Origin of the sequence: Microbacterium hydrocarbonoxydans (assembly GCF_000956475.1) — a bacterium.
In the GTDB taxonomy this organism is placed as follows: Bacteria; Actinomycetota; Actinomycetes; order Actinomycetales; family Microbacteriaceae; genus Microbacterium; species Microbacterium hydrocarbonoxydans_A.
Genome location: NZ_JYJB01000007.1, coordinates 1 through 113,980 on the forward strand (window position 1 = coordinate 1; position 113,980 = coordinate 113,980).

Consider the following 113,980-nt stretch of genomic DNA (forward strand, 5'->3'; position numbering starts at 1 on the left):
GGCGCACGGAGGGGAGGGGACAGCGGCGGGGAAGTCACTGGGAACGTCGGAGGGGCGGATGCTGTGCAGCATCCGCCCCTCCGAGAAGACAGCCGTCAGTCGGTGCCGGAGTCGAAGGCGGCACCCTCGGACGCCGTGTCGACGGCGTCGGCCAGGGTCTCGTCCGCCTCCGAGATCGAGCCGTGCACCGACTCGGTGATCTCGCCGGACTCGCCCGCAGTGACGCGTCCGACCAGCTCGCCCGTCGCACCGCCGACGAGGCCGAGGCTCGCGTACTGCTCGAGGCGCGCGCGAGAGTCGGCGATGTCGAGGTTGCGCATCGTGAGCTGGCCGATGCGGTCGACCGGACCGAAGGCGGCGTCGCCGACGCGCTCCATCGAGAGCTTCTCGGGTGCGTAGGAGAGGTTGGGGGAGACCGTGTCGATGATGGTCCAGTCGTCGCCGCGACGCAGGCGAACGGTGACCGAGCCCGAGATCGTCGAACCGACCCAGCGCTGGATCGACTCCCGCAGCATGAGCGACTGCGGCTCGAGCCAGCGGCCCTCGTACATCAGGCGGCCGAGGCGACGCCCCTGCTCGTGGTACGTCGCGAGAGTGTCCTCGTTCAGGATGCCGTTGACCAGGCGCTCATAGGTGATGAACAGCAGCGCCATCGCCGGAGCCTCGTAGATGCCACGCGACTTCGCCTCGATGATGCGGTTCTCGATCTGATCGCTCATGCCCAGGCCGTGGCGGCCGCCGATGCGGTTGGCCTCGTGCACGAGCTCGACCGGGTTGCTGTACTCGACGCCGTTGATGGCGACCGGGCGACCGGCTTCGAAGGTGACGGTGACGTCTTCGGTCTCGATCGCGACCGACGGGTCCCAGAACTTGACGCCCATGATCGGGTCGACCGTCTCGAGCGAGACGTCGAGGTGCTCCAGGGTCTTCGCCTCGTGCGTGGCGCCCCAGATGTTGGCGTCGGTCGAGTACGCCTTCTCTGCGGAGTCACGGTAGGGGAAGCCGTGCGCGACGAGCCACTCGCTCATCTCCTGCCGGCCGCCGAGCTCGGTGACGAAGTCGGCGTCGAGCCACGGCTTGTAGATGCGCAGACGGGGGTTGGCCAGCAGACCGTAGCGATAGAACCGCTCGATGTCGTTGCCCTTGTAGGTCGAGCCGTCGCCCCAGATGTCGACGCCGTCGTCCTTCATGGCGCGCACCAGCATGGTGCCGGTGACGGCGCGGCCCAGCGGCGTGGTGTTGAAGTAGGTCTTGCCGCCGGAGCGGATGTGGAAGGCGCCGCAGGCGAGGGCGACGAAGCCCTCTTCGACGAGCGCGGTCTTGGCGTCGACGAGGCGAGCGACCTCGGCGCCGTACTCGAGCGCACGCCCGGGGATCGACTCGATGTCGTCCTCATCGGGCTGGCCGAGGTCTCCCGTGTACGTGCAGGGCACCGCGCCCTTGTCGCGCATCCAGGCGACGGCGACGGAGGTGTCTAGTCCTCCGGAGAAGGCGATGCCGACGCGCTCGCCGACGGGCAGTGACTGGAGAACCTTGGACATGGTCCCAGTCTATCGGCGGCGTGTCGGCTGTTTCGGCGGGGGCGGATGCCGGTGGCTGGGCGTAGCCGGTGACCCGACGGAACGCCGCCGCCGTGGCGCCCCGCCTATGCCGGTGTCTTATGCGACGCCGGTGGCGCGGCAGCATCGAGCGCGGATCGCTGAGTAGCCGCGTACTGGCCGCCCCACGCGGTGAGCGCGTCGATGAGAGGCATGGAGCCGAGGCCGAGGTCGCTCAGGCGGTACTCCACCTTCGGAGGAACCTGCCGGTACACCTCGCGCGTGATCAGTCCGTCGTCTTCGAGCTCGCGCAGCTGGCGCGTGAGAACGCGGGCCGTCGGCTCGTCGAGCAGGCGGCTGAGCTCGCCGAAGCGGAGCACCTCATGCTCACCGAGCAGGCTGAGGATGCTCGGCTTCCACGCCCCGCCGAGAACCGCGATCGAGATCTCGGCGTCGCAGGCGTCGCCCCACTCGCGCACGATGCGTTCGGTCTTCTCCCTCATCGCTCCGCCTTCCGTCGACGATCATGGTATCCGAAACGTCAGTATGTTACCTGGATGACCGTACTTGTCGGAATCGTACCTCTCCGCCAGACTCGGGTGGTGACCTTCCCTGTCCCTGTCGTCTCCGCTCCTGTGCGCCCTGCCCGGCACCCGTGGTTGGCCATGGTGCCGCTGCTCCTCGGCATCCTCATCGGAGCCCTTGCGATCAGCAGCGTGTCGACCGCGCTGCCCGCGATACGCGGCGACCTGATGCTGTCCGACAGCGGTGCGCTGTGGCTGGTCGACGTGTACGCGCTGTCGCTCGCGGCGACCCTCATCCTCGCCTCGCGCATCGGCGACGCCTTCGGCCGCAAGCGCATCGTGCTGCTCGGCCTCGCCGGCTTCGCGGCGCTCAACCTCGTGGGCGGGCTCGCGCAGGACGGACTGCTGCTGATCGTGGTGCGCGCGCTGCTCGGCGTCGCGGAGGCGTTCGTGGTGGCGGGGGTCGTCGCGACGATCGGCGTGCACTACCAGGCGCGTCAGCGCGTGCTGGCGTACGGGCTCTGGACGGCGACCTTCGGCACCGGCAGCGCGCTCGGGCCTGTGCTCGGCGGCATCGTCACGGAGGGCCCGGGATGGCGGTGGCTGCTGCTCGGCAGCGTGCCCCTCGCGGTGGTCGCCGGCATCCTCGCGACCTGGCTGGTTCCCGATTCGCACAGTTCCCGGCCCGCGTCGTGGGACGTGCTCAGCATCCTGTCGTCGATCGTCGCGCTCGGCGCGCTCGTGTTCGCCGTGCACGAGGCGCTCGCGACACCGAGCGCCGCCGCCGTCGCCGCCGTCGTCGCCATCGCGACTCTCGTGTACTTCATCCGGCGCCAGCGCGCGCTCCGCGAACCCCTCATCGACATGCGGCTGTTCTCGGTGCCCGGGTTCAGCCCGGCGATCATGCGCATCGTGGCGAGCAGCGGCGTGGCTGCGGCATCCGTCCTGCTCGTCAGCCTGCACCTGCAGGATCTGCGCGCTCATACGGCTGCCGAGGCGGGGATCGCGATCCTCCCGCAGGCGGTCGCGATCGCCTTGGGCGGTGTCGTCGCCCCGTTGTTCCTGCGCTGGCTGACCTCGCCCACGCTGACCGTGCTCGCGCTCGTCGTGCAGGGAGCCGGGCTCGCGTGGCTGGCTTTCGCCCCCGACGTCGTGGCGATTCCGCTCGTGCTCGTCGGCGCCGGGTTCGGGGTCGCCGCGACTCTGGCGGCCACGACCCTCTTCGACGTCACGACGGAAGATGACGCCGGGCAGGTCGGAGCGATCCAGGAGGTGAGCTTCTCGCTCGGCGGCGGACTCGGCATCGCGGTGCTCGGCACGATCTCGACGATCGTCGGCGCCGGCGGATTCGCCGTGGCACTCGTCGTCGCCGCCGTGGCCGTGCTGGCGGCAGCAGTGCTGCCGTTGTGGCAGGGTGCCTCCGCGAACGCCGCAGCCGACGCTCACTGACGCAGATCTGACGAAAGGACACCATGTCGACGCGCCCTGTCGCCCACTGGATCCACGCCCACCCGCAGGCGGATTCCTTCAACTCTCTGCTCTTCCGCGAGGGAGTCGAAGCGCTCTCCCGCGACTACGACGTCGTCACCAGTGACCTGTACCGGCAGGGATTCGACCCCGTGCTCGCAGCGCGCGACTTCGGCGACCCGCTCGGGCGGCCCGGCAACGTGGTCGACCTCATGGGCGAGGTGTTCGCCGAGGGCCGAGTGCCCGACGACGTGGCCGAGGAGCAGCGCAGGCTCGCCGCGGCGGACCTCATCGTGCTGCAGTTCCCACTCTGGTGGTACGGGCCGCCGGCGATCCTGAAGGGGTGGTTCGACCGGGTGCTCACGAACGGGTTCGCGTACGGTCCGAACGACCCCGAGACCGGCCTCCCTCTCCGCTACGGCGACGGTCTGCTGTCGGGGCGCCGCGCGCTCGTGATCGTCACAGCGGGTGAAGACGACCGCTCGATCGGCAGTCGTGGCATCAGCGGCGACATCGACCAGCTGCTGTTCCCGCTCACGCACGGCACGCTCTGGTACACCGGCATCGAGCCGCTCGACCTGCACGTCGTCCACGATGCCGACGGCCTCGACGCGGACGATGTCGAGCGCGAGACCGCGCGGCTGCTCGCGCGTCTCGACGGCGTCGTCGATGAGGTGCCGAGCCGTCCGTACCGGCGGCTGAAAGACGGGGACTACCGGGGCACCCGCGCGCTGCGCGCCGACCTCCTGCCCGGACGCACCGACCTCGACATCCACCGCATCCGCTGAGCCCGTCGCCGGTCAGGCGCTCGCCGCCCCGCCACACGGCGGCAGAGACGAGGCGGATCGGCCCCATTCGGCGGGTTACGCTCGGTAGTACGGGAGGGGACGCTGGTCGAGTCGCCGCATGGTGACAGTGGACAAAGGAGTTCCGATGACTGACACGCTCATCCGCCCGCCGTTCGACCCCGAACTCGAAGCGGCGCTGTCGCTCATGGGCGATGCGTTCCCGTCGACGATCACGCCAGAGATGATCCCGATCATGCGCTCTGCGGCGGTGTTCCCCGGTCCGACGCCGCAAGAGGTGCTCGCCGAGCGAGGATTCGTGCATCGCGATGTCACGATCCCCGGACACGAAGGCGACGAGATCGTGGTCACGGTGATCCACAGAGAAGGCCGAACCGGTCGCGGCCCCGGTTTCTTCCACACTCACGGCGGCGGCATGATCATCGGCAACCGGTGGCTCGGGGTCGAGGGGTTCCTCGGCTGGGCGGAGCGCTTCAACGGTGTGATCGTGACGGTCGAGTACCGGCTCGCGCCCGAATTCCCCGATCCGTATCCGGTCGAAGATTGCTATGCGGGCCTCGTGTGGATGGCCGAGCACGCCGACGAGCTCGGAGTGGATCTCGACCGTCTGCTCATCGGCGGCGCGAGCGCGGGCGGAGGACTCGCCGCGGGAACGACACTGCTCGCGCGCGATCGGAAGGGTCCGGTGCTGATAGGGCAGCTTCTGATCTACCCCATGCTGGATGATCGCGATCAGACGGTGTCGACAAGGCAGATCGACGGCGAGGGTGTGTGGGATCGCGGGTCGAACCTCACCGGATGGACGGCACTGCTCGGAGACCGTCGAGGTACGGATGACGTGTCGATCTATGCCGCGCCGGCGCGGAACACGGATTTCTCGAACCTGCCGCCGGCGTACATCGACGCGGGGAGTGCGGAGGTGTTCCGCGACGAAGACGTCGCCTACGCGACGAAGCTCTGGGAGGCCGGGATCCAGGCGGAGCTGCACGTGTTCGCCGGCGGATTCCACGGGTTCGACAACTTCGCCCCTCAGGCGTCGGTGTCGCAGGCGATGCTCGCGGCACGTGACAACTGGGTGAACCGGCTGCTCGGCTGAAACGCCCCCTATGGGGTCGCGCGCTCGACCCCGTAGGGTGGAACCCCGCGCGATGGAGCCCGACATGCAAGATCTGCTGGGGCGGCTCACCGCCCTCGACCCGGATGCGAGCGAGACGCTCAAGGTCGTCTCGTACTTCGATGCGCTCGTAGCCCGGTCGGTCGGGATGGAGAGCATGCTTCGCGGGGCTGCCCTGCTCAGCGGTGCGACCGTGGGGCATAGCGACGGACGCCAGGCCATGCGCGTGCGCGCGGACGGCGTGCGCATCGAACCCGGTGACGTCTCGGACAGGTGGCCTGCGCGGGCGAGCGGCCCCGATGCCGTCGCATGGATCGAGCGAGACGGCGATCTCCACACCAACGACGCCATGATTCTCGAACGGCTGGCTCTCGCGCTCGGCATCATCCGCGCGCGTCGCACGATCGGGCCGGAGAGCGCGGTCGAGTTGGCGATCAGCGCCTACACCGGAGTACAGGAACGCGAAGGTGCTCTGGCGAGGCTGCGTTTGGGCGACGGCCCCCTCGTCGTCCTGGCGTCTCCCCCTGATCCGTCGCCCTCCTCTCAACATCCGTCGGCTGTCGTCGCCACGAGCCACGGCCTGACGAGGGCGACCATCGTGCGCCAGGGGTCGGATCCTCTCTTGCTGTGGCCGGCCGCGGCCGACCTGCGCCTCGGTGTCGGCGTACCGGGACTCGCGCCGGCCTCGTGGTCGTCAGCGCTCATTGCCGTTCGTCTCACCAGCGCCTCGGCGCCTGTCATCGACGCCACCGACCTCGGGGCGGCACTGATCGTCGCAGAGGCGGCCGAAGGCAGACCGCTGCATCCGGATGCCGAAGCTCTCTCGAGTCTCGACCCGCGAAGTCTCGCGCTCCTCGATGCCGTCGTCGAGGAGCAGAGCGTCCGGGCGGCGGCCTCGCGACTCGGCCGCCACCACTCGAGCGTGCAGGAGAAGCTCACGGCCCTGACCGATGTCCTGGGTTACGACCCGCGCACCTCGAGGGGTCACACCCGATACACACTCGCGCGCATGCTCCTCACCCTGGCAGGGTGAGTGTGCTGCACAGAGCGGATGCGGCGCGCCCCCGCTGCGCGAGGACAGGTGAACGCGCCAGGAGAAGACGCCTGCCGGCATCCGTGCTGTTCTCGTGCAGTCGAACTGCTCTCGGAAGGCCGCAGAGGCGACCCGCCTCTCAGCCCTGCAGACGCGCAGCGAGCCAGGCGGCCTGGCGCTGCCAGTGCATCCCCTGCCCGCCCTCGTGCTCGTTGAAGGGGTACTCGATCACCTCTGCACCACCGAGGTGGCCGTTGGCTGCTGCGTACACCGTCGACGGCGGGCAGATCGGGTCCATGAGCGCGACCGAATAGAGTGCGGGGGCGGCTGCCCGCGCCGCGAAGTTCGCCCCGTCGAAGTACGACAGGGTCCGGAACGTCTGATCCACGGCATCGCGGTGCACGGACAGGTAGCGGACGATCTCGTTGTAGGGGTCTCTGTCGGTCAGACCGACCGCCCGCTCGAAGTGGCAGAGGAACGGCACATCGGGCATGACGCCGACGAGGCCGTCGCTGAGGCCGGCCGCGGCGATCGCGATGCCGCCGCCCTGGCTGCCGCCGGTGACGGCGACCCGTGCATCGTCGACCTGGTCGAGCCCTCGCATGGCGTCGATGAACAGCGCCGCATCGGTGAACACCCGACGGTAGTAGTACTGCTCGGGGTCGTCGATGCCGCGGGTCATGAACCCGGAAGCCGAGGCGCCGGTGCCGTGCGGATCGGGGGTGTCTCCGCCGGTTCCCCATGCACTGCCCTGACCGCGCGTGTCCATGAAGGCCCAGGCGTAGCCGGAGGCAGCCCACGCGAGGCGCTCGTGCGGCAGACCGCGTCCACCGCCGTAGCCGTTGAACTCGACCACGGTCGGCAGCGGTCCGGATGCGCCGGCCGGCACGACGAACCACCCGCGAACCGCATCGCCGCCGAACCCGCTGAACGAGACGTCGTACACCTCGACCAGAGTGAGGGGCGACTCGACGCGGGTCAGCGTCGGCGGCTGCGCGACCGCGCGCGACTCCGCGAGCGTGCGCGCCCAGAACTCGTCGAAGTCGTCGGGCGTCTGCACGGCGGGACGGTACGAGCGCAGCTCGGCGACGGGCAGGTCGAAACGGGGCATGGCGATCGATCTCCAGGGTTCATCGGGGGTGGACGAGAGCGAGGCTCACGCAGAGCGTATCGGAGCGTCTGCGGTGGACCCGCGCACCTCGAGCCTGGGGGTGGAATCCAGGAAGGCGGCAGGTGCGCTGCCGCTCATCACGTCGAACAGGCGTCGGGCGGCGTGCGCCCCGAATGCGACGACGTCGTGGCTCAGCGTCGTGAGCGCGGGGACCGTGTAGCGGCAGATCAGCGAATCGTCCCAGGCGATGATCGAGACGTCCTCCGGAACCCGCAGACCAGCGCGCGCGAAGACGCCCAAGGAGGCGATCGCCATGATGTCGTTGTCGTAGACGAAGGCGGTGGGGGGATCGGATGCCGCGATCGCCTGCTCGGTGACCCTGGCGCCTTCCTCCGGCGAGTAGTCGGTGCGCAGCAGCATCCCCTCGCATCCGAGCGCGGCGATCTCGTCGCGGAAGGCGGCGTCGCGGATCTGCGTGTGCACGAGCGCCGAGAGACCGGCGACACGCGCGATGCGCCGGTGCCCCGCAGCCGCGAGAGCGCGGACGGCCTCGCGCATCGCCTCGGCGTCATCGGTCCAGACGGTGGCCAGACCCGGAGCGGCGGTCGGGTCGGCGACGGCGACGGCGGGGAACTCCGGATGCTGGGCGAAGTAATCTGCGCGCGGGTCGTCTTCGCGGAGGTCCATGAGCAGCACGCCGTCGACTCGGCGCGTGGTGCGCCAGCGGCGCAGCGTCTTCAGCTGACTCGCCGTGTCGGGAGCGACCTGAAGCAGCAGGCCGAACCCCCGAGGGGAGAGCTCGGTCTCCATGCCGGCGATGAACTGCATGAAGAACGACTCCACGCCCAGGTTCGCAGGATCGCGGGCCAGCACGAGCCCGATGCTGTTGGTCTTCTTGGCCGTGAGCGATTTCGCCGCGGCTCCCGGCGCCCATCCCAGCTCGTCGGCGACCAGAAGGATCCGGGTGCGGGTGGCCTCGGACACTCCCTTGCGTCCGTTGAGTGCGAACGACACCGCGCCGGGGGAGACGCCGGCGCGCTCTGCGATCTCGGCGATCGTGACCTGTCTGCTCACCGATCCGCTCCGGCCCGGTCGCCTCTGGGCGGGCGCTCGCCGGTTCCGCGCTCGACCACCCAGGTCGGCAGCTCGATCTGGCGGGTGAACCCCGTGGGGTCGGCGATCCGCTCGAGGGCCAGCCGGGCGGCGCGCCGCCCCAGCTCGACCGGATCGTAGGAGATCACCGTCACCCCGAGCACGTCGGCGGTGTCGAAGTCGTCGATGCCGATGAGCGCCGGCTCCGGCCGGTCGGCTCGCGCGCGGAAGGCGCGCAGCGCGCCGACGGTCATGCGGTTGTTGCCCGTGATCAGCGCCGTGGGCGGCTCCTCCCGATCGAGCAGATCACCGATGATCTGCTCCGGACGCACGCTGCGGTCGTCGACGAGCGCCTCGAGAGGCGCGGTGTCGGTGATCCCGTGCGCGGCCATCGCCTCACGGTAACCGCGAATCCGCTCGATCTGGGTGTACACGTCTGCGGGATTGCACGCATAGGCGATGCGGCGGTGACCGAGTGAGAGCAGCCGTCTGGTGGCTTCGAAAGCGCCCCGGTGGTTCTCGATCACGATCGAGTCGGCGACGAGATTGCGGGCGGGGCGGTCGATCGCGATCACGGGAGTGCCGAGCTGGCGCTCACCCTCGAGATACGACTGGTCGCCGGCCACGGGGATCAGCAGCAGCGCGCCGATGCGCTGGGCGAGCAGGGCGTCGGCCACCCGCTCCTCGCCATCCGGCGTGTCGTCGGTGGTCGCGACGATGAGCGCGTAGCCGTTGCGGCTGAGTTCTTCTTCGATGCCTGAGGCGACCTTGTAGTAGAAGGGGTTGCTGAGGTCGCCCATCACGAACCCGAAGGTGTGGGTCGCGCCCCCGCGCCGGAGGGTGCGGGCCAGCGTGTTCGGGCGGAACCGGAGCCGCTTGGCCGCGCTCAGCACCCGCTCGACCGTGTCGGGGGAGACGAGTTCGCGATTCGCGTAGACGCGCGAGACCGTCTTCGAGCTCACGCCCGCCAGCCGGGCGACGTCGTCGAGTGTCGCTCGTGGCTGGACTGCCATCTCTGCTCCTTCGCTCAGGTTTGCAGTGCGAGCATATCAGGGCTGGCGACGCTATGTCTATCGAAAGACATTAAGTAGACATTTACCCCTTTATAGTCTGAGAGACAGGATAGAAAGATCCAGTTCAAAAGAGATAATTCTTCGATCAGGCGTCGATTCTGACGTCCAGACAGCGATGACATTTAGTTGCAGAATCTGCGATGTGAGGCCTAATCTGGCTCCGCAGCCCCACGGCACGGGGGCGGCGCCCAGTTCAAGGGTGAACCTGACAAGGAGTCCTCACATGGCAAAGAAGACAGTGGCGGCACTGGCGGCGGTCGCCGTGACCGCTATCGCGCTGAGCGGATGCTCCGCCGGCGGCGCGAGCGATCCGAACAACAAGATCGACGGCGAGGTGAAGGGCGATCTCAAGGTGATCACCTGGCGCACCGACCTCGTCGAGGACGGCACGTTCGACACGTACGTCAAGGAGTTCGAGAAGAAGTACCCCGACGTTAAGGTCACCGTCGAGGGGATCACCGACTACGAGGGCGAGATGAAGACCCGCCTCTCGACCAAGAACTACGGCGACGTGATCGGCATCCCGACCATGCAGCAGAGCCAGTTCGAGCAGTTCCTCGAGCCGCTCGGCAAGAAGGACGACTTCGCCGACAAGTACCGGTTCCTGAACACCCACTCGTACGAGGGCACCCAGTACGGCGTCGCCGTGGGCGGCAACGCCAACGGCATCGTCTACAACAAGAAGGTCTTCGAAGAAGCAGGCATCACCGAGCTGCCCACCACACCCGACGAGTTCCTGTCCGATCTGAAGAAGATCAAGAGCTCGACCGACGCGATCCCGTACTACACGAACTACAAGGACGGCTGGCCGCTGACGCAGTCGTTCAGCAACCTCGGCTCGATCACGAACAACCCCGATGCCGCGACGGAGATGGCGAAGGACGACGCACCCTGGACCGAGGGCACCGACATCTACGCGATCGACTCGCTGCTCTACGACGCGGTCGCCGAGGGCCTCACCGAGGCCGACCCCCTGACCACCAACTGGGAGCAGTCGAAGGTCGACCTCGCGACCGGCAAGATCGCGACGATGCCGCTCGGCTCCTGGGCGATCTCGCAGATGCAGGCCGCAGCGGAGGACAACGGCGCCTCGGCCGACGACATCGGCTACATGGCGTTCCCGGCGAACGTCGACGGCACGCAGTACGCAGTGATCGGCGGCGACTACAACCTGGGCGTGAGCAAGCACTCGAAGTCCAAGGCCGCGGCATGGGCGTGGATCCAGTGGTTCATCGAGGACTCCGGCTTCACCGAGGACCAGGGCATGATCTCGACCGTGAAGTCCAAGGATCTGCCCGAGAACCTCGGCGACTTCACCGCCGCCGGCGTCCAGCTCATGGAGACCAACCCGGCTCCGGCCGGCGAGGAGAGCCTGCTCAGCGACGTCTCGAACGACTCGCAGATCGACCTGTGGGGCCCGATCTACCGCCAGAAGCTCGTCGACGTCGCCCGCGGTGCCGCCGAGGGCGACAAGGACAGCTACTTCGCAGAGCTCAACGAGCGCTGGGCGGCCTCGGTCGAGAAGGTCGCGAAGTAGGCGCCTCGGAGCGCTGACGCGAGACACGAAAGGCACACACCATGGCGACTCTGGCACCGGAATCCGCAGCAGCTGCGGGTCGGGTGGCCGGCGCGACTCCGGAGGGCCGCCCGACCGGGCGGTCCTCCGGGACCACCGCACGCAGCAGGATGCTGCGCCGACTCACCCCCTACCTGTTCCTCGCCGTCGCGGTGGGGCTCCTCCTCCTGCTGACGTACTGGCCGGCGGTGAACCTGGTCTGGTACAGCCTCACCGACTGGGACGGGCTCGACCAGAACCAGAACTTCATCGGGCTCGACAACTACATCGCGGTCTTCACCGATCCGCGGGTGTTCCAGGTCTTCGGCGTCAGCCTGTACTACTTCGCCGCCTCGTTCGTGCAGATGGGCCTCGCGCTGTACTTCGCGACGATCCTCAGCTTCTCGACCCGGTTCCAGAACCTGTTCCGCGGCATCCTCTTCTTCCCCTATCTGCTCAACGGCGTCGCCATCGGCTTCGTCTTCCTCTATCTCTTCCAGCCGGGCGGAACGCTCGACACCGTGCTGGGCTGGGTCGGCGTCACCGAGCCGCCGCAGTGGCTCGGCAATCCCGACATCGCGAACTGGTCGCTCGCCGGCACCAGCGTGTGGCGCTACATGGGCATGAACTTCGTGCTGTTCCTGGGTGCGATCCAGTCGCTGCCGAGCGACCTCTACGAAGCCGCCGAACTCGACGGCGCCAGCAAGTGGCAGCAGTTCTGGGCGATCGTGTTCCCCGGCATCCGCCGTGTGATCGGCCTCTCGTTCATCCTGGCGATCTCCGGATCGCTCGCGGTCTTCGAGATCCCGTTCATCATGACGGGCGGCGCCAACGGCACGTCGACCTTCGTGATCCAGACGATCCAGACGGCGTTCAACTTCCGGCAGGTCGGTCTCGCCAGCGCGATGGCCGTCGTCCTGCTGCTGATCGTGCTGCTGGTCACCTGGGTGCAGCGCAAGCTCTTCCCCGACGAGAAGGTGGACCTGACATGACCGCCACGACGACCAACCCCGCTGTCAATCCTCGCCGTGGCGAGCGGCGCTCGGCAGGCATGCTGGCCATCCGCACGCGCACCGTGTCGGCGAAGACGGGCAAGTACCTCAGCCTCGTCATCGCCGCGGTCTGCACGCTGCTGCCCCTCGTGACCGTGGTGTTCGCGAGCCTGAAGAGCAAGCAGGAGTACGGTGCCACCGGCCCCCTTGCCCCGCCGTCGAACTGGTTCAACTTCGAGAACTTCATCACCGCTTTCAACAGCGGTCAGATGCTGCAGGGCTTCATCAACACCATGATCGTGCTCGTGGTCTCGCTGGCCGGCACGATCCTGATCGGCACCATGGCCGCGTACGCGCTCGACCGCTTCGAGTTCCGCGGCCGGAAGCTCGTGATGGGCCTGTTCCTCGTCGCCACGCTCATCCCGAGCGTCACGAGCCAGGTCGCCACGTTCCAGGTCGTGAACGGACTCGGGCTCTACGACACCAAGGCCGCCCTGATCCTGCTCTTCATGGGCACCGACATCATCGCGATCTACCTGTTCATCCAGTTCATGGCCTCAATCCCCGTGTCGCTCGACGAGGCCGCCATGATCGACGGCGCGAACCGCTGGACCATCTACTGGCGGATCATCCTGCCGCTGCTGCGTCCCGCGATCGCGACCGTCGTGATCATCAAGGGCATCGCGATCTACAACGAGTTCTACTCCCCGTTCCTGTACCTGCCCAGCGAGGACCTCATCTCGACCTCGCTGTTCCGCTTCAAGGGGCCGTTCGGCTCGCAGTGGGAGATCATCTCGGCCGGCACGCTCATCGTCATCATCCCCACCCTGATCGCCTTCCTGCTGCTGCAGCGGTGGATCTACAAGGGCCTCACCTCCGGAGCCGTCAAATGACCCTCACCAGCACCGCCGTCCTCGCCCCCGTTCGCCGCGAGCTGCAGACCGGCTGGACCGTGTCCGCAGCATCCGGACCCGCCCCCGTCGAGTTCGTGGGCGCCGTCGTCGACGCGGCCGTGCCCGGGTGCGTGCACACCGACCTGCTGAGCGCCGGGCGCATCCCCGACCCGTACCTCGACGACAACGAAGCGCTGCTCGCGTGGATCGGCCTGGTCGACTGGACCTACCGGACCACCTTCGAGTGGAAGCCCGACGGCCATGAGCGGCATGACCTGGTCTTCGACGGCCTCGACACCGTGGCCACCGTGCGGGTCAACGGGCGCGTGGTGCTCGAGAGCGCCAACCAGCACCGCTCGTACCGGGTCGACGTGCGCGAGGCCCTGATCGCCGGAGCAAACTCGCTCGAGGTCGCGTTCCGCTCGCCGATCAAGTACGCGAACGAGCAGAGCCTCGAGCTCGGCGCGCGCCCCCGCCCGTACCCGCTGCCCTACGAGGCGATTCGCAAGTCCGCCTCGAACTTCGGCTGGGACTGGGGGATCGCGACCTACACCTCTGGCATCTGGCGCCCCGTGCGCCTGGAGTCGTGGTCGGTCGCCCGCATCGTCGAGGCGCGCGTCGCCGCGTCTCCGACGGTGAGCGGCGGACGGGTCGAGGCTGAGGTCGTGATCGAGCGGGCCACGGCATCCGATGACACCGCCTTCACGATCACCGCCGAGCTCGCAGGCTCCCGAAGCGAGGTCGTCGTTCCCGCCGGCTCCGACCGGGCCACCGTGGCCGTCGAGGCGGCAGGGCTCGAGCGCTGGTGGCCGGTCGGCCACGGCGACCAGCCGCTGTACGACGTGCACCTGTCGATCCGCGAGGAGCCGCCGCACGTGCGCGGCGACCTCGACGCCGTCGTGCGCCGTGTCGGGTTCCGCACGATCGAGTGGAACACGACGGCGGATGCCGAGGGCACCCCGTTCACGCTCGTCGTGAACGATCGGCTGATCTTCGTCAAGGGCGTCAACTGGATCCCCGACGACGCGCTTCCGGTTCGCGTCGACCGCGCCCGCTACGAGCGCCGCCTGCGCCAGGCGGTCGCGGCGAACCTCAACCTCATCCGCGTGTGGGGCGGAGGCATCTACGAAGCCGACGACTTCTACGAGCTGTGCGACGAGCTGGGCCTGCTCACCTGGCAGGACTTCCTGTTCGCATGCGCGGCCTATCCCGAAGAGGAGCCGCTGCGCAGCGAGATCGAGGCCGAGGCGCGCGAGAACATCGTGCGCCTGGCGTCGCACCCCTCGCTCGTGCTGCTGACGGGCAACAACGAGAACCTGTGGGGCTTCGAGGACTGGGGGTGGAAGACGTACCTCGACGGCAAGACCTGGGGTGCGTACTACTACCACGAGCTGTTCCCGCAGCTGGTCGCCGAACTCGCACCGCACGTGCCGTACAGCCCTGGCAGCCCCTTCAGCCCGAACGGCGAGCACCCCAACGCCGAGCCGCACGGCACCATGCATCTGTGGGAGCAGTGGAACCGGCTCGACTACGGCACCTACCGCGACCACCGCCCGCGCTTCGTCGCGGAGTTCGGCTGGCAGGGACCGCCGGCGTGGTCGACGCTGGTGCGGTCGGTGTCGGATGCTCCGCTCACCCCCGAGTCGCCGGGCATGATCGTGCACCAGAAGGCGATGGAGGGAGGCGCCAAGCTCACCAACGGGCTCCTGCCGCACTTCCGCATGCCGGCGGACATGGAGACCTGGCACTGGGCCATGCAGCTGAACCAGGCGAACGCCGTGCGCTTCGCGCTCGAGCACTTCCGGTCGTGGGCCCCGCACACGATGGGCGCCGTGGTCTGGCAGCTCAACGACTGCTGGCCGGTCACGTCGTGGGCCGCCATCGACGGCGACGAGCGGCTGAAGCCCCTGTGGCACGCGCTCAAGATCGCGTTCGCGCCGCGGGTCGTGTCGGTGCAGCCGCGCGAGGGCGGCCTCGCGGCGGTGCTCTCGAACGACACCGGCGAGGTCTGGTCGGGCGAGCTCTCCGTGCGACGCCTGAGCTTCGACGGAGCGGCGCTCGCCGAGGCGACCGTGCCGTTCACTGTCGCGGCATGGGGATCGGCGACGGTCGCCCTCGACGCGCAGGTGACGACGGCGACGGATGCTGCGGGCGAGGTGCTCGTGGCGGATGCCGGCGAACGCGGGTTCTGGTTCTACGCCGAGCCGCGCGATTCGAAGCTGCCCGCCGCGCAGCTGGCCTTCGAGACCTCGGCGGTCGACGGGGGAACCGAGGTCCGCGTCACCGCGGCGAACCTTGTGCGCGACCTCTCGCTGCTGGTGGACAAGGTCGACCCCGACTCGTTCACGGAGGAGGGGCTCGTGACGCTGCTGCCGGGCGAGACCGCGACATTCCTCGTGCGGCATGCGTCGCCGATCGATGCTGCCGAGCTCACCTCGGAGCGGGTGGTCCGCACCGCGAACGAGCTGGTCGCCCGATGACGGCGTCCGTTCGTCCCGATGCGTTCGATCCGGGGTACATCGCCGGAATGACCTGGGGATGGACCGGCATCCGCGGCACCTGGGCGACGCCCGCGGCATCCGATTCCCTCGCCGCGATGGCCGACCACGGCGTCAACTGGACGGCCATCGCCTACGCGGTCGAACAGGCCACTGCGCAGTCGACCGAGATGCCGTGGAACCAGGCGCCGACGGTGACGGAAGACGAGATCGTGTGGGCGATCCGCGAGTCGAAGGCACGCGGACTGAAGGTGTGCCTGAAGCCCGTCGTGAACGTGAGCGACGGCACGTGGCGCGCCTACATCGGCTTCTTCGACTGGGACGTTCCCGGCGAGCCGAGCTGGACCGAGTGGTTCGCGTCGTACACCGAGTTCATCCTGCATGCCGCCCGGATCGCCGAGGCCGAGGGCTGCGAGATGCTCTGCATCGGCTGCGAGATGGTGCGCGCCGACTCGAGGGATGCCGAGTGGCGGGCGCTCGCGGACGCGGTCCGCGAGGTGTACTCGGGCGTGATCGCATACAACTGCGACAAGTACCAGGAGGACCACGTCACCTGGTGGGACGCGGTCGATGTGATCACCTCGAGCGGCTATTACCCGATCGACCGGTGGGACGCAGAGCTCGATCGCATCCAGAAGGTGGTGGATGCCGCCGGCAAGCCGTTCTTCTTCATGGAGGCGGGCTGTCCCTCGCGCGTCGGCTCGGCCGACAAGCCGAACGACTGGAACCTCCAGGGCGCCCCATCGGGCGACGAGCAGCTTCGCTACTACCGCGCCATGTTCGACGCATGCGACGCGCGACCATGGGTGCGCGGCTTCATGCTGTGGGACTGGCCGCCCGCGCTGTACGCCGCCGCGGATGCGAGCGAGAACGACGACTACTGCCCCTACGGCAAGCCCGCCGGAGAGTACCTGCGCGAGAAGTACCGCTCCAAGACCGCGAGCTGAGCCGAGATCCGCGACGCTTCGACAAGCTCAGCGCTCCAGTTCTGGTGGGTCCCTGAGCCTGTTCCGGTGGGTCCCTGGGCCCTGTTCCGGTGGGTCCCTGAGCTTGTCGAAGGGCCCACACCCCGCATCACACCGATCAAAGGAGATCCGATGAGACATCGCCGTACCCGCTCCGTCGCCGCGCTCGGCGCGGCCGTCTTGCTCGGGGCGCTGGTCGCTCCGGCATCCGTGCATCAGGCATCCGCTGCCGACGAGACCGCTGCACCCGTCGATCTGGTCGACGATCAGGCGACGCCCGAGACCCGCAGCCTGTTCGCGTACCTGCAGGGCGTGCGCGGCGAGAACGTGCTGTTCGGTCAGCAGCACGCGACCGACTATGGCGAGAGCTTCGACACCCGCGACGGCGTCTCGAGCGACGTGAAGGCCGCGACCGGCGACTATCCGGCGGTGTTCGGCTTCGACACCCTCATCATCGAGGGGCGCGAGCGGCCGGGCGTGGCCGAGGCGACGCGCGAGCAGAACGCGCTCACGCTCGCGCACTCGATCCGCGAGGCCCACGACCTCGGCGCGATCTCGACGCTGTCGGCGCACGTCGAGAACTTCGCGACGGGCGGCGACTTCTACGACACCTCGGGCGACGCGCTGCGCGCCGCCCTCCCCGGTGGTCCGAAGAACGCCGAGCTCACCGCTTATCTCGACCTGATCGCGCTCGCGGCCGACAATGCGGTGGATGCCGACGGCACCCCGATCCCGGTCGTATTCCGTCCGTGGCATGAGAACGCCGGATCGTGGTTCTGGTGGGGCGCGGCCTTCGGGTCGCCAGGCGAGTACGCCGAGCTGTACCGATACACGGTCGAGTACCTGCGCGACGTGAAGGGCGTGCACAACCTGCTCTACGCCTTCTCGCCCGGCGGCGGTTTCGGCGGGGATCAGGACCTCTATCTGCGCACCTATCCGGGTGACGATTTCATCGACGTGCTCGGCTACGACACCTACGACGCCTCGGCCTCGCCCGCCTTCCTGACCGGCCTCGTCGACGACCTGGGCATGATCGCGGACCTTGCCGACCAGAAGGGCAAGATCAGTGCCTTCACCGAGTTCGGCATCACCAACGGCGTGCAGCCCGACGGTGCGAACGCGAACCCGCACTGGTACACCGACGTGCTCGACGCGATCAAGGCCGATCCCGAGGCGTCGCGGTCGGCGTACATGCTGACCTGGGCGAACTTCGGCGGCGACACGACCCCGTACACGCCGGCCTCCGGCGAGATGCTGCCCGACTTCCAGGCGTTCCACGACGACCCGTTCACCTCGTTCGCAGCCGACGTCGAGGGCGAGTCCGGCATCGAGACGACGGCTGTCGCCGAGGCGCCGACTGTGCACCTGGCCAGCCCGGCCAGCGGCGCGCGCGTCGCCGCGAGCCCCGCGACCGTCCGTGCATCGGTGCGCGGGCTCGACGCCGATCAGGTGACCGTGACGGTCGACGGCACCGACATCTCCCTCGAGCTGAAGTCACCGGCTGACGGGTCGCTGTGGTGGACCGGTGAGCTCGCGCTCCCGGCCGAGCTGCTCGACAACTCCACGAGGGCTCTCACGGTGCACGTGCTGTCGGACGGTCAGGAGGTCGCCACGCAGGCGTCGACGATCATCGCCGGCCCGCGCCCCGTGCTCGCGCACGGCGTGGTCGACGACTTCGACGGATACGGCGACGACGCGGCGCTGCGCAGCGAGTTCGTGCAGTACGGCGCCAACACGATCAGCCTCGAGACGCAGAGCGTGGGCGACGGCACCGGCGCACTGCGTCTCGACTACTCGTTCGCGACGCAGTCGTACACCGGAATCGGCAAGCAGGTGACCGACGATTGGTCGGATCTCGGCGCGCTCGAGCTGTGGCTCGACCCGGATGCCTCGAACAACAAGCTCGTGCTGCAGATCGCCGCGGGCGGCATCGCCTTCGAGGCCTACCCGTCGCTTGCCGGTGACGACCCGACGCAGCTGTCGATCCCGTTCACCGACTGGCGTCCCGCGCCGTGGGACACCGCGAACGCCGACAAGCGGCTCACGCCCGAGATGCTCGCGAAGGTCACGCAGTTCAACGTCTACGTCAACGCGGTGGAGGGTGCTGCGGCATCCGGCTCTCTCGTGATCGACTCGATTCGCGCCGTGCCGGGCGCGCCCCTCTATTCCGACGTCCCGAACGACCACCCGGATGCCGCCGCGATCCGGTGGCTGCACGACGAGGTCATCGACCTCGGCGACGCCGGGCGATTCCACCCGAGCAGGTCGTTGAAGGATGCCGATGCGACCGCGGTCTTCGCAGCCTACGATGCGTCCGTCGAAGGCCCGCTCTCGTCGCGCCGTCTGGCGATCACCGAGGCGCTCTGGCGGGTGGCGGGTTCGCCCGCGCCGACAGTCGCGCACACGTTCAAGGATGTTCCAGTCGCATCGCGGGCCGCGGTGTCGTGGGCTGCAGAGGAAGGGATCGTCGACGGAGCCTCCGGCGTGAAGTTCGGCGTCAACGGCCGCGTCGACCGCGCCGAGATCGCCCGCTGGCTGCTGCGCGCCGACGTGTATCGCACGGCGCACGAGGGCACCGTGATCTCCGACTTCGAGACCGGGGCGCAGGGATGGGCCATCGCCTCATGGGAGACCAACGGCGGCACGGTCTCCGCTGCCGACGGCGCCCTCGTGGTCGATCCTGACGAGGGCGGCAACTGGGTGAGCTGGACAGGTGGGCTCGATCTGAGCGGTCGCACCAGGCTGTTGCTGGACGTCTCGTCGACGACGGGCTTCGACACCAAGGCGGCTCTGCAGCTCGGCCCTGATTGGACCTGGTGCGAGACCGCGCTGGCCGGCTGGACTGGCACGCCGGGCATCGCGGCGATCGACCTGACGACGCTGAGCCCGCAGTGCCAGGCGCTGCTCGGCCAGGTGCGCGGCATCAACGTGTACCTCAACGAGGGACATCACGTGCTGGAGGCCATCAGCGCGCAGTGACCGCACGGCCCGGTCGGGGCCCGGAGATCTCGGACCATCTGTCACGCGGGCGGCGTGTCGACGGTCGACATGCCGCCCGCGTGCAGTCTGGTCCGTGCTTTCCGGGACAATCGAGCGTTATCGTATTAGAGAACACGGGAAGGTGGATGATGGGCATCTCCGATTCGCTGCGACGAGCGCGACGGCACTCGGGCGAGAGTCTGCGAAGCATCGCTGCCCGCGCCGGTGTCGGTGCGGGCAACCTCAGCGCGATCGAGAACGGCCACCGCGACCCGACGACGTCGACAGTGGATCGGATCGCGTTCGCCGTCGGCATCGAGTTCATACCGGTCGCCACGCGCGGCCGGACCTCGGCAGCGCGGGCGGCGGATCAGATCGCGGGGGCGGAAGAGCGGGGCGAGCATCCATTGGCCTATCGGCGATTCATCCAGCTCGCCGACGACCTCGCCTCGGTCGATCCCGTGACCCGGGTTCTCCTCGCGGCCGAGGCGCCGACCGACTACGCATCTCGGTGGCTCGATGCCATCGCCGCAGTCGTCGAGTTGCGCCTGCGTGAGGTGTCCGCCCCCGTCCCTTCCTGGGCGCTCGAACGCGCAGGCGCCCCCGACTCGCGGTGGGAGCCCCAGCGGGGCGCCCGGCCTCTCCCGGTGTCGGCCGATCCTGCCGAGGTGCCGCCCGAGTTCCTCCGCCGCGGTGTGGTGATCGAGTGCGGCGAACTCGCGAGCGTGTGACGCGCTCGTCTTCCTAAGAGGGAACACGCCGAGCACTCTCACCCGCGCCGACATCATCGACGGCATCCGACAGATCATTGTGCGGCTTCGCGACGCAGGCGCCACGGCGACGATCCAGATCGTCGGCGGCGCTGCCATCGCCCTCACGCTCGATGGCGACAGGCCGGCGACCGTCGATGTGGACGGTTCGATCACGCCGGTGGAGGATGTCGAAGTCATTGCAGCTCGACTCGCCCGCGAACGGGGGTGGCCAGCGGATTGGGTGAACGACAAGGCCAAGATCTTCCTTCCGGATGGCATGGGGCGCAGTCCGGAGTGGGTCACTCTTTACGACGAGGACGGGATCGTCGTGCAGGCGGCATCTCCTTCGATGCTGCTGGCGATGAAGCGCCGCGCAGTCGAACGCCGCGGGCTCCGAGACATCGACGACGTCGCCATCCTCCTGTCCGTCATCGGCATCGACGACGCCGATGCGGCCGAGGGCCTTCTGAACGAGTTCTTTCCCGGCGAAGATCTCTCGCCGAGGACGTATGAGCGGATTTGGAAGGTGCTGGCGGCCGGTCTTCCGTCTCGCATGCAGCCGCCGCCACCTGACTTCTCCTGAGAGGCTTCCCGCAAACGTGCTACTCTCCTGAACGGTGTTCAGATGAACACTGTTCAGGAGGCAGAGAATGACGACGACCGCACACCCCACGAGCCCGTACCTCGCCGATATGGGCCGGCGTTCGCTCGCCCGAGACGCCGTGCTCGTGGTGGCGGCCACCGCACTCATAGCAGTCTCGGCGCAGCTGGTCATCCCGCTGCCGTTCACTCCGGTGCCGATCACCCTCGCCACGCTGACGGTCATGGCGAGCGGTGCCGCGCTTGGTCCGCTGCGCGGCACGCTCAGCGCTGGCCTCTACCTGCTGATCGGCGCGCTGGGCGCCCCGGTCTTCTCGCACGGGCAGTCGGGCGTGCTGCTGCCGACCTTCGGATACATCGTCGGCTACGTGATCGCGGCCTTGGTCGTCGGGCAGCTCGCCCGGCGTCAGGCCGACCGACGCGTCGGCCCGGCGGTCGGTCTCGCGGTGCTCGGCACCCTCGCGCTCTATGTCTGCGGAGTGCCGTGGCTCGCGTTGTCGCTGCACATCCCCATCGGCGACGCCATCGTCCTCGGCGTGCTGCCCTTTCTCATCGGCGACGCCCTGAAGATCGTCGTGCTCAGCATCCTGCTGCCGTCGTGGTGGCGACTCACGGACGCGACGCGCACGCGCATGCGGAACGAGAGCGACGCCGCGTGACCGATTTCGCGGCCCTTGCGGATCGGGTTCTCGAGGGCGAGAGGCTCACCGAGCGCGATGCGCGCAGCATCCTCTGCACGCCCGATCACGAGTTGCTCGACCTGGTCATGGCGGCGGGGCGGATCAGGCGAGCGCACTTCGGCAACCGGGTGAAGCTCAACTATCTCGTCAACCTCAAGTCGGGCCTCTGTCCCGAGAACTGCCACTACTGCTCGCAGGCGCTCGGGTCAGCCGCGCAGATTCTCAAGTATTCGTGGCTTGCGCCCGACGAGGCCGTGCGGCAGGCCGAGGCGGGGATCGGCGGGGGCGCTGCCCGGGTCTGCCTGGTCGCCAGCGGCCGGGGCCCGATGGACCGCGACATCGATCGGGTCTCCGACATCGCGGTCGCATTGAAGGACCGCCATCCAGCGGTCGAGGTGTGCGCCTGCCTCGGTCTGCTCACGGACGGGCAGGCCGAGAGGCTGCGCGGAGCGGGCGTCGACGCCTACAACCACAACATCAACACGGCGGAGTCGTTCCACGAGCAGATCGTGCAGACGCACACGTACGCCGACCGCGTGACCACGATCGGCAGGGCGAAGGATGCCGGCCTCTCGCCGTGCAGCGGACTCATCGTCGGCATGGGCGAGAGCCCGGAGCAGATCGTCGAGGCGGTGTTCGCGCTGCGGGCGCTCGAGTCCGACTCGATCCCGATCAACTTCCTGGTCCCGTTCGACGGCACGCCGATGCAGGGCCGGTGGCACCTCACGCCCGCGCAGTGCCTGCGCATCGTCGCCCTCGTGCGATTCGCGTGCCCGGCATCCGAAGTCCGCCTCGCCGGCGGAAGAGAGGTGCACCTGCGCAGCCTGCAGGGTCTCGCCCTGCACATCGCGAACTCGATCTTCCTGGGCGACTATCTCACCGCTCAGGGTCAGGCGGCCCTAGACGACCTGGCGATGATCCGCGACAACGGGTTCGTCCCGGAGGGCGCCGATCGCGAACTCGCCACGGCGGGAGCCCCGGCGCGAGCGACGGCACCCGCGGCCCGGCTGCGGGGAGCCGGAACCGCGGTGCCGCCGAACGCCTGATCAGACCGCGGTCAGGTGCACCAGGATCGCCTGCCCCGGCCACAGGGTCGGCATCTGCAGTCCGACCTCGGCGAGCAGGCGCCCGGAGATCTCGACGGTGCGAGCATCCAGCCACCCGGGCGTGATCCAGCCCCACTCCGCCTTGCCGACCTCGTCGAGCACCTCGACGCGATAGCGGCGTTCCGGGTCGAGTCCTTCGAGCCGCACGCGCTCGGCGAGCGCCTCACGCGGAGCCGCGACGGTCGAGAAGGTCCACACCGCCTCGGCCCGATCGGCCGATACCACCCCGCGCGCACGCAGCGCCGGGTCGAACAGGTCGGCGTGCACCACAGAGCCGGTGTGCAGCACGGGGCGCAGGCGCTTGTATGCGCGGGCGAACGCCTGCACCTGCTCGAGCTCGTCTTCGCTGCACCCCAGCAGGTTCCATTCGAACCCGGCCGATCCCTGCAGCGACGTGATGATCCGGTACGACAGGTCGATCGTGCGTCCGGAGGAGTGCGCCGGCGAGGGCCCGACGTGCGCACCGATCAGTTCGGGCGGCAGGAGCAGCTCGGTCCAGCGCTGGATGTCGTGCCGCTCGATCGCATCGTTCGAGTCCGACGCCCAGACGCGGTCGGTGTAGGCGAGCACGCCCAGGTCGGAGCGTGCTCCTCCCGACGAGCACGACTCGATCTCGATACCCGGGTGGTCGTGCTTGATGCGGGCCATCAGCCGGTAGGCGGCCTCGGTCTGCAGGTGGGTCGCGGGGCGGCCCTCGTGCACGGCCTCGACCAGATCGCGGTTGTGGTCCCACTTGATGAAGTCGATCTTCAGGGCCGTCACGAGCGCGCTCATCTGCGAGCGCACGTGCTCGAACGCGTCGGGGTTGGCGAGATCGAGCACGTACTGTGTGCGCCAGGACAGGCCGGCAGGGCTCGGGACGGATGCCGGGTTGCCGAGGATCCAGTCCGGATGCTGCCGCGCGAGGTCCGAGTCGAGGTTGATCATCTCGGGCTCGAACCACAGCCCGAACTCCATGCCGAGCTCGTGCACGAGCTCGGCGAGCGGCTCGAGCCCATCAGGCCAGGACTCGTGGTCGACGACCCAGTCGCCGAGACCCGCTGTGTCGTTGTGGCGGGCGGGGAACCAGCCGTCGTCGAGCACGAAGCGCTCGACTCCCACCTCCGCCGCCCGGCGCGCGAGACGGGCGAGCTTGGCAGGGGAGTGGTCGAAGTACACGGCCTCCCACGTGTTCAGCACAAGCGGGCGCTCGGTCGACGGGTGGGCCGGCCGCGCGCGCATCCAGGTGTGGAATCGCGCCGAGACGCCGTCGAGGCCGGCATCCGACCACGCGAAGTACGCCGTGGGGGTGCGGTAGGTCTCACCGCGCTGCAGGCGCATCTCCGCGGGGCGCAGCAGCTCGCCCGCGCCCAGCATCGTGGCGTGCTCGGTCATCCGGTCGACCCGGTGCTCGAGGTCGGCGCTCCAGCCCAGGTGCACCGCCCAGATCTCACCGCTGCGATTGCGCGGCGCCTCGACGCTCGCGAGCGTCGCCCAGGGTGCGTCGTGTCCTCCACGGCCTCGGCGCGAACCGCGGAGGGTGGGGCCGGGAGGCATGTCGTACGTGGTGGGCTGCTTCTCGCCCGTCCAGCGACCGCCGAACGTCGTGAGCGTCGCCGCGCGCTTCGGCACGGGCAGGATGGCATCCAGTCTCGACACCTCGACCACGCCGTCTCCATCGTTGCGCAGCCCGTGCGAGACCAGCACGAGACCGCCGGCGCCGATCTCGATGCGCGAGCGCAGCGACAGTGCGGATGCTGCGTCGTTCGCATCGACCTCGAGCGCCGCGTCGTCCTGCCGGACGTCGACGGCGCTCCACCGCGGGAAGACCGGCAGCCCGTCGCGCGTGACGAGCAGGCCGGGCGTGCCCGCCCATCCGTCGCTCTCCTGCGGGACCAGCGGCACCTGCCAGGCCGCGTCGAGCGTGCCGGGCTCGCTCTGGCGCGACGTGATCAGCGTCAGCTCAGCGGCCGACGGCAGCCCCGGACCGAGGTCGGCGCCCCAGTGCAGCACCGCAGGAAGACCGGTGCGGGTGTCGGTGTCGATGATCAGGCCGACGCCGTCTCGGCGCAGCATCCGGATGGTCGTGTCGTGGGTCATGATGCTCCTGTGTCCGTCGGCGGGCTCAGGCCCCGGCGGCGACGAAGAGCCGCCCCTCGCCCTCGACGCGCACGTTCGCCGCGCGGGCGATGAGAGCAGCGCGCCCGCGCGGCATGTCGATGCTGTCGGCATCCGACGACAGCGTGAACCCGCCCTCGGTGCACAGTGCGATGGCGGCGCCGGTCAGGTCGATCTCGCCGCCGGTGGTGCACTCGTAGAGCACGAAGCCGGGTTCGTCATCGGCACCCCCTGGACGGAAGACGCGGATGCCGTCGCCCGCAGGCACGGGCACGAGGTGCGGATCGCCGCCCTCGCGCGCATCGAGCACGCGCCCGAGCTCTGCCGTGTCGATGTGCTTGGGCGTGAGCCCGCCGCGGAGCACGTTGTCGCTCGGTCCCATCAGTTCGACCCCCGAACCGCGGAGATAGGCGTGGATGTTGCCGGCAGGCAGCCACAGCGCCTCGCCCGCACGCAGCGTGAGGTGCTGCAGCATGAGCGCGCCGAGGATGCCGGGGTCGCCGGGGTGGGCCTGTGCGATCGGCCGCAGCACAGCGAAGCGGTCGTCGGCCGCGCCGGCCTCGGTCGCGGCGGCGACCAGCGGAGCGATCCGCTCGTCACCCGACAGCAGCCACAGGAAGGCGTGACGGATGCCGTCGGCATCCGCCAGCAGGCTGCTCCAGGTCTGCAGGGCCGATGCGTGCTCCTCGCCCACCACCACCGCGAGCGCGTCGAGGTCGGCCTGCACCTCGGCGATGGGGCGGAAGCCGCAGAGCGCTTCGAATCCGTCGTTCAGCGCCACGATCATCTCGGGCTTCGAGTTCGGGTCGCGGTAGTTGCGGTTCGGGGCGTCGACGGGGATGCCGAGCTCGTTCTCGCGCGCGAAGCCCTCCTGCGCCTGTGCCGTGCTCGGGTGCGCCTGCAGCGAGAGCGGCTCGGCCGCGCAGAGGATCTTCAGCAGGAACGGCAGGCGGATGCCGGTCGCCCGCTCCCACTGGTCGAGCGTCTGCCACGGCGCGTCGCCGAGGATGCGACTCGGTGCGGCGGGATGGGCGCCCAGCCACAGTTCGGCCTCACGCAGGCCGGTCTCGGCGGTGCCGCGCACGTGGGCTACTCCGTCGATCTCGCCCCAGGCGTAGTCGCGCGGCGTGTTGTCGATCTCCCAGAAGACGGCGGTCATGCCGTCACCTCCTTCTCGGCGCGGACGAGCTCGGCGAGCCGCCCTCTCAGTGGATGGTCGGCGGCGAGCTCGACGAGCGCGTCGACTCCGTCGAGTCCGGTGCCGACCGGGGGGATGAAGCGCACCGCGGTACGCGCAGCACGCACCGACGTCTCGAAGGCGCTGCGGATGAGGTCGGAACGCAGGACCCCGCCGATCGCGCCGACGGGGGCGTCGGCTGCGGCCGAGGTCGTCTGCAGGGCGGAAGTCACCGACAGCGCGAGCTCGGCGGCGGCCGCCTCGCAGATGCGCCGGGCCACAGGGTCGCCGTCGGCTGCGAGAGCAGAGGTGGGAGCTGCGAACGAAGCCACCAGCCGCACACGGTCGGGGTCGGCCTGAAGAGAGGTGTACGCCCCCTCGAGGTCGGGCCAGCGCTCGCGGACCAGCGGGGTGAGCGCGGTCTGCTCGCCGCGTCCGTCGTAGGCGCGCATCACGGCATCCAGCGCCTCGCGGCCGATCCAGTAGCCGCTCCCCGCGTCGCCCATGATGTTGCCCCAGCCGTCGACGCGCACGGCCGAGCGAGGTCCCACTCCGAGGGTGACGACGCCGGTGCCGACGGCGACCACGGCCCCCTGCTGATCGCCCAGCACGCCGAGGAACGACGTGATCGAGTCGTGCGCGACGATCACACGGCGCACCTCTGCGAGCGCAGGACGGTCGAGAAGCGCATCGGCCTCGGCGCGGACGTCGGTGACGCCCGTGACGCCGATCGCGAGGGTGGACGGAACGGCGCCGGCCACGTGCGAGACCCGCTCGGCGATGTCGGCGAGCTGCGGCGCGAGCGGACGGTCGGTCAGCACGCCGGGCAGCAGGTCGTCGCGACTCGAGCCGTCGGCCCAATGCAGTCGCACCTTGGTGCCGGTCTGTCCGGCATCCATCGAGAGGAGGGCGAGGGTGCTCATCGGTGTTCTTTCGTCTGCGGAGCCCGCCAGGTGCGGTCGAGCGTATGACAGCGTAGGACATTCATGCACCCTGACAAAGCCGGGAACTGTCGTTCTGTCCGCTCCTGTCTCGACCGCAGATCGTTGATGTTGCGGGGAAAAGCGGCCCGTCTCCTCCTGCATGTCCGATGGAATGTCTGTCGTCGACATTCAGTCTTCGCAGGGGCTCCGTGGCCGCTCAGTAGAACCCCGGATACTCCTCGAGCTTCTTCTCGAACGCCTCGCGGTCGGCCTCCTGCAGCACCGCGCTCGCGATCACGACCAGCTGGAGTCCCTCGAGCGGCTCGCCGGTGCGGGCGTTCTGCGCATCGCGGGTACTGCGGAAGCTGTCGTCGCCGTTCGCCAGGTCGTAGATGTCGGCGTAGAAGCGCATCGGGTCGGGGTAGTTCTCGGTGTACGACTCCCAGGTGTGCTGGGTGTGCGGGTCGTCGCTGCCGTACAGCTTCGTCATCACCGACGGGTCGATGCTCGACTCCGACGGGTCGTTGAAGGCGTACAGGCCGTACATGCCGTGATCCACGACGATCTGGTCGATCAGGTCCATGATGGCCACCTTGGTGGCGTAGTCGTGGATCGGCTCGGTCGTCGCCCAGCCCTCGGTCGCGAACTCGTACAGCATCGACTCGCCCCCGTAGGCGTTGCGCTCCGGACGCAGATCCTCGTCGCCGACCTGCACCCACTGGTACCCGAACTGGGCCGTCACCTGATCGCGGACATCGGCGAACAGATCGGCTGCCGCCGCCCGGACCTCCTCGACCGACTGCTGGTCGAGCGCCTCCTGCGGATCGATGTCCTTGATGCCGGGGTACGCCTCTTCGTGCTTCTGCTCGTCGCTCTTCATGCCGTCGTAGGTGCCGGCCGCCGACGTGCGCAGCGCGCTCAGGCCGCCCACAGTGGCGACGTTGAACAGCAGGGTGATGACAAGTGCGATGCTGCCCAGCATCCGCCCTCGAGAGGTGACGAGCGCGGCGACCACGAGCCCCACCACCACGAGCTGGAGCGCGAACATCGTCACGCCGTAGAGGAGGTCGGTGCCGCCTGCGATCATCACGATCAGCAGGATCCCCGCGAACAGGCCGGCGACGGCGAGCACGATTCGGCTGAACACCGATGACGGCTTCTTCTCGATCGCCGCCGCCGCGGTCTCTCCGGCGGTGTACCCCGCGGTCGCGGGCGCCGGAGCGGGCGAGACGTACGCCGACTGCTGGCGTTTCGCTCCGCGATACCCGCCAGGCGGAGGTACAGGCGGGGCCCCCTCGGTGCCGGCGATGTAGCGCTGGCGCTGCTTCTCCCGATCCATCACCATGGCTTGTCCGTTCCGGTGCCGCCGCCGTCTTCGCCGTCCTGCCGCTGGTCGCGCTCCTGCTGGCCCTGTTCGAGCTTCTCCTTGAGCTCGTCGAGCTTCTCCTCCGAGGGCTGCGGCTCGGGCTGCTCTTCGGGCTTCTCCTCTTCGGGCTGCTGCTGCTGTTCCTGCTCCTGCTGCTTCTGCTTCAGGCGGTCCTCGGTGTCTTCCTTGGTCTGCTGCATGTCGCGGTCGGGGTCGGAGGACTGCTTCTGCGCGTCTTCGCTGTTGCACTCCTCGGGCGTCTCGCTCGTGATCGTCAGCGCCTCACCGTAGAACTCGGCGCCCGCTGCGCCGTCTCCGTCGGCCACGGCCGCATCCCCCTGCCGCTCGATCACGAGAGCCAGGTTGATGCGCACGGTGCACACCTCGAGGCCGTGTGCCAGCTCGAGCGCCTTCTCGAGCTCGGCGCGCGCCTCGGGGAGCTTCTCTGCGCCGGCCAGGGCCGTGCCGATGTTGAACGGCGCCTTGAACGGCTCGAACCAGTTCAGAAACTCCTGGCCGTGGGCCGACGCCTCTGAACCCGCGTAGTCGTCGACGACATAGGCGCTGATGGCCTGATGTGCGAACGCGTACATGCTCAGCAGCTTGCCGACGAACAGGAGCGCTGCGAGGGTCAGCGGGAGCGTCCCGATCGCGATCCAGCGACGGATGCGTCGCCGCTTGCGGTTGGAGGCGAGAAGAGCGGATGCCGCGGCCGAGGCGTCGGCGCTCGCGCTCTGCGCGCTCGGCTCTGTCGAGACCGTTGTCATGACTCACCTCCGGAGGGTTCCGTCGACGAAGGATGCACGCGTGCGGGCACTTCGACTTGCTCCGCCTGCTCAGTGCCGCGCTCGCTCAACGGCCGGGTTTCCTCGGTCTTCGAGCGAGGAGAGGAGCGACGGGATGAAACGCCCCCTGCCGCCGGCGCCTTCAGCAGCCGCAGGCGCGCGACGAGCATCGTGGCCCTCGCGAGCTCCACCGCGAGCAGCAGGATCACGACGAGGGCAGCGATCCAGTACAGCTCGGTCACGTTGCCGATCTCGCCGGACTTCGAGTAGCTCGTCGTGGTCGAGGGCGCCTCCGGCAGGGTGAGCTCGGCATCCGCCGTCCTGTGCTGATACTTCACGCCGAGCTGCTCGGCGATCGTGTTCAGGTTCTTCTCGTCGATGACCGACTTCGCGTTCGCGCCCTGGTACTGGATGTACCCGCCGTCGGAGCCGTCGAGGCCGCCGGTCGTGAGCTTCATCGCACCGCCCTCCTCCGTGCCGTAGCCGAACACGCCTCCCGCATCGGTCAGCTCGGCGCTGCCGGCGAACGACTCGGGCGTGCTGCCGTCGGTCTGCTCGCCGTCGCCGAAGTAGAACACCATGCGTGAGCGGTCGGGCGACGACTCGGCCGCGTTAGAGAGGGTGTCGCTGAGCATCTGCGCGGCGATGCCGACCGAGCTGCCGCGCGACTGGCTGGTCACCTCGGGGCGCAGCACATCGAGCGACGAGACCAGCGCCGTGGTGTCGGTGGTCAACGGCAGCCGCAGGTCGGCGGCGGCGTCGAACGTGATGAGCGCGAAGCGCGCGCCCGGATACTCGTCGACGATGGCCTGGATGTCGGCGCGAACGCCGTCGAGGCGGGGTTTGTCGCCATCCCAGTCCTCCGCGACGATGCTCGCAGTGGTGTCGACGACGAGCACGATGTCGGTGTCGGTCGCGAGGGTCTGCGTGGCGCCCCCGGGGATGCCTGGGCGCAGCAGCATCACGAAGCAGGCGAGGATCATCACCAGGCGCATGGCCCACAGCCACAGCGGTGCTCCTCTTCTGCCGTTCCCTGAGCCGGCCGAGGGGCGCGTCATGACGACCACGGCGACCGCCACCACGGGCGCGAAGAGCAGCAGCAGGAGGAAGACGTTGAGGACGGGCTGGAAGATCACAGCTTCACCCTCCAGACGACGATGACGAACGCGAGCGAGGCGATCATCAGCACGACGATCCAGAGGTTCGGCGTGTCCGTCCAGACCACCTGCGCCTGACCCTTGAGCTCGGTGGCATCCTGCTCCTGCACGGCGGTGACGATGTCGCCGACCGTCGTCGTGTCGCGAAGGCCGTATGCCTGCCCTCCGGTGCTCTCGGCCGCCTTCGTGAGCTCGTCGCTGATCGCGGCATCCTTGCCCTGCACGGGGTTGATCGCGAACACGCGCACGCCGCTGGCCTTCGCATAGGCCGCGGCCTCCTCGACGGTGACGATCGAGGCGCCGTTCACCTCGTTGTCTGTCGCGAGGATCACCGAACGAGAACGGTCGTCGTCGGGGTGATCGAACGCGAGGGCGCATGCGGCGAGTCCGTCGCCGATGAGCGAGGCGCCGTCGCCGTTGAGGGTGCCCACCCAGTGCTCGGGGATCTCATCGACGTAGTCGAAGCTCTCCCGCACGCTCTGCAGGTGCTCGCGGACGAACTCGTAGTCGTCGGTGAGGGGGAAGACCTGCACGGGCGAGCTGTTGAAGATCGTCAGGCCGATGCGCTCGCCCTTGAAGCCCTCGAGCAGCTCCTCGAACACGCTCAGCACCTCGACGTCGACCTCGCTCATCGACCCGGACACGTCGAGGCAGAGCATGATGTCGCGGCTCGTGTTCACGGGCTGGATCGTCTGCGACGACATCGGCCGTGCGGCCACCACGCCGGCGCTGAGCGCGGCGACGGCTCCGAGGGCGAGGATGCCGGTGAGTCCCAGCACGCGTCGGCGCAGCGCGGAGCGGAACGTCGGCAGCGCCCGAAGCCGCTCGGCGCGCGCGATGCGAGCCCGCTCTCCGGCCGCTGTGCGTGCGTGGGATCGGAGTCCGAGGAAGAGGCCGACCCCGACCGCGACGATCACGACGCCGAGGGCGACGAGGATCATCCACCAGTTCGCTAGTGCCATGTGCGCACCACCGTCCGGGCGGCTTCGGCGCCGGCAGTCGGGTCGATCGCGGGACCAGGGCGGAAGATGCTCGGGTAGAAGTGCCGGCTGATCGCGTCGATCAGCGCCGGGTGCACTCCGCGCGCGACGAGATCGTCGAGGGCGAGCACGGGCGCCTCGAGACCGCTGTACTCGTTCACGAACGTGCGGACCACCTTGCTCAGCTCGAAGTTCGCGTGACGGGCCGACAGAGTGCGCGCCCGGTAGTCGTCTTCGATGCGCTGGATGCGCTCGAGGTACTCCATCCGCAGCTGCGACAGCACATCCATCGTGAGCACCTGCGGTCCGGGCTTGTTCACGTCGAGCTCGGTGAGCCCACGGCGCGGCCTGGTGAGGAACGTCACGAGCCAGGCGCCCAGCACGAGAAGGGCCAGGATGCCGAATGCGAGCAGCATCCACCACCCCGAGTACTGGAACGGGGGATACAGTTCGTCAGAGCCGGGCATGAGACCTCCGGTTCAGCAGCTGCAGCAGCTGCGACACCGCGTCGTCCTGGCCTTCGAGCACCGTGTGGCTGATCTCCATGCGCTTGAGCGTCTCGACGAGATGCTCCGCATCCGCTGCGGTCTGCGCCGAGAGCTCGCGCACGATCTCCACGTCGCCCTGCACGAAGTCCGGCACGTCCCACATGGTGTCGACGTCGGAGCGGATCGCGTTCGTCGCATGGTCGAGCACGACCTCGGCATCGCGCACCGTGAGCCACAGCACGTCATGCTGCACGCGCAGCCGGCGGAGCATCCGCTCGGTGTTCTCCGTGATGGGCGCCTCGTCGGTGATGATCACGACGATCATCCGACGCGAGATCGTGCGGGTGATGAACGACAGCAGGGCGTCGCGGTCGCTGGGCGCGTGGCTCGAGTCGATGGCGGCGTCGATCGTGCGCAGTGCATGCTCGAGTGCGCCCTCGCTGCGACCCGGAGCCCGACGCCGCACGCGTTCGGCGTCGCCGTACACGACGGTGAAGTCGTCGCCGTGGCGCAGCGCCAGCACGCCGAGCACGCCGGCGGCGAGGATCGCGAGGTCCTTCTTCGACTTCTCGTCGTGCGCGAGCGCTCCCATCGACCGGCCGGTGTCGACCGCGAACATGATGGTGTGCATGCGCTGGGCGCGGTGCCGCTTCACGAGCGGGGTGCCCTGGCGGGCGGTCGCGCGCCAGTCGATGTCGCGCACCTGATCGCCGTACTCGTACTTGCGCAGGTCTTCGAAGTCGAGGCTGCGGCCGTGCATGAGCGACGCGTATGCGCCGTCGAGCGCGTGCAGCGACTTGCGCGACGAGTGGATGAAGAGCTTGCTCTTCACCTGCGTGATCAGGCTGGGCATCGGGAGGTCAGGGGGTCGGGACGGCGGCGAAGATCTGGTCGATGATCTCCTCGCTGCGGATGCCCTCGGCGTCGGCCTCGAACGTGAGGAGCACGCGGTGGCGCAGCACGAGGTGGCGGAGCGAGCGGATGTCCTCAGGCAGCACGTGCGCGCGGCCGTTCAGCAGGGCGAGCGCACGCGACGCCTGCAGGAACGCGATGCTCGCGCGCGGGCTCGCGCCGTACTTGATGTAGCGGGCGCGCTCCTCGCCGATGTACGGCGCGGGGTTCCTCGTCACGTACGACAGGGAGACGATGTAGTTGCGGATCGCCGGGTCGACGTAGATGCGCGACGCGGTGTCCTGCAGCATCCGCACGTCGTCGAGGGTCACGGCGCTCTCGACGTGGCGGTCGGGATCGAGCACGCCGGAGTCGATGCGCCCCAGGATCTCGAACTCCTCGGCGGGGCTCGGGTACTCGACGATCTCCTTGAGCAGGAAGCGGTCCATCTGCGCTTCGGGGAGCTCGTAGGTGCCCTCCTGCTCGATCGGGTTCTGCGTCGCGATCACGAGGAACGGCTTCGGCAGGTGGTGGATCTCGCCGCCGATCGTGGTCTGGTGCTCCTGCATCGCCTCGAGCATGGCGCTCTGGGTCTTCGCGCTCGAACGGTTGATCTCGTCGAGCAGCACGAAGTTGGCGTGCACGGGGCCGAGGACCGTGCGGAAGGTGCCGCTGGACGCGTCGTAGATCTGGTTGCCGGTGATGTCGCTGGGCAGCAGATCGGGGGTGCACTGGATGCGCTTGAACGAGGCCTTGACCGTGTCGGACAGGGTGCTCGCGGCGGTGGTCTTGGCGAGACCCGGAACGCTCTCGAGCAGGATGTGGCCGCCGGCGATCAGCGAGATGAGCAGGCTCATGCGCAGGCGCTCCTGGCCGACCATCTTCGCCGAGTACGAGTCGGAGATGATCCCGAGCACCTTGCCCGCGTGCGCGAGCTCTTCCGCCGACGGGCCCTGCCGGTTCGCCGAGGGCTGCCCGGCGTTGGAGCGCGTCGGGGGCGCCGGCGGTGCCGGCGGTGCGGCCGCGATCGGAGCCGCGGGGGCAGGCGGAGCCGCGGGGGCAGGCGGTGCCGGCGGCAGGGGCGGGGCCTGACCTGCGCCGGGTGCGTACGGCTCGTTCATCGGTGTCTCCTCTTTCGCACGGGGACACGACAGCGATCCCCCGATTCAGCGTAACGGCACGGCGCTGTGCTCGCGGTGGGGAGATCTGCCCATGACGGATGCCGCGGCATCCTCAGCGCCCGACCGGACCGCCCGAGTCCTGATCGGCGGCGTCGCCGATCAGGAACTGCCCACCCGCCTGCTCGGCGAGCCCGGGACCGAACAAGGCACCGGGCGTGTAGGCGCCCGGCGCGCCCTCACCACGAGCCAGGGCGGCCGCCACGGAGGCGGCGACCGCGGCCGTGTACGCCATGCCGTCGCCAGCACGCAGCCAGCCCTCGCGACGGGTGCCGTCGGGCCAGGAGACGATCGCATGGCCCCAGGAGTGCCGGCGCGGCGCCGGAGTCTGCTTCATCTCGGCCTTCGCCATCCGGCGGAGGGCGAAGCGGCGCAGTGCTCCGATCGACAGCAGCCTTCCCGCCAGAGGCGCGACGGCGCGCACCCCGGAGGAGGAGGGGGCCATCGCCGTCGTCGCCGTGACGGACGGAGCCCCGCTGGCGCGGTGCGCGGCGAGGAGTTCTGCGATGGGCGCGCTCGCGGTCTTCGCCTGCTCGCCATCGGGCAGGGAGAGCTTCTGCGGATCGGAGCCGAGGGGCGCGGAGACCAGGCGCCCGTCGACGTAGCGGCGACCGCCGATGGTGAACATGTCGATCATGGAGGCGGCGAAGGCGGCGCCGACGACTCCGGCGTCGAGCGACACCGAGGCCAGCGCGTCGACCCGGACGCTGGCGGGTGTCGGACGATCCGCGCACAGTGCGATGACGACGGCTTCCGTGGCCAGGACGCCGAAGCCGGAGCCGGTCACGAGCGTGCTGCCCGCCCGTTCGGCCTCCTCGTGCAGGCTGAGCATCCGGGGCACGGACGTGAGGTCGGCGGCGATGTCGAGGTAGTGGCCCCCCGGCATGCAGGCGCGGGCGATGACGGTCGCCGTCTCGGCGTAGTCGCCGATGCCGTTGAACACGACCGCAGGTCGTTGCCGAACGATCTCCGCGACGATGTCGTCCACCGACTCGACGATGACGGCGCGGGTGCCGAGCTCCGCGGCTCTCGTGCGCAGGCTCTCGCCGTCTCTTCCGCGTCCCACCAGCACCGGCGCCAGCCCCTGAGCCGCGAGGTCCGCCGTGACGGCGCGTCCGATGCGCCCGCTGGCCCCGAGAACCCAGATCTCGCCGATTCGCGGGGTCCGTGTGGTGTCCGTCATGAGAGTGCTCCTGTCGTCCGGTCAAGGCGGGGTGACGCACAGTGATGTCTCACTGTGTCATCAGAACGATACCACTGATGACACACTGAGGCATCACTTGATATCGTGCGGTATGGCCAGATGGGATCCCGGAACCGAAGAGCGCCTCACCCGCGCGGCTCTCGACCTCTTCGCGGAGCACGGATACGACGACGTGACCGTGACGCAGATCGCCGAGCGGGCCGGCATCACGCGACGTTCGTACTTCCGCTACTTCCCCGACAAGCGCGAAGTCCTGTTCGCCGGCTCGGAGAGGCTGCCCATCGTGATCGGTGACGCCGTCCTCGCCGCCGACCCCGCCGCTTCCCCGTTGTCAGCGGTTGTCGAGGCCTTCGCCCAGGCCGGTGCCGCGCTCGCCGAGCACGTCGGACGCAGCGCCGAGCGCCGCGCCGTGATCGCTTCCAGCCCCGAGCTCCAGGAGCGGGAGCGCAGCAAGTTCGCCGCCGTCGCCGACGCGATCCGCACCGCACTCCTCCGGCGGGATGTCGACGAGGACCGCGCGCGACTCGTGGCTCAGATCGCCACGCTCGCGGCCCAGAGTGCATTCGAGCGATGGACCGACGGGCCCGGGCACGAGAGCTTCGCGGAGTGTCTCGACAGGGTCATCGAGTCGGTTCGCGACGTGCTCGCCGGGGGCGGCGGTCCTTCCCGTTGAGAGCGGCCCGCGGGCCGATCTGACCGAGTGGCTCAGATGTCGTCTCGACGGGCCTCGATCGCCGACCCGGCGGTGCCGTCGGAGTACGCCACGCGGATCGTGGGGTTCGACAGGCCCAGGTCGATGAGCGACCTGCCGAAGGTGATCGAGGCACGACCGTCGGCGCCGAACGTGACGGTGCCGGCGTTCGAGGAGCCATAGTTGACGGATGCCTGCGAGCCGGGGTTTCCGGTGACCGTGAGCGTGTAGCTGCTGAGCACGGGCACGAGAACGACGATCGCCGTGTTCTTCTGCAGCCCGCCCCAGGCCAGCGGCTTCGGTGCAGGTGGAGGAGTGGTGGGCGTCGTGGGCGTGGTGGGCGTCGTCGGGGTGGTGGGCGTGGTCGGCGTCCCGGGGTCGGTCGGCGTCGTTCCGGGCGTGGTCCCCGGGGTCGTTCCCGGGGTCGTGGTGCCGGGTGTCGTCGTCCCCGGCGTTGTGGTGCCGGGCGTGGTCCTCTGCCCTTCGGATCCCGGCGTGGTCGGCGACGCCGACTCCGGCGCGGTCTTCGGTGCGTCCTCGGATTTCGGATCCTCGGTCGCGGAGTCATCGGCGGGGGCCGTGGGCGCACCGGTGCGATCCACCAGGCCGTACTCGCCTGCCGGCACCTTGTCGTCGGCTCGGTCGGCATAGGTCGTCACCGGCGAGTTCGCGAGCGCGGTCAGATCGCCGCCGCCCGACGTGAGCAGTCCGAAGGCCATGAGCCCGACACCGCCCACGACCGAGCCGATCGCAAGGATCTTGCGCGGTCGCGACCAGCCCGAGACCCGGGCGTGCACTCGAGCCACGGTTCCCGCGGCGGGCAGAGTCGCCTCCGCCGCGTGCCGGCTGTCGCGCCTGCTGTGGCCAGCTGGCGCGCTCGACTCCGCAGCGGGCCCCTCCTGCCCGTGGTCCATCTCGTACCGCCGATCCCTCTCCCACGCGAGCCCTGAGGCCTGATCAGCCGAGCTCCCCGCCGGCTGGGCGGTCGACCACTCTCCGACGACCGCGTGCGTGCTCGCCAATATAGCGGGATTCTGACTGTCGGGGGAGGTGGCCCTTCGTCGGGCGAGATCCGAGCGAGACGAGGTGCGGATCAGAGTACCGGTGTGCTGCCAGGAAACCTTGAACTTTCCCCCGTAGTATCGAGCCGCGCCGCGAGGGGCCCGTGGGCGCGAATTGAACACAGAAAGCTGTACAGCATGACTGATGCACAGGTGTCGCTCGATGAGCGACTCGGCCCCGTGAGCGTGGAGGGTTCGGCGCTCGCCGACCAGATCTTCGACATCGTCGGCAACGCGATCGTCGAGGGAACGCTCGAGCCCGGCGAGAAGGTCAACGACAAGGAGCTCGCGGCAGCTCTCGGCATCTCGCGCACGCCCGTGCGCGAGGCCCTCCAGCGCCTGACATGGGTCGGTCTGGTCGAAGTCGCTCCCAGCCGCTACACCCGTGTCACCGAGATCACTGACGAGATGGTGAGCAGCACGCTCGAGTACATGGGCATGCAGGCCAGCGTCGCGTTGCAGCTCGCCATGCGTCGGATGGATGCCGATGAGCTCGCGGAGGCGGTGGAACTCCTCGACCATGTCATCGCCGCGACCGAAGCCGACGATGCAGAAGCCATGATGAACGAGTCGCTCGTGCTGCTCGAGTACCTCGTCGGCAAGAGCGCGAATCCGGTCTTCTCGGCGATGATGGCCGAGACCAGTCTTCTCGTGGCTCGAAACCTGCGCCACCTGCACCCTGAAGAGGGCTCGTCCGAGCACCGTCTCGAGTGCTTCCGCGAGATGCGCGCCGCCATGCTCGCCGGCGACGCGGATGCTGCGGAGAAGTGGTTCCGCAGACAGCACGGCATCGGCGTCGACACCTCCCTCTGAGCCGCCCCCCCGGCTCTCACCCCGCCTGCGGAGCTGTTCGTCCTGCCGCGCCCAGCCCTAGACGCGAAGACCGCCACATCGATATGTTCGATGCGGGGACGCGGAACTCATGCGTGGCGGAGGGCACATGACGGACACGAGCGAGCGGATCAGCGGCACCCGAGAACGAGGATGGCGGCGCCTGCGCCGGCCGGGGCTGAGCATCCAGTCCAAGCTCCTCATCATGCTCCTGGCGGTGAGTCTGCTCTCGTCGATCGTCGTGGGCGCGATCGGATTTCTGAACGGACGGCAGTCGCTGCACGCCGCGGCGGTCGATCAGCTCATCACGATCCGCTCGATGCGCGCGGCTGAGGTCGTCGAGGCGCTCGACGACGTCAAGGAGTCGGCGTCTCTCAACTCGCGCAACCTCAGCGCGCAGACGCTGTCGAACGAGATGAACGCGGCGTTCGACGAGCTCCAGCAGCAGCAGATCAGCGAGGAGCAGCAGGCGCAGCTCGAGTCGTACTACGCCGACACCTTCGTGCCCGAGCTCGAGAAGCGCACCGGCGACGATTACGGCACCAAGGCCTTCATCCCCGAATCCAACGCCGGGAAGTATCTGCAACTGCACTACTCGACCAGGAACCAGGATTTCGACGCCGACTACGACACGCTGCTCACCGCGAACGACGCCGGTGACGGCACGACCTACTCGGCGATGGCCGATCGGTACGGCGACTACTTCACGAGGCTGATCGACCGGGCAGGCTACGAGGACGCACTGCTGCTCAACCTCGACGGCGACGTCGTGTTCTCGGCGTACAAGGGCGTCGATCTGGGCACCAACCTGAACACGGGGCCGTATCGTGACACGGCGTTCGCCGACGCCTACCGTGACGTCATCGCCACCAACTCCGTCGACAGCATCGAGATGACCGACTTCGAGCGATGGATCCCGTCGTTCAATGTCCCGTCGATATGGGTGGTCTCTCCGGTCGGCAACGACAGCCGCATCACCGGCGCGATCGCCTTCCAGATCCCGATCGACAAGATCAACGGCGTCACGACGGGCCACGAGCAGTGGAAGAGCGAAGGCCTCGGCGACACGGGCGAGGTCTACCTCGTCGGTCGCGACGACCTGATGCGCAGCACGGCGCGCCTGCTCGAGGAAGATCCGGAGGAGTACCACAGGCGACTCATCAGCGGAGGCATCGCGCCGTCGATCGCCGATCGCATCGTCAAAGTCGGAGGGACCGTCCTGCTGCAGCCCGTCACCACCAAAGCGGTGGCGGATGCGCAGGCGGGCAAGAGCGGCACGACCGAGGGACGCGACTTCATCGGCGGCGACAGCCTCACCGCCTACGCACCCCTGGAGGTCGAAGGCCTCGACTGGGTGATCATCGCCCGCATCGACTCCGCCGAGGCATTCGCGCCGGTCGCCGACTTCACCCGCACCGTGCTGCTGTCGCTGCTCGGCATCCTGCTCGCCGTCTCGCTGCTCTCGCTGCTGCTGGCGCAGGTGTTCACCAGGCCCATCAACCGCCTGGTCGGCGCCGTGCACCGAGTCGCCGAAGGCGACCTCGACGTGCAGGTGCCGCACTCCTCGCGCGACGAGTTCGGCGACCTCGGCAGCGCCTTCAACGACATGGCCTCGAGCCTGCGGATCAAGCAGCAGCTGATCGACGAGCAGCAGATCGAGAACGAGAAGCTGCTTCTCACGCTCATGCCCGAGAGCGTCGCCACGAAGTACAAGAAGGGCGAGGAGGCGATCTCGGAGGCGCACGAGAACGTGTCGGTGGTCTTCGCCGAGGTGGTCGGCCTCGACGATCTGGCTCGCGGGCTGAGCAGCGACGAGGAGATCGCACTGCTCAACACGCTCATGCGGGGGTTCGACGAAGCGGCCGAGAAGGCGGGCGTCGAGAAGGTGCGCACACTGCGCGGCGGGTACCTGGCGTCGTCCGGCCTCGTGGTGCCTCGCGTCGACAACATCCGCCGCAGCGTCGAGTTCGCTCGCAGCCTGCTCGGAGTCATCGAGCGGTTCAACTCGCAGAACGGCACGCAGATCTCGCTCAGAGCCGGCGTCGACACGGGCACCGTGACCAGCGGTCTCGTGGGTCGCACCAGCCTCGCGTACGACCTCTGGGGCGACGCGGTGAACCTCGCCTATCGCGTCAGATCCGTCACCGGCGAGCCCGGCATCTACGTCAGCCAGACCGTGCGCGACCGCACGCAGGAGCTGGTGACCTACGTCGAAGCCGGGACGGTGGAGTCGCAGGGCCGCACCGAGACCGTCTGGAAGGTGGCCTGACATGGCCGAGGCGTTCCAGGACGGCTGGGCCTGGTGGGTGATCGCGCTCGCCGTCGGCGTGCCCGTGCTCCTGGTGATCCTCACCGAGGCCATCGGCGCATTGAGCAGACGGGGGAACCCGGTGGCCAAGCCGCTGCGGATGCTGCGCAACTGGGTGGTCCCGGTCGGAGCCCTCTTCGCGCTGCTCGCGTTCGCGATCCAGTCGCCCGCCGACCGGGTGTGGGTGCGGGTGGTCGCGACCGTGTTCGGCTTCCTCGTGATCCTGCTCGTGCTGTCGGCGTTCAACGTGGCGCTGTTCGCGAACGCGACGCCCGGCACCTGGCGCGAGCGGATCCCGTCGATCTTCGTGGAGATCGCCCGCCTTACGCTCGTCGTGATCGGGCTCGCCCTGCTGTTCTCCTGGGTGTGGGACGCCGACGTCGGCGGCCTGTTCACGGCGCTCGGCGTCGGATCCATCGTGATCGGCCTGGCCCTGCAGAATGCGGTCGGGGGTGTGATCTCGGGGCTCCTGCTGCTGTTCGAGCAGCCGTTCAAGATCGGCGACTGGCTCGACACCGGCGGCGTGAAGGGCCGGGTCGTCGAGGTGAACTGGCGCGCCGTGCACATCGACACCGGATCCGGCATCCAGATCGTCCCGAACTCCAACCTCTCGGGCGCATCCTTCACCAACATGAGCCAGCCCGACGGACCGTACTCCGCCGAGACGGAGGTGAAGTTCTCGACCGACGATCCGCCGCACGAGGTGATGGCGCTGCTTCTCGAGACGGCCGATGCCCTTCCGATGCGGATGCCGGGAGAGCGGGCGTCGGTGCAGTACTCGGGCGCGGGCGCCTACGGAGTCTCCATCCCGGTCGCCGCCCCTGCTGACGCCGCCCGCGCGCTGTCGATGTATCTGTCGTGGCTCTGGTACGCCGCACGTCGGCGCCGGTTCGCGCTCGACGGGGACTCGACCGATCCGCTCGCCGAACCGCAGGTGCTCGCCGCGGCGCTGGCCGAGATCGCGCCGACGCTCCACCTGCGCGAAGACGATGCCGAGGCACTGCGTTCGACCGCGCACCTCGAGCGCTACGGGGTGGGAGAGGTCGTGCTCCCGAGCGGCGTCGTGCCCGACGAGGTGCGCGTGGTGCTGTCGGGTCGGGCGCTGCTGTCGCTGGAGGCCGACGGCGGACGGATCGAGGTGGGAGCGACGGAGAAGGGCGAGATGATCGGGCAGACCGCTCTGACCCGTGAGCGCACCAAGGTCGTGACGATCGCCGGCGAGATCCTGACCGTCGTGGTGCTGCCGTTGAACACCGTCGACGAGCTGATCAGGACACGTCCGCGGCTGGCGGCCGAGATCGGCGAGTCGCTCGAACTCAAGCGCACTCAGGCGGAAGCGCGGCTCTCGGAGCTGGGCATCGCGAAAGGCGGCATCCGCGGGCTCTGAGTGGACCGCAGGCCCGGGTCAGGCGACGGATGCCGTGACGCGGGCCTCGCGGCGGCGCCCGATCCACACGACGCCCGCCGCCACCGCGAGGATCGCGATGGCGATGCCGACCACGTAGCCGGCCACGCCGACGTATCCGCCAGGGATGAAGTGCGGGTTCAGGAACGGGTACGGGTACCACCAGTGATCGCCGGTGTTCGGAGCGATGATGAAGTCTGCGCGGATCAGCGTGTACACGACCCACACGATCGGGAACGCAGCGGCGATCAGCACCCGGTTCCACGGCATCGCCCGGTGGCGCGGGGCGAACAGGACGTCGGCGAGGAGGAACGCCGGGATCACGACGTGCAGCACCTCGTTCGACCACCACACGGTCTGGCCCTGCGGAAGCGCGTAGCCGCGCAGGAGCAGGTTGTAGACGATGCCGGTGACGATCATGTAGGTGCTCGCGCACACCAGAAGCGTCGCGAGCCAGGTCGGTTCGCGGTCAGCGTCGCGGCCGGCCGTCCACGCCCAGATCGCGGCGATCGCGAGCGCGACGGCGGCCAGCACGTTCGACTCGATGGTGAAGAAACTGAAGAAGTTGGTGAGGACGGTGGGGATGTGGCCGCCCCACTCGGTCTGCGATTCGCCGGCATTGCGCAGGGTCTGCGACAGCTGGGCGATGATCGCGGCCGTGCCGAGAACGGCCGCCGCCAGGCGTGCAAAGGGCCACCACTTCGTCATGTCTACCTCCGGAAGCTCACTCTAGCGGTGGGGTCCCGGCGGGGGAGGAGGCCGCGCAGAACGGGCCGTGTCGGGGCCTTCGGTAGGATGGAAAGGCCCGAAGAGGGCCAGCTCATCAGCCGGTGCAAACCCGGCGAAAGCAAGGGGGTCTCCCATGCCAGGAATCGTTATCGTCGGCGTCCAGTGGGGCGATGAGGGCAAGGGCAAGGCCACAGACCTGCTCGGCGAGCGCACCGACTGGGTCGTCAAGTTCAACGGCGGCAACAACGCCGGCCACACGGTCGTCGTCGGCGACGAGAAGTACGCGCTGCACCTGCTGCCCTCCGGCATCCTCTCCCCGGGCGTGACTCCGGTGATCGGCAACGGCGTCGTGATCGACCTCGAGGTGCTGTTCAGCGAGCTCGAGGCGCTGAGCGCCCGCGGCATCGACATCTCGCGTCTGAAGGTCAGCGCGAACGCGCACATCATCACGCAGTACCACCGCACGCTCGACAAGGTCACAGAGCGCTTCCTCGGCAAGCGCAACATCGGCACCACGGGTCGCGGCATCGGCCCGGCCTACGCCGACAAGATCAATCGCGTCGGCATCCGCGTGCAGGACCTCTTCGACGAGAACATCCTCCGCCAGAAGGTCGACGGCGCGCTCGACCAGAAGAACCACCTGCTGGTGAAGGTCTTCAACCGCCGTGCCGTGACCGTCGACGAGATCGTCGAAGAGCTGCTCGTCTACGCCGAGCGTCTGCGTCCGATGGTCGCCGACACCGGTCACCTCATCGCCGAGGCTCTCGGCCGAGGCGAGGTCGTCGTCTTCGAGGGCGGCCAGGCGACCATGCTCGACATCGACCACGGCACCTACCCCTTCGTCACTTCGTCGACCGCGACGGCGGCGGGCGCGGCATCCGGCTCGGGCGTCGGCCCCGGGTCGCTCGACCGCATCGTCGGCATCGTGAAGGCGTACACGACGCGCGTGGGCTCGGGCCCCTTCCCGACCGAGCTGTTCGACGAGCAGGGCGAGTGGTTGCGCAAGCAGGGCTTCGAGTTCGGCACCACGACCGGCCGCCCGCGTCGCGTCGGCTGGTACGACGCCCCGATCACGCGCTACGCGACCCGCATCAACGGCATCACCGACCTCGTGCTCACCAAGCTCGACATCCTGACCGGCCTCGAGCAGGTGCCAGTCTGCGTGGCCTACGACGTCGATGGCGTGCGCTTCGACGAGGTGCCGGTCAACCAGACCGAGTTCCACCACGCGACGCCGATCCTGGAGTACTTCCCCGGCTGGAGCGAGGACATCTCGACGGCTCGCACCTTCGAGGACCTGCCGCAGAGCGCTCAGGACTACGTGCTCGCGCTCGAGAAGATGAGCAACACGCGCATCTCGGTGATCGGCGTCGGCCCCGAGCGCGATCAGGTCATCGTCCGTCACGACCTGCTCGACTGAGCGCGCCACGAGTGCACGGGCTGTTGCCCAGTGCACGGGCTATCGACGTCGATAAAGCGTGCACTCGACGGCAAGTCGTGCACTCGGGGAGAGGGGATGCCGCATGACGCGGTTCTGGCTCGGCGGCTACGGCCCCGCGATGGAGGGCACGGCCGAGGGCATCGGACTCCTCGCGGGAGATGCGGGCGCCGAGACCGCGCTGAGCTACCGCGGAGCCGTGACAAGAACTCCGTCGCCGTCGTGGCTGGCGCAGCATCCGACTCTCGACGTCGTCTACGCGGCTCTCGAGGACGATGCGGCGGTGCAGGCCTTCGCACGCAGCGGCGAGTCGACGCTGACCCCGCTCGACGAGCCGGTCGAGGCGGGAAAGTACGTCTGCCACCTCGCGGTCGCGCCCTCGGGGCGCTACCTGATCGCGAGCTGCTACGGAGACGGGCGGGTGGTGCGCATCGGGATCGACGGCGCTGGTCGCCTGGTTGCGGATGCCGCGAACAAGGCTGCCGAGCTGCGCGCTGCCCTGCTCGGCGAGCCGCTGCAAGACACGGCAGTGCCCGCGGGCACCGGGGTCGCGGCCAAGGATCCGTACGCTTCGCGCCCCATGCCCGCTCCAGAAGGCGCGGCTGCGCCGCCTGGAGCCTCGGGGCACGGGGACCCTGGCTCAGCGGCCGAAGAGGGTGCCCGCGAATCGCACGCGCACGCCGCGGCGTTCCTCGCCGACGGTCGGATCGCGACGACAGACCTCGGGTTCGACGTGGTGCGGATCTGGCGGCCGACCGCATCCGGGCTGACGCTCGATCACGAGGTGGTGCTGCCGAAGGGCACGGGACCGCGGCACATGGTCGTGCATCCCAGCGGGCATCTGCACGTGGTCACCGAGTACTCGTGCGAGGTCTTCACGCTCGCCGCCCGCCCCGACGGCACCTGGGCCGTCGTCTCATCGGTGCTCTCGAGCCCGATCGCCGAGATCGGCGTCGACTTCCCGGCCGAACTCGCCCGCACCCGCGACGGGCAGTTCATGTACACGGCGCTGCGCGGAAGCAACACCATCGCCGCGTTGCGGGTCCGAGGCGCCGGAGAGACCCTCGAGCCGATCGCGCTCGCCGACTCGGGCGTCGACTGGCCGCGGCACCATCTCGTGCACGAGGGCAAGCTGCTCGTCGCGGGTCAGCGCTCCGACACGATCAGCCTGATCGATCTCGATGAGCGCACCGGGGCGCCCCTCGGCATCCGTCATCAGGCCGACGTGCCGACGCCGACGCACTTCCTGCCGGTGCGCTGACCCCAGCCCCCTCAGGCGGCGACCGCCGGCGAGGCCGGCTGAGCAGCGAACAGCCGGTCGACGACGAACGCCGCGTCGCGACCCATCCCCATGAGGGTCGGCGACGCCACGGAGTACTGGAACGGCAGCCCCAGGAACGCCAGCCCCGGCACTGCGGTCGCCAGACCCCGTTCATGCGCTGGCCAGCCGTGCTCGTCGAGAGCGCCCGGGATGCCGATCATGTCGAACACGGGCAGCGAACCCGTGCACCACACGACGGTTGCGGCATCCACTCGCTCTCCGCCGTCGAGCACCGGCAGGCCGGCCTCGACCCCGACGACCCGGCCGACGTGGCGGATGCCCGCCTTCTCCAAGGTGGCCATGCGGTTGCGCACGAGATTGACGCCGTGCCCGCGATGCTCGTCGCGGAAACGCCTGCCCTTCTCGGTGTCGACCGTGGTGTTCACCAGCCGCCGGATGAAGATGCCCATGACGAGGTTGCCGATGGGCGTGTCGATGCGGCCTGGCACTTCGCCCGGATTGCGCCCGGCGATCACGGTCGGGTGACCGGCGGCCACCGCCTCGAGCGCGATGTCGGTGCCCGAGTTGCCCGCGCCGACGATGAGCACGGCGCCCGGCGCGAGGTCTTCAGGGCCTCGGTAGTCCAGCGAGTGGACCTGGCGGATTCCGGGATCGAGGTCGGCTGCGAAACCGGGAGTGATGGGACGGTGGTGAGCGCCGACCGCCACGATCACACGATCGGCGAGCACCTGGTCGCCGCTCGACAGCGCGAGCCGGAACCGGCTTGCCTCGACCGTCAGCCGCTCGACCCGCACAGAGGTGCGCACGGGGAGGTCGAAGGCGGCCGCGTACCGCTCGAGGTAGTCGGCCAGCTGCGCACCCGTCGGGTAGGCGAAGAAGCCGACGCCGATCGGCAGCCCCGGCAGGCTCGCCCACCGCGGCGGCGTGAACAGGCGCAGCGAGTGGTAGCGCTCCCGCCAGGGGTCGCCGATGCGGGCGTGCGCGTCGAAGATCTCGAAGGCGATGCCGCGGTCGTGAGCGCGGCGGCCGGCGTGCAGCCCTGCCGCACCCGCTCCGATGATGGCCAGGTCGAGTGATGTCGTGGACATGATTTCCTCCTTCCTGCAGACGCTACGGAGGGCGGGGCGGAGCCGGCATCGGCAGAAATGACCAATTCAGGATGCTGCGACGAGCCCGTGCTCGAAGGCGTACGCGGTCGCGGCCGAGCGGCTGGGTACGCCGAGCTTGGCGAGGATGTTGCCGACGTGACGGGCGACCGTGCGGTCGCTGAGGAACAGCCGCTCCGCGATGCGGCGATTCGACCAGCCGTGCGCGACGAGGTCGAGCACCTCTCGCTCGCGGCGGCTCAGACCAGGACCCGCGGCGATCGCGCCGGGTGCGGATGCCGCGAGCCGCTCCAAGCGGGCGAGATCCGGGATCGCCCCGAGCGACTCGAGCACGACGCGGGCGGCGTCGAACTCGAGCAGCGCGCCCTCGTCATCGCCGCCGTCACGCGCGCACCGGCCGATCGCCATGCGCGTGAGCGCGGCCTCGTAGGGCGCATCGAGCTGCCGCCACTGCGCCCACGCCGTGCGCAGCATCCGATGCGCCTCCCTGCCGCGCCCTTCGGCGGTGGCGACGGCGCCATCGGCGCGGTTCGCCAGGGCGTGCAGATACAGGATGTCGCCGGCATCCGCCTCAGAGCGCAGCTCGTCCGCCGCGATGCGGGCGTCGGCGGGCCGCCGCCGCTCGAGGGCGATCTGCGCGGCAGCAGAGAGGATCTCGGCTCTGTCCGACGGGGTCGTGGCGGTCGCCCGCGCCCGCTCGAGACCCGCCCACGCGACATCGAGCTCACCCGCATCGCGGTGCACGAGCGCGAGGCCCGGCTGCACCTCGCGGCCCAGCGCGGCGGCCCGGCGATACGCCTCACGGGCCGCGTCGGCGCGGCCCGCGACGCGGTGCAGCTCGCCGAGCCGATACCAGGCGTTGCCGAGCGTGTCGGGGCGCTCCTCGGTGCGGCAGACGCTCTCGGCGGCCTCGGATGTCGCGGCCCACTCGCCGCCGAACTGCATCACGGTGGCGGTGTGCAGGGTGCATTCGCCGCGGAACGGCTCGAGTCCGCGCTGCGCATCGCACCAGTCGCCGAGATCACGCGTCCACACCCGCGCCCTCTCGATGTCGCCGCGGGCGAGCAGACCCGCGATGACCGCGCAGTACGCGGGGCCGGCCGCGCGATCGGTGACGCGTCCAGACCCGATCAGCAGCATGACCCGGTCCATGCAGGCGACACCCTCGTCGATGCGGCCCACGCGCATGAGCACTCGGCCCTCGCCCATCGATGCGAGCACTTCGACGTCGGGCTCGCTGGATGCGGCCAGCCGCCCGGCATCGCGGTACAGCCCGGCCGCCTCATCCAGCTCGCCGCGCATGTATGCGACCTGGGCACGGCAGAGCGCGGCGCAGGCGTCGGTTCGGGCGTCGCCGGCGGCCCGCTCGCACAGCTCGAACAGGCGGCCCATCCAGGTGCGGGCCTTCACCTGCTCCCCGTGCTCGCCGAGCGTGAATCCGAGCCAGAACGCGCAGCGCACGGCATCCGCCGTCAGGCCCGCGTCGAGGAAGCGCAGGTGCGCGCGCTCCCAGGCGCGCTCGGAGACGTCGTCACGTCCGATGAACCACGCCGCCTGGCCGAGCTCGTCGAGCTGGGCGGCGTCGAGGTCCGCCTCGTTCGCGCTGAGCAGTTCGAAGCGTCCCGTCCAGTCGATGACGGGGGCCTGCCGGATGGCCATGGTCACAGTATCCGCGCCTCTCCGCGCGGCGGCAAGGAGCGGCTTCGACGCCCATCGCCCAAGAGGACCGGTCATCTTCGGCGACGTGTCCGGAACAACCGGCCCGTGACTCGGCGTTGCTCTTCGGTAAGACTGGGCGACGGAGAGGTGCGACATATGGATGCTGCGGCGAAGACGGATGAATACGACCTGATCGTGCTGGGCGGAGGGCCGGTCGGCGAGAACGTCGCCGACCGAGCCGTGCAGGGAGGTCTCACCGCGATCATCGTCGAGAGCGAGCTCGTGGGCGGCGAATGCTCGTACTGGGCGTGCATGCCGTCGAAGGCTCTGCTGCGCTCGGCCCAGGCGCTGCGCGTGGCCCAGCACGTGAAGGGTGCGGCCGAAGCCGTCACCGGAGCGCTCGACGTGTCTGCGGTCTTCGCCCGTCGTGACTCGTTCACGAGCAACTGGTCTGACGACGGGCAGGTGCGCTGGCTCGAGTCCGCGCACATCGACCTGGCGCGCGGGCACGGGCGCCTCACGGGCGAGCGCGAGGTCACGGTGACGGATGCCGACGGTGGCACCCGAGTGCTTCGCGCCCGTCATGCGGTGGCGGTCAGCACGGGATCGGATGCCGTCATCCCGCCCATCGACGGCCTCGCAGGGGTCGCTCCGTGGACGAGCCGCGAGGCGACCAGCGCCCAGGAGCTGCCCGCCTCGCTCGCCGTGATCGGCGGCGGCGTGGTCGCGGTCGAGATGGCCACAGCGTACGCGGCGCTCGGCTCGACCGTGACCGTCATCGCGCGCAGCGGGCTGCTCGGCGGGATGGAGCCCTTCGCGGGCGAGCGGGTCGCAGCCGGGCTCGAAGAGCTCGGAGTGGACGTGCGCCTGTCGGTCGGCACCGAGTCGGTTCGCCGGGACGAGGAGGGCGTGCACATTGTGCTGTCGGACGGGTCGACCGTCACAGCATCCGAAGTCCTCGTCGCCACCGGGCGATCCCCGCGCAGCGGTGACATCGGGCTCGAGACGGTCGGACTCGAACCGGGCGCGTGGATCAGAGTCGACGACACGCTGCAGGTGCCGGACGTGCCGTGGCTGTACGCCGTCGGCGACGTCAACGGCCGCGTTCTGCTCACCCATCAGGGCAAATACCAGGCGCGCGCCGCGGGAGACCTGATCGCGGCTCGTGCACTCGGTGAAGCGGTGGATGACGCGCCTTGGGGCCGCCACGTCGCGACCGCCGACCACGCTGCTGCGCCGCAGGTGACGTTCTCATTCCCGGAGGTCGCGTCGGTCGGCCTGACCGAGAAGGCGGCGAAGGACGCCGGCATCTCGGTGCAGGTCGTGGACTACGACCTCGGCTGGGTGGCGGGTGCGAGCCTGTACGAAGACGGCTTCGAGGGACAGGCGCGCCTGGTGATCGACACCGAGCGCGATGTGATCGTCGGCGCGACCTTCGTCGGACCCGAGGTCGCCGAGCTCGTGCAGACGGCGACCGTCGCGATCGTCGGCGAGGTGCCGATCTCGCGGCTCTGGCATGCCGTGCCCGCGTATCCGACCGTCAGCGAGATCTGGCTGCGGCTGCTCGAGGGCTATGGGCGGGACTCCGCATGATCACCCCATCCGATCCGGAGGACGCTCCGAACAGATGACGGAATGCGTCGCATATCGACGTGTGCGCACGCAATCCTCCCCCCCGATGTCCGACACCTCTTATACGCTCGAAACCACATCTGAGGAGGCAGCACCATGAAGGCCGTACTCGCAGGAACAACGCTCGCCGAAGCTGACGAGAGCGATCTCATCCGCATCGAGGGGAACTGGTACTTCCCTCCGGCATCCGTCGCGCCCGACGTGCTCGTCGAGAGCCCGACGCCGTACACGTGCCCCTGGAAGGGCGTGTGCCAGTACTGGTCGGTGCAGGCGGGCGGCGAGCTGCACCAAGACCTCGCGTGGTCGTACCCGCATCCGTATCCGACCGCCTTCGACCGCGTCGGCAAGGACTTCTCGGGCTACGTCGCCTTCGCGCCGGGCGTCGAGGTCTCGCCGTAACCCCGACGGGAGACCGCCTTGATCGAGTTCCGCAACGTCACGAAGCGATTCCCCGACGGGACGCTCGCCGTGAACGACTTCAGCCTCGTGCTGCCCTCGCGAAAGACGACGGTCTTCGTCGGATCGTCGGGATGCGGCAAGACCACTCTGCTGCGCATGATCAACCGCATGGTCGAGCCGACCTCGGGTGACGTCGAGATCGACGGAGAGAGCGTGCTCGGCGGCGATCCTGTGAAGCTGCGCCGCAGCATCGGCTATGTCATGCAGAACTCCGGCCTGATGCCGCACTTCAGCGTGATCGACAACGTGTCGACCGTGCTGCGGCTCAACGGCGTGAGTCGCGCGGCCGCTCACGATCGAGCGCGAGAGCTCCTCGACACGGTGGGTCTCGATCGCTCTCTCGCCGACCGTTACCCGAGCCAGCTGTCCGGCGGACAGCAGCAGCGCGTGGGGGTGGCCCGAGGGCTGGCGGCCGATCCCAACATCCTGCTGATGGACGAGCCGTTCGGCGCAGTCGACCCCATCGTGCGAGCCGATCTGCAGCAGGAGACGAGTCGACTGCAGCGAGAGCTCGACAAGACCGTGGTCTTCGTCACGCACGACATCGATGAGGCCTTCCTGCTCGGCGACCAGGTCGTGATCCTCGACAAGGGCGCCCGCATCGTTCAAGTCGGCAGCCCCAGCGAGATCATCGAGAACCCGGCCGACGACTTCGTCGCGGCATTCATCGGCGCCGACCGCGGGCGCCGCGCACTGAGCCTCAAGCAGACGCCGCGCGGACTCGTGGTGGTCGACTCCGAGGGGCGGACGCAGGGTGCGATCGTCGGGTCGGATGCCGCGGCGCCTGCGCCGGTCGATGGAGCCGCGCCATGAACTGGGTCGTCGACAACCTCGGGCTGATCCTCCAGCTGACGGCGATCCACCTGCAGCAGAGCGTCATACCGATCGTGCTCGGCTTCGTCCTGTCGCTGCCACTCGGATGGGTCGCGTGGCGCTACCGGTTGGTGCGCGGGCCTGTCATCGTGCTCACGGGTCTGCTCTACACGATCCCCTCGCTCGCGCTGCTGATCCTGCTTCCGGCGACCCTCGGCTATTCCGCCATCAGCGCGCCCAATCTGATCATCGCGCTCACGATCTACGCCGTTGCGATCCTCGTGCGGGCCGTGGCTGACGGCCTCGACTCGGTCGACGACGACGTGCGACAGGCGGCCACAGCCACCGGCTTCGCTCCGTTCCGCCGGTTCTGGGCGGTGGAGTTCCCGCTCGCAGGCCCCGTGATCCTCGCCGGACTCCGGGTCACGGCGGTGAGCACCATCTCGCTCGCGACGGTCGGCATCCTGATCGGCGTCACCAATCTCGGCTACCTCTTCACGAACGGTCTCGAGCGCCGCATCATCGCCGAGGTGCTCGCCGGCGTCATCGCGGTCGTGGTCATCGCGCTGCTGTTCGACCTGGTGCTCATGCTGGTCGGTCGAGCCCTGATGCCGTGGACCCGTGCGAACTCGGCGGCGGCGCAGGGCGCCTCGGCTCACGCCATCACGACGAGGGCCGCCGCATGAACCTCTTCGCCGAGGCCATCGCCTGGATGCTCGCACCCGCGCAGTGGACGGGCAACTACGCGTTACCGAAGCTGCTGGGCGAGCATCTCGCGCTGACCGCGATCTCGGTCCTCATCGCCGCAGCGATCGCGCTGCCGATCGGATGGGTCATCGGCCACACGGGCAGGGGGCGCGAGATCGCGGTCGCGGTCTCGGGTGCCGCGCGGGCGATCCCCGCATTCGGTCTCATGGTGCTGCTCGTGCTGCTTCTCGGTGTGCTCCGCATCCCCGAGGCGGCGATCATCACCTTCGTGCTGCTCGCCATACCCTCGCTCCTCGCCGGCGCCTATACGGGTCTCGAGGCGATCGACCGGCGCGTGATCGACTCGGCGCGCGCGATGGGCATGACCGAGTGGCAGATCTTCTTCAAGGTCGAGCTTCCGCTGGGCCTGCCGTTGCTGCTCGGCGGCATCCGCTCCGCGCTCCTGCAGGTCATCGCGACGGTGACCATCGCGGCATACGTCAACCTCGGCGGCCTCGGCTGGCCGATCATCCAGGGCATCCCGCTGCGTCGCTTCGACCAGGTGCTCGCCGGCGCGATCATCGTCGCCGTGCTGGCGCTCGTGGTCGATCTGCTTCTCGCGGCCGCCCAGCATGCGGCGGTTCCCGCGGGTCTGCGTCCCCCGCGGGCGGTGCGCCGCCGTTCCGCAGCGCCGGTCGCCGCATCCGCTCCCGCCTGATCCTTCACAGCATCCGAAATCCCCGCACTCCCAGAGAAGAGGAAGTCATGTTCACAGCACGAGGCAAGCGCTCCGCCTTCGCGGTCGGCCTGGTGGCCGCCGCAGCACTCGCCCTGTCGGCCTGCAGCTCGAGCAATCCGCTCGACGAGCCGTCCGATGCCGGTTCCGGCTCGGGCGACAGCGACACGATCGTCGTCGGCTCGCAGGCGTATTACTCGAACGAGATCATCGCCGAGATCTACGCCCAGGCGCTCGAGAACGCCGGGTTCACGGTCGAGAAGAAGCTCAACATCGGCCAGCGCGACGCGTACATGCCCGAGGTCGAGTCGGGCGACATCGACGTGTTCCCCGAGTACACCGGCAGCCTGCTCGAGTACCTGTCGAAGGACGGCACCGACGTCACGAGCCCCGACGACGTGTACGCGGCACTGAAGGATGCGCTCCCGAAGGAGCTGACCGCTCTCGACTACGCCGAGGCGTCCGACCAGGACACCTACACGGTGCTCAAGAGCTTCGCCGACGAGAACGGGCTGAAGACGATCGCCGACCTGGCGAAGGTCACGACCCCGGTGACGATCGGCGCGGCGCCGGAGTTCGAACAGCGGCCGTACGGTCCCGCGGCGGCCAAGGAGGTCTACGGCGTCGACCTCGCGTTCTCCGCGACCGGTCAGACGACACTCGAGTCGCTGCTGGCGGGCCAGATCCAGGTGGCCGATATCTACACGGCAGACCCTGCCTTCCAGACCGAGGACATCGTCGCGCTCGAGGACCCGGAGAACCTGATCCTCGCCTCGAACGTCGTGCCGATCGTGTCGAGCGACATCGCCGACGACGTCTCCGACGTGCTCAACGCGATCAGCGCCAAGCTCACGGCCGAGGAGCTCGTCGGGCTCAACGTGCAGAGCACGGTCGACCAGAAGTCCTCGGCCGACATCGCCAAGGCCTGGCTCGAGGAGCAGGGTCTGGTCTGATCGAACCGGAAGGGGCCTTCGGATGACCATCCGAGGGCCCCTTCCGTGTGCGTGCGGTGCGACCAACGGCGCGGGCCTGGGAGAATGGCGACCATGGCAACGGACACATCGGCATGATCTCGAAGCGCGATCTCGCCCAACGGCTCGACATCTCCCTGGAGATGGCCGAACGTCACGGTTTCGGCGACGGCGCGAGCGAGTCCGAGCTCGCGGCGCTCGAGCAGGATCCGCCCGCATGGCTCGTCCAGTCCCGATCGAACCGCAAGAAGGGTGCGCGCCCTGTCTGGGTCACGTTGACCTGCGATGTGTGCGGCTTTTCCGAGACGGCGAGGCCGAAGAAGTGGTGGCCCGAGTTCACCTACGTGTTCTGCCGCCAGCACTCAGCCGACGAACTTCCGAAGCCGGCCGCCGGGCTGCATCGCGGTTATTTCGAGGGTGTCGGAAGCCGGTTCGTCGGCGTCGTGGACCAGGGTCTCTGACCCCCGCTCGATCGCGCGAAGCGTCCCGCACTCCGGGATGAGGCCTTCTGCGCTGTGGGGAACGAGGAGCACGATTCAGGCTTCGCTCGCGGCCGGTACTTTCTCGAGCTCGAGTACCAGAGCCTGGCCCGGCCCGAGCAGGGGGAGGCGCACGCCTCGATGTGCCAGGGCGGCGCCGGTGAGGATGGCCTGTCCGCGCTCCATCCACGGCGGACGGGTGGGCTCGATCGACCGAGGCAGCCGCAGCTCAGGCACCGGGCGCACCAGATACTCCGCAGCGGGATCGAGTTCCGGCAACCGAAGCAACCGCGGGAGTGCGCGATCGGAACTGGCGATCCGTGCGACGCGAACAAGGGCGCGGCTCCTGTCGTGTGCAGTGACGGACGTGATCCGGATGCCATCATCGCCTCCCTCGAGATGGGCGAGCACACCCGAGTGAAGGAGGCCACGGAGGCGCCGGTATGCGGCGATGGCGTCGCGAAGCTGCTCCAACTCGTCCGGCGAGCACTGCGAGATGTCCCATTCGATCCCGAACGAACCGAAGAGCGCCACGGCGATCCTGAGGCCCAGCGTCGTCTCGCGCCCGGTGGTGTGAGTCGACGGAGGCCCCACGTGCGAGCCGATCAGCTCGAGGGGGATGAGCAGTTCGGTCCATCGTTGGATGTCGAGGCGTTCGATGGGGTCGTTCGTGTCGGAGGCCCACACTCGATCCGTGTGCTCCAGGATCCCGAGGTCGACGCGAGCACCGCCTGATGCGCACGACTCGATCTCGAGTCCAGGATGCCGTAGGCGCAGGGCTTCCAGTAGCGCATACACCGCGATCGTCTGGCGATGCACTGCCGCCCGACCCTCGTGCACGGCCTCGATGAGGTCACGATTCTGATCCCACTTGATGTAATCGAGTTCGTACTCCGTGACCAGCCGTGAGATCGAGTCCAGGAGATAGTCGAACACGGCGGGGTTGGCGACGTCGAGCACGTACTGGTGCCGCCAGCTCCGCACACCGGCAAGGTGGTCCTGCAGCAACCATTCGGGGTGCTCACGCGCGAGGTCGGAATCGATGTTCACCATCTCGGGTTCGAACCAGAGGCCGAACTGCATCCCGGCCCGGCGCACATCATCAACGAGTGGGTGCAGACCATCCGGCCAGATGACCGGGTCGACGCTCCAATCGCCGAGACCGGCCCGGTCATGTCGACGCCCACGAAACCAGCCGTCGTCGAGGACGAAGCGCTCCACGCCGATGTCTGCCGCAATGCGGGCGAGAGCGCGCAGAGGCTCGAGGTCGTGCTGGAAGTAGACCGCCTCCCAGGTGTTCAGCGTGACGGGGCGAACCGCAGGATGGCCCGCCCGCGATCGGAGCGAGGCGTGGAGCCGGTCTGCGACACCATCGATTCCTCGATTGCTCCACACGAAAGCGGTTGGAGGGGAGACGAATCGGGCCCCCGGTGCCAGGACGATCTCGCCGGCTCGGAGGAGCGGCCCGGCGCCGATGAGAGTGCTCGCTTCCGGCAGCGCGTCGTAACGGTATACGGCATCCGCGCTCCAAGCGAGGTGCACCGCCCACACCTCCCCGGACCTGTTGTCGAAGGCGCGCGTTCCCACGGTCAACAGCATCGGAGAATCGTGACCGGTGCGGCCTCGCCGGGTTTCGCGGACGCGGCTCCCCTCCAACAGCCGACTGCGTTGCGGGCTGCGCTCCCGAGTCCAGCGACCCGAGAAATCCAGGGCTTCGCTTGCGAGATCTCCGACAGGCATGGTCGCTTCCAACGCGACGAGATCGAGGTCGTCGTCACCTGTGTTGACCAGCTCATGCGTCACGCGAAGGACCCCGGCATCATCGAGCAGGAACTCGATGATGAGTCGGAGATCCTCGTCGATGGCGGTCACTCTCAGGCGGTCATCGTCGGAGACCACCTCGGTCGTACGCCACCTCGGAAGAGCCGCCTTGCCGGATCGGTGTGCCGCGAATCCGGGGCGTCCTTCCCAGCCCTCATGTTCGCCGGGAAGGACGGTCACGGGCCATTCGCTGTCGAGGGCGCTGGGCGACACCTGTCTGCGGGTCGAAAGTACCAGTTCATCGGCATCCATCGTGCCGAGGGGTGCGCCCCAGTGCACGACCTCCGGCAGGCCCTCAGACAGAGCGAAGACGACTTCGACGCCTCCCCGGTGCAGCACGTGGTGTCTTGAGGTGACAGGCAGCTCGTCCGTGTGATCGCGACCCTGCGAGATCAGAGTCATTCGATCAGCGCCTTCACGTTGTCATAGTCCGCCAGCACTGAGATCTCCTTCGATGTTCTGGGGACTACGAAGGTCCCAGCATCAAAGCATGGGCGCAATGAGTACGTTTGTCAACAAATGAAACTAAGAACGACTAGAAGCGGAGTACGGTGCGGATCCCGACCACAGCGGCAGCGCGCGCCCATTCGTTGAACTGGAACGGCTGGACATCGAGGACGATCGGCTCGGAGCCCGTGCTCAGAACCTCATCGATCGTGGTGCGGATCTCACTCTCCGCCAATTCCCAGACCGCGAGGCCGTCGCCCGTGAGGATGATCTTCTCCGGGTCGAACCCGTTGGCGACGGTGGCGATGAGCGTTCCGAGCGCAACACCGGCATCGCGGAACGCTCGCACCGCTGCCGGCTGCCCGGCACGCCCCAGCGCGACGGCGGCGGGGTAGTCCGCAGCGAGACCATGCAGCGCGCGGACGATCGAGCCGTTGGTGAGATAGACGGAAGCGCATCCGCGATGACCGTCCGCACACAGCGGTCCCGCGTTGTCGATTTTCAGGTGATCCAGGCGACCCGCTCTGCCGTGCGATCCCGTCACCAGCCGGTCTCCGATGGAGAAACCGAATCCGATTCCGGTGCCGACCGTGACCAGCGCCAGCGACGAGCACCCTGCTCCTGCCCCGAACCACTGCTCGGTGGCGGTCAGGGCCCTGACATCGTTCTCGGTGGCTACGGGAATACCCAGTTCATCGGTCAGAATCCGGGCCAGAGGAACATCCTTCCACCCGAGGAAGGGAGAGTCGACGATCATCTTCCGATCCTGCGTAAGGTCCCCGGCTATGCACACTCCGCCGGCGACGATGTCGTCGAAAACCTCGGCGAATCCCGCGAAGACGGCGGCGATGCGCGCGACGACGTCCGATGGCTCCCGGGAGACCAGCCGTTCCTCAGCGGTCGCGATCTCGCGGGCGCTGAGATCCGTGACAGCGGCGAAGATCGTGTCGCCGGTCAGCTTCACGCCGAAGAAGTGCCGCCCAGGCGGCGCGATCTCGAACAGCTCGCTCGGGCGGCCGGTCCACGCCCGCTGCTCGATGGCCCCCTCGACGATCAGTCCGTGCTCCACGAGAGTGCGAGTGACGCGCGTCAGGCTAGCGCGCGAGACGCCAAGACGGCGGGCGATCTCCGCCCGCGGTAGCGGGCCGTGGATGAGAACCTCGCGCAGCGCTCCGCGCTCCACGTGATTCAGCGTCGGCCAGGCACGAGATCGACTCCCAGCAGCCTGCGGAGATTCTGTCGTCATCGGTGTCCCACCCTCGCTTGTCTCCATCATGGCGCATCGAACGATTTATGCGAAGTTCGTTTCACCTGTTGACAAACAAAGCGTGGCGATGTCAACCTGTGGTGGCCGGATCGGGTCCGGTGCCAATGCCGGAGCAGAACCGGCTCACGCAGCTGTCAAAGGAGATGTTGATGCGCATTCATCGACCGATCGCCGTCCTGGTGACGGGATTGACCATCGCCGGCCTCGCCGGCTGTTCGGGGTCCGGGGAGTCAGCGGACGGGCCGATCGAGCTCGAGTACTGGGCCTGGACGGCGCAATCGCAGGCCGTCGTCGACCAGTGGAACAAGGAGAATCCTGATATCCAGGTCAAGTACACCGATGCGGGGGGCGGCACGGACTCCTCGACCAAGCTGCTGACCGCGACCCGAGCGGGCAACGCCCCGGACGTCGCCCTCGTGGAGTACACGACGCTTCCGGCCCTGGTCGTTGCCGATGTGCCGACGGAGATCACAGACTACGTCGATGACATCCAGGACGCGTTCACCGAGGGAACCTGGGCCCAGACGACGTTCGACGGAGCCGTCTACGGCATCCCGCAGGACGTCGGGCCCATGGCGACCATCTACCGTGCTGACCGGTTCGCAGAGCTCGGCGTCACACCCCCGACCACCTGGGCGGAGTTCCGCACCGCCGCCGAGGCGATCAAAGCGGCTGACCCCGCCTCCGTGATCGCCGCTCTGCCTCCCACCGAGTTCGGGTTCTGGGCAGGAGTGGCGACGCAGGCGGGCGGCCGGTGGTGGTCGAGCGAAGGAGACGAATGGACCGTCGGCATCGCGGACGAGGCGTCATTGGAAGTCGCGGACTTCTTCGAGAAGCTCGTCGACGACGGTCTGATCAGCACGGATCCGCTGCTCACTCCGGAGTACAACGCCGCGTTGAACGCGGGGACCATGCTCTCCTGGCCGTCTGCTGTCTGGGCGCCTGGCGTCATCGAGAACGTCGCTGCCGACACCAGTGGCGGGTGGGAGATGAGCCCGCTGCCCCGGTGGGACGAAGAGGATCCCGCCGTGCCGTACCAGGGTGGCTCTGCGCTCGTCGTGACGACCAGCAGCGATCACCCGGAGGAAGCCGCGAAGTTCGCCAGCTGGCTGAATGCATCCGAGGAGGGCAACGGACTCCTCGTGAGCGAGCAGTCCCTGTTCCCGGCAGCGATCGTCGGTCAGGAGATGGCGCAGAGCAATGATCCGCCCGCGCTGATGCCGCAGCAGACGGACTTCTACGATCTGGCCGCGGAGATCGCCGGTGAGACGATCCCCGTCATGTGGGGGCCGAATGTGAATCTCGCCCGCACCGTCTTCACCGACGAGCTCCAGAAGGCGATCGACAACGGCACTCCCTGGCGCGATGCCTTCATCGCGACACAGAAGGCTGTGGTCGATGACATGGTCAAGAGCGGATTCAAGGTCACGAACGACTGACGACGGTGGAGGGGCGGACGTCGCCACCCCTTCACCCCCTCAGATCGCTACTGAAAGAAGTGAGGTATGACTTTGGTCACCGCAGCTCCCTCGTCGACGGCGTCTGCCGCCCCGCCTTCGACGTCTCGACGGCCGAAGGCCCATCGGCTCGCGCCGTATCTGTTCACGACCCCGGCGATCGTGCTCTACATCGTGTTCACGGTGATCCCCGTCCTCTATGCGATCTGGCTCAGCGTGCGTGCCTACCGGGTGCCGGGAGGAGCGCTCGGACGCAAGCAGGAGGTGTTCGTCGGGTTCGAGAACTACGTGGCGGTGCTGCAGGACGACACCTACCTCGCGGGATTCGGAAGGCTGTTCGTCTACGGAATCATCGCGATTCCATTGACTCTGGGGCTCGCTCTGCTCTTCGCACTGCTGCTGGACGCACCAGCGGTGCGTGCCAAGCGGTTCAGCCGCACGGCGATCTTCATCCCTTACGCCGTGCCGGGTGTGGTCGCGGCGTTGCTTTGGGGCTTCATGTACCTGCCCAGCACCAGTCCGTTTTCCTACCTCACTAAGGCTCTGGGATGGGGTCCGATCCCGTTCCTCGATGAAACGGGCATATACCCCTCCTTGGCGAATGTCGCCATCTGGGGCGGCGTCGGGTTCAACATGATCATCATCTACACCTCGCTTCGAGGCATCCCGGCTGAGATCTACGAGTCGGCACGACTGGACGGGGCGACAGAGACCCAGATCGCATGGCGCATCAAGATTCCGCTGGTCGCCCCGGCGCTCGTGCTCACAGGGTTCTTCTCGCTGATCGGAACGGTCCAGCTCTATAGCGAGCCTGCCACGCTGCGGCCGATGACGAGCACGATCTCCGCCAGCTGGGTCCCGCTCATGTCGATCTACCGAGACGCTTTCGGGACCGACAACCTGCCGCAGGCCGCGGCCGCCTCGACACTTCTCGCAGTGGGGACCGTGCTCATCTCGGCGCTCGTCCTCCACCTGGTCAACCGCCGACGCAACGGAGCGCAATCATGACCTCGACGATGACCCGGCCTCCTCGTACCGGCCGTGACGGCGATCCGCGCAGATCCGACCGAGACCTGCGTGCAGGCGCCCGCTCCAGACAGGGAGGCTGGGGCGTCATCCCCACCGTCGTGCTGATCGCAGGGGCGATCTATTGCCTCATCCCGGTGGCATGGGTGTTCATGGCGGCCAGCAAGTCCAAGAGCGAGCTGTTCACGACGTTCAGCTTCTCGCCCGGCAGCGGTCTGTGGGACAACGTCGTCGCACTGTTCACGTACCAGGGCGGTCAGTACCTGCTCTGGTGCCTCAACTCCCTGCTTTACTCGGGCGTGGCATCCGTGCTCTCGGTGCTGGTCTCTGCGATGGCCGGTTTCGCTCTCGCGAAGTACACGTTCCGCGGACGCACAGTGATCTTCTTCAGCTTCCTGGTCGGCATCCTGATCCCAGGCATCGTGCTGGCCGTTCCGCAGTACTTGCTGATGTCCGGCGTCGGTCTCGCGGGTACTCAATGGTCGGTGCTGCTTCCGAGCATCGTGAGTCCGTTCGGGATCTACCTGTGCCGTGTGTACGCGATGTCGGCGGTGCCGCAGGACACTCTGGAGGCTGCCCGCATCGACGGCGCAGGCGAATGGCGGATCTTCCGGATGATCGTGCTGCCCCTGATGGTACCCGGAATGGTTACCGTCTTCCTGCTGCACTTCATCGGCACCTGGAACAATTTCCTGCTGCCGTTCATCATGCTTTCCGACCAGGATCTGTACCCGCTCACCGTGGGCCTCTTCACCCTGCTGTCCAAAGGCTCCAGCACGCCGGCACTGTACTCCGTCGCCATCACCGGGGCCGCGATATCCATCATCCCTCTAGTCGCCCTCGTCCTGTCGTTGCAGCGGTACTGGCGGCTGGATCTGATCTCAGGCGGGATCAAGGGCTGATGCCACCGAATCGACACGAAGGACGCCACATGTCGCACACGCCCTATTCCCCCGGCACCTTCCTCTTCGGAGGTGACTACAGTCCCGAGCAGTGGCCGCGTGAGACGTGGGCCGAGGATGTCGCGCTGATGGTGCGCGCCAAGGTGAACACCGCCACGATAGGCGTGTTCTCCTGGGCGATGCTCGAGCCGCGCGAAGGGCAGTACGAGACATCCTGGTTGGACGAGGTGATCGACGGGCTCGACGCCGCGGGTATCGGGTTCTTCCTCGCGACTCCGACGGCGTCGCCGCCCCCGTGGTTCACGGTTCAGCATCCGGACGCTCTTCCGCTGCGCGCCGATGGCACCCCGGTGCTGCACGGCTCGAGAGACGCATACGCGATCAGTGCGCCTGCGTATCGCGACGCCTCGCGACGCATCGCGCGGTTCCTAGGAGAGAGGTACGGGAAGCACCCGCGGCTGCGCGGCTGGCACATCCACAACGAGTACGGCACCATCGACTTCGGCCCGCACGCCGCTCGCGCGTTCCGCGAGTGGCTTCGCCGGAGGTACGGCACGCTCGACGCTCTCAACGCGGCGTGGTACACGGCCTTCTGGTCTCAGCGGTACGGTGCGTGGGACGAGATCCTCCCGCCGATTCAGACGCAGTACCTGCACAATCCGAGTCAACTCGTCGACTTCAGGCGCTTCAACTCCGACGAGATGCTCGCCGCCTACTCGGAGCAGAAGGATGAGATTCGTGCAACTGGTTCGACGGCGCCGATGACCACCAACTTCATGCTCCCGACCTGGAATCATCTCGAGCAATGGTCCTGGAGCGAGGCTCAGGACTTCGTGTCACTCGATCACTATCTGGATACCGACGGGCCTGATGGTGAGACTCACGTGGCGTACGGCTCAGATCTCGCCAGATCCTGGTCGGGCGGCCCGTGGGTCCTGATGGAGCAGAACGCGACCGGCATCCGTGTCGGAGACCGAACGGTCGTCAAGGAGCCGGAACGAATGATCCGCAACTCCATCGGGTACATCGCTCGCGGGTCGCAGAGCTCCCTGTTCTTCCAGTGGCGTGCGTCGGCGGCGGGTTCCGAGCTCTGGCACGGGGCGCTGGTGCCGCACGCCGGGCCGGACTCCCGCGCATTCGAAGGGGCCGTCACGCTTGGACGCCTGCTCGAGAAGATCTCCGAGGTGGCCGCTCCCCCCGCAGACGGCGTGGTCGTCGAGTCGCAGATCGCGATCGTGTGGGATGCCGAGGGCTGGTGGTCGATGGATACTCCGCACCTGCCGAATGAGGCGGTCGACTACTCAGGGGAGGTTCGGGCCGCCCATCGTGCGCTGTGGCGCGCCGGGCACACCGTCGACTTCGTGCGGCCGGGCGCGGACGCGTCCTCCTATCGGATGCTGGTGGTTTCTGCGTTGTACGCGATCACATCGGAAACGGTGCAGTGGCTCGAGGAGTACGTCCGCGCGGGCGGCGATCTCGTGGTGACCTTCGCATCGGGCCTCGCCGACGAGAACCAGCGCATCGTCGCCGGTGGGTATCCCGGCATGCTCCGGGATCTGCTGGGGGTGCGCAGCGAGCAGATCTTCCCGCGTGCCGAGGGCGAGATCGTGACGATCGGCGGTGGGATGGAATGCTCGTCCTGGACGGAACTGCTCCGCGTCGAAGCAGCCGAAGTAGTCGCCCGATACGAGTCGGGGAACCTCGCCGGGATGCCGGCGGTGACGAGACGAGACCTCGGATCGGGGACGGTGACGTACGTGTCCGCGAAGCTGGTCCAGGAATCCTTGGACGGCTTCCTGGCAGATCTCGCCTCGCGTGCCGGTGTCGTCCCCGTGCTCGAGGGCGCCAGCGCTCTCGGTGTCGAGGCGGTGCGACGTCGAGGTGCAGGGGGCGAGTATCTCTTCCTGCTGCATCACGGCCACCGCGCCGTTCAGATCGATGGCGCGGGCGTCGATCTGCTCAGTGGCGAGGCGGACCGGATTCTGCTGGAACCGGGGCAGGTCGCGGTGATCAGGGAGAGCTCTCGTTCCTGGTCGATCAGTGAGTCGCCCGCCCGCAGTTGAAACAGCGGGGGCGTAACTACACCCGGGCGTCCTGCCGGGGAACCCAGACCTGGTTGATGATGATGAGGATGGATGCCGCGACCGGCACCGCCACGAGCGCGCCGAGGAGTCCGAGCAGCGTGCCGCCGGCGAGGGCGCCGATCACGACCAGCGAACCGGGGATGGAGATCGCGCGGTTCATCACGCGGGGCGTGATCACGTAGGCCTCGACCTGCATGTACACGAGGTAGACGATCCCGAACACCAGCGCGGCGACGGGATTCGTGAACAGCGCGAGCCCGGTGCCGATGATCCAGAACATCACCGATCCCACGAGCGGGATCAGCGTGATGCAGAACGCCACGGTCGCCATCAGCGGCGGGAACGGGAGCCCGAGGAACAGGTAGAGCAGGAACGCGAGCAGTGCGTTGAAGAACGCGAGCACGACCATGCCCATCACGTAGCCGCCGACCGAGTCGGTGATCTGCTCGGTGATCTCTCCGGCCCTGGCGCGGTCGCGCGCAGGGGCGAGCCGCAGGAGCCCGGTCTTGATGCCGGGGAGCGTCGCGACGAAGTAGAGCGTCAGCACCAGCACGACGATGACGCCCGAGACGCCGCTCGCGATGCCGGCGCCGATCTTGAGCGCGCCGCCTCCGATCGCGGCGATGTTGCCCGGATCGGTGAGGAACTTCTGGATGTCGGCGACGAGGTCTTCGAACTGGTCGCCGAACTGCTTCTCGAGCGTCGCGTAGACGTCAGTGCGGGTGAAGTCCTGGATCATCCCCGGAACCGAGCGCACGAAGCTCGCCACCTGGTCGATCACGATCGGCAGGACCATCCACAGGATCAGCCCCACCACCGCGATGAGTCCGAGGATCACGACGACCACGGAGACCGCGCGGGAGAGGCCGCGGCGCTCCAGGAACCGCACGGCGGGGTCGAGTCCGAGAGCTGCGAACAGAGCGAGGGCGATGTAGATCAGCACGGTCGAGAGGCTCGTCACCGCGAGGCCGAGCACGATCGCCGCGAGTCCGCCGAGGGTGACGAGGAAGCCGAACGCGAACGGCTTGTCGATGCGCGTCCAGAACGAACGGCTCGGCGTCATGGGCTCGATCACCACGGGGTGCGCGGTGGCAGCGATCACGAGCTCCTCGACGGGTGGTGCCGCCGCCTCGTCGACGGGGGCGGACGCCGTGACCTGCTCGCTCGCGGACGACGTCGGCTCTTCTCGGCTCATGTGCTCACGATATCGGCCGGCATGGGGACCGTAGAGTATGAGCATGACCGACGCGCTGGACCCGAAAGCCGAACTGCTCCGACTGCGCGCGAGCATCGACAACATCGATGCGGCGCTGATCTTCATGCTCGCCGAGCGCTTCCGCGCGACGCAGCAGGTCGGCCATCTCAAGGCGGAGCACGCCATGCCGGCATCCGATCCCGGGCGCGAGGAGCAGCAGGTCGCGCGTCTGCGCGCCCTGGCCGAGGATGCTCACCTCGACCCCGAGTTCGCCGAGAAGTGGTTCAACTTCGTGGTGGCCGAAGTCATCCGTCATCACACCGAAGCGGCCGAAGGGCGATGAGCTGATCCCCGGGCGGACGACGGTGTGTGCAGCACTCATCCGCCCGGGGCAGTCAACTTAGTTTATTGAATAAACTATGGTCGAGGGTACGCAGTACCCTCACTCCTGTCAACCATTTCTCGACGACGGACCAGCCATGCTGAACAGCGACGACGCTCCAGACACTCAGGCGTCCGTTCGTCGCGCGAACCTCCGCCGTGCACTGCAGCTCGTGTTCCGCGGAGGCGGGGCGCAGACCAGGGCCGGCATCGCGAGGGCCACCGGACTCACGGCGGCCACGGCATCCTCCCTGGTCGCCGAGCTCATCGAGAGCCGCCTCATCGTCGAAGGAGTGCAGGCTGCGAGCACGGGAGGCAAGCGGGCCACGACTCTGAGCGTGGATGCCGGGCATCACCGCATCCTGGTTATGGTGATTCGTCCCACCGATGCCCGTCTCGCGCTGCTGGCGCTCGACGGCACAGAGGTCGATGTGCGCACGGTCGCGTACACCGCAGTGAGCCGGGAGCGGATGCTCGATGAGGCCGTCGCGCGGATCGCTGAGGATCACGGCGATCGGCTGCTCATCGCCGCCGCCCAGCTGCCGGGAACCACCGACGGACGTACCGTGCTCGAGAGCGTGCAGCTCGACTGGCGCGAGGAGCCGCTGGCCGCGCGTCTGGAGAAGCAGCTCGTCGTTCCGGTGCTTCTCGTGAACGACGTCGACGCCGAGGCCATCGCCGAAGCCGCCGGCGAGGCGGAGAGCTCGGGCTATCGGCTGTTCATCCACATCGGCGTCGGAATCGGCGCCGCCGTGACGGTCGACGGTCAGCTGGCTCCCGGTCCCCGCGATCGCGCCGGCGAGATCGGGCATGTGCAGGTCGAGTTCGGCGAGCATGCCCGGCTGTGCCGGTGCGGTCGCCGCGGGTGCCTGGAATCGGCATCGTCCATGACCGCGATGCTGGGTGACGACTTCAGCGACGCGATGGATGAGGACGACATCGCAGCACTCGCCCGGACGGCCGATGGCACTGTCTTCGCCGAAGGAGCGCGTGCGCTTGCGCGCACCGTCAAGCTCGCAGCGGCACTCCTCGATCCGACGGAAGTGGTGATCGGCGGCCCGGTGCGAGCGCTCGGGGAGCCGTTCCTCGATCTCGTGCGGGCAGAGACCGCCTACCTCGCCAGCGGCACGGCATCGGTGCCGGTGCGCTACGCGCGAGGCGGCGCGAATCCGTCGATCGGAGCCGGGCAGCTCGCCCTTTCCTCGGCGCTCGGCGTGGTGTGGAGTGCTGAGCAGCTGTCGTCGGCGAACGCGGATCTGCGCTGAACCGGAGGGCCTCGAGAGGGTAGGGTCGCTCGCATGACAGCCGACCCCACGCTCCTCGACGTCGCGGCCGAACTGTACGCCGGACCGCCGGAGAAGTTCGTCGCCGCCCGCAACGCACAGGCGAAGGCTGTGGCCGATCGCGGCCTGGCAGAGCAGATCACGGCGCTGCGCAAGCCGACCGCAGCAGCCTGGGTCGTCAATGTGTTCGCGACCGAGCGGACATCGCAGCTCGGAGAGGCCCTGCAGCTCGCCGCGGAGCTGCGCGAAGCGCAGGACGACCTCGACGCGGCCGCGCTCGCCGAGTTGGGTCGCCAGCGCCGGGCGCTGACGTCGCGGCTCGCCGCCGAGGCCGCGGCGCTCGCGAAGGCGCGAGGGGCGCGGGTGACGGACGCGACTCTCGAAACGGTGCGGCAGACGATCTCGGCGGCGTTCTTCGACCCGGATGCCGCGGCGGCCGTGGCTTCGGGTCGTCTGGTGCACGACCTCGAGCCGGCTGCGTCGGTCGACCTCGACACTGCAGTCGGGGGAGGCGCTCCGGAGGCGCCGGCATCTGCTCCCCGGCCTGTCGACGAAGTGTCCGCCCGCCGCGAGCTGCGCAAGGCCGAGAGGGTCCTGCATGACGCGGAACAGGCGCACGCGCGCGCGACGCGGGATGCGCAGAAGGCCGAGCGGGATGCGGGGGACGCCGTCGACCGCGCCGATCGGGCGACGGAGCGGATCGCTGAGCTGGAGCGGGAGCTCGCCCGCGCACGCAGGGATGCGCAGTCGGCCGAGAAGGACGCAGCGTCGGCGGAGGCGCGTCAGGATCGGGCCGCCGAGGCCGTCAGTGAGACGGAGGCCGCCGTGACCGCCGCGCGGGCCGCGCTGGATGCGCTGCAGCGCGGATGACGGGTGCGATGAGGAGCGGCATCCGATCGAGGCCGACGGCAGCTCAGGCGCCGTAATCCGCGTTGATGCTGACCTGGGTCTGGTTCGCGCCGCAGGCGTCCAGGATGGTCTCGGTCTGCGGCCTCATGGCCGACATCATGTCTCCCGGAACGCGCTGCGGGTCCCGAAGGATCGGCACGAGAGCTGTGAACGATTCGGCGAGTCGCGAGGACGACTCATCGGCGAGATCAGCGAGAGTGTCGGCCGCGGTGTCGATCCGCTCGTTCCACTCGGCTTCGTCGACATCGTCGTATTGCGCGTATCCGACGTCGGCGTTGAAGATCGCACTGTAGGGGCCGGAGAACGCAGCGCAGTCCTCGGCGATCTCGGGATCGACGACGAACTCGGCGGTCGAAAAACGCGGAGTGACCGACCATGCCACGCCCTCGCGAATCGCGACGGACAGCGCCTTCTCGGTGGTCGCGGTGAGCGGCCACTCGAATGTCGCGTCGCCGCCGCACCTGCCTCTCTGTAACGAGAGTCCCGCGCCGGCGGGATCGCTGATGCCTACCTGGAACGTGGCGTCGCCGGCGCAGTCGACGGTGAGAGTGACCGAGCGGAAGTCTCCCGCCGGGATGGCAAGCGCGACTCCCGGATCCATGGCTGTGCCGGTTCCGGTGATCGCCGGACCGTTCACCGCGACCTCGACGGAGGCGGACTCGGTGGTCGCCGAGGCGGAGGGGGAGGGATCGTCCGCGGGCGGAGCCGCCGTGCATCCGCTCAGCAGGAGAACCGCGCCTGCGATCGTGGCGCCGATGCGCAGAATATTTACGGATGCCGGCATGTCTCCCCCTCGGTCAGGAGATGTCTACCACGTCGTCGGGCGATGCGGGTGCCGCGATCACGGTCATGTGGATGACCACAGGGTCGCAGGCGTCGGCCTCGGCGCGAGGTTGCCCCGGCGGCCGTCCGGCGCGCGGGCCCCCGCGGCCCGTGCAAACCGACGCCCGAGAGCCTCGGGGGTGCCGCGGTTGCAACCGCGGCACCCCCTTTTGGTCGGTGTCCATGTCGTGTCCCTGCACTCCCCAGTGCACAGGTTCCCCAGTTCGACTGCGCCTCCCGCGCTTCGCCCTTCTCGAAGCCCGATCGCTCCGGCACCTTCCGAAGATCAGGAGCGGGCTGCGTCGGATCTGATACATCGAATGGAGAAATTCTTCAGAATCCGCTTCCGTGACACTGGAAGGGGGCGCTGAGGCCGGTGCTGCGCGACGCCGACGCCAGCGCATCGGCGGGTTCGGCGCCCGTCGCGAGCCCGATGTGGAGCGCGGCGAGCAGCTCTCCGGCAACGGAGTCGGCGACTACGACGGGCGCGGCGATCACGCACCGCGTGCCCGCGTGCAGCCACACCCTCGTCATCCCGAGCGCTTCTTCGCCCCACCGCACCGACGACCGGCCGAGTTCGCACGCCGACAGCACGACCGTGGCCGGAGGCTGCGGGATCAGGTCGACGTCGTAGCCGAACAGCGTGCCGTCGACCAGCTCGAGACCCGAGAAGAGGGGATTGTCCGACGCGTGCCGCCCGTGCGCCGCGATGTGCAGCACGTCGCTGCGCGCGGCGAGCTCGGTGAGCGCGGAGACCCGCGCGCGATCGCCGGTCAGCACCTCGGCGGTCGCCCACGCCTCGGCTGCGGTGCGCACCTCGTCTTCCGCGCGCGGCACGCGGGGCCCCGCGGCGAAGCCGGCCAACGGTGCAGAGCGCCGCTGCTGAGCCGGCCGCGCGTCCGCAGCCGAGGCCCGCGCTGAGGGGAGGCGTCGATGGTCGTCGCGTCGCTCGGGGGCAGGATCGAGCCGCGACTCGCGAGCACCGCGTTCCTCGAGCCACCGCGACACCGAGGTCGCCAGCGTGAAGGGGACCCCGTGCAGGCTCGGCAGCATCGCCCACGGGATTCCTGCAAGTACGCCCGGCGCAGTGATCGCGAAGCGACGGGCGATGGCGCGCATCGGCGCGAGCAGTGCGTCGTCCAGCCGCTGCAGTCTGTCGGTGAGCGAGCGCTCGACGGCGACAGCCATCGGGCCACCTCGGGTGAGCGCGGCGACGTCGAGATCGGCGCGCAGCCCGTCGAGGGCGGCCTGCACCCGAGGCCAGTCGAGAGGAACGATCCACGAAGCGGATGCTGTCACCGCGACGCACTGCAACTCCACACCCGTGTACACGTAGGCGAGGATCGCCGTGTCCTCGCCGAGCAGCGCCTGCGCCTGCGCGAGCTCGAGACGATCGTGGGTACCGGATGCCGTAGTGCTCGACCACTGGCGTTCCCGCACCCGGTCGCGCAGTCGCCGCACGCGGGGATCGGCGGTCCAATCGGAGCCGGCGAGGTCGGCGCGCAGCATCCGAAGCTCCGCCAGATCAGCCGAGAACTCGGGGTCTCGCGGCGGGCGCACCGGCGCGACCTGCTGGCTGAGGTGCCTGGCGCGCTCCGACCACTCGAACAGCACGGCCGGATCGCCCGACCGGACGGCCGCTCGCAGCCCTGCGAACACCAGCTCGGTGCTGTGCATCGCGACGGAGGCCTGCAGGTCGAGGGCTCCGAACGACCGCTGCCAGTTCGTGAGCAGGTCGAGGCCCGCGGCGGCGTCGCGTCGCGTCTGAGCATCGCGTCCGGCCATCGACGCACGCACAGCCCGCACCTCGAGGGCGCGCAGCCGCAGAGGTGTCGCCGCATCGTCTGCGACGCGCGGCATCCGCCCTCCGTCGACGAGGCGGGCAGCCAGAGTCAGCGCGGTCGCCTCGGTCTCGAATCCGTCTGCGTGCAGAGCGGATGCGGTGCGCGCGAAGTCTGCGGGGTCGGTGCGGCGTCCCGCGCGCACACGCGCCTCGAGCCGCACAGCCTCCGCGCGGCTGGCCCACGCCGTGTTGCCGAGGGCGGCGAATCGGCGGGCGGCGGTGCGTGCCGTCACCTCGGCGAGCTGCGGGTCGTGGCGGATCTGCGACCGCGCGAGGTGGAACTCGGCCTCGGCCCGCGCCTGCCGCATCCGCTGTGCGCCGAACCGCACAGCGACCTCGGCGAGCAGCGCCTCGGCCTCCGTCGTGAGCCCCGCATCGCGCAGCACCTCGGCGCGGTCCGAGTCGCTGATCGCCGCGGCGAGGTCGCTCGTCGCGGCGATCACGGGTCGAGAGCGCGTCATCAGCGTGAGCGCGGTGACCAGGTCTCCTCCGAGCAGAGCGGCGTAGCCGAGGTTGTGCCGTGCCTCGGCGAGGGAGCCCTCGTCGCCCCCGCTTTCGTAGATCCCGACGGCCCGCTCGAGGTCGGCGATGCAGTCGGTCAGCTGGTGCCGCTGCATCCGCACCACCGAGCGGTTCATCAGCAGATTCGCGAGCTCCGCCGACTCCGAAGACACCGTGTCGATCGCGCGGCTCAGCATGGTCTCGGCGTCGTCGAGCCGCCCCGAATGCAGCAGAAGCGTCCCGAGCTGCCCGGCGAGCACTGCGGAGGTGTCGGTGCTCAGCCCGGGGCGGGCGAGGGCTTCGCGGGAGAGCCGCTCGGCGTCGGCGGGCCGGCCGGTCTGCGCGAGCACGTAGGCGATCGTGCCGTCGATCCGCGCGCGCAGGTCGTCATCGTCGGTGCGAGCGGATGCCGCCGCCAGCGCACGGCGCGCCTGGGCGAACCTGCGCGCGTTGGCCGCCTCGACACCACGACGATGCAGTTCGGCGGCAGAGAGGGGCATGCCCCAAGGATGCCGCTGCGCCGCGTTCGGCGGAAGTGCGCATCTGTCGAACGTTCGGAGGGCGATGCCCGGGGTCGACTGCGGGCGGTCGGGTCATGCGTGAGGTGGGCGCGGCGGATCAGTTCCGCGCGGCAGGCGTCGGCAGCCCCTCCAGCACCTTCTTCACGGCATCCGCTGCGGCATCCGCCCGGACGCCCGCAGGCGGAACCGTGCCCAGCTGCGCGGCGATCCGGCCCGCGACGTACGGGGCCGCGAACGAGGTCCCGCTCCACACCGCGAAGCCGCCGCGATAGTCGTCGGGGTCGAGCGTCTCGCGGTGCAGGCCGTCGAAATCGGCCCTCGACGACGCCTGTTCGCCGCCCATGAACGCCGGCGATGTGCTCACGACAGCGGCGCCCGGTGCGTACACCCGCACCCACGGGCCGACGTTCGAGAACAGCGCGACCGAGCGAGCCGACGGGTTGAGTGCGCCCACCGAGAGCAGGGGAGCGTGGTCGTCGCGAGGGATGCCGTTGTCGGCCCCAGGCCATGCCCACAGCGAGGCCGGGAAGGACGGTCGGTCGATCGCGTCGTTGCCGGCCGAGCAGACGACCACGCAGCCCAGTTCGCGGGCCCTGGTCAGCAGCGCGTTCAGGGTGAGGCTGAAGAGTCCGTCGGCGGGGGTCTCGTGGTAATACCCGAGTGAGAGGTTGAGGACGTCGATCGGGTGGCCGGTGCGCGGGTTCTCGCGGTGCCGGCGCAGCAGCTCGACGACCTGAGCGAGCGCATTCAGGAAGGTGCTCTCGTCAACGACACCGAGCGCGCCGGCGACGCGGATCGACAGGATGTCGGCATCAGGCGCCGTCTGACGGATCAGGCCCGCGATGAACGTTCCATGGCCGGCCACGGCGTCGATCTCGCCGTCGAGCTGCCCGTACAGGTCGGGATAGCGCTCCGGATCGGCGTCATCGGTCAGCCCGAGCGGCACTCCGTCGAGCTCCACCCGCCTCGTGACGATGTCGTCGGGCAGCCACTCGTGCACGCCGCATCCGGTGTCGAGCACCGCGACCACCGCCCGGCGGCCGTTGCGCGGAGCGGGACTGCGCAGCGGCGCCGGCCCGAGCCAGCTCACTGGCTGCCGTGCACCGCGCCCCGGCTGCAGATAGTCCTCGCTGCCGCCGGCTCCCCGTGGGTCTGCCGGGTTCGTTCGCGTGAACGGATTGGTGCGGGTGAACGGGTTGGTCCTGGTGAAGGGATTGAGGCCCACCGGATCTATCGACAGCACGTGCTCGAGGCTCGTGCGGGGCATGGGCGACCGGGAGATCCTGCGTGCGCGCTGCAGCACCCGCCAGGCATCGGGCGCCACGGGCGACTCGCCGCGTGCGGGCTCGTCGGGCGTGATGAGGCGGGCGCGCACGAACCAGGGGATGTCGGCGGTGAGACCTCGGCGCTGTTCCGGCTCATCGATGATCAGCTGCCAGCCGAAGGCGCCTGCCGCCTCGTGCAGGGTGTTGATCTCGCGGTCGTGAGCGCCGTTGTCGTCGTCCTGCGTGATCAGCAGCCGCTCGGGCAGGTAGGCCGTGGGAAATGCACGGATGCCGTCGACGCGTTCCACGTTCGGATCGAGCGCTGTGCCGCGGCGGATCGATCCCTCGGCGCGATCCTGCCACGTCCATCCTTCGGGCTGCTCCATGGGTGGTTCCTCTCCTGGGGGATGCCCCCGGGCGATCGGCGATCGCGGGTGGCGTCAGAGCTCGAACTGCGGTGTCGACAGCGTGCGCTCCTCGCCGTCGACCGCGGTCGTCAGCTGCACTTTCGTGAGGCCGGCGGGGACGTCGTCGAACACGAACCGGCCCGTCTCCGAGGGCACGGTGGAGCGGATGCTGTCGCCTTGGGAGAGCACGATCTCGGCCGATGCGGTGTCGACCCAGCCGTCGACGCGGCGGCTGCCGCTCGCTGTGGTCGTGACGTGCAGCAGGATGCTCGTCGTGCCGTCGCTGAACTGCAGCGTGAGAGCATCCGCTTCTCCCCTCACCGCGCCGAACGGCTGGTCGACGAGGGTGAGCAGCGCGTACTCGGCCGACAGGGATTCTGTCGCGGCGGCCGCGATCATGCGGTCGATCAGGCCAGGGGGCACGGGGTCGACGTCGCTCCACAGCGAGCGGAGCCGTGTGAACAGCTCGGCATCGTCGTGATCGGTCATGACGTGCCTCCCGACGGCTCGAGAAGCACGCGGAGCTTGGTGAGGCATCGCTTGCGCGTCGGGCCGATGCTGCCGATCGGCATGCCGAGCTCGGCGGCGAGAGATGCATAGTCGGGGCGGTCGTCGAACGCGATCACTCGCAGCAGTCGCCGGCAGCGCTCGTCGAGAGCCGTGACCGCGCTCCACAGCCGCCGCCGCTCGTCGCCGACGGTCGCGCGCTCTTCCGCCGACGCCTGAGGAGGCAGCAGCACGTCGAGACCGTCGGCATCCGCCTGGTCCACCCGGCCGTGCGCCTTGCCGACCTTCCACGCTTCGCGGCGTGCGGTGGTGGTGAGCCACGCGGCGACGGCCCGCGGGTCGGACACGCGATCATGCCCGCGCACGAGCTGCAGCCAGGTCGTCTGCACGACGTCCTCGGCGAGTGTGCGCTCGAGGCCGTAGGCGCGCACCACATGCCAGAGCACAGGAGACATCAACCGCACGAGGCCATCCATCGCGCGGCTGTCGCCGTCTCTCCACGCGGCGAAGAACGCTGCGGCCCGCTGCCAGCGCGCCGCCCCGTCTTCCGTCGGATCGAGATCGGCGTCGGGAACGCCGTCGATCATGAGACCCATTGTGATCACACCATGAAGGAGCGCGGCAAGAGCCTCTTGATACGTGTACGCCGTCGAAATACCGATGGGAGTCGTGGGGAGGGGGCGTTCGCGCCCGGCCGCGCATTCCCCTTCGGGGGCCGACACGCCACATCGGGTGACGGAATGCGGAATGCTTCCCCCGATCTGGCGTGTCAACCCCCGGAACGTCAGGGGCTTGCGGGGGAAGGGCGGATGCCGGGACAGATGCTGAGGGGATTAGCGTGGGAGGGTGATCGCCCTCGCCGTCCTGCTCTTCATCAATGCCGTCTTCAACGTCCTCGTCTGGCCGCGCTTCTACAAGCGCGTGTCAAACGACCCGCGGGCGCGCGACGAGCACGGCAGGCCGACCGCCTTCCTGAAGGTGCATGCCGTGCTCATCGCGATCGCACTCGTCCTCGCGCTGGTCTCGGCGCTCGCCGGAGTCGCCGCTCTCACCGGGGCGCTCTGAGCGCTCGCCGTCTGAAAAGTCGGAACCGCGGCGCGACACGCGGTCCCGCGGGGTCGCCCGCGCGGCGTGTCGCGCCGAGACTCCGACGTTTCGCACCTGGGCGAGCCCCGAGAGGCGGCTGAGACCGTGCCCCGCACCGCCCGTCTCAGGCGCGCTCGACGGGCTGCTGCAGCTCTGTGACCCAGTCGGACTGATCCTCCGAGACCGCGCGCACGTACAGCTCCCGGCACGGTCCGCTGGGCACGAAGCCGCGGGCGATGATCTCGGCGTGCACGGCTCCCCAGGTCTCGCGGATGCGGTCCATGGATCCGAGGTGCACACCGCAGATCGCCAACTCGACGGCCGGCAGATCGACCAGGTCGAATCCCTCCCGGCGCTCGCCGCCGTAGGCGTACCCGGCGGTGATCCGCATGCCGTCTTCGGTCAACTCGTACTGGGCGATCGGGGTCGACAGCGCACCGCACTCGTCGCCGAGCACCTTCTCGATGCCCTCGAAGAGCGGGCCGACGGATGCGCCGACCTCGTCTTCGGGCACCGACGCCACGTGCGCGGCCAGGCGCACGGCGGGCAGGGGCTTCTCGATGATCTCGACAGTGGACATCTGGTTCTCGCTCTCTATGAGGTGGAGCCGCCGTTCCACATCGACGAGTCTGGCCGCGGCCACGCGGTGCTCCTCCTCGACCTCGGCCCGGCGCACGCGCAGCATGGCCGCGATGCGGCCGGCGTCGATCCCCTGCTCGAGGATCTGCGCGATGTCGTCGAGGCCGAAGCCGAGCTGGCGCAGGGCGACGATCCGGTGCAGCCGCTCGAGCTGCGATGGGTCGTACGAGCGGTAGCCGCTGGACTCGTCCACGTGGGCGGGCACGAGCAGCCCGGCGGTGTCCCAATGCCGCAGCATCCGGTGGGTCACCTGGCCGATCTGCGCGAACGCTCCGATGGATAACATGTCTCCGTTATCCCGCCTTCCACAGTGTCAGGGTCAAGTCTCCCGCACGAGCGTGTCTGTCCGCGGCATCCGTTCACGTGCGAAACGTCGGATCCGCGCGCCGACACGCCGCGCGCGGGACACTCCGCGACGGGGGCCGTGCGAAAGGTCGGACTTTCGCGCCGACACGCCGCCCCCAGACGCCCCCAGGCGGCGTGTCGCAGCGAGACTCCGACTTTTCGCACGCACCGAGCGCGTCACGGAGCCGTTGAGGATCGAGTCCCGAGCAGCCCGGCGAGGAGCGGAAGCTGCGCCGGGTCTTCCAGCGCGGTCCCGACGGCGACGACGCTCGCGCCGGCATCCAGATACTGCCCGGCGTTCGTGGCGTTCATGCCGCCGGTGGTGACGAAGCGCGCCTGGGGGAACGGTCCGTGCATGGCGGTGAGCCACTGGGGTCCGAGCACCGACGCGGGGAACGCCTTCAGCCAGGTCAGGCCGGACTTCAGGGCGAGTTGCACCTCGCTCGCGGTGGCGACGCCGGGGATGCTGAGCATTCCGGCCTCGTGCGAGGCGCGGACGATCTCCAGGTCCAGCCCGGGGCTGACCGTGAAGGAGGCTCCTGCCGAGGCGGCCTGGGCGATGTGGTCCGGCGTCAACACGGTGCCGGCGCCGACGACCTTGCCTCGCTCGCGAGCCGCCGCAGACACGACGGTCAGGGCCTCGACGTCCTCCGGCGTCTGGATGGGCAGCTCCACGATGTCGATGCCCAGATCCCACGCCGTCGTCGACAACGCGAGACTGCGCTCGACGCCCATCCCGCGCAGGATCGCCATCAGCGGCGCGCCCGCGAAGAGCGCTTCGAAACCGGAGTTGTCCATCGTCTTCCTTCTCTCGTATCCGGCCGCGGCGGCCGGTCTCGTCATCGATTCCGTGGCGGTCAGCTGACGGCATCCGTCCCGCCCGCACCGACCACGTCGTGGGTCGACTGCAGGACGAGGTGCGCCCGCTGGTGTCCGATCTGAAGGCTCTCCTGTGGCGATCGGCCGTCGAGCATGCCGGACAGATAGCCGGCCGCGAACGCGTCGCCCGCTCCGACGGCCTCGACCACGTCGGTCGGGATCGCCGGCACGAACACGACGCCGCGCGCAGAGAACTCGGTCGCGCCGACCGCGCCGTCCTTCACGACCAGGTGCGACGGGGCTGTCACGAGCGCACGCACATCGGCGGCGGTGCGGCAGCCCCACAGCGTCTCGGCCTCGTCGAGTCCGACGAACGCGATGTCGGCCCGATTCGCCAGGGCGAGCAGAACGGGTGCAGCTTCGGATGCCGGCCACAGCGCCGCGCGATGGTTGACGTCGAAGCTCAGCAGTGCGGGGCTCGCGGCGACGCGGTCGATCACGGTGTCGATCATGGCGGCGCAGCTCGCGGAAAGAGCGGGCGTGATGCCGGAGATGTGCACGATCCGTGCGTCTTCGAGCGGCACGTCGGCGAGGGTCTCCGGTGCCATGCGCGAGGCCGCTGAGGCGGCACGGTAGTAGCGCACGCCGTTGCCCGGGTCCTTGAAATACACCCCGGTGGGGGCGTCGGGGTCGAAGCCCACCCAGCGGGTGTCGACGCCATGTGCGGCGACGGCGCGGTGCACGCGATGCCCGAGCACCTCGTCGCCGAGCCGGCTCACCCATGCGGTGCTCTGACCCAGCGTTGCGACGTGCGCGGCGACGTTCGACTCCGCGCCGCCGATGCTCAGCCGTACGTCCTCGGCGTCGGAGAGGGGGGTCGCATCCGCCGGCGTGACGAGGATCATCGTCTCGCCGATCGCGATGAGGGCCGGGGGGACTGCGGTCATGAGAGTCATGATGACCAGCCTGTGCAACGAACGCAACGAGCGTTGCAGCATATGCACATGCCCAGAGAGAGGAGTAGGTTCGACGCAGCACCAGGACCCCGGAGGAATCGGATGACACAGCAGCTTCTGCTCGACCGACTCGGCGCCGAGCGTCTCTCGGCGCGCGACAAGGGCATCCCCGAACGGGCGTTCGGGCTCACGGTCGACGCGTTCCTCGCGACCGGCCCGCGGCTCACCGAGTTCTGGACGCCTCTGATCGCCCTCGACGACGCGGCCATGCGCGACAACGTGACGCTCATGGCCGATTGGTCGGCCGAGCGCGGCCTCGAGCTCATGCCCCACGGCAAGACGACGATGGCACCAGCCCTGTGGCAGCGCCAGCTCGACGCGGGATGCCCCGGCATCACGCTCGCCAACATGGACCAGGTCCGCGTCGCCCGCACCTTCGGCCTCGGCGACATCATGCTCGCGAACGCCGTGATCGATCCCCGGTCGCTGCGGTACCTGGCCGCGGAACTCGCCGACCCCGACCTGTCGTTCGTCAGCTGGGCCGATTCGCTCGAGACGGTGGAGCGGATGCAGGGCGCTCTGCGTGAGATCGGCGTGCCGCGCCGCGTCGACGTGTGCGTCGAGCTCGGTGCGCCCGGCGGCCGCACCGGCGCCCGCACGGTCGACGAGGCGATCGAGATCGCGCGGGTGATCTCGGCATCCGACGTCCTTCGTCTGGCCGGCGTCGCCGGCTACGAGGGCAGCCTCGGGCACGACCGCTCGCCGGCCGCGCTCGCCGCGGTGCGCGCCTATCTGGAGAGCCAGATCGTGCTGCACGAGGCGATCGGCGACCTCTACGACGACGAGGGCGACGTCTTCGTGACGGCGGGCGGCAGCGCGTACTTCGATCTCGTGGCCGAGGCATACGCTCCGGCCATCGCACGGGATGCGCGCACGAGATTCACGCTCCGCTCCGGCGCATACATCGTGCACGACGACGGGTTCTACCGCGGCATCTCGCCGCTCGACGGCGACCGCAGCGACGGCGCGCGGCTGCGCTCGGCCATGCACGGCTGGACGAGGGTGGTCTCGCGCCCCGAACCCGCGCTCGCGCTGCTCGACGGGGGCAAGCGCGACCTGCCCTTCGACGAGGGTCTGCCCGAACCCCAGGGTGTCGCCGCCGACCTCGGCGCCCCGCTCGCGCCCCTGCTCGGCGCGACGATCTCGGCGATGAACGATCAGCACGCGTTCCTGCGGGGCGCCGAGGTGCACGTCGGCGACGTCGTGCGGCTCGGTCTGTCGCACCCGTGCACGGCGTTCGACAAATGGCACTATCTGCCGGTCGTGACCTCGGCGGATGACGACCGCGTCGTCGAGCTCGTGCGGACGTTCTTCTGACATGTCGCAGAGCGTGCGCAGGGCCGCCCTGATCGTCGATGCCATCTCAGCGCGGCCGCAGAGCGTCGCCGAGCTGGCCGCGGAGTTCGGGCTGCACCGATCGACCATGTTCCGCGAGCTGCAGACTCTCGAAGACGTGGGCTACGTGCGCCGCCGCGCCGACGGCGCCTACGTCCTGGCCTTCCATCTCGTCTCGCTCGCCCAGGTCGCCCTCGAGCATCTCGAACTCAGGAAGGCGGCGGCCGCTCCGCTGCGAGACCTGCACGAGGTCACGGGCAACACCCTGCACGTCGCGGCGCTCATCGACGACTCGATCGTGTACGTCGACAAGGCGGAGGATCAGAGCGGGATGCGCATGTACTCCCGCATCGGCTCGCGCGTGCTGCCGTACTGCACCGGCGTGGGCAAGGCCATCCTCGCCGACCTCGACGAGCATCGCCGGGATGCCGTGCTTGCGGGCACGGAATGGACCGCACACACCGCGAACACGCTCACAAGCAGGCGTGCACTCGACGCGGAACTCGACGTGGTCGCGGCCCGCGGCTGGGCGGTCGACGACGCCGAGTTCGAGGACTTCGTCAACTGCGTGGCCGTGCCGATCCGCGGCCCGCTGGGCGTCGTGGGCGCGCTCTCGCTCACGGCGGTCCGCGCCGTGCAGGATCTCGACGAGCTCGCGGTGCGCATCCCCCTGCTGCAGCGAACGGCGGCGCAGATCGCGCGCGAGGTCGGCTGACGTATCTTGGGGAGGTGCCCGACTTCCCCTATGCCCGCCTGAGAAGGCGGCCCGACGTCGAGGCCGAGAACCTGCAGGCCCACGACGCCACCGATGTGCTGCTCGTCGAGAAGGCGCTCGACGCCGGCGTTCCCGGCCACGAGATCGCCGTGATCGGAGACGAGTACGGCGCCATCACGCTGGCGCTCACGGATGCCGGGCTCAGCGGGGTGCGGGTGCATCAGGACCTCGTGACGGGCCGCAGAGCACTGGCGCTGAACGCGGAGGATCTCGGGCTGAGCGGATTCGTCTCCTGCGAGCTCGAGGCCGCGCTGCTCGAGGGCGCGCGGCTCGTGCTCCTGCAGCTGCCGAAGTCGCTCGCAGAGCTCGAGGAGATCGCGGATGCCGTGGCCCGATGGGCGGCCCCCGATGCGGTGCTGATCGCCGGCGGACGGGTCAAGCACATGACGCTCGCTCAGAACGAGGTGCTCGGCCGGTCGTTCGCCGAGGTGCAGCCGCAGCGTGCCGAGCGGAAGTCGCGGCTGATCGTCGCGTCGACTGCGCTGCCCGCGCCCGCATCCCCGCCGTTCCCGGTGACGGCGCAGCACGACGGACTGACTCTCGTCGCGCACGGCGGCGCCTTCGCCGGTCCTCGGCTCGACATCGGCACCCGCGTGCTGCTCGACGTCCTCGACCGCGAGACAGGTGCTCGCGGCACTCGGTCGTTGAGTGGCGACTCCCGGTCGTCGAGCGGGGAGCGAAGCGACGAGCGCCGTACTGAGCGAGCGGAGCGAGTCGAACTGACGACATGCGCCGCCCCGGCAGGGGAGAGCGTCGTCGACCTCGGCTGCGGAACCGGAGCCCTCGCGGTCTCCTACGCCCTCGCCCACCCCGAGGCCCGCGTGATCGCGACCGACCGCTCGGCGGCGGCCGCGGCATCCGCTCGCGCGACCGTGCTCGCGAACCGCGTGGAGGATCGCGTGAGTGTGATGCACGACGACGCCGGCTCCGAGATCGCCGACGGATCGATCGACGTGGTGCTGCTCAACCCGCCGTTCCATCTCGGCACGAGCGTGCACACAGGGGCGGCGACGCGCCTGTTCGAGGCGGCGGCGCGGATGCTGCGCCCTGGGGGCGAGCTCTGGACGGTCTACAACTCGTCACTCGGCTACCGGACCGAACTGACCCGCATCGTCGGCGCGACAGAGCAGGTCGAGCGCACGCCGAAGTTCACGGTGACGCACAGCATCCGGCGCTGACTCCTGCACATCCGAGGCTGACTCCTGCACATCCGAGGCCTCGATCGGGTCGAGCGCCGACTCGACGGTCTCGACGCCGATCTGCAGGCGATCGCGAAGCGGATGCCGCCCGGCTGAGGCGTCGTCGGCTCAGCCCCGCAGATCGAGGTCGACGAGGAAGCCGCTCGGGGGTCGTTCGTCGGGAACGCTCCACGGCACCGCGGACGCAGGAGCGATCTGAGCCGAACCCGCCACGGGGAAGCCGCCTTCATGGCGCAGCCTCACCGCCGCGATGGCGGTCACGACACCCATCCGCTGCGGCAGGGGCTCGTCCTCGTGGTGCATCTCGCGCGCGTCCACGGTCTCCGCGAGTTCCGCGCCGAGGGCGTTCGCGAGCCATGCGTCGATGCCGTAGGCGAGGCCGAGACTCACCTCCGATCCGACCTGGAACGGATCGCCGCAGCATCCCCAGTCCCACCCCGACAGCCAGATTCGCATGTCTGAGAGACTACTCGTGAAGCCCACCCATTCCCCCGGTCAGCCGCGGAAACCGAACAGCTTTCAGCGGCGCGGATTTGCCCCTGATCGGCCATTTCGTTATGTTGGTCTGTGGGCCTCACGGCCCAAGACCAGTCCGCGGCCGCGTCCTTCTTTCGATGAGCTGTGCTGCGAAGAGGCGTGGGCGTACGGTCGATGTTCTCTGCGAGGGATCCGAAATCCGTCGCCAGCGCCGCCACAGCCACGCACTCGAAACGGCCCCGTGAACGTCACCCGGGCGTAACCGAAGCGGGCTCGCCCCATAGGGCGCGCCGCGGGGGAAACGTGTCCGAAATCGCACTTGAAGCGCGCCATCTCTACAAGGTGTTCGGGAAGAATCCGAACCAGGCCGTTCGCCGGCTGAAGGCCGGGGAACGCCGTACCGACGTCACCGACGCAGGCACTGCCGCCGTCATCGACGCCGGCTTCACCGTGAACCGCGGTGAGATCTTCGTCATCATGGGGCTGTCCGGCTCCGGCAAGTCCACCATCATCCGCATGCTGAACGGGCTGCACGAGGCGACCGACGGCTCCGTCCTCGTCGCCGGCGACCCGATCACCGGCATCCCCGCCTCGCGTCTGCGCGAGATCCGGCGCGACCGCATCTCGATGGTGTTCCAGCACTTCGCGCTGCTGCCGCACCGCACGGTGGCCGCGAACGTCGCGTACCCGCTCGAGCTCAAGGGCACCCCGCGTGCCGAGCGTCTCGCGAAGGCCGAGGAGATCCTCTCGCTCGTCGGGCTCGAAGGGCAGGGCGAGAAGCTCCCCTCCGAGCTCTCCGGAGGAATGCAGCAGCGTGTCGGCATCGCCCGTGCGCTCGCCGCCGACACCGACATCCTGCTCATGGACGAGGCGTTCAGCGCGCTCGATCCCCTGATCCGCCGCGAGATGCAGGAGCAGCTGCTCGAGCTGCAGGAGAAGCTGCAGAAGACGATCGTCTTCATCACGCACGACCTCAACGAGGCGATGTTCCTCGGCGACCGCATCGCGGTGATGCGCGACGGACGTATCGTGCAGATCGGCACCCCGGAGGACATCCTCACCGACCCCGCGAACGACTACGTCGAGCAGTTCGTGCAGGACGTCGACCGCGCCCGCGTGCTCACCGCGTCGAACGTGATGGAGCGCCCCCGCCCCGTCGTCGCAGAGACAGCCGGACCCCGCACCGCGCTTCGTCAGATGCGCGACGCCTACATGTCGGCGACCTACGTCGTCGGCCGCGACCGCAAGCTCGTGGGCATCGTGACCGACCGCGATGCCGTCAAGCTCGTCCGCAAGGGCGAGACGACGCTCGCGTCGATCCTCAAGCCCGTGCCGCTCGCGGTCGACGAGAACGAGGTCCTGATGAACCTGTTCATCCCCGCCGTCGAGTCGCCCGTGCCGCTGGCGGTGACGGATGCCGACGGCCGACTCGTCGGAGTCATCCCCCGCGTCACGCTGCTGGCCGCCCTCGGCCCCGGCCCCGGAGCGACCGGCGAGCTCACGCTGCCGCTCATGCCGATGCCGCAGGCCGAGATCGACGCCGTGCTCGACGACGGCTGGACCGCCGAGCCCGCGACCTTCCCGGTCGTCGAGCGAGGTCTCGAGCGCCCGGATGATGCGACGCCGACCGAGGAGATCACCCGATGAACTTCCACCTTCCCATCGGCACCTGGGTCGAATCCGCCGTCGACTGGATCAAGTCCAACCTCGACGGCCTGCTCGACGTCGTCTCCTTCGTCGTGACCTTCCTCGTCGAAGGCCTCACGTTCCTCCTGCTGCTGCCGTACTTCTACGTCGTGATCGTGGTCGCCGCGCTCATCGCCTGGCTCGTGCGCTCGTGGCAGCTCGCTGTCGGCACCGTGATCTCCTTCGCGCTCATCGTCGCGATGGGCCTGTGGGTCCCCGCGATGCAGACGCTCGCTCTCGTGCTGGTCGCGGCGCTCGTCGCGGTGGTCATCGCGATCCCGCTCGGCATCTGGTCGGCCCGCAACCCCACGGTGCGCGCGGTGCTGAAGCCCGTGCTCGACTTCATGCAGACCATGCCCGCCTTCGTGTACCTGATCCCGGCGATCGTGTTCTTCAGCATCGGCGTGGTCCCCGGGCTCGTCGCCACCGTCATCTTCGCGCTGCCCCCTGGCGTGCGACTCACCGAGCTCGGCATCCGCGGAGTCGACTCCGAGACGGTCGAGGCAGGACAGGCCTTCGGCGCCACGCCCGCGCAGATCCTGCGCGGCATCCAGCTTCCGCTCGCCATGCCCACGATCCTCGCCGGCGTCAACCAGGTCATCATGCTCGCGCTGTCGATGGCCGTGATCGCGGGAATGGCAGGCGCTGACGGACTCGGAAAGATGGTCGTCGAGGCGATCTCGACCGTGAACATCGCCAAGGGCGTCGAGGCGGGGCTGGGCGTCGTGCTCATCGCCGTGTTCCTCGACCGTGTCACCGCGGCCCTCGGCTCGCTGGGGCGCCACCCCGGCTCGCTGCTGTGGACGCTCGCGCAGCGCCGCTCCGGACAGCGCGTCACCGCTGCATCCGCTCCCGTGGCCGATGCGGCCGACGTCCACACCGACGAGAAGGAGCTTCAGCATGCGTAAGTCCAGGATCATCAGCATCGCGGCTCTCGGAGTCGCGACATCCCTCGCTCTCGCCGGCTGTGCGACCGACGGCGCCGGTGGCACCAGCGGCCTCACCGGCGGCGGTTCGAGCACAGGCGGCGGCGACAAGGGCACCATCACCCTCGGCTACCTGCCCAGCTGGACCGACGGTCTCAGCACGGCGTACCTGCTGCAGGACCAGCTCGAGAAGCTCGGCTACGACGTCGAGATGAAGACGCTCACCGAGGCGGGGCCGCTGTACGCGGGGCTCGCGCAGGGCGACGTCGATCTCTACCCGTCGGCCTGGCCCGAGCTCACGCACGCCGAGTACATGAAGAAGTACTCCGATGACATCGAGGATCTCGGGGCGTACTACGACCACGCGAAGCTCACGATCGCCGTGCCCGAGTACTCCGACATCGATTCGATCGACGACCTCGCGGGCAAGGGCGCGGAGTTCGGCGGCAAGATCGTCGGCATCGAGCCGGGCGCGGGTCTGACCGCACAGGCGGGCAAGATGCTGTCGGCGTACGGTCTCGACGGCGAGTACTCGCTGCTGACCTCGTCGACCGCTGCCATGCTCACAGAGCTGAAGGCGGCCACCGAGAAGCAGGAGGACATCGTCGTCACACTGTGGCGGCCCTTCTGGGCCAACGACGCGTTCCCGATCAAAGACCTCGAAGACCCGAAGGGCGCGATGGGCGAGGCCGAGGGCCTGCACTTCCTGGGCACCAAGGGCTTCGCGGAGGAGTTCCCGGAGGCAGCCGAGCTGATCGAGAAGATCAGGCTCGACGACGAGCAGTACGGCTCGCTCGAAGACCTCGTCGTGAATAAGTTCGGCGAGGGCAAGGAAGCGGATGCCGTCGATGCCTGGCTCGAGGAGAACGGCGACCAGTTCGACTGGGTCGTCAAGGGCTGACCGCTTGTGCGGCGTGAGGCGTTTCGTCTCGCTTCGCTCGCTCAACGACCGAGGTCGCGGCTCCGGGTCATTGAGCGAGCGAGCGCAGCGAGCGAGACGAAACGCGCCACGCGCAACCCCCTGATCCGTGCTCGTCCCCAGGCGTAGCCTGTGGCCGTGGACGGGTTCGCTGCGGTCGATTTCGGCTTCGCCCGCGAGGTCCTGCAGAGGGGCATCGCGGCGCTCTACCTCGTCGCGTTCCTCTCGACGCTGAACCAGTTCCGCCCGCTGCTGGGCGAGCGCGGGCTGCTTCCCGCGCCGGCGCTGCTCGAATGGGTCGCGGCGCGCGAGACCAGGAAGCGGATGCTGAACCCCACGCTGTTCCGCCGCATCCGCTACACAGACCGCCGTCTCGTGATCCTGTGCTGGTGCGGCATGGCCGTCGCTGCGGCGCTCGCGGCCGGCATCCCGCAGCTCGGTCCGCCCTGGGTGCCGATGCTCTGCTTCCTGGCCCTCTGGCTCGGGTACATGTCGGTCGTCAGCATCGGGCAGACGTTCTACTCGTTCGGGTGGGAGATGCTGCTGCTCGAGGCCGGCTTCCTCGCGTCGTTCCTGGGCTCGAACGACCAGCCGCCGCCGACCGTGATCATCGTGCTGTTCTGGTGGCTGCTGTTCCGGCTGGAGTTCGGCGCGGGCATGATCAAGATCCGCGGCGGCCAGGAGTGGCGCGACCTCACCGCCCTGACCTTCCATCACGAGACGCAGCCGATGCCGGGGCCGCTGAGCAGGCAGGCGCATCTGCTTCCGCGGTGGTTCCACAAGGGCGAGGTCGTGGGGAATCACTTCGCGCAGCTGGTGGTGCCGTTCTTCCTGTTCGCGCCGCTTGTGAGCTGGGTCCCTGAGCCAGTCGAAGGGTGGCTTCCCGGTCCCGTGCCGCAGATCATCGGTGCGGTGGCCGCGGGCATCGTCATCGCGACGCAGACCTGGCTCGTGCTGACCGGCAACTTCGCCTGGCTGAACTGGGCGACCATCGTGATCGCCTTCTCGGCCATCGGCCTCCCGGGCATGGGCGCGCCTGTCCGACCGGCCGAGACCGCGTGGCCCTGGCTCATCGACGCGATCCCTCTGTACTGGTTCGTGATCACCTGCGCCGTCGGCATCCTCTGTCTCGTGCTCAGCTGGCCCGCGCTGCGCAACCTGTTCGCGCGCCGGCAGCTGATGAACGCCGGTTTCAACCGCTGGCAGATCGGGAACGCGTACGGGGCGTTCGGCACCGTGACGAAGGAGCGCGTCGAGATCGTCGTCGAAGGGTCGGCCGATGAAGACGGGGCGCAGTGGCACGAATACGAATTCAAGGGCAAGCCGGGTGATGTCAGACGGCTGCCGCGGCAGTTCGCTCCGTACCACCTGCGGCTCGACTGGCTGATGTGGTTCCTGCCGCTCGGGCGCTCGCTCGACGACTGGTTCACCGCTTTCCTCGTGCGGCTGCTCGAGGCGGATGCTCCGACCCTCGCGCTGCTGCGAGTCGACCCGTTCCGCGGCGAGCGGCCGCGGTGGGTGCGGGCCGTGTCGTACCGCTACCGCTACGCGACTCGAGCGGAGCGAAAGGCCGACGGCGTGATCTGGGTGCGGACGCGGCGACGGGTGCTTCTGGGGCCGTTCGGACTGAAGTGAGCCGGCCGCCGGCTGTTCACAATTCAGGAACAAAGGCGCCGGATCGGCCGCATCGGGCTCTGAAACCGCCGGCGGGATCGGCTCTTCCTGAGTTGTGAACAGCCGAGGCCGCCGCCGAGCGCGGCGAAACGCCCCGGCCGGGGATGAGACCCCGGACGGAGCGTTCCGTCTCGCTTGGCGCGATCAACTGATCTTCTTGCGGTACGAGACCATCGCCAGCACGTAGGCGACCACGAGGATGCCGACGCACCAGGCGACTGCCACCCAGATGTCCGATCCGACGGGCTTCTCGGCGAACAGCGCCTGGATGCTGTTCACGATCGAGGTCACGGGCTGGTTCTCGGCGAACCAGCGCACCGGCCCTGGCATCGTGTCGGTCGGCACGAAGGCCGAGCTGATGAACGGCAGGAAGATGAGCGGGTACGAGAACGCGCTCGCGCCGTCGACGGTCTTCGCGCTGAGACCGGCGATGATGGCCAGCCAGGTGAGCGCGAGGGTGAACAGCAGCAGGATGCCGATCGCTCCGAGCCAGGCGGCGACGCTCGCCCCGGTGCGGAAGCCCATCAGGAACCCCACCGCGAAGATGATCGCCAGCGTGATGATGTTCGCCACGAGCGACGTGATCACGTGAGCCCACAGCACGCTCGATCGGGCGATCGGCATGGAGTGGAACCGCTCGAAGATCCCGGACTGCATGTCGGTGAAGAGCCGGAACGCCGTGTAGGCGATGCCCGACGCGATCGCGATCAGCAGGATGCCGGGGAGCAGGTAGTTGACGTAGTTCTCCGTGCCGGTGCTCTGCTTGAGCGCCCCACCGAAGACGTACACGAACAGCAGCATCAGTGCGATCGGCGTGACCGCCGTGGTGATGATGGTGTCGGCGCTGCGGAAGATGTGCCGCATGGAGCGGCCGGTGAGGGTCGCCGTGTCGGCGACGAAGTGCGTGCTCATGCTGCGTTCTCCTTTCCGGTGCCGACCAGCGTGAGGAAGATCTCCTCGAGGGTCGGCTGCTTCTCGACGTACTCGACCTTGGCGGCGGGGAGAAGCTGCTTCAGGTCGGCCAGGGTGCCGTTCGCGATGATCCGGCCCTCGTGCAGGATCGCGATGCGGTCGGCCAGCTGCTCCGCCTCGTCGAGGTACTGCGTGGTGAGCAGGACCGTGGTGCCGGTGTTCGCGAGCTCCTTGACGACGTCCCACACCTCGATGCGCGCCTCGGGATCGAGGCCGGTGGTCGGCTCGTCGAGGTAGATGACCTCGGGGCGCCCGACCAGGCTCATCGCGATGTCGAGCCGACGGCGCATGCCGCCGGAGTACGTGCCGGCCTTGCGGCCGCCGGCGTCCGTCAGCCGGAACTTCGCCAGCAGGTCGTCGGCGATCCTCCCCGCGTCGGGGAGGTGGCGGAGCTTGGCCACCAGAACCAGGTTCTCCCGTCCCGTGAGCACCTCGTCGACCGCGGCGAACTGCCCGGTGAGACTGATGGACTGGCGCACTTCGAGGGGTGCCGAGGAGACGTCGTGACCCTGAACGGTCGCGGTGCCGGCATCCGCCTTCAGAAGCGTGGAGAGGATGCGCACGACGGTCGTCTTGCCGGCGCCGTTCGAGCCCAGGAGGGCGAAGATCGACCCCTTCTGCACCTCGAAGTCGACGCCGCGCAGCACGTGCAGGTCCTTGTAGGACTTCTGAAGGCCGCGTACCGAGATGGCTGCGTTCGTCATGACTCCTCCTGCTTCTTCGCGTCGTCGAACGCCTTGATGAGGCGTGCGCGCTCCTTGTCGATCCACTGCCGCCCGCCGTACGCCGCGGCGTAGTTCTCGGCGAACTCGACCGGGTCGTCGCCGACGATCGCGCTGACCGGGGTGCCGTCGAGCGCGGCGCGCTCCCACAGGTCTGCGATGTCGAGGAACATCTTCACGATGACGTCTCCGTCGGTGACGCCCCCGTAGTACATGTTGTAGCGCTGCTGGGCCTTCGCCATCTCGCGGTACGGCTCCGGCAGGGCGTTGATGCGGGCCTGGGCCTGCTTGTACTGCTTCTTCTCTTCGAGCGATCCGGTGATCGCTTCGATCCACTTCGCGGCCATGGTCAGTTCTCCTTGTTGTTCGTGGTGGTGTTCAGCTGTTCGATGTGCTGCGCGAGGAAGTTCCAGGACTTCCAGAACTCCTCGAGCTCGTCTCGGCCCTGCGGGTTGAGGGAGTACACCTTGCGCGGCGGACCCTTCTCGCTCGGGACCTTCTCGACGTCGACGAGGCTCTTCTGCTCTATGCGCACCAGCAGCGCATAAATCGTGCCCTCGGCGATGTCGGCGAACCCGTGGTCGCGCAGTCGCGTGGTGATCTCGTATCCGTATGCCGGCTGCTCGGCCAGGAGTGCGAGAACGACGCCCTCCAAGGTGCCCTTGAGCATCTCGGTCATCTGCTTGCCCATCAGGTCCTCCTTTCCTTGATGTCGGTACTCAGTGTTGCTGGGTACCAGTACAAAGTAACACTGAGTACCGGTACTTAGCAACACCGAATACCAAAACTCTCCCCACCGATCCATCAATACCCCCATGGGGTATCATTCGAGCTATGGAATCCAAGATCTCTGTGGCCGCTGCCGCCTTCGTCCTCGCCGGGACCATCGCTCTCGCCGGATGCTCGGGCCCCGCATCGAGCGATCATTCCTCCATGCCGGGCATGGAGCACGGTTCGTCGGCAGCGCCGGCATCCGGGGCGAACGACGCTGACGCGATGTTCGCGCGGATGATGATCGTGCACCATCAGCAGGCGGTCGAGATGTCCGACCTGGTGCTCGCCAAGGAGGGTGTCGACGGGCGGGTCCGGGATCTCGCAGAGCGCATCAAGGCTGCGCAGGCGCCCGAGATCGACAGGATGCAGGGCTGGCTGGACGAGTGGGGTGTCGATGCTCCGGACGACAGCATGGATCATGGCGACGGCATGATGACCGACGAGGACATGGCCGCTCTCGAGGCGGCATCCGGCGCCGAAGCCTCGTGGCTGTTCCTCGAGCAGATGATCGTGCACCACGAGGGTGCGATAGCGATGGCGCAGACGCAGATCGCCGACGGCGAGGATGCGGATGCCGTCGCGCTGGCGGAGAGCATCGCGGCTGCCCAGAGTGACGAGATCGCCGAGATGAGGAAGATCCTCGACTCGCTCTGACGCGTGGCGCCGCACTCAACGGAGCGAGCGCTGGTCGGCGCTCCCAGCTCCCCAGGAGTTCGGGCAGCAGTGGCTCGGATAGAGTTCTCGGGACATCGATGCCGAGATCAGAATCGGGAGATCACGTGGAAGCGCAGTCCGTGAAGAAGCACCAGGATTACAACCCGGGTCCGCGGGTGGGGATCACGTTCTCGACCTTCGACCTGCTGCACGCGGGGCACATCATGATGCTCGCCGAGGCGAAGCGGCAGTGCGACTACCTCATCTGCGGGCTGCAGATGGACCCCACTCTCGACCGGCCGGAGAAGAACGCCCCCACCCAGACCGTCGTCGAGCGGTACATCCAGCTGCGTGGCTGCGAGTACGTCGACGAGATCGTGCCGTACTCGACGGAGCAGGACCTCGAAGACATCCTGCGCTCTTTCAAGCTCGACGTGCGCATCGTCGGCGACGAGTACGAGGACCGCGACTTCACCGGCCGCACCTACTGCGAAGAGGCGGGTATCGAGCTGTACTTCAACAGCCGCGACCACCGCTTCTCCAGCTCCGGCCTGCGCAAGATCGTCGCCGCCAAAGAAGCCGAACGCACCGCCAACGCCTGAACGCGGCGCGGCTCAGGGGTTGAGTCTGGCCGCCTGGACGCGCGCCTCGAGCAGTGCAAGCGTGCGTGAGGGGTCGGGACGGATGCCGAGCTCCCGCGCCAGCTCGAGCGCGAGAGCGGCGTGACCTGCGGCGTTCGGGTGGAACGGGTCGCCCATCAGGCCCCATGGGACGCCACCGTGACCGATCGCGGTGAAGCGCGTGTGCTGGTCGACGAGGAGCGCATCCTCGGATGCGGCCACCTCGCGCACGGCCTCGACGAAGTCGACGATCCGCTCACGCCCCGGAGCGTTGGGCACATCGATCGACGGCGGAGTCTGCAGCACCACGATCGCCCCGAGGGCGCGAACCCGGTCGACGAACTCGCCGAGAGACGCCGCGAAGTCGGCCGGTTCGACCGTCACGCGGTCGGGTCCGGTCGAGAGGTCGTTGGTGCCGATCATCAGCGTCACGACGTCGGGGCGCCATGACGCGACCCGACGGTCGAAGTCGCCGAGGATGTCGGTGAGGCGGTGTCCGCTGATCGCCGAGTTGATCACGATGTCGCGCGTGCGGCCGAGCTCGCCGCGCACCAGCTCGTGCAAGTGCTCGGGGTAGCTCCGTGCGCCCTGCGTGTGCACGAGTCCGTGGGTGATCGAGTCGCCCGTGATCACCCAGGTGAGGGGTGCGGCGCCGCCGAGAGCCTCTGCGAGACGCCGGACATCGGATGCTGCGGAAGGGGTGGCGTCGGATGCGAGAGGTTCGGCGTTCGGCACGGCAAAGAGCCTAGCGTTCATGTCGGTGTCGCTCCCGCCCTCCCCGCACCTTCTGCTCACCGCACGACTGCACGGGATCCTGCCGAGTGCACGGGCCTTTCACGTCGAGATCCCGTGCACTCGGAGAGAGCACGGGATCTCGACGCGCTCGACAGATGCTCAGAGCCACTTCTTGTACTTGAAGACTCCGTACAGGCCGACGGCGAACGCCGCCATCGCACCGATCGCGAGCGGATAGCCGTAGGTCCAGTGCAACTCGGGCATGGCGTCGAAGTTCATGCCGTACACGGTTCCGACCAGCGTCGGCGCGAAGATGATCGCCGCCCACGAGGAGATCTTCTTGATCTCGTCGTTCTGCGCCAGGCTCGCGTCGGACTGGCGGCGCGACACCAGCGCGGAGTGCACGGTCAATGCGTTGTCGAGGATCGCGCGGAAGGAGTCGACCCGCTCGTTGATGCGGATGACGTGGTCGAGCACGTCGCGCAGCGAACGCTGAAGCTCCTCGTCGATGCGGTACTTGTCCGAGCCACGGCGGAGCCATTCCAGCATCCCCGCGAGCGGATGCACCGCCCGCTGGAAGTTGATGACCTCGCGGGAGAGCTGGTAGATGCGGCGGGAGAGGGCGTCGTCGTCGCTGTCGCCGAACAGCTCGTCCTCGATCTCGTCGATGTCGTTCAGCAGCCCGGAGACGATCGGCTCGTAGCCGTCGACGACCTCGTCGAGTATCGCGTACAGCACGGCCTCCGGCCCCATCGCGAGCAGCTCGGGGTTCGCCTCCATGCGCCGGCGCACGGCCCCGAGGTTCGGCGACTCGGCGTGGCGGATCGTCACGACGAAGTCGGGGCCGATGAACAGGTGCAGCTCGCCGAACTCGATCGATTCCTGCTCATCGCGGTAACGCGCGGGGCGCAGCACCGCGAAGAGCGTGTCGCCGTAGCGCTCGACCTTGGAGCGCTGGTGGCCCGAGAGAGCGTCTTCGACGGCGAGCGGATGCAGGTCGAACTCCCGCGCGACCGAATGCACCTCCTGGGGGCTCGGCCGGTACAGGCCGATCCACGCGATGCCGTCGACGGCGTCGAGGATGCGGTAGGTCTCGTCCAGGTTCTTCGGGGTCTCCACGCGACGTCCGTGGACGTACACGCCGTTGTCGATGAGCGCCATGATCAGGCTCCCTTTCCTGCAGGCGCACGCCGGGGTCGCCGGTGCGCGCAGATTCGTCAAGAGGCGGATGACGCCGCCGACGGCTGCGAGGATCAGGCCGGTGAGACGCGGAGCGAAAGCTCAACGCGTGAAGATGGCCATGCGCGACGCAGCGAGGGCGGCGTCGTTACTATCACCGGACATCGCCATCACCGCCTTTCGTGCACTCGGGGCCTGTGGCCCGATGCGACAGCTTACTCCTGCGAACAGGGCGGATGCTCTCAGGATGCGGAGCCGAATTGTGATACAACTGTATCGGTGTGCGTCCGCGGGGGGTCGTTCCGGCCCGGGCGCGATCAGGTCGGAGCGTTCGCGCGCAGGAGGTCCTCGGCGGTACGGGCGACGCGCTGGGGAAGCCGGTCCAACTCGTCGAGGGCCTCCGACATCATCCGCAGCCCGGTGAACGCGCCGATCAGGCGCCAGCCGAGATCGTCGACGTCGACCGCCGGATCTATGTCGCCGTCCGCGACGGCTTCGCGCAGCAGCGTGGTGATGGGTGCGATCCACCCCTCATAGAGCACGGGAAGCTCGGCCGGCACGAGATGCCGTTCCAGCATGAGGCGGCTGGATGCGCGGGAGAACACGTCGGCGACGTACTGGTCCGCTGCGTACTCGGCGACGCGGTACAGCATCCGCAGGCCACCCGTGAGCGGCGTGTCGGGCTCGAGGAAGCGGCCGTTGCGGAACGGATGCCAGGCGATCTCGGCCGCAAGCTCGGGCTTGGACGAGATGTAGTGCTGCAGCGCGTTGCGATGCATGCCGACGCGCGCGCCGATGGAGCCGAAGGTCGTCGCGGCGTAGCCCTTCTCCGCGAACTCCTCTGCGGCTGCACGGAGGATCATCTCGCGCCTGTTCATCCCGTCCAGGCTACGGGGTCAGGATCGCCCGAGCCACGGTGATTCCGCTCCTATCGCAGGGCGACGACCTCGCCGTGAAGGGCCGCGGACGCCTGGGCGGCCTTGACGATCTCGACCGTGCGGATGCCGACTCCGGCATCGGGCTGCGCCTGCCGCCCCTCTCGCACCGCGCGGACGAACTCGTCGAGCAGCAGGGCGTCGAGGTCGGCGCCGACCGGCATCCATGTCTCCCCATGCGCATCGTGCCCAGAGACGCCCTTGGCGAAGGGGCTGACGGTGAGGGTTCCGCGCTCGGCGATGATCTGCAGGGTGAGGCCGCCCCACGTGGCCGAGCTCATGGGCCAGCTCCAGGAGCAGTCGATCGTGGCGATCACGCCGCTGGGGTACCGGATCGTGACGAGTCCGCCGGTCTCGACCTCGAGTTCGCGATGCGAATGCAGGATGCCGTTGGACACGGCGCGAACGGACTGCGCGCGCTCGCCCAGCAGCTCATCCAGCAGGTCGGCGCAGTGCACGACGTGGTCGACCAGTGCGCCGCCGCCGGCGAGCTCCGGATCGGTGAACCAGGCCCGGTCCTGCGGGAGCTTGCCGTTGTTGACACCGGTGACACCGAGGATCTTCCCGAGACGACCGCTGCGCAGTTCGGCGATCGCGTCGCGCACGCTCGGTGCGAAACGCACCGGATAGGCGACCATCAGGATCACGCCGGACTGCTCGCAGGCATCGTGCATGGCGACGGCGTCCTCGATCGTCGTCGCCAGCGGCTTCTCGCAGAGCACATGCACCCCGGCGGCGGCCGCACGCTCGACGAGAGAGCGGTGCCGCGAGTTCTCTGCGGCGATCACGACCGCGTCAGGCTTCCAGGCGAAGGCGTCGTCGTAGGAGTCGACGTAGGCGACTCCGAGCTCGGCGGCCAGGGCGGCACCGCGGGGGGCGTCGTCGGGTGCCGCGGCTCCGTCGGGGTCGGCGGCGATCAAGTCGACCCCCGGCATCTGCTTCAAGGCCTGCACGTAGCTCAGAGCATGCGTGTGCGCGAAGGAGAGCAGGGCGATCCGCACCGGAACGTGAGCGGTCATCGGACGGCCTCCTGAATCTCGGCGACGGATCGTCCCGGCACGGCGAGTTCGACCGGAGCGCCGGCGGCGATCGAGGCGTACGCGGCCTCGGCCACGGCGACGGCCTCGATGCCGTCGGCCGGACTGACCCTGGCGTCACGGCCCTCTCGCAGGGACGCGACGAAGTCGGCGATCTCGGCGTAGTACGGGCTCTCTTGTGGCGACATCGGAGGCAGATAGTCGGTCGCGCCTCCTTCGAGGAGGAGAGCATCCGTTCGCGTCGTGTGGTCTTCTGCGCTGTCGTAGCGCAGGCGCCCCTCGGAGCCCGCGACCTCGACGCTGGTGCGGAAAGGCATGCCGGGAGCGCCCCAGCTGCCGTGGATGTGGCTGATGACGCCGTTGCGATGCGTGAGGACCACATGGGAGGTGACGGGTGCGGGAACGCGGTCGTCGATGGTCGGCGGGTTCTGCACCGCATAGACGGTCGCGACGGGTCCTGCGAACCACACTGCCTGGTCGATGTCGTGGATCATCAGGTCGCGGATGACACCGCCACCCGTGCTCTCCGAGAAGAACCAGGGTGTCTGCGGCGCCGATCCGGTGCGGCTGAATCGCTGCACGGCCAGGGTGCCGATGCGACCGGCTTCGACGTGTGCCTTGATCGCGGCGTATTCGCCCATGTACCGCACGACGTGGGCCGGGAACAGGCGCACTCCGGCCTCTTCGGCAGCGCGGGCGACGGCCGCCGCAGCCTCGGCCGTCGCCGCCAGCGGCTTCTCGCAGATCACGTCGAGCCCGCGGGCGATGGCGCGCAGCGCGAAGTCGGCATGAGTGCTGCTCGGTGTCACGATGTCGACGATGTCGACCAGCCCGAGCAGTGTGTCGACGTCTTCGACGAGGGTGAATCCGTAGGCGTCGGCGATCTCCGCGGCCCCCGCGAGCGAGGTGACATATCCCTGAGCGCCGAGCGCCCGCCAGGCATCGGCGTGCACGCGGGAGATTCCGCCCGCGCCGATGAGTCCGACCTTCAACGTGCTCACGGCTTCTCCTCGTTGTTCTCCGCGGTGGTCGTGCCGGTGCGGACCGGCTCGGGTGGCAGGGGCGTGATGGGGGGCGCCGGCATGTCGTCTATGCCGTAGACCTCGGCGGCCTGCCGCTGGAACGCATGCACGACTGCACCGTGCGCAGCCGCCTCCGCCCCCAGACGCGCTTCGGCGATCGGCACGTGGAACGGCAGGCCGAGATGGCCGGGCAGGGCGGCCCGCAGCGGGTCGAGCAGCTGCTCGTGAGCGGCGGAGAGTCCGCCCCCGATCACGATCATCGCCGGATCAACCGTCATGGTGAGCGTCGCGATGCCGTGGGCGAGCTCGTCGATGAACTCGTCGAGCTCCTGTTGCGCGGCCGGGTCGTCGCCGCGCGCCAAGGCGAACACCTCCGCTGCGGTCGATGCGCTGCGCCACGAGATCTGGCCGGTCTCGGTGTTCAGCCCGCGGAAAGCGAGCCTGCCGATGTCGCCGGCGGCGTTGTGGATGCCGCGACGGGGGCGGCCGCCGAGGATGAGTCCCATCGCGATGCGGTTGCCGACCGAGAGGTAGATCACGTCGTCGACCAGCTGCGCGACACCCAGGTGATGCTCTGCGACAGCGGCCAGACGCACACCGTTGTCGACCGCCACGGGGCATCCGAATGCGTGCCGCAGCTGTGCGCCGATGTCGATCCCCGACCACTCCGGGATGACGACCGACGTGGTCACGCGCCCTGCGTCGTCGACGATGCCGGGAAGAGAGACGCCGACCGCGCGGACCTTGGATGCGGGGATCGAGGCGTCGATGAGAGTGCGCCGCACGCAGTCGATCACGGCGGCGAGCTTGGACGCGCCGTCGGATTGCGCGGCGACGCCGGAGTAGCTGCGCTGCGCGATGACCAGACCGGCCAGGTCTGCCAGCACGACGCGCAGGCTCGCGACGCCGATGTCGACGCCCACCACGGTCCCGGCCGCAGCATGGAACGAATAGCGGCGGGCGGGTCTTCCGGCACCGCCGCCGTTCTGTGCAGGCGCATCCGCGATCAGCCCTGAATCGCTCAAGACGGTCACCGCATTCTCCACGGAGGTGCGCGAGATCTCGAGCGACCGTGACAGGTCGTTGACGGTTGCGGGACCGGCGTCGCGCAGCTGCAGTGCGCATCGCGCAACGATCGAGAGTGGGCGGGTGACGGCCACGTGCGGTCCCTCCTTCTTCTCTGTCGACGGGTGCGATCAAATTAGCACACCGAATTCTCAGATCAAGTCTTGATGTTCTCAAACCGGAAATACAACCGAAACACGAGTCTGCGAACTTGTACTTGACGAATTATCCCATCGCAGTGTCATAATGAACCGTACTCAGCACGGTTTAAGCAAAGGAGCACCATGCGCGTCAGCAAGATCACCGGCGCCGTCGCGGTATTCGCGGCCGCCACCCTGTTGGCCGGATGTTCGGCCGGCGGAGGAACCACCGCAGAGGGCGAGCAGGACATCACCGTCTGGCTGTACCCGGTCATCGCCGACGAGGCGGTGCACAAGGACTTCTGGGACTCGACGATCGCCGACTTCGAGAAGAAGAACGAGAACATCCACGTGAAGTACGAGATCTTCCCGTGGGCGAACCGCGACGAAGCTCTCCAGACGGCGATCGCTGCGGGCAAGGGGCCCGACCTCGTCTACCTGATCCCTGATCAGCTCGCCGCGTACCAGAAGTCGATCGTCCCCCTCAACGATCTGCTGAGCGCGCAGCGCCAGGATGAGCTGCTGCCCAACGTCAAGAAGTCCGTCACGATCGACGGTGACATCCTGGGCGCTCCGATCCTCACCAGCGCTCAGCCGCTCATCTGCAATGCGGCCGCGTTCGAGGCGGCCGGCGTCACCGAATACCCCAAGACCTGGGACGACGTCGCCGCGATGGCCCCCAAGTTCGTGGAGAAGGGCATGTACGCCCTGAACTATCCGGCGTCCGCGGAGAACACCCTCAACCTCACCTACTACCCGCTGCTCTGGCAGGCAGGTGGAGAGGTCTACACGAAGGACGGCGATGTCGGGTTCGACAGCAAGGAGGGCGTGCAGGCGCTGACATTCCTCACCGACCTCGCGGAGGCGGGCGCCCTGGATCCCGAAGCCCTCACCACGAACGTCCCGCTCGAACAGACGGCCATCGCCCAGGGCAAGGTCGGCTGCACCTGGAACAACGCGGTCAACGAGGTCGCGCCATTCTGGGGCGAAGAGAACGTCAAAGTGCTGGCACCGCTGACGGACAAGGAGTCCGTCGCCTACGGCACGGTCGGCTCGCTCTCGGTGCTCAAGGGCTCGAAGGCGCAGGATGCAGCGGCGAAGTTCGCCGAGTACGCCACCGGCGGCGACGTCGTCGAACCGTACCTGAAGGCCGCCGGCTACTTCTCGGCGCTCAGCACGACCGCCCCGCTGTACGCTGACGACCCGCTGCTCGGCGAGGTCGAGAAGTACATCCCCGACACGACCGTGGGCGAGCTCAACGCCTCGTCCCGTGCGCTGATGGGCGTTCTCGCACCGGAGATCCAGGCGGCCCTCCTCGGGGACAAGTCTCCGGAGGATGCGCTCAAGGATGCCGCGGCGGCCGCGGCGCCACTCATCAAGAAGTAGCAGCATCAGGGGGCGTGCGGAGCCAGACACCGCACGTCCCCTCCCTTCGCTCCCCCACGTGAGGTATTACTGATGACGACGGCAACCACGGCGAAGAGGCCCGCAGGGCGGGTCGCGCGGGTGCTCGCACGGCGAGAGGCGCGCATCGCCTTCCTGTTCGTGCTCCCCGCTTTCCTCCTGTTCATCGCCTTCCGCTTCGGTCCGAGCATCGTCGGCGTCGCCCTCAGCTTGTTCGACTACGACATCACGGGCGAGATCTCGTGGCGCGGACTCGACCATTTCCAGCGCCTCATCGCCGATCCGCTGTTCTGGCGGGCGATGGGCACGACGCTCATCTACACGGTGTTCGCCGTGCCGATCGCGCTCGTGCTCTCCACCGTGATGGCGCTTGGAGTGCGCCGCGCCTTCCGCGGCGCGCGGTTCTTCCGCTCGATCTTCTTCCTTCCCGTCATCACGTCGCTGGTGCTGGCAGGATCGATCTTCGTCTGGATCTTCTCCTCCAACGGCCCCTGGTCGACGCTGATGGCGCCCTTGGGTCTCGGCGGATCCTGGCTCGGCAGCACCATCCTCGTCATCCCCGCGATCGTCGTCGTCGGGGTCTGGTCGCGCTTCGGCTACGGCATGATGATCCTCATCGCCGCGCTGCAGGATGTGCCGCGCGAGCTCGAGGAGGCCGCTCTGGTCGACGGCGCCAACGCCTGGCAGAGGTTCCGGTACATCATCCTTCCGGTGCTGCGCCCGACGTTCTTCTTCCTCGCAGTGATCGAGACGACCGCCGCGTTCCAGGTCTTCGACGTCATCTACGTGATGACCCAGGGCGGGCCTGCGAACGCCAGCTACTCGCTGGTCTACCTGCTCTACGACCAGGGGTTCCGGTACTTCGACTACGGCTATGCGGCCGCCGTCGGCGTGGCCCTGTTCATCATGACCCTCGTCGTCGCGCTGATCCAGCGCCTGGTGATCGGAAAGCAGAAATGACCGCCCTGTTGCAGCCTCCGACCCGGACTGAGAACGCCGTGCAGACGGGCGCGTCACGGCGGCGCCGGGCTTACCGCGCGCTCCAGCCGACCGGCTGGGGGATCGTCGCCCGGTGGGTCTGGCTGAGCGTGGCCGGCATCCTCAGCTTTTTCCCCTTCTACGCGATGGTCGTGCTGAGCCTGAAGCCCGGCATGGTCGTCGAGCTCCCCGGCTCGCTGTCGCCCTTCCAGGACATCTCGTTCGAGGCCTACGAACAGGTGCTCACGGGGCAGAACATCCTCGGCTGGCTCGGCAACACGCTCATCTATTCGCTCGTCTCGGTCGTGGCCGTGCTGTTCCTCTCCGCGCTCGCTGGATACGCCTTTGCGAAGAAGCGCTTCCGGGGCAAGGAGGTGATGTTCTGGTCGTTCCTCGCCATGGTGATGGTGCCGTTCCACGTCACTCTCATCCCGACCTTCATCCTGATGGCGAACCTCGGCGGCGTCGACACCTACTGGGGCCTGATCCTTCCGTCGCTCGCGAACGCGCAGGCGGTGTTCCTGATGCGTCAGTTCATCCAGGGCCTGCCGGACGAGCTCTTCGAGGCCGCGCGCATCGACGGTGCGGGGGAGTTCCGGATCTTCCTGCAGATCGTGCTTCCCCTGTGCAAGCCGATCCTGGCGACGCTGGGCATCTTCGTCTTCCTGTGGCACTGGAACGACTTCCTCTGGCCACTCATCATCGCGAAGTCCAACGCGATGTTCACACTCACCGTCGGCATCTCGTCGCTGCAGCAGCAGAACGTTCCGCTGAGCACCATGCTCGCCGGATCCGTCGTCGCGCTGCTGCCGATCTTCCTCGCGTACCTCATCGCTCAGCGGTACGTGCAGGAGGGCGTGGCCGGCACGGGGATCAAGGGCTGAGAAGAAGGGAAAGCACCACATGACTCAGCACAGCTTCACGTCGGAGGCGGAGCTCGAGGAGGCCCTCGCCACGCCGAGCGCAGGCCTGATCGAGGACCTCGCCCGGGGAGAGGGGGACCTCGTGATCCTCGGCGCAGGCGGCAAGATGGGCCCCACCCTGGCAATGCTCGCGCGACGAGGGATGGATGCCGCCGGGCGTCAGGACGACGCGGTCCACGCGGTCTCCCGCTTCGGCGATGCCGCGGTCCGAGAGCATCTGGAGAAAGCGGGCGTGAACGTGGTGCCCTTCGACCTCATCCAGAACGATGACTTCTCCTCGCTGCCGGACGCACCCAACGTGGTGTTCATGGTCGGCGCGAAGTTCGGCGCCGCGACCAACGCGTCCTGGGCCTGGGAGGTCAATGCCGCACTGCCTGACCGCGTCGCCCGCCGCTACCGCGACAGCGCGATCTCGGTGCTCTCGACCGGCAACGTCTACCCCTTTCTTCCCGCCTCTTCCGGCGGAGCATCCGAAGATGTCCAGCCCGCTCCCATCGGGGAGTATGCGCAGTCCTGCCTCGGACGCGAGCGGGTGTTCGAGTTCGGCGCGCAGGAGCGGGGCACCAGGGTCGCGATCATCCGTCTGAACTACGCGGTCGACCTGCGTTACGGCGTGCTCGCCGACATCGGCAGCGCCGTGCATGCCGGTCAGCCGGTGTCGGTCGCGACCGCCAACGTCAACGTGATCTGGCAGGGCTACGCGAACGAGGTCGTGCTGCGCAGTCTCGTGCACGCCTCCACGGATCCCCTCATGATCAACCTCACCGGTCCCGAACTGCTGAGCGTCGAGTCGATCGCCCGCCGCTTCGGGGCACTGTTCGACCGCGACATCACGATCGTCGACGAACCGCAGCCGACCGCATTGCTCAGCGACGCCCGTCGGTGCATGGCGCTGTTCGGCTACCCGGCGATCTCCGCCGAGACGCTGATCAGCCTGCAGGCCGGCTGGATCGAGAGCGGACTGCCGATGATCGCCAAACCCACCAAGTGGGCAGTGCGGGACGGGAAGTTCTGATGGTGGTTCCGGCCCTGCGCCCCGAGGCCGCAGCGACGCTCGCCCGTGGAGCCGTGATCCCGGCGCACCCCCTCGCGCTCACGGCGGAGAGGCGCATCGACGAGCGGCGTCAGCGCGCACTCACCCGCTACTACCTCGACGCCGGAGCCGGAGGCATCGCGATCGGCGTGCACACGACCCAGTTCGAGATCCGCGACCCCGAGCACGGTCTTTTCGAACCCGTCCTCGCGCTCGCCGCCGAGGAGCTGGATGCACGCGCAAACGCCGATGTCGTGCGCATCGCCGGCGTCGCGGGCGGTACGGCCCAAGCCGTGGCGGAGGCCGAGCTCGCCCGCGATCTCGGATATGACGCAGTGCTCGTGAGCCCGCGCGTCGCCGGTGCCGACGAGCGCGCCCTTCTGGAGCGCGCGAGCGCGGTCGGGGAGGTGCTGCCGGTCGTCGGCTTCTATCTGCAGACCGCGATCGGCGGCCCCGTGCTCGACCGCGGATTCTGGTGCGAGTTCGCCTCGATTCCCGCCGTCGTCGCGGTCAAGGCGGCGCCCTTCGACCGCTATCGCACGTTGGAGCTGGTTCGCGGAGTCGCCGCATCCGGCAGAGCCGACGAGATCGCGCTCTACACAGGCAACGACGACGCGATCGTCGCCGATCTCCTCTCCGAGTTCCACGTGGACTCTCCGTCCGGTCCGCGCACGCTGCGCTTCGTCGGAGGGCTGCTCGGCCAATGGGCCGTCGGCACGCGCGCCGCCGTCTCGCTCCTCGACCGGGCTCGGCAGGCGATGAGCGGCGACCAGCGTGCGTATCGCGAGCTGGGGCTCGTCGCCTCGGACATGGTCGACGTCAATCAGGCGGTGTTCGACCCGGGTAACGACTTCCACGGCGTGATCGCCGGTGTGCACGAGATGCTCCGTCAGCAGGGCCTCCTCGACGGCATCTGGTGCCTGGATCCCCACGAGGGTCTTTCGCCGGGACAGTCGGAGGAGATCGAGCGGGTGCGACGTGCGTACCCCCACCTGAACGACGACGCCTTCATCGCCGAGAACCTCGAGGCCTGGCTGAGATGAACGACGTCATGCGTGCACCGACCGTCGTCGCGGTCGTCTCGGAGGAGCTCTTCGCAGAGTTCTTCTCGGACGCCGATGCGACGCGCCTGCGAGTGGTCGCTGAGAGTCTCGGAGGCGCGTTCGTTCGCGTCGACGACCTTGCGGATGCTGAGCTCAGCGAGGCGCGCATCGTGATCACCAGCTGGGGCATCGGCCCCTTCGATGAGGCAGTGCTCGCGACTCTTCCCACACTCGAGCTGATCGCGCACACCGGTGCCACGATCAAGCCCTTCGCGACGGACGAGCTGTTCGATCAGGGCATTCTCGTCACTCAGGCGGGTGCCGGGATGGCGCGATCGGTGGCGGAGGTGTCGCTGACGTTCACGCTGGCGCTGCTGCACCGGGTGCCGGAGATGCACAACGCGCTGCGGGCGGGGAGCGGGTGGTACGACGCAGCCGCGACGGGCGTGCAGCGCGAGATCCTGGGAGCGCGCGTGGCCGTGATCGGTGCATCCCGAACCGGTCGGGCATACCTCGAACTGATCCGTGCGCTGGGGGCAGAGCCGCTGCTAGTCGACCCGACCGTCGACGCGAGGGAGTCGAAGGCGCTCGGCGCCGAGCTCATGAGCCTCGACGACGCTCTGCGGCGCGCCGAGATCGTCGCGGTGCACGCGCCCACCCTTCCGGAGACCCACCATCTGATCGGTCGCCGCGAACTCGCGCTCCTGCCAGACGGCGCCGGGATCGTGAACACCGCCCGCTCGTGGCTGGTCGACGAGGCCGCGCTGATCGACGAGCTGCGCGATGGCCGGCTCAGCGCGGCGATCGATGTGTTCGACGAGGAGCCTCTCGCGGCGGACAGCCCGCTGCGTGGTCTTCCCGGTGTACTGGTGACTCCGCACCGCGCTGCGGGCACGAGCCAGGGACGGCTGCGTCAGGGGCGGATCATCGTCGACGAGGTCGCCGCATTCGCGGCGGGGCGCCCGCTCTCGCACGTCGTCTCCCGCGACCAGTTGTCATCGATGGCATGAACGGCTCGCCGCTGCGCGTGGTCTTCGCCGGTCTTGCGCACTCGCATCCGTACACCGACGCCGCGAACGTCCTCGCCCTGGGCGCCGACGTCGTCGGCGTGCATGACTCGGACCCTGCCGCGGTCGAGGATTTCACCGGCCGGTACGGCGGTGCGGCCGTGGCGTCAGCGGCCGATCTGAGCGCGCTCGACCCCGACCTCGTGATCGCGACCCCGCGCCCGCACGAAGTCGTACCTCTCCTCGAGGTGCTCGGCGGCGCGGGCATCCCGGTCTTCGTCAACAAGGTCATCGCGTCGACGCCGGCCGGGCTTGCAGAGATCGATCGCGTCGTCGCGGCGACGTCGTCTCCTGTCGGCACCAGCTCCGTCCTCCGCTTCGCCCCGGCGCTCCGGGCGCTCGCCGCAGAGGTCCGTGCACAGAAGGTGCTGGGCCTGCGTGTGCATGCGCAGCACGACAACACCGGCTTCCAGCTGCCCGACCGCTCCTGGCAGGACGACCCGCAGCGAGGCGGCGGCACGCTCGTCACGGTCGGGATCCACGCCTGGGAGATGCTCGATGTCGTGCTTCCGGGTGCGACGCTCGTCGAGGGAACCGGCTGGACCCGTGCGTACAGCGGATCCGAGACCGCATCAGAGGATGCGGCCGGCGTCGACGTTCGAATGCGGGTGCCTGGTATGGCACGCGAGGTGCCCGTGCAGGTGCTGATCACCGGGATCCGTGGCGCGGACGCGTATTCGGTGGATGTGATCACAGCCACCGGCATCCACTCGGTCCGTCTCGACGTCGAAGACGCGAACGAGGCTCTGGGGTTCCGCGGCCTGGCCGGCGCGCTGCTCGATGCGGCGCAGCGCGGAGCGACGATCGCCGCCTGGAGCCAGGCTCGAGCGGTCGTGGCGAACAGCGTGGGTGCGGCCGAGATCGCCCGAGGCGGCGCATGAGCGCTCAGGCGATCCGTGCGGCGCGCGCAGACGATGAGATCGCGCTCGCTCGGCTGTGGGCGGCGGCCTTCACGCCTCCGCTGGCGCCCGATCAGTGGCTCATCGACGAAGAACGGCTCGAGCACACCCTTGTCGCCGAGGACGAAGACGGTCTGTGCGGCTCGATCTACGGCCTGCCCAAGACGCTGCGCGAGAGTGAAGGCGGCACTGCCGTCGTCCATTCGATCGGCAGCGTGGCCGTGGCTGTACGAGCGCGCGGGCAGGGCCTCGCTCGTCGACTTGTGGCCGCCTCTCTGCAGGCCGCGGGCGACGCCGACTGGGCGCTGCTGTTCACGGGCACGCCCGAGGTGTACCGCTCGAGCGGTTTCGAGACGTTCTCGATGCCTCGCACGATGACCGGCATGTGGCGCGCGCCGTCAGCGGCCGATGCCGATGCGCGAGTCGTGCGCGCGACCGTCGGCCCCGGCAGCCTCCGCGACGTGCATGAGGTCTACGAGCGCTCGCGTGCGGACCGGGTCGTCTTGGCTCCCGTGCGTGGCGATCGGGACGTGGCGATGGCTGAGGTGCGGATGCGCGGCGCGACCCTTTACCGCCGATTCGTCGGACCGGCTGTGGCCGGTTACGCGATCGCCGAGACCCGCGGAGAGCTCGGCCTGCTGCTGGAGAGCGCCGTGCGCCCCGATGCGGAGAACGTGCGCGGCGATCTGCTGTCAGCGATAGCCGCGGACTGGGCGTCGGCCGGTGTGAGGTCGTGCGAACTCGCCGTCCCCGCCCTGCCCGAGGAGGAGGCGGCGCTGCGAACCTTCGCTCCGGCAGCCGTGCGCAAGGAGGATCGCACCGGCATGACACGCCCGCTGCGTCGTGCCTCGCGTCTCGACGGCATCCGTCATTTCACGGCGGGCGACTACTTCTGAGCGCGCGCTCGGAGATATCTGGGGACTGGGGATCGATCGGATGACGCGACCGGCCGGATGACCGGACGCCTGACCGCGGCGAGAACGTCGCTAGGAGGATGAGCATGACCCAGCAGGACAAGACCGAGACCGCCGCTCTGCGCAGCAGGCGCATGCTGCTCGCCGGATTCGGAGCGGCGGCGATCGGCGGTGTGGCCGCAGTGAGCGTACAGACACCCGCGCAGGCAACGGGCCCCCATGCTGTCCAGGGGGCTTCCGGGTCGTCGTCGGGGGCGAGCGGCGGCACCGCGATCGACCTCGTAAAGCGCAAGGGCAAGAACGGAGACCTCGTCCGCACGACCGGCTATTCCGTCCCGGGCGACGGAGGTGCCGGGCTGTACCGGTTCGTGAAGCCGGATGCGCCTGCGGCGAATGGCGGCACCGTGCTCGCGGCTCCCGACGGAGGCGCGTGGCTGCTCGTGCATGACGGGGTCGTCGACTTCCGCATGTTCGGCGTGAAGGACGCGACCGTCAACGCCGATGATGCTCTCGACGCCATGGTGAACGATCCGAGCATCCATCGCATCGAGGCGCACAGCGACCTCAACTTCGTACGTCGCCACAGGTTCTCCCGGTCGAACATCGCCTTCGACTTCGGTGGACACCTGATGACGACCGTGGGTATCGAGAATGCGGGCAAGGACGACCCGTTCGCGGCGGTGATGTTCTTCCGTGGCGAGGTGACCGATGCCGTGCACGAAGCGAAGCTGGGCGAGGTCGTGCCGGATCTCGGCGACGTCTTCCCGGTGGCCGATTCGTCGTTCTTCACGGTCGGCGACTGGTACGCCGCTGAGGTCAACGCGCTGTCGGGCCGGTGGGAGCGCGAGCTGCAGCGGATGGTGCAGGTGACGCAGATCGTCGACGGCACGCACATCCGCATCAACTACAAGAACGGCTGGCCGCTCGGCAAGGACCGCACGATGACCTGGCGCCGAGTGGTTCCGGTGCAGGACGTGACCGTCTCGAACCTGAAGTTCCTCGGCACCGGGACCGACGAGTACACAGGTTCGCACCCGCTGGCCTTCGAGTACGCGGTGCGCTGCGACGTCGATCACATCGACGGCACCGGCACGTTCTGGCCGCTGATCCAGCGTCGATGGAACACGTACTACTCGACCGTCAGCTGCACGCTCAAGAACCCCACCTCGGTCACCTGGGGCGGAGCAGGTTACCTGACGCAGCAGATCTACTGCCTCTACGGATACGTCGCGAACTGTCATACGGCCAACGCCCGGCACCTCAACGACTTCACCGCCAGCGCCTACTGCCTGGTCGAGAACTGCCACGGCGACGGCGACGATCAGGGGCCGTTCGTCACGCATGGACAGTACGAGCACGATCTCACCTACACGGGCAACTCGGGGCTCATGACCTTCGCGAACTCGGGGGCCGCATGGGGCTCGGCCGCCAAGCGCATCACGGTGCGCAAGCACGTGTGCTCGTGGTTCGTCGCTCGCGTGCGCGTCACGGACCTCACCCTGGAAGACGTGCAGGTGATCGGCAAGCCGTCGCTCGCAGGATCCGGGATGCTGTGGATCAATGCCGACGGCGCCCAGCTGCGCGGGTGCACGGCATCCGACACCCTCGTGATCACCCAGACATCCGACAACTCCTCACGGCCGACCGTGATCACTGACTCGCACTTCACGTTCGTCGCTCCCGGTGAGCTCACCAACGCGACCGTGAAGACGCCCGTCACGTTCGTCGACACCGTGCTCGAGCGCGTCGGCGGAATGAAGATCACGGGCGCCGGATCCGTCACGTTCCGCGGCTCCACACTCACCGCGGCCGACGACGCGGCGCCCATCGTCTCGTCGTCGGAGCGGTTGCGATTCGAGGGATCGACGCTTCGCAACGCCCGCATCGCGGCGGCGCGATCCGAGCGTCAGGCGATCGAGATGGCCGGATCCGATGTCGCGATCAAGGGCGGAACGGCGATCTCCCGCACTGGCGACGGCGAGCTGCACCTCTCGCTGTCAGACAGCACCTTCCTCGCCGAGGGCTCGTCGACGCATGTCTCGGTCACGAAAGGCGTGACCCACTATCGCGCGGTCGGCAACCGCTTCGAGGGTGGGGCGGTGGAACTGACGGATGCCGCGTTCGGTGCGTCGTCGACGCTGGTGCACACCGGCAACGTCGAGTCGGGTGTGAACCGCACGGCTTTCCCCGCCGCGGGCGATCGGGTCGTCGACGCCGCCAACCTCGTCGTCTGAGGATGCCGCTTTCAGCGGGCGGCGGTCGTCTGCGGGGTCAGGGTGCGGTTCGCTCCGCAGACGGCGCGATGCGCTCGACGGCTCTGGTCACGTGCTCGGTGATCACCGCCCGCGCCCGTTCGGGATCGCCGCTCGCGATGGCGTCGACGATGTGCTGGTGGCTGCGCACGTGCTCCTCCTGCTCCGCAGGAGCGAGGGCGGCGTTGGCGGCGCGCAGGAAGCCGGTGATGCGGCCGCGCAACTGGCCGCTCACCTCATCGAGGAAACGGTGCTCGGCGAGCTCGGCGAGCGTCTCGTGAAAGAGGCGGTCCTGGCGCAGCACTTCGTCGATATCGCCGGGCTCGGCATCCGACATCGCCTGGATGATCGAGCCGAGCCGGGCTGCCGACTCCTCGTTCCATCGTTCCTGCACCCGGATCGCCATGAACTGCTCGAGCACGATCCGCAGGCTCGAGATCTCCTCCAGGTCCTGCGCGCTGAGCTGCGCGACGCGCGCGCCGCGGCGGGGCTCCCGTGTGATGAGGCGCTCCTGGGCGAGACGGGTCAGGGCCTCGCGCACCGGGATGTGGCTCACGCCGAGTCGCTCGGCGAGCTTCCTCTCGACGAGGCGCTCGCCGGGGACGAACTCGCCGGAGTGGATGGCCGAGCGCAGTGCCTCGGTGACCTGTTCGGCGATGTTCTGGTCCGAGACGCTGCGCATTCGCTGCCCTTCTGTATCCGCGGCGCCGTCTCGTCGAGCGAGCGATCGAGCGAGCGCGTTCGTTCGCTCGATGCTATGGCATCTTCGCGAATCAGTAGACACGTCGAGGTATTTGCTAGATGCTATAGCAAAGCAACGGCCCGACGATGAGGAGTCGCCAATGTCCCAGGACGGAACCGTGATCGGTGCGCGCACGCCGGAGGAGGTGGGGGCATCCGCCATGAAGAAGGCCATCTGGCGCCTCGGCCCCTTTCTCGGGCTGCTGTACCTGGTGGCCTACATGGACAGGAACAACGCAGGCTTCGCCAAGCTGGAGATGACGACCGCGTTGCAGATCACCGAAGCCGCCTTCGGGTTCGCCGCGGGCATCTTCTTCATCGGGTACCTGCTCTTCGAGGTCCCCAGCAATCTGCTGCTCGAGCGCTTCGGCGCCCGCAAGTGGATCGCCCGCATCATGGTGTCGTGGGGCGTGGTCGCCGCGTTGACGGCGTTCGTGCAGGACTCGACGCAGTTCGCGATCGCGCGCTTCGTCCTCGGCGTCGCCGAAGCAGGGTTCTTCCCCGGGGTGCTTCTGTACCTCACCCTCTGGTTCCCGAGGCAGTACCGAACCCAGGTGCTCGCGGTCTTCGTGCTGTCGAACCCGATCGCCAACGCGGTCGCCGCACCGCTGTCCGGCTGGATGCTGGAGCTCCACGGCATGTGGGGTCTTGCCGGCTGGCAGCTCGTCTTCCTGCTGCAGGGCATCCCCGCAGTCGTCCTCGCGTTCGTGGTCTTCTTCTGGCTGCCGGACCGTCCGCAGGACGCGCGCTGGCTCGATGCGAGCGAGCAGCAGTGGATCGATGACACCCTCGCGGCCGAGACCGCTGCCACAGAGCAGAAGCACGGCCGGCTGCGTCTGGGAGAGGTGTTCGGCAACGGGCGCCTGTGGACCCTGATCGTGCTGTTCTTCGGCGTCGTCTTCGGCGCGTACGGACTGGGAATGTGGCTGCCGACGATCGTGAAGAGCATGGGCGACTTCTCCAACTCCACGACCGGCTGGCTCGTCGCGCTGCCGAACCTGTGCGCGGCCCTTGTCATGCTCCCGTGGGAGCTCGCCGCCAGGAAACAGGGCAACATCCCACTGCAGATCGGCATCACGCTCTCGATCACTGCGCTGTCGCTCGTCGCGGCGGTCGCGGCTCAGGGCACTCCGGTGGTCGCGCTCATCGCGTTGTGCCTCGGCATGTCGGCGCTGTTCTCGACCACGCCGCTGTTCTGGAGCCTGCCGCCGATGGTGCTCACCGGCACCGCCGCCGCTGCCGGGCTCGCGTTCATCAACTCGGTCGGCAACCTGGCCGGCTTCGCCGGTCCGTACGCGATCGGCTGGATCAGCGGGACCACCGGCTCGGCGATCTGGGGGCTGCTCCTGATCGCCGGTCTCACTCTGCTCGGCGCGACCATCGCCTTCGTGCTGAGCCGGCGGAGCGATTTCACGATTCCGGCCGCGGCTCTGCTCGACGTGGGCGAGCTCTCGACGACGAAGGAGTCATGATGACACACACTGCATCCGCCGTGGCGGACCCGCACACGCCGAGCGACGATGACGCACGCGCGCGCGTGCGTTCCACAGGTCGCCGCGCCCTCATCGCAGGGCTCGGTGCGGCCGCGCTCGGAGCCGCCGGATCCATCGCCGGCGCGTCGGCCGCACACGCGTCCCCGGTCGGTGCGGGCACGAAGAACGTCACGATCGCGAAGTCCGTCTCGGATCTCTCCGGTCTTCGTGCACGCGAGGGCGAGGTGGCGGTCGTCGCGGGCTACCGGGTGCCGGGCGACGCCGGACTTCTCGCGTACGTGGGGGCCGGCGAATCGGATGCCGCAGCCAACGGCGGAACGGTGATCGCCGGCAGGGCGGGTACGAAGTGGCTGCTGCAGCATGACGGCACCGTCGACTTCAGGGTCTTCGGCATCATGGGGGCAGACACCCCGGCCGATGATGCGCTCGATGCCATGGTGGTCGATCCGCGCATAATGCGGATACAGGGCAGCACCGATCTGCTGTTCCAGCGGCGGCATCGCTTCACCAGATCCCACCTCGAGATCGACTTCGGAGGCCATCTCATCACGACCGACGGGATCGAGGAGAACACCCACGACAACCCCTTCGGCGCTGTGATGTTCTTCTCCGGAGTGTCTCTCGACGTCGTCGTCGAGCACGAGCTGGCTGAAGCCTGGCCGGAGCTGACGGATGCCGTCGCGGTGCCGGATGCGACGAAGTTCCCCGTCGACACGTGGTGGGCGCTGCAGTGCGACTCCGTGGCCGGAGGCGGGGCCGATGAGCGCGAGATCCAGCGATTCGTCCAGGTGACCCAGCAGATCGACGGCCAGCACATCAGGATCAACTACCTGAACGGCTGGCCGCTCGACAAGGGCCGCAGGCTCACGTGGCGGCAGATGGATCCTGTCGCGGGAGTGCGCATCTCCGATATGAGATTCCTCGGGGCAGGGCCGTTCGACGGCCCCTCCGACGGGTCGCTGCCCGACTCCCGCGAGCGAACCGGATCGCACCCGATCGCCTTCGAATACGCCATCCACTGCGACGTCGCCGACGTCCATGCCAGCCGCACCTGGTGGCCGGTCGTGATGCGACGGTGGAACACCCACTTCTCGACCGAGCGCTGCTCGATCGAGAACCCGCCCACCGTGTTCTACGGGGGCGCGGGATATCTCACGCAGCAGATCTACAGCCTCTACGGTCGGGTGAGCGACTGCACGTCATCCAACGCGAGGCATCTCAATGACCTGACCGCGAGCGCATACTGCATCGTGGAGAACTGCCACGGCGACGGTGACGATCAGGGAGGAAACCCCTTCACCACGCACGGCCAATACGAGCACGACCTCACCTTCATCGGGTGCTCGGGGCTGATGGACATCGCCAACTCGGGGGCGCAATGGGGCACCTCCGCCAAACGAATCACGGTGAGAGATCACGTCTGCTCGTGGTTCGTCGCCGGCACGAAGATCAGCGATCTGACGCTCGAGAACGTCCGCGTGATCGGGCGTTCGACCTTCGACCCGCAGGCCACCATGACGGTCAACGCCGATGGGGCGCAGCTTCGCGGCTGCACCGCAGGCCTGCTGGCGATCGGACAGCGGTCCGCTCGATCGTCGAGGCCCACGACGATCGAGGACTGCACGTTCGCGCTGCCCAAGGATCAGGTGCTGATACAGACCCCTGTCACGGCTCCGGTCAGCTTCGTGCGCTGCACGATCACCGGAATCGATGGGATGAAGGCCCGCGGTGCCGGACCTGTCGAGTTCCTCGATTGCCGCCTGAGCGGTCCGGCGACAGGAGCTCCCGCCGAGCTCGGCGCGTCGCGGGTGGCCATCCGCGGGGGCAGTGTGCGCGACGTCCTGCTCACCGCCACCGCGGTGCGCGACCAGATCATCGTGGTGGAGGGAGTCGAGCTCGGCACCGACCGCGACGCGGGTGCCCTGCTCTCGCGGGCCGCGGGCGCGGGGGTCGTCACCTGGCGGCTGAGCGGCGTGAGTTCCACGGCTGAGAAGGGAGCGGCGCACCTGGACGTCAGTGCGGGGGTCAACCACGCGCGCATCACAGGCAGCCAGTTCGTAGGCGGGCATCTGCGGCTGGCGGGTGGATTCTCCGAGTCCTCCACGCTGCTCTACAGCGACTGTGTCGAACGTCAGGTCGAGGCCGGACTCCCCGAGGCAGGCGCGCGGGTGCTATTGGCTGATGTGCTCAAGATCGCGTGACGGGCGTGACGCAGCCCCGCACCTCGCGTGCGTCGGCATCAGGGAGAAGAACGTCCGGGAGAAGAAGGAGGACCTCGAGTGAATGACACGGCTTCCGGCACGCGCTTCGGCGATCGCATCCGCGTCCCCCGCACGCGGGCGAGAATCGGCGTCGCCCGCCGCGACATCACCCCGCCTCTCGGCATCCGCGCCAAGAACTGGGGGCCGGCCGAGTGGGAACGCTCAGAGGGCGCTCACCGCCCATTCGAGCTGACCGCGCTCGCCGTGATCGGCGATGATGATCGTCCGCGAGTGCTGCTCGCGGTCGACGGCACCTGGTGGCGCCGCGTCGCGGACGAGCGGAGCGTGCGCGGCGCGATCCTGTCCGGCCTCGGCCTCGACGCCGAGCAACTGATGTTGTCGCTCTCGCACACCCACGCCGGCGCCGTGCTCTGCGCCGCCGACGCCCACCTTCCGGGTGGCGAGCTGATTCCCGGGTACCTCGAAGCGCTGGCGGCGGCAGGAGTCGCAGCCGGCCGCGAAGCGCTCGAGGGGGCACGTCCGGGACTCATCGAGTGGACCACGGGGCACTGCGCCCTGGCCGCCGATCGCGAACTCGACGTGGACGGGCGGGCGCTCGTAGGCTGCAACCCCGAGGCCGAGTCCGATGACACCGTGACGATCGGACGGATCAGCGTGGATGGCGTGATGTGCGGCAGCCTCGTGAACTATGCCTGCCACCCGACGACCCTCGCGTGGCAGAACCGTGAGGTCTCACCGGACTACGTGGGAGCGATGCGCGAGGTCGTCGAGAGCGCGACGGGCGCGCTGTGCCTGTTCGTGCAAGGCGCCTCAGGTGAACTGGCGCCGCGCGAGCAGTACACCGGAGATGTCGGTGTCGCCGACCGGCACGGGCGCTCGCTCGGCCACGCGGTGCTCGCCGCCCTCGACGCGCTGCCGGTGCCGGGAGAGGAGCTGACGCTCGACGGAGTCGTGGAGTCGGGCGCTCCGCTTGCGATCTGGGCCGGACACAGCGCTGCGGGCGGCGACGGCGCGGTCGGCTCCGTGACGAGCGTCGAGCTGCCGCTGCGGAAGCTGCCGACGATCGACGACCTCACTGAGGAGTGGAAGGACATCGACCCGCGCTCCCGAGAGGAGCGCCTGAGTCGCGCTCGGAACCTGCGGGAGGGGTACATCGACGGTCCGACCGTCGAGCATCCGGTCTGGGCATGGCGGCTGGGGGATGCCGTGATCGTGGGGCATCCGGGCGAGGCGTACTCGCGGTTGCAGACTGCGCTTCGGAGGCGATTCCCCAAGACCCCGATCGTGGTGATGAACCTCACCAACGGGCCGGGATTCGTGTATCTGCCGACGAGGGACGCCTACGCGCGAGGTGCGTACCAGGCCTGGCAGACGCCCCTCGCTCCCGGCGCGCTCGAACTGCTCGAGGAGCACGCCATCGCCGTCGTCGCCTCTCTGCTCAGCCCATGACGGCACCATGACTACACTTGCTATAGCAAATCTGAGCCAAGGGAGAGCAATGACCGCGCCTGTCGCCATCGTCACCGGAGGGTCCGCCGGCATCGGCTGGGAGATCGGTCGGCGCCTCAGCGTCGACGGATATCTGGTCGTCGCCGCCGACCGGGTGCCGGGGCTCACTGCAGCCGAGAACCCTCACGGCATCCTGTGGCGAGAGCTCGACGTGACCGACCACGACGACGTCGATCGGGTCTTCGGTGAGATCGAGGCGGAGCTCGGGCCCATCGAGGTGCTCGTCAACAACGCCGGCATCCAGCGTCATCGCGGCATCGAAGACCTCAGCTGGAAGGAGTGGTCGGCCGTGGTGGACGTCAACCTGCACGGCGTCTTCTCGGCGTTGCAGGCGGCAGGCAAGCGGATGCTGGAGCGCGGAGGCGGTCGCATCGTGAACATCTCCTCCATCTCCTCGCGCGGTTCCGCGGGCCGCGCCCCCTACGCCACGACCAAGGCCGCGGTGATCGGTCTGACCTCGACTGCAGGTGCCGAATGGGCTGCCCGCGGAGTGCGCGTCAATGCCGTCGCCCCGGGCTACGTCGATACCGGCGTCTTCCGCCAGGGCGTCGAAGCGGGAACGCTCGACCTCGACACGATCCTCTCCCGCATCCCCGCGAAACGTCTGGCCGAGGCGAGCGAGATCGCCGCGGCGGTCAGCTTCCTCGTCTCCGACCAATCGAGGTACATGAACGGCCAGACCCTCTACGTCGACGGCGGCTTCATGGTCGATTACGGTGTGCCTCTCGCGAAGAAGCCCGAATGACCATCGTCCGCGTCGACACTGCGACGACGGCGCTGCCGCTGCCGGAACCCTTGCACCTGGGGGCGATGACGGTGACACACCGTGAGTACAGCGCGGTGCAGGTGACCGCCGACGACGGCACCATCGGCGTCGCCTATTGCCTCTCCCGAGAGGCGCCGATGGCGGAGATCGTCGAGCGTCTCGTCGCCCCGCATGCGATCGGCGCGGATGCTGACGACCCGGCTGCGGCCTGGGAGCGGATGCTGCGGGGCAGCGCGATCGTGGGCCGGGTGGGGCTGGTGCGTCGGGCGATCGGACTGGTCGACATCGCGCTCTGGGACATCGCCGCGCGTCGCGCGGGCGTGCCCCTGTGGACGCTGCTCGGCACGGGCGAAGGTCCGCGCGATGCGATGCTCGTCGCCGCCTACCCATCGCCGAACCGTACGCCGCGCGAGGTGGCTGACGAGGTGCTGGGGCAGGCGGCAGGGTGGTCCCAGGTCAAGATCTCGCGCATTCCCGATCCGGCATACATGCGCGACCTGATCGCGATGCTGAACGCGGAGCTGCCTGCCAAGACGGGGCTGGTCGTCGACGCGGGCTTCGGCTGGAACGACGCGGATGCCGCGCTGGCTGAGATCGCGCAGTGGGGTGACCCGAGGCTTGCCTGGCTGGAGGATCCGCTGCTGCCCGAAGACGCAGAGGGAGTCGCACGCATCCGGCGCGGATGCGGTCTTGCGGTCGCCGTCGGTGACGAGGTGACCGACCCGGCGGTGCTGAAGGCGCTGGTCGACGTGGGCGGGGTCGATGCCCTGCGACTCGATGTCGTCGCGATCGGCGGTGTCACGCCGGCGCGCGAGCTCATCGCGTGGGCGGCTGAGCGCGGCGTACCCCTGTCTGGGCATGTCTATCCTGAGGTCACCGCGCACCTCGGCATCCAGGTCGAGACGTTCGCACGCGGGATCAATCCCTACGATCCTGCACCGTCGTTCATCAAGGGCGGTCCGCGGTTCTCGGGAGGCGTGACCCCCGGCGGGGCACCCGGCCTCGGCTTCGCGCTCGACTCCACGGTCTTCCGATTCGAGAGGAATTGACATGATGAACTCCCCCCGCAGCGTTGTCGTCACCGGCAGTGGCAAGGGAATAGGCCGTGCGATCGCCGAACGCCTCACTGCCGACGGCTGGATCGTGATCGGACTCGAGCGCTCGCCCGGGTCGGGCACGGTTGAGGAGGGTGTCGTCGCGGAGGTCGTTCTCGGCGACGCCGCCGATCGCGTGTCGCACGGCCGGGCGGCCGATGCCGCCACGGCCAGGGCCCCGCTCTCCGGCTGGGTCAACAATGCCGGGATCACCAAGCGCACCCCGCTGCACGACCTCGACGAGGCCGTCGTGCGCGACATCATCGACATCAACGGGTTCGGGTACATCTGGGGTTGCGCGACCGCGGTCTCGGCTTTCGTGGAACAGGGCATCGCCGGTGCGATCGTCAACATCGGCTCGATCCACGGCCGCTCCAGCTTCATCGACCACGCGGCCTACGAGTTCACAAAGGGCGGGATCGACGCGCTCACCCGCAGCGTGGCGGTGTCGTATGGCGGTCTCGGCATACGCGCCAATACGGTCGCGCCCGGAGGCGTTCGCACTCCTCACCTCGAAGCCCAGATCTCGCGCGCGGCTGACCCCGAGGCCGAGGAGCGCGCACTCACGGAGGGGCCGCCGATGCGCCGGATCGCCCGAGCTGAGGAGGTCGCGGCGCTCACGGCGTTCCTGCTCTCAGGAGAGGCCCCCTATATCTCCGGACAGTCGATCGCGGTCGACGGGGCGTGGACGGCATCCTTCGGCGACATCGCGATCGATCCGGCCCTGCGGAAGCGGTTCGACGGCTGAGCCCGAATCCGTCACCGGAGATACGCATCCACGAGCAGCGCTCCGCGGATGACTCGCATCTCCTCGATGACGTGGCCGACGCTCTTCGCGCCCAGCGACGACATCATGAGGTCGTGCGGACCGAGCTGCTCGAGCTTGCCGGTCCGGATGCGGATCACCTCCCACCCCGCCGAGCGGAGCGCGCGATCCTTCCG

103 protein-coding genes (1 of these 103 cut by a window edge) are annotated in these 113,980 nt (G+C 68.7%); 59 read left to right on the forward strand and 44 right to left on the reverse strand.

Features of this window, described 5'->3' with window-relative positions:
* Positions 1-95 precede the first annotated feature (95 nt).
* Together argG and RS84_RS04945 are read right to left on the reverse strand one after the other, a co-directional pair.
* Positions 96-1,541, reverse strand: coding sequence for an argininosuccinate synthase (gene argG / locus RS84_RS04940; RefSeq protein WP_045256677.1), 1,446 nt, complete (start codon positions 1,539-1,541; stop codon positions 96-98).
* Positions 1,542-1,645: 104 nt separating this feature from the next.
* Positions 1,646-2,041, reverse strand: a complete 396-nt coding sequence (locus tag RS84_RS04945) for a winged helix-turn-helix transcriptional regulator (RefSeq protein WP_045256678.1) — start codon at positions 2,039-2,041, stop codon at positions 1,646-1,648.
* A gap of 99 nt (positions 2,042-2,140) precedes the next feature.
* On the opposite strand from RS84_RS04945, the gene RS84_RS04950 reads away from it, so the two are divergent.
* The 4 genes from RS84_RS04950 to RS84_RS04965 all read left to right on the forward strand — a co-directional run bounded on the left by RS84_RS04950 (position 2,141) and on the right by RS84_RS04965 (position 6,482).
* Positions 2,141-3,511 carry an MFS transporter gene (locus tag RS84_RS04950; RefSeq protein ID WP_160298160.1) on the forward strand — a complete coding sequence of 457 codons (1,371 nt, stop codon included), beginning with the start codon at positions 2,141-2,143 and terminating at the stop codon, positions 3,509-3,511.
* Positions 3,512-3,534: 23 nt separating this feature from the next.
* Positions 3,535-4,317 (forward strand): NAD(P)H-dependent oxidoreductase, encoded by a 783-nt coding sequence (locus RS84_RS04955; RefSeq protein ID WP_045256680.1) that lies wholly within the window; start codon positions 3,535-3,537, stop codon positions 4,315-4,317.
* Positions 4,318-4,462: 145 nt separating this feature from the next.
* The gene (locus tag RS84_RS04960; protein ID WP_045256681.1) at positions 4,463-5,431 is read left to right on the forward strand and encodes an alpha/beta hydrolase; all 969 of its coding nucleotides are present in this window, start codon (positions 4,463-4,465) and stop codon (positions 5,429-5,431) included.
* Positions 5,432-5,495: 64 nt separating this feature from the next.
* Positions 5,496-6,482: a hypothetical protein gene (locus RS84_RS04965; RefSeq protein WP_235281387.1), complete on the forward strand. Its 987-nt coding sequence runs from the start codon at positions 5,496-5,498 to the stop codon at positions 6,480-6,482.
* 139 nt (positions 6,483-6,621) lie between these two features.
* On the opposite strand, the gene RS84_RS04970 is transcribed toward RS84_RS04965, so the two are convergent.
* Genes RS84_RS04970 through RS84_RS04980 form a run of 3 tightly spaced genes read right to left on the reverse strand, consistent with a single transcriptional unit; the run spans position 6,622 to position 9,698 of the window.
* On the reverse strand, positions 6,622-7,593 hold the full coding sequence (locus tag RS84_RS04970) for an acetylxylan esterase (protein ID WP_045256683.1): 972 nt from the start codon (positions 7,591-7,593) through the stop codon (positions 6,622-6,624).
* Positions 7,594-7,638: 45 nt separating this feature from the next.
* Positions 7,639-8,667: a LacI family DNA-binding transcriptional regulator gene (locus RS84_RS04975; RefSeq protein WP_045256684.1), complete on the reverse strand. Its 1,029-nt coding sequence runs from the start codon at positions 8,665-8,667 to the stop codon at positions 7,639-7,641.
* Entirely contained in the window at positions 8,664-9,698 is a 1,035-nt protein-coding gene (locus RS84_RS04980; protein WP_045256685.1) for a LacI family DNA-binding transcriptional regulator, read from the reverse strand. Before RS84_RS04980 ends, RS84_RS04975 begins: the two co-directional genes overlap by 4 nt.
* 283 nt (positions 9,699-9,981) lie before the next feature.
* Here RS84_RS04980 and RS84_RS04985 point away from each other — a divergent pair, with 283 nt between their 5' ends.
* From RS84_RS04985 to bioB, 10 genes are all read left to right on the forward strand, one after another.
* Positions 9,982-11,295 (forward strand): ABC transporter substrate-binding protein, encoded by a 1,314-nt coding sequence (locus tag RS84_RS04985; protein ID WP_045256686.1) that lies wholly within the window; start codon positions 9,982-9,984, stop codon positions 11,293-11,295.
* Positions 11,296-11,336: 41 nt separating this feature from the next.
* Positions 11,337-12,305, forward strand: coding sequence for a carbohydrate ABC transporter permease (locus RS84_RS04990; protein WP_045256687.1), 969 nt, complete (start codon positions 11,337-11,339; stop codon positions 12,303-12,305).
* On the forward strand, positions 12,302-13,198 hold the full coding sequence (locus RS84_RS04995; protein WP_082062053.1) for a carbohydrate ABC transporter permease: 897 nt from the start codon (positions 12,302-12,304) through the stop codon (positions 13,196-13,198). The genes RS84_RS04990 and RS84_RS04995 overlap by 4 nt, the downstream gene beginning before the upstream one ends.
* Positions 13,195-15,678, forward strand: a complete 2,484-nt coding sequence (locus RS84_RS05000; RefSeq protein ID WP_045256688.1) for a glycoside hydrolase family 2 protein — start codon at positions 13,195-13,197, stop codon at positions 15,676-15,678. Before RS84_RS04995 ends, RS84_RS05000 begins: the two co-directional genes overlap by 4 nt.
* Positions 15,675-16,643 (forward strand): glycoside hydrolase family 113, encoded by a 969-nt coding sequence (locus RS84_RS05005; RefSeq protein ID WP_200891977.1) that lies wholly within the window; start codon positions 15,675-15,677, stop codon positions 16,641-16,643. Before RS84_RS05000 ends, RS84_RS05005 begins: the two co-directional genes overlap by 4 nt.
* A 150-nt stretch (positions 16,644-16,793) precedes the next feature.
* A complete protein-coding gene (locus RS84_RS05010; protein ID WP_052676223.1) occupies positions 16,794-19,640 on the forward strand; it encodes a glycosyl hydrolase in 2,847 nt (948 codons plus the stop codon).
* Between the two features lie 149 nt (positions 19,641-19,789).
* The gene (locus RS84_RS05015; protein WP_045256689.1) at positions 19,790-20,371 is read left to right on the forward strand and encodes a helix-turn-helix domain-containing protein; all 582 of its coding nucleotides are present in this window, start codon (positions 19,790-19,792) and stop codon (positions 20,369-20,371) included.
* A gap of 79 nt (positions 20,372-20,450) precedes the next feature.
* Entirely contained in the window at positions 20,451-20,975 is a 525-nt protein-coding gene (locus tag RS84_RS18605) for a hypothetical protein (protein WP_052676224.1), read from the forward strand.
* 67 nt (positions 20,976-21,042) lie between these two features.
* On the forward strand, positions 21,043-21,651 hold the full coding sequence (locus tag RS84_RS05025) for a biotin transporter BioY (protein WP_045256690.1): 609 nt from the start codon (positions 21,043-21,045) through the stop codon (positions 21,649-21,651).
* Positions 21,648-22,718 (forward strand): biotin synthase BioB, encoded by a 1,071-nt coding sequence (bioB, locus tag RS84_RS05030; RefSeq protein WP_045256691.1) that lies wholly within the window; start codon positions 21,648-21,650, stop codon positions 22,716-22,718. The genes RS84_RS05025 and bioB overlap by 4 nt, the downstream gene beginning before the upstream one ends.
* On the opposite strand, the gene RS84_RS05035 is transcribed toward bioB, so the two are convergent.
* The 11 genes from RS84_RS05035 to RS84_RS05085 form a co-directional block, all read right to left on the reverse strand.
* The gene (locus RS84_RS05035; RefSeq protein ID WP_045256692.1) at positions 22,719-24,857 is read right to left on the reverse strand and encodes an alpha-galactosidase; all 2,139 of its coding nucleotides are present in this window, start codon (positions 24,855-24,857) and stop codon (positions 22,719-22,721) included.
* 25 nt (positions 24,858-24,882) lie between these two features.
* A complete protein-coding gene (gene manA, locus RS84_RS05040) occupies positions 24,883-26,034 on the reverse strand; it encodes a mannose-6-phosphate isomerase, class I (protein WP_045256693.1) in 1,152 nt (383 codons plus the stop codon).
* Positions 26,031-26,975 carry a BadF/BadG/BcrA/BcrD ATPase family protein gene (locus RS84_RS05045; protein ID WP_045256694.1) on the reverse strand — a complete coding sequence of 315 codons (945 nt, stop codon included), beginning with the start codon at positions 26,973-26,975 and terminating at the stop codon, positions 26,031-26,033. The genes manA and RS84_RS05045 overlap by 4 nt, the downstream gene beginning before the upstream one ends.
* Before the next feature lie 217 nt (positions 26,976-27,192).
* Positions 27,193-28,320 (reverse strand): hypothetical protein, encoded by a 1,128-nt coding sequence (locus tag RS84_RS05050; protein ID WP_045256695.1) that lies wholly within the window; start codon positions 28,318-28,320, stop codon positions 27,193-27,195.
* Positions 28,314-29,108 carry a hypothetical protein gene (locus RS84_RS05055; RefSeq protein ID WP_045256696.1) on the reverse strand — a complete coding sequence of 265 codons (795 nt, stop codon included), beginning with the start codon at positions 29,106-29,108 and terminating at the stop codon, positions 28,314-28,316. The genes RS84_RS05050 and RS84_RS05055 overlap by 7 nt, the downstream gene beginning before the upstream one ends.
* Positions 29,105-30,262, reverse strand: a complete 1,158-nt coding sequence (locus RS84_RS05060; RefSeq protein ID WP_082062054.1) for a VWA domain-containing protein — start codon at positions 30,260-30,262, stop codon at positions 29,105-29,107. The genes RS84_RS05055 and RS84_RS05060 overlap by 4 nt, the downstream gene beginning before the upstream one ends.
* Complete coding sequence (locus RS84_RS05065) at positions 30,259-31,245, reverse strand: vWA domain-containing protein (protein WP_235281388.1); 987 nt, start codon at positions 31,243-31,245, stop codon at positions 30,259-30,261. The genes RS84_RS05060 and RS84_RS05065 overlap by 4 nt, the downstream gene beginning before the upstream one ends.
* The gene (locus tag RS84_RS05070; RefSeq protein WP_045256698.1) at positions 31,236-31,730 is read right to left on the reverse strand and encodes a hypothetical protein; all 495 of its coding nucleotides are present in this window, start codon (positions 31,728-31,730) and stop codon (positions 31,236-31,238) included. The genes RS84_RS05065 and RS84_RS05070 overlap by 10 nt, the downstream gene beginning before the upstream one ends.
* Positions 31,717-32,604, reverse strand: a complete 888-nt coding sequence (locus tag RS84_RS05075) for a DUF58 domain-containing protein (RefSeq protein WP_045256699.1) — start codon at positions 32,602-32,604, stop codon at positions 31,717-31,719. Before RS84_RS05075 ends, RS84_RS05070 begins: the two co-directional genes overlap by 14 nt.
* A gap of 7 nt (positions 32,605-32,611) precedes the next feature.
* A complete protein-coding gene (locus RS84_RS05080) occupies positions 32,612-33,763 on the reverse strand; it encodes an AAA family ATPase (protein WP_082062055.1) in 1,152 nt (383 codons plus the stop codon).
* 112 nt (positions 33,764-33,875) lie between these two features.
* Positions 33,876-35,003 carry a saccharopine dehydrogenase NADP-binding domain-containing protein gene (locus RS84_RS05085; protein ID WP_045256700.1) on the reverse strand — a complete coding sequence of 376 codons (1,128 nt, stop codon included), beginning with the start codon at positions 35,001-35,003 and terminating at the stop codon, positions 33,876-33,878.
* 112 nt (positions 35,004-35,115) lie between these two features.
* Here RS84_RS05085 and RS84_RS05090 point away from each other — a divergent pair, with 112 nt between their 5' ends.
* Positions 35,116-35,697: a TetR/AcrR family transcriptional regulator gene (locus RS84_RS05090; protein WP_045256701.1), complete on the forward strand. Its 582-nt coding sequence runs from the start codon at positions 35,116-35,118 to the stop codon at positions 35,695-35,697.
* 32 nt (positions 35,698-35,729) lie between these two features.
* Here the strand turns inward: RS84_RS05090 and RS84_RS19410 are convergent, their stop codons facing one another.
* On the reverse strand, positions 35,730-36,737 hold the full coding sequence (locus RS84_RS19410) for a hypothetical protein (RefSeq protein WP_200891978.1): 1,008 nt from the start codon (positions 36,735-36,737) through the stop codon (positions 35,730-35,732).
* A 177-nt stretch (positions 36,738-36,914) separates the two neighbouring features.
* Between RS84_RS19410 and RS84_RS18615 the strand changes: the two genes are divergently transcribed.
* From RS84_RS18615 to RS84_RS05110, 3 genes are all read left to right on the forward strand, one after another.
* A complete protein-coding gene (locus RS84_RS18615) occupies positions 36,915-37,589 on the forward strand; it encodes a GntR family transcriptional regulator (RefSeq protein WP_052676226.1) in 675 nt (224 codons plus the stop codon).
* Between the two features lie 127 nt (positions 37,590-37,716).
* Entirely contained in the window at positions 37,717-39,876 is a 2,160-nt protein-coding gene (locus RS84_RS05105) for an adenylate/guanylate cyclase domain-containing protein (RefSeq protein WP_045256702.1), read from the forward strand.
* Between the two features lies 1 nt (position 39,877).
* Positions 39,878-41,302, forward strand: a complete 1,425-nt coding sequence (locus RS84_RS05110; protein ID WP_045256703.1) for a mechanosensitive ion channel domain-containing protein — start codon at positions 39,878-39,880, stop codon at positions 41,300-41,302.
* An 18-nt stretch (positions 41,303-41,320) separates the two neighbouring features.
* Here the strand turns inward: RS84_RS05110 and RS84_RS05115 are convergent, their stop codons facing one another.
* Complete coding sequence (locus RS84_RS05115) at positions 41,321-42,028, reverse strand: Pr6Pr family membrane protein (protein ID WP_045256704.1); 708 nt, start codon at positions 42,026-42,028, stop codon at positions 41,321-41,323.
* A gap of 154 nt (positions 42,029-42,182) precedes the next feature.
* On the opposite strand from RS84_RS05115, the gene RS84_RS05120 reads away from it, so the two are divergent.
* Positions 42,183-43,469 carry an adenylosuccinate synthase gene (locus RS84_RS05120; RefSeq protein WP_045256705.1) on the forward strand — a complete coding sequence of 429 codons (1,287 nt, stop codon included), beginning with the start codon at positions 42,183-42,185 and terminating at the stop codon, positions 43,467-43,469.
* 103 nt (positions 43,470-43,572) lie between these two features.
* Positions 43,573-44,748, forward strand: coding sequence for a lactonase family protein (locus RS84_RS05125; RefSeq protein ID WP_045256706.1), 1,176 nt, complete (start codon positions 43,573-43,575; stop codon positions 44,746-44,748).
* 11 nt (positions 44,749-44,759) lie between these two features.
* Here the strand turns inward: RS84_RS05125 and RS84_RS05130 are convergent, their stop codons facing one another.
* Positions 44,760-45,857, reverse strand: coding sequence for a flavin-containing monooxygenase (locus RS84_RS05130; protein WP_045256707.1), 1,098 nt, complete (start codon positions 45,855-45,857; stop codon positions 44,760-44,762).
* 66 nt (positions 45,858-45,923) lie between these two features.
* Positions 45,924-47,534, reverse strand: a complete 1,611-nt coding sequence (locus RS84_RS05135) for a response regulator transcription factor (RefSeq protein ID WP_045256708.1) — start codon at positions 47,532-47,534, stop codon at positions 45,924-45,926.
* 156 nt (positions 47,535-47,690) lie between these two features.
* On the opposite strand from RS84_RS05135, the gene RS84_RS05140 reads away from it, so the two are divergent.
* The 7 genes from RS84_RS05140 (at position 47,691) to RS84_RS05170 (ending at position 53,293) form a co-directional block, all read left to right on the forward strand.
* A complete protein-coding gene (locus RS84_RS05140; protein ID WP_045256709.1) occupies positions 47,691-49,127 on the forward strand; it encodes a dihydrolipoyl dehydrogenase family protein in 1,437 nt (478 codons plus the stop codon).
* A 135-nt stretch (positions 49,128-49,262) separates the two neighbouring features.
* On the forward strand, positions 49,263-49,565 hold the full coding sequence (locus RS84_RS05145; protein WP_045256710.1) for a DUF427 domain-containing protein: 303 nt from the start codon (positions 49,263-49,265) through the stop codon (positions 49,563-49,565).
* Between the two features lie 18 nt (positions 49,566-49,583).
* Positions 49,584-50,438, forward strand: coding sequence for an ABC transporter ATP-binding protein (locus RS84_RS05150; protein WP_045256711.1), 855 nt, complete (start codon positions 49,584-49,586; stop codon positions 50,436-50,438).
* Complete coding sequence (locus RS84_RS05155; RefSeq protein WP_045256712.1) at positions 50,435-51,124, forward strand: ABC transporter permease; 690 nt, start codon at positions 50,435-50,437, stop codon at positions 51,122-51,124. Before RS84_RS05150 ends, RS84_RS05155 begins: the two co-directional genes overlap by 4 nt.
* On the forward strand, positions 51,121-51,843 hold the full coding sequence (locus tag RS84_RS05160; RefSeq protein WP_045256713.1) for an ABC transporter permease: 723 nt from the start codon (positions 51,121-51,123) through the stop codon (positions 51,841-51,843). The genes RS84_RS05155 and RS84_RS05160 overlap by 4 nt, the downstream gene beginning before the upstream one ends.
* A 47-nt stretch (positions 51,844-51,890) precedes the next feature.
* Positions 51,891-52,814 carry an ABC transporter substrate-binding protein gene (locus RS84_RS05165; RefSeq protein ID WP_045256714.1) on the forward strand — a complete coding sequence of 308 codons (924 nt, stop codon included), beginning with the start codon at positions 51,891-51,893 and terminating at the stop codon, positions 52,812-52,814.
* Positions 52,815-52,927: 113 nt separating this feature from the next.
* On the forward strand, positions 52,928-53,293 hold the full coding sequence (locus RS84_RS05170) for a hypothetical protein (RefSeq protein WP_045256715.1): 366 nt from the start codon (positions 52,928-52,930) through the stop codon (positions 53,291-53,293).
* Between the two features lie 75 nt (positions 53,294-53,368).
* On the opposite strand, the gene RS84_RS05175 is transcribed toward RS84_RS05170, so the two are convergent.
* The gene (locus RS84_RS05175; protein WP_082062058.1) at positions 53,369-55,534 is read right to left on the reverse strand and encodes an alpha-galactosidase; all 2,166 of its coding nucleotides are present in this window, start codon (positions 55,532-55,534) and stop codon (positions 53,369-53,371) included.
* A gap of 133 nt (positions 55,535-55,667) precedes the next feature.
* On the reverse strand, positions 55,668-56,762 hold the full coding sequence (locus RS84_RS05180; RefSeq protein WP_235281389.1) for an ROK family transcriptional regulator: 1,095 nt from the start codon (positions 56,760-56,762) through the stop codon (positions 55,668-55,670).
* Between the two features lie 233 nt (positions 56,763-56,995).
* Here RS84_RS05180 and RS84_RS05185 point away from each other — a divergent pair, with 233 nt between their 5' ends.
* From RS84_RS05185 to RS84_RS05200, 4 genes are all read left to right on the forward strand, one after another.
* Complete coding sequence (locus tag RS84_RS05185; protein WP_045256981.1) at positions 56,996-58,285, forward strand: ABC transporter substrate-binding protein; 1,290 nt, start codon at positions 56,996-56,998, stop codon at positions 58,283-58,285.
* A 66-nt stretch (positions 58,286-58,351) separates the two neighbouring features.
* Positions 58,352-59,311: a carbohydrate ABC transporter permease gene (locus RS84_RS05190; protein ID WP_045256716.1), complete on the forward strand. Its 960-nt coding sequence runs from the start codon at positions 58,352-58,354 to the stop codon at positions 59,309-59,311.
* Positions 59,308-60,231, forward strand: a complete 924-nt coding sequence (locus RS84_RS05195) for a carbohydrate ABC transporter permease (RefSeq protein WP_052676227.1) — start codon at positions 59,308-59,310, stop codon at positions 60,229-60,231. Before RS84_RS05190 ends, RS84_RS05195 begins: the two co-directional genes overlap by 4 nt.
* Positions 60,232-60,260: 29 nt before the next feature.
* The gene (locus tag RS84_RS05200) at positions 60,261-62,294 is read left to right on the forward strand and encodes a beta-galactosidase (protein WP_045256717.1); all 2,034 of its coding nucleotides are present in this window, start codon (positions 60,261-60,263) and stop codon (positions 62,292-62,294) included.
* Positions 62,295-62,310: 16 nt separating this feature from the next.
* Here RS84_RS05200 and RS84_RS05205 read toward each other — a convergent pair whose 3' ends face one another.
* Complete coding sequence (locus RS84_RS05205) at positions 62,311-63,510, reverse strand: AI-2E family transporter (protein ID WP_045256718.1); 1,200 nt, start codon at positions 63,508-63,510, stop codon at positions 62,311-62,313.
* Positions 63,511-63,553: 43 nt separating this feature from the next.
* Between RS84_RS05205 and RS84_RS05210 the strand changes: the two genes are divergently transcribed.
* The 3 genes from RS84_RS05210 (at position 63,554) to RS84_RS05220 (ending at position 66,044) form a co-directional block, all read left to right on the forward strand.
* Positions 63,554-63,853 (forward strand): chorismate mutase, encoded by a 300-nt coding sequence (locus RS84_RS05210; protein WP_045256983.1) that lies wholly within the window; start codon positions 63,554-63,556, stop codon positions 63,851-63,853.
* A gap of 136 nt (positions 63,854-63,989) precedes the next feature.
* Entirely contained in the window at positions 63,990-65,156 is a 1,167-nt protein-coding gene (locus RS84_RS05215) for an ROK family protein (protein ID WP_045256719.1), read from the forward strand.
* A 33-nt stretch (positions 65,157-65,189) separates the two neighbouring features.
* Positions 65,190-66,044 carry a hypothetical protein gene (locus RS84_RS05220; protein ID WP_045256720.1) on the forward strand — a complete coding sequence of 285 codons (855 nt, stop codon included), beginning with the start codon at positions 65,190-65,192 and terminating at the stop codon, positions 66,042-66,044.
* Between the two features lie 43 nt (positions 66,045-66,087).
* On the opposite strand, the gene RS84_RS05225 is transcribed toward RS84_RS05220, so the two are convergent.
* The 5 genes from RS84_RS05225 to RS84_RS05245 form a co-directional block, all read right to left on the reverse strand.
* Entirely contained in the window at positions 66,088-66,867 is a 780-nt protein-coding gene (locus RS84_RS05225) for a hypothetical protein (RefSeq protein WP_052676228.1), read from the reverse strand.
* Positions 66,868-67,238: 371 nt separating this feature from the next.
* Positions 67,239-69,749 (reverse strand): CHAT domain-containing protein, encoded by a 2,511-nt coding sequence (locus RS84_RS05230; protein ID WP_045256721.1) that lies wholly within the window; start codon positions 69,747-69,749, stop codon positions 67,239-67,241.
* Between the two features lie 118 nt (positions 69,750-69,867).
* Positions 69,868-71,421 carry a S8 family peptidase gene (locus tag RS84_RS05235; protein ID WP_045256722.1) on the reverse strand — a complete coding sequence of 518 codons (1,554 nt, stop codon included), beginning with the start codon at positions 71,419-71,421 and terminating at the stop codon, positions 69,868-69,870.
* A 54-nt stretch (positions 71,422-71,475) separates the two neighbouring features.
* Positions 71,476-71,931 (reverse strand): hypothetical protein, encoded by a 456-nt coding sequence (locus RS84_RS05240; RefSeq protein ID WP_045256723.1) that lies wholly within the window; start codon positions 71,929-71,931, stop codon positions 71,476-71,478.
* Entirely contained in the window at positions 71,928-72,536 is a 609-nt protein-coding gene (locus RS84_RS05245; protein WP_235281390.1) for an RNA polymerase sigma factor, read from the reverse strand. Before RS84_RS05245 ends, RS84_RS05240 begins: the two co-directional genes overlap by 4 nt.
* Positions 72,537-72,795: 259 nt before the next feature.
* Here RS84_RS05245 and RS84_RS05250 point away from each other — a divergent pair, with 259 nt between their 5' ends.
* The gene (locus RS84_RS05250; protein ID WP_045256725.1) at positions 72,796-73,014 is read left to right on the forward strand and encodes an SCO4848 family membrane protein; all 219 of its coding nucleotides are present in this window, start codon (positions 72,796-72,798) and stop codon (positions 73,012-73,014) included.
* Between the two features lie 145 nt (positions 73,015-73,159).
* Here RS84_RS05250 and RS84_RS05255 read toward each other — a convergent pair whose 3' ends face one another.
* From RS84_RS05255 to RS84_RS05265, 3 genes are all read right to left on the reverse strand, one after another.
* The gene (locus RS84_RS05255; RefSeq protein ID WP_045256726.1) at positions 73,160-73,960 is read right to left on the reverse strand and encodes a MerR family transcriptional regulator; all 801 of its coding nucleotides are present in this window, start codon (positions 73,958-73,960) and stop codon (positions 73,160-73,162) included.
* A gap of 236 nt (positions 73,961-74,196) precedes the next feature.
* Positions 74,197-74,817, reverse strand: a complete 621-nt coding sequence (locus tag RS84_RS05260) for a bifunctional 4-hydroxy-2-oxoglutarate aldolase/2-dehydro-3-deoxy-phosphogluconate aldolase (RefSeq protein WP_045256727.1) — start codon at positions 74,815-74,817, stop codon at positions 74,197-74,199.
* A gap of 59 nt (positions 74,818-74,876) precedes the next feature.
* The gene (locus RS84_RS05265) at positions 74,877-75,785 is read right to left on the reverse strand and encodes a sugar kinase (protein ID WP_045256985.1); all 909 of its coding nucleotides are present in this window, start codon (positions 75,783-75,785) and stop codon (positions 74,877-74,879) included.
* Positions 75,786-75,896: 111 nt separating this feature from the next.
* Between RS84_RS05265 and RS84_RS05270 the strand changes: the two genes are divergently transcribed.
* The 3 genes from RS84_RS05270 to RS84_RS05280 are packed head-to-tail and all read left to right on the forward strand — an operon-like array spanning position 75,897 to position 79,142.
* Complete coding sequence (locus tag RS84_RS05270; RefSeq protein WP_045256728.1) at positions 75,897-77,171, forward strand: alanine racemase; 1,275 nt, start codon at positions 75,897-75,899, stop codon at positions 77,169-77,171.
* 1 nt (position 77,172) lies between these two features.
* Positions 77,173-77,904 carry an IclR family transcriptional regulator gene (locus tag RS84_RS05275; RefSeq protein ID WP_045256729.1) on the forward strand — a complete coding sequence of 244 codons (732 nt, stop codon included), beginning with the start codon at positions 77,173-77,175 and terminating at the stop codon, positions 77,902-77,904.
* A gap of 14 nt (positions 77,905-77,918) precedes the next feature.
* Positions 77,919-79,142 carry a class I SAM-dependent methyltransferase gene (locus RS84_RS05280; protein ID WP_045256730.1) on the forward strand — a complete coding sequence of 408 codons (1,224 nt, stop codon included), beginning with the start codon at positions 77,919-77,921 and terminating at the stop codon, positions 79,140-79,142.
* A gap of 129 nt (positions 79,143-79,271) precedes the next feature.
* Here RS84_RS05280 and RS84_RS05285 read toward each other — a convergent pair whose 3' ends face one another.
* Positions 79,272-79,619, reverse strand: a complete 348-nt coding sequence (locus tag RS84_RS05285) for a DUF6578 domain-containing protein (RefSeq protein WP_045256731.1) — start codon at positions 79,617-79,619, stop codon at positions 79,272-79,274.
* A gap of 324 nt (positions 79,620-79,943) precedes the next feature.
* Between RS84_RS05285 and RS84_RS05290 the strand changes: the two genes are divergently transcribed.
* From RS84_RS05290 to RS84_RS05305, 4 genes are all read left to right on the forward strand, one after another.
* Positions 79,944-81,287, forward strand: coding sequence for a quaternary amine ABC transporter ATP-binding protein (locus RS84_RS05290; RefSeq protein ID WP_045256732.1), 1,344 nt, complete (start codon positions 79,944-79,946; stop codon positions 81,285-81,287).
* On the forward strand, positions 81,284-82,234 hold the full coding sequence (locus RS84_RS05295; protein WP_045256733.1) for an ABC transporter permease: 951 nt from the start codon (positions 81,284-81,286) through the stop codon (positions 82,232-82,234). Before RS84_RS05290 ends, RS84_RS05295 begins: the two co-directional genes overlap by 4 nt.
* Positions 82,227-83,153 (forward strand): glycine betaine ABC transporter substrate-binding protein, encoded by a 927-nt coding sequence (locus RS84_RS05300; protein WP_045256734.1) that lies wholly within the window; start codon positions 82,227-82,229, stop codon positions 83,151-83,153. Before RS84_RS05295 ends, RS84_RS05300 begins: the two co-directional genes overlap by 8 nt.
* Before the next feature lie 156 nt (positions 83,154-83,309).
* Positions 83,310-84,806 (forward strand): lipase maturation factor family protein, encoded by a 1,497-nt coding sequence (locus RS84_RS05305; RefSeq protein WP_045256986.1) that lies wholly within the window; start codon positions 83,310-83,312, stop codon positions 84,804-84,806.
* Between the two features lie 183 nt (positions 84,807-84,989).
* Here the strand turns inward: RS84_RS05305 and RS84_RS05310 are convergent, their stop codons facing one another.
* The 4 genes from RS84_RS05310 to RS84_RS05325 are packed head-to-tail and all read right to left on the reverse strand — an operon-like array spanning position 84,990 to position 87,230.
* Entirely contained in the window at positions 84,990-85,757 is a 768-nt protein-coding gene (locus RS84_RS05310; protein WP_045256735.1) for an ABC transporter permease, read from the reverse strand.
* Positions 85,754-86,521, reverse strand: a complete 768-nt coding sequence (locus tag RS84_RS05315) for an ABC transporter ATP-binding protein (protein ID WP_045256736.1) — start codon at positions 86,519-86,521, stop codon at positions 85,754-85,756. The genes RS84_RS05310 and RS84_RS05315 overlap by 4 nt, the downstream gene beginning before the upstream one ends.
* Positions 86,518-86,886: a DUF1048 domain-containing protein gene (locus RS84_RS05320; RefSeq protein ID WP_045256737.1), complete on the reverse strand. Its 369-nt coding sequence runs from the start codon at positions 86,884-86,886 to the stop codon at positions 86,518-86,520. The genes RS84_RS05315 and RS84_RS05320 overlap by 4 nt, the downstream gene beginning before the upstream one ends.
* A gap of 2 nt (positions 86,887-86,888) precedes the next feature.
* Positions 86,889-87,230 carry a PadR family transcriptional regulator gene (locus RS84_RS05325; protein WP_045256738.1) on the reverse strand — a complete coding sequence of 114 codons (342 nt, stop codon included), beginning with the start codon at positions 87,228-87,230 and terminating at the stop codon, positions 86,889-86,891.
* 143 nt (positions 87,231-87,373) lie between these two features.
* On the opposite strand from RS84_RS05325, the gene RS84_RS05330 reads away from it, so the two are divergent.
* Entirely contained in the window at positions 87,374-87,967 is a 594-nt protein-coding gene (locus RS84_RS05330; RefSeq protein WP_045256739.1) for a DUF305 domain-containing protein, read from the forward strand.
* A gap of 125 nt (positions 87,968-88,092) precedes the next feature.
* Positions 88,093-88,569: an adenylyltransferase/cytidyltransferase family protein gene (locus RS84_RS05335; RefSeq protein ID WP_200891979.1), complete on the forward strand. Its 477-nt coding sequence runs from the start codon at positions 88,093-88,095 to the stop codon at positions 88,567-88,569.
* 12 nt (positions 88,570-88,581) lie between these two features.
* Here RS84_RS05335 and RS84_RS05340 read toward each other — a convergent pair whose 3' ends face one another.
* From RS84_RS05340 to RS84_RS05365, 6 genes are all read right to left on the reverse strand, one after another.
* Entirely contained in the window at positions 88,582-89,322 is a 741-nt protein-coding gene (locus RS84_RS05340; RefSeq protein WP_045256740.1) for an SGNH/GDSL hydrolase family protein, read from the reverse strand.
* Between the two features lie 159 nt (positions 89,323-89,481).
* On the reverse strand, positions 89,482-90,483 hold the full coding sequence (locus RS84_RS05345; RefSeq protein ID WP_045256741.1) for a magnesium and cobalt transport protein CorA: 1,002 nt from the start codon (positions 90,481-90,483) through the stop codon (positions 89,482-89,484).
* Positions 90,484-90,818: 335 nt separating this feature from the next.
* Positions 90,819-91,379 carry a TetR/AcrR family transcriptional regulator gene (locus RS84_RS05350; protein WP_082062062.1) on the reverse strand — a complete coding sequence of 187 codons (561 nt, stop codon included), beginning with the start codon at positions 91,377-91,379 and terminating at the stop codon, positions 90,819-90,821.
* A gap of 50 nt (positions 91,380-91,429) precedes the next feature.
* Positions 91,430-92,455 carry a Gfo/Idh/MocA family protein gene (locus tag RS84_RS05355; protein ID WP_045256743.1) on the reverse strand — a complete coding sequence of 342 codons (1,026 nt, stop codon included), beginning with the start codon at positions 92,453-92,455 and terminating at the stop codon, positions 91,430-91,432.
* Positions 92,452-93,474 (reverse strand): Gfo/Idh/MocA family protein, encoded by a 1,023-nt coding sequence (locus RS84_RS05360; protein WP_045256744.1) that lies wholly within the window; start codon positions 93,472-93,474, stop codon positions 92,452-92,454. The genes RS84_RS05355 and RS84_RS05360 overlap by 4 nt, the downstream gene beginning before the upstream one ends.
* Positions 93,471-94,655, reverse strand: coding sequence for an ROK family transcriptional regulator (locus tag RS84_RS05365; RefSeq protein ID WP_045256745.1), 1,185 nt, complete (start codon positions 94,653-94,655; stop codon positions 93,471-93,473). The genes RS84_RS05360 and RS84_RS05365 overlap by 4 nt, the downstream gene beginning before the upstream one ends.
* 189 nt (positions 94,656-94,844) lie before the next feature.
* On the opposite strand from RS84_RS05365, the gene RS84_RS05370 reads away from it, so the two are divergent.
* The 9 genes from RS84_RS05370 to RS84_RS05410 all read left to right on the forward strand — a co-directional run bounded on the left by RS84_RS05370 (position 94,845) and on the right by RS84_RS05410 (position 105,195).
* A complete protein-coding gene (locus tag RS84_RS05370; RefSeq protein ID WP_045256746.1) occupies positions 94,845-96,086 on the forward strand; it encodes an ABC transporter substrate-binding protein in 1,242 nt (413 codons plus the stop codon).
* A 72-nt stretch (positions 96,087-96,158) separates the two neighbouring features.
* Positions 96,159-97,064 (forward strand): carbohydrate ABC transporter permease, encoded by a 906-nt coding sequence (locus tag RS84_RS05375; protein WP_045256747.1) that lies wholly within the window; start codon positions 96,159-96,161, stop codon positions 97,062-97,064.
* On the forward strand, positions 97,061-97,966 hold the full coding sequence (locus RS84_RS05380) for a carbohydrate ABC transporter permease (protein WP_045256748.1): 906 nt from the start codon (positions 97,061-97,063) through the stop codon (positions 97,964-97,966). The genes RS84_RS05375 and RS84_RS05380 overlap by 4 nt, the downstream gene beginning before the upstream one ends.
* A gap of 19 nt (positions 97,967-97,985) precedes the next feature.
* Entirely contained in the window at positions 97,986-99,020 is a 1,035-nt protein-coding gene (locus tag RS84_RS05385; RefSeq protein WP_045256749.1) for an NAD-dependent epimerase/dehydratase family protein, read from the forward strand.
* On the forward strand, positions 99,020-100,081 hold the full coding sequence (locus tag RS84_RS05390) for a dihydrodipicolinate synthase family protein (protein WP_045256750.1): 1,062 nt from the start codon (positions 99,020-99,022) through the stop codon (positions 100,079-100,081). Before RS84_RS05385 ends, RS84_RS05390 begins: the two co-directional genes overlap by 1 nt.
* A gap of 8 nt (positions 100,082-100,089) precedes the next feature.
* The gene (locus RS84_RS05395; protein WP_235281391.1) at positions 100,090-101,091 is read left to right on the forward strand and encodes a hydroxyacid dehydrogenase; all 1,002 of its coding nucleotides are present in this window, start codon (positions 100,090-100,092) and stop codon (positions 101,089-101,091) included.
* Complete coding sequence (locus tag RS84_RS05400; protein ID WP_045256752.1) at positions 101,088-102,029, forward strand: hypothetical protein; 942 nt, start codon at positions 101,088-101,090, stop codon at positions 102,027-102,029. The genes RS84_RS05395 and RS84_RS05400 overlap by 4 nt, the downstream gene beginning before the upstream one ends.
* The gene (locus RS84_RS05405; RefSeq protein ID WP_045256753.1) at positions 102,026-102,943 is read left to right on the forward strand and encodes a GNAT family N-acetyltransferase; all 918 of its coding nucleotides are present in this window, start codon (positions 102,026-102,028) and stop codon (positions 102,941-102,943) included. The genes RS84_RS05400 and RS84_RS05405 overlap by 4 nt, the downstream gene beginning before the upstream one ends.
* A gap of 104 nt (positions 102,944-103,047) precedes the next feature.
* Positions 103,048-105,195: a peptidase C14 gene (locus tag RS84_RS05410; protein ID WP_082062063.1), complete on the forward strand. Its 2,148-nt coding sequence runs from the start codon at positions 103,048-103,050 to the stop codon at positions 105,193-105,195.
* A 37-nt stretch (positions 105,196-105,232) separates the two neighbouring features.
* Here the strand turns inward: RS84_RS05410 and RS84_RS05415 are convergent, their stop codons facing one another.
* Positions 105,233-105,895, reverse strand: coding sequence for a GntR family transcriptional regulator (locus tag RS84_RS05415; RefSeq protein ID WP_045256754.1), 663 nt, complete (start codon positions 105,893-105,895; stop codon positions 105,233-105,235).
* Positions 105,896-106,055: 160 nt separating this feature from the next.
* Between RS84_RS05415 and RS84_RS05420 the strand changes: the two genes are divergently transcribed.
* The 6 genes from RS84_RS05420 (at position 106,056) to RS84_RS05445 (ending at position 113,786) form a co-directional block, all read left to right on the forward strand.
* On the forward strand, positions 106,056-107,426 hold the full coding sequence (locus tag RS84_RS05420; protein WP_045256755.1) for an MFS transporter: 1,371 nt from the start codon (positions 106,056-106,058) through the stop codon (positions 107,424-107,426).
* Positions 107,426-109,648, forward strand: a complete 2,223-nt coding sequence (locus tag RS84_RS05425; protein ID WP_045256756.1) for a hypothetical protein — start codon at positions 107,426-107,428, stop codon at positions 109,646-109,648. The genes RS84_RS05420 and RS84_RS05425 overlap by 1 nt, the downstream gene beginning before the upstream one ends.
* Before the next feature lie 78 nt (positions 109,649-109,726).
* Positions 109,727-111,118, forward strand: a complete 1,392-nt coding sequence (locus RS84_RS05430; protein WP_052676229.1) for a hypothetical protein — start codon at positions 109,727-109,729, stop codon at positions 111,116-111,118.
* A 49-nt stretch (positions 111,119-111,167) separates the two neighbouring features.
* Positions 111,168-111,923, forward strand: a complete 756-nt coding sequence (locus RS84_RS05435) for an SDR family NAD(P)-dependent oxidoreductase (protein ID WP_045256757.1) — start codon at positions 111,168-111,170, stop codon at positions 111,921-111,923.
* Positions 111,920-112,993 (forward strand): mandelate racemase/muconate lactonizing enzyme family protein, encoded by a 1,074-nt coding sequence (locus tag RS84_RS05440; protein WP_045256758.1) that lies wholly within the window; start codon positions 111,920-111,922, stop codon positions 112,991-112,993. Before RS84_RS05435 ends, RS84_RS05440 begins: the two co-directional genes overlap by 4 nt.
* 1 nt (position 112,994) lies before the next feature.
* On the forward strand, positions 112,995-113,786 hold the full coding sequence (locus RS84_RS05445) for an SDR family NAD(P)-dependent oxidoreductase (RefSeq protein WP_045256759.1): 792 nt from the start codon (positions 112,995-112,997) through the stop codon (positions 113,784-113,786).
* A gap of 11 nt (positions 113,787-113,797) precedes the next feature.
* Here RS84_RS05445 and RS84_RS05450 read toward each other — a convergent pair whose 3' ends face one another.
* Positions 113,798-113,980, reverse strand: partial view of a zinc-ribbon domain-containing protein gene (locus tag RS84_RS05450; protein WP_045256760.1) — the end only. 648 nt of this gene lie beyond the right edge of the window; the window shows 183 of its 831 coding nt (coding positions 649-831); the start codon falls outside the window, past its right edge — the gene reads right to left on this strand; its stop codon occupies positions 113,798-113,800.

What these genes read in the sequence shown, in the direction of transcription:
- argG (WP_045256677.1), bottom strand. Translation starts at nt 1,541, where the DNA reads ATGTCCAAGGTTCTCCAGTCACTGCCCGTCGGCGAGCGCGTCGGCATC.
- RS84_RS04945 (WP_045256678.1), bottom strand. Translation starts at nt 2,041, where the DNA reads ATGAGGGAGAAGACCGAACGCATCGTGCGCGAGTGGGGCGACGCCTGC.
- RS84_RS04955 (WP_045256680.1), top strand. Translation starts at nt 3,535, where the DNA reads ATGTCGACGCGCCCTGTCGCCCACTGGATCCACGCCCACCCGCAGGCG.
- RS84_RS04960 (WP_045256681.1), top strand. Translation starts at nt 4,463, where the DNA reads ATGACTGACACGCTCATCCGCCCGCCGTTCGACCCCGAACTCGAAGCG.
- RS84_RS04965 (WP_235281387.1), top strand. Translation starts at nt 5,496, where the DNA reads ATGCAAGATCTGCTGGGGCGGCTCACCGCCCTCGACCCGGATGCGAGC.
- RS84_RS04970 (WP_045256683.1), bottom strand. Translation starts at nt 7,593, where the DNA reads ATGCCCCGTTTCGACCTGCCCGTCGCCGAGCTGCGCTCGTACCGTCCC.
- RS84_RS04980 (WP_045256685.1), bottom strand. Translation starts at nt 9,698, where the DNA reads ATGGCAGTCCAGCCACGAGCGACACTCGACGACGTCGCCCGGCTGGCG.
- RS84_RS04985 (WP_045256686.1), top strand. Translation starts at nt 9,982, where the DNA reads ATGGCAAAGAAGACAGTGGCGGCACTGGCGGCGGTCGCCGTGACCGCT.
- RS84_RS04990 (WP_045256687.1), top strand. Translation starts at nt 11,337, where the DNA reads ATGGCGACTCTGGCACCGGAATCCGCAGCAGCTGCGGGTCGGGTGGCC.
- RS84_RS04995 (WP_082062053.1), top strand. Translation starts at nt 12,302, where the DNA reads ATGACCGCCACGACGACCAACCCCGCTGTCAATCCTCGCCGTGGCGAG.
- RS84_RS05000 (WP_045256688.1), top strand. Translation starts at nt 13,195, where the DNA reads ATGACCCTCACCAGCACCGCCGTCCTCGCCCCCGTTCGCCGCGAGCTG.
- RS84_RS05005 (WP_200891977.1), top strand. Translation starts at nt 15,675, where the DNA reads ATGACGGCGTCCGTTCGTCCCGATGCGTTCGATCCGGGGTACATCGCC.
- RS84_RS05010 (WP_052676223.1), top strand. Translation starts at nt 16,794, where the DNA reads ATGAGACATCGCCGTACCCGCTCCGTCGCCGCGCTCGGCGCGGCCGTC.
- RS84_RS05015 (WP_045256689.1), top strand. Translation starts at nt 19,790, where the DNA reads ATGGGCATCTCCGATTCGCTGCGACGAGCGCGACGGCACTCGGGCGAG.
- RS84_RS05025 (WP_045256690.1), top strand. Translation starts at nt 21,043, where the DNA reads ATGACGACGACCGCACACCCCACGAGCCCGTACCTCGCCGATATGGGC.
- RS84_RS05035 (WP_045256692.1), bottom strand. Translation starts at nt 24,857, where the DNA reads ATGACCCACGACACGACCATCCGGATGCTGCGCCGAGACGGCGTCGGC.
- manA (WP_045256693.1), bottom strand. Translation starts at nt 26,034, where the DNA reads ATGACCGCCGTCTTCTGGGAGATCGACAACACGCCGCGCGACTACGCC.
- RS84_RS05045 (WP_045256694.1), bottom strand. Translation starts at nt 26,975, where the DNA reads ATGAGCACCCTCGCCCTCCTCTCGATGGATGCCGGACAGACCGGCACC.
- RS84_RS05050 (WP_045256695.1), bottom strand. Translation starts at nt 28,320, where the DNA reads ATGGTGATGGATCGGGAGAAGCAGCGCCAGCGCTACATCGCCGGCACC.
- RS84_RS05055 (WP_045256696.1), bottom strand. Translation starts at nt 29,108, where the DNA reads ATGACAACGGTCTCGACAGAGCCGAGCGCGCAGAGCGCGAGCGCCGAC.
- RS84_RS05065 (WP_235281388.1), bottom strand. Translation starts at nt 31,245, where the DNA reads ATGGCACTAGCGAACTGGTGGATGATCCTCGTCGCCCTCGGCGTCGTG.
- RS84_RS05070 (WP_045256698.1), bottom strand. Translation starts at nt 31,730, where the DNA reads ATGCCCGGCTCTGACGAACTGTATCCCCCGTTCCAGTACTCGGGGTGG.
- RS84_RS05075 (WP_045256699.1), bottom strand. Translation starts at nt 32,604, where the DNA reads ATGCCCAGCCTGATCACGCAGGTGAAGAGCAAGCTCTTCATCCACTCG.
- RS84_RS05080 (WP_082062055.1), bottom strand. Translation starts at nt 33,763, where the DNA reads ATGAACGAGCCGTACGCACCCGGCGCAGGTCAGGCCCCGCCCCTGCCG.
- RS84_RS05085 (WP_045256700.1), bottom strand. Translation starts at nt 35,003, where the DNA reads ATGACGGACACCACACGGACCCCGCGAATCGGCGAGATCTGGGTTCTC.
- RS84_RS05090 (WP_045256701.1), top strand. Translation starts at nt 35,116, where the DNA reads ATGGCCAGATGGGATCCCGGAACCGAAGAGCGCCTCACCCGCGCGGCT.
- RS84_RS18615 (WP_052676226.1), top strand. Translation starts at nt 36,915, where the DNA reads ATGACTGATGCACAGGTGTCGCTCGATGAGCGACTCGGCCCCGTGAGC.
- RS84_RS05105 (WP_045256702.1), top strand. Translation starts at nt 37,717, where the DNA reads ATGACGGACACGAGCGAGCGGATCAGCGGCACCCGAGAACGAGGATGG.
- RS84_RS05110 (WP_045256703.1), top strand. Translation starts at nt 39,878, where the DNA reads ATGGCCGAGGCGTTCCAGGACGGCTGGGCCTGGTGGGTGATCGCGCTC.
- RS84_RS05115 (WP_045256704.1), bottom strand. Translation starts at nt 42,028, where the DNA reads ATGACGAAGTGGTGGCCCTTTGCACGCCTGGCGGCGGCCGTTCTCGGC.
- RS84_RS05120 (WP_045256705.1), top strand. Translation starts at nt 42,183, where the DNA reads ATGCCAGGAATCGTTATCGTCGGCGTCCAGTGGGGCGATGAGGGCAAG.
- RS84_RS05125 (WP_045256706.1), top strand. Translation starts at nt 43,573, where the DNA reads ATGACGCGGTTCTGGCTCGGCGGCTACGGCCCCGCGATGGAGGGCACG.
- RS84_RS05130 (WP_045256707.1), bottom strand. Translation starts at nt 45,857, where the DNA reads ATGTCCACGACATCACTCGACCTGGCCATCATCGGAGCGGGTGCGGCA.
- RS84_RS05135 (WP_045256708.1), bottom strand. Translation starts at nt 47,534, where the DNA reads ATGGCCATCCGGCAGGCCCCCGTCATCGACTGGACGGGACGCTTCGAA.
- RS84_RS05140 (WP_045256709.1), top strand. Translation starts at nt 47,691, where the DNA reads ATGGATGCTGCGGCGAAGACGGATGAATACGACCTGATCGTGCTGGGC.
- RS84_RS05145 (WP_045256710.1), top strand. Translation starts at nt 49,263, where the DNA reads ATGAAGGCCGTACTCGCAGGAACAACGCTCGCCGAAGCTGACGAGAGC.
- RS84_RS05155 (WP_045256712.1), top strand. Translation starts at nt 50,435, where the DNA reads ATGAACTGGGTCGTCGACAACCTCGGGCTGATCCTCCAGCTGACGGCG.
- RS84_RS05160 (WP_045256713.1), top strand. Translation starts at nt 51,121, where the DNA reads ATGAACCTCTTCGCCGAGGCCATCGCCTGGATGCTCGCACCCGCGCAG.
- RS84_RS05165 (WP_045256714.1), top strand. Translation starts at nt 51,891, where the DNA reads ATGTTCACAGCACGAGGCAAGCGCTCCGCCTTCGCGGTCGGCCTGGTG.
- RS84_RS05170 (WP_045256715.1), top strand. Translation starts at nt 52,928, where the DNA reads ATGATCTCGAAGCGCGATCTCGCCCAACGGCTCGACATCTCCCTGGAG.
- RS84_RS05175 (WP_082062058.1), bottom strand. Translation starts at nt 55,534, where the DNA reads ATGACTCTGATCTCGCAGGGTCGCGATCACACGGACGAGCTGCCTGTC.
- RS84_RS05185 (WP_045256981.1), top strand. Translation starts at nt 56,996, where the DNA reads ATGCGCATTCATCGACCGATCGCCGTCCTGGTGACGGGATTGACCATC.
- RS84_RS05190 (WP_045256716.1), top strand. Translation starts at nt 58,352, where the DNA reads ATGACTTTGGTCACCGCAGCTCCCTCGTCGACGGCGTCTGCCGCCCCG.
- RS84_RS05195 (WP_052676227.1), top strand. Translation starts at nt 59,308, where the DNA reads ATGACCTCGACGATGACCCGGCCTCCTCGTACCGGCCGTGACGGCGAT.
- RS84_RS05200 (WP_045256717.1), top strand. Translation starts at nt 60,261, where the DNA reads ATGTCGCACACGCCCTATTCCCCCGGCACCTTCCTCTTCGGAGGTGAC.
- RS84_RS05205 (WP_045256718.1), bottom strand. Translation starts at nt 63,510, where the DNA reads ATGAGCCGAGAAGAGCCGACGTCGTCCGCGAGCGAGCAGGTCACGGCG.
- RS84_RS05210 (WP_045256983.1), top strand. Translation starts at nt 63,554, where the DNA reads ATGACCGACGCGCTGGACCCGAAAGCCGAACTGCTCCGACTGCGCGCG.
- RS84_RS05215 (WP_045256719.1), top strand. Translation starts at nt 63,990, where the DNA reads ATGCTGAACAGCGACGACGCTCCAGACACTCAGGCGTCCGTTCGTCGC.
- RS84_RS05220 (WP_045256720.1), top strand. Translation starts at nt 65,190, where the DNA reads ATGACAGCCGACCCCACGCTCCTCGACGTCGCGGCCGAACTGTACGCC.
- RS84_RS05225 (WP_052676228.1), bottom strand. Translation starts at nt 66,867, where the DNA reads ATGCCGGCATCCGTAAATATTCTGCGCATCGGCGCCACGATCGCAGGC.
- RS84_RS05230 (WP_045256721.1), bottom strand. Translation starts at nt 69,749, where the DNA reads ATGCCCCTCTCTGCCGCCGAACTGCATCGTCGTGGTGTCGAGGCGGCC.
- RS84_RS05235 (WP_045256722.1), bottom strand. Translation starts at nt 71,421, where the DNA reads ATGGAGCAGCCCGAAGGATGGACGTGGCAGGATCGCGCCGAGGGATCG.
- RS84_RS05240 (WP_045256723.1), bottom strand. Translation starts at nt 71,931, where the DNA reads ATGACCGATCACGACGATGCCGAGCTGTTCACACGGCTCCGCTCGCTG.
- RS84_RS05245 (WP_235281390.1), bottom strand. Translation starts at nt 72,536, where the DNA reads ATGATCGACGGCGTTCCCGACGCCGATCTCGATCCGACGGAAGACGGG.
- RS84_RS05255 (WP_045256726.1), bottom strand. Translation starts at nt 73,960, where the DNA reads ATGTTATCCATCGGAGCGTTCGCGCAGATCGGCCAGGTGACCCACCGG.
- RS84_RS05260 (WP_045256727.1), bottom strand. Translation starts at nt 74,817, where the DNA reads ATGGACAACTCCGGTTTCGAAGCGCTCTTCGCGGGCGCGCCGCTGATG.
- RS84_RS05265 (WP_045256985.1), bottom strand. Translation starts at nt 75,785, where the DNA reads ATGACCGCAGTCCCCCCGGCCCTCATCGCGATCGGCGAGACGATGATC.
- RS84_RS05270 (WP_045256728.1), top strand. Translation starts at nt 75,897, where the DNA reads ATGACACAGCAGCTTCTGCTCGACCGACTCGGCGCCGAGCGTCTCTCG.
- RS84_RS05275 (WP_045256729.1), top strand. Translation starts at nt 77,173, where the DNA reads ATGTCGCAGAGCGTGCGCAGGGCCGCCCTGATCGTCGATGCCATCTCA.
- RS84_RS05285 (WP_045256731.1), bottom strand. Translation starts at nt 79,619, where the DNA reads ATGCGAATCTGGCTGTCGGGGTGGGACTGGGGATGCTGCGGCGATCCG.
- RS84_RS05295 (WP_045256733.1), top strand. Translation starts at nt 81,284, where the DNA reads ATGAACTTCCACCTTCCCATCGGCACCTGGGTCGAATCCGCCGTCGAC.
- RS84_RS05300 (WP_045256734.1), top strand. Translation starts at nt 82,227, where the DNA reads ATGCGTAAGTCCAGGATCATCAGCATCGCGGCTCTCGGAGTCGCGACA.
- RS84_RS05310 (WP_045256735.1), bottom strand. Translation starts at nt 85,757, where the DNA reads ATGAGCACGCACTTCGTCGCCGACACGGCGACCCTCACCGGCCGCTCC.
- RS84_RS05315 (WP_045256736.1), bottom strand. Translation starts at nt 86,521, where the DNA reads ATGACGAACGCAGCCATCTCGGTACGCGGCCTTCAGAAGTCCTACAAG.
- RS84_RS05320 (WP_045256737.1), bottom strand. Translation starts at nt 86,886, where the DNA reads ATGGCCGCGAAGTGGATCGAAGCGATCACCGGATCGCTCGAAGAGAAG.
- RS84_RS05325 (WP_045256738.1), bottom strand. Translation starts at nt 87,230, where the DNA reads ATGGGCAAGCAGATGACCGAGATGCTCAAGGGCACCTTGGAGGGCGTC.
- RS84_RS05330 (WP_045256739.1), top strand. Translation starts at nt 87,374, where the DNA reads ATGGAATCCAAGATCTCTGTGGCCGCTGCCGCCTTCGTCCTCGCCGGG.
- RS84_RS05345 (WP_045256741.1), bottom strand. Translation starts at nt 90,483, where the DNA reads ATGGCGCTCATCGACAACGGCGTGTACGTCCACGGACGTCGCGTGGAG.
- RS84_RS05350 (WP_082062062.1), bottom strand. Translation starts at nt 91,379, where the DNA reads ATGAACAGGCGCGAGATGATCCTCCGTGCAGCCGCAGAGGAGTTCGCG.
- RS84_RS05355 (WP_045256743.1), bottom strand. Translation starts at nt 92,455, where the DNA reads ATGACCGCTCACGTTCCGGTGCGGATCGCCCTGCTCTCCTTCGCGCAC.
- RS84_RS05370 (WP_045256746.1), top strand. Translation starts at nt 94,845, where the DNA reads ATGCGCGTCAGCAAGATCACCGGCGCCGTCGCGGTATTCGCGGCCGCC.
- RS84_RS05375 (WP_045256747.1), top strand. Translation starts at nt 96,159, where the DNA reads ATGACGACGGCAACCACGGCGAAGAGGCCCGCAGGGCGGGTCGCGCGG.
- RS84_RS05380 (WP_045256748.1), top strand. Translation starts at nt 97,061, where the DNA reads ATGACCGCCCTGTTGCAGCCTCCGACCCGGACTGAGAACGCCGTGCAG.
- RS84_RS05385 (WP_045256749.1), top strand. Translation starts at nt 97,986, where the DNA reads ATGACTCAGCACAGCTTCACGTCGGAGGCGGAGCTCGAGGAGGCCCTC.
- RS84_RS05390 (WP_045256750.1), top strand. Translation starts at nt 99,020, where the DNA reads ATGGTGGTTCCGGCCCTGCGCCCCGAGGCCGCAGCGACGCTCGCCCGT.
- RS84_RS05395 (WP_235281391.1), top strand. Translation starts at nt 100,090, where the DNA reads ATGCGTGCACCGACCGTCGTCGCGGTCGTCTCGGAGGAGCTCTTCGCA.
- RS84_RS05400 (WP_045256752.1), top strand. Translation starts at nt 101,088, where the DNA reads ATGAACGGCTCGCCGCTGCGCGTGGTCTTCGCCGGTCTTGCGCACTCG.
- RS84_RS05405 (WP_045256753.1), top strand. Translation starts at nt 102,026, where the DNA reads ATGAGCGCTCAGGCGATCCGTGCGGCGCGCGCAGACGATGAGATCGCG.
- RS84_RS05410 (WP_082062063.1), top strand. Translation starts at nt 103,048, where the DNA reads ATGACCCAGCAGGACAAGACCGAGACCGCCGCTCTGCGCAGCAGGCGC.
- RS84_RS05415 (WP_045256754.1), bottom strand. Translation starts at nt 105,895, where the DNA reads ATGCGCAGCGTCTCGGACCAGAACATCGCCGAACAGGTCACCGAGGCA.
- RS84_RS05420 (WP_045256755.1), top strand. Translation starts at nt 106,056, where the DNA reads ATGTCCCAGGACGGAACCGTGATCGGTGCGCGCACGCCGGAGGAGGTG.
- RS84_RS05425 (WP_045256756.1), top strand. Translation starts at nt 107,426, where the DNA reads ATGACACACACTGCATCCGCCGTGGCGGACCCGCACACGCCGAGCGAC.
- RS84_RS05435 (WP_045256757.1), top strand. Translation starts at nt 111,168, where the DNA reads ATGACCGCGCCTGTCGCCATCGTCACCGGAGGGTCCGCCGGCATCGGC.
- RS84_RS05440 (WP_045256758.1), top strand. Translation starts at nt 111,920, where the DNA reads ATGACCATCGTCCGCGTCGACACTGCGACGACGGCGCTGCCGCTGCCG.
- RS84_RS05445 (WP_045256759.1), top strand. Translation starts at nt 112,995, where the DNA reads ATGATGAACTCCCCCCGCAGCGTTGTCGTCACCGGCAGTGGCAAGGGA.